The sequence below is a fragment of the Pseudoalteromonas sp. M8 genome (genome assembly GCF_018141365.1).
Lineage (GTDB): Bacteria > Pseudomonadota > Gammaproteobacteria > Enterobacterales > Alteromonadaceae > Pseudoalteromonas.
This window is the reverse complement of sequence record NZ_CP047240.1, coordinates 2,982,356-3,097,698: the sequence shown is the minus strand read 5'-3', so window position 1 is coordinate 3,097,698 and position 115,343 is coordinate 2,982,356. Positions and strand designations below refer to the sequence as shown.

The following is a 115,343-nucleotide window of genomic DNA, read 5'->3' as shown; positions in this document are numbered from 1 at the left end:
CTGCAGTGGCAATGTAAATACCAAGATCAAACGCTGAGCGCCTCAGATAAGCAAGTATTGCTAAAATACATGCCTATCTATCGTAAGATGACAGATGTTGACCGCGCACAGCTGGAAAAACATATTGTATGGTTTCTTGGCGAGAAACGGGTGTTGGGTAGAGATGGGTTAACGGTGTCACGGCCGATGACTTTAATTATTGCCGCAGATGCCTGTTTACTGGTTCTTAAGCAAGCTTGGCCGTTATATCCCAACGTCAAAGAAATATTACTCTATCCCAGTAGCTATTACGCGCCACAAACCTCTAGAGATGGTGCAGGTTTGGTTAGTTTTCACCAAACAGTTCGTCAAGGAGAGTCTTGGCCTGGAGGTACTTTAGTGCTGAGTTGGCACGATGTACTTGAGGGAAATCGATTGCCTGAGGATGGCCACAACTTGGTGTTTCATGAGTTTGCCCATCAACTTGACCAACAAACTGGTGCGACGAATGGAACGCCTGCGTTACCTGTAGGAATGAGTTACCAAGACTGGGGGAGGGTGCTATCAAAGGCTTACCAGCACTTAAAAATGCAGCTGTCTTACAATATGCCCCATGCTATTCATTCATACGGCGCAACAAACGAAGCGGAGTTTTTCGCCGTGGTAACAGAAACCTTTATTGAAAAGCCCCATGAACTCAAACAGGAAAACCCAGAACTATATAATTTGTTAAAAGACTACTATCAGTTTGAACCAAGAGATTGGCAACAACATTAAAGCATAACTGACGCTAGCTAAAATAAAAAAACCGCTCGGTTGAGCGGCTTTTTCTTAGAGCTTCGATTAAGAAAAGCTAATTTCTTTTCTTTCGCGTTTTTCTCTTCTTTGACCTTCAGGACGGCGTTTATCACCACCGCCACTACGTGGGTCTTTAAAGCTACGCTTACGATCTCTTTGCTCTTCGCCTCTGCCTTGACCTTGGTCGGCAGGGTGAGTGCTCTTAGTCATGTTCATAGGGCGTTGACAGATGTGGACGCTCTTGAAGTGGCTAAGTACATCACTTGGCATATTTTGCGGCAATTGAACCGTGCTGTGTTCATTGAACAGACGGATCTCACCGATGAATTTGCTTGAGATATCTGCTTCGTTTGCGATAGCACCAACGATGTTCTTAACCTGAACACCATGATCACGACCTACTTCGATACGGTAAGTATCCATTGGACCTGATGCACGGTCACGGCTACGAGATTTGCGTTCACCACGTTCACCACGGCTACCATCTCTGTCGCGACGCTCGCCACGACGGTCGTCACGTTCTCTACGCTCACGCTGTTGAATTTGAATATCTTCAACTTTCAGCGGCGTTTGCTGCTGTGCAAGACACAATAGCGCTGCTGCTAAGTCTTCTTGGCTCAGTTCTAGCTTTTGTGCAAGGCCTGATGCGACTTTTGAGAAGAACTCAATGTCTTTGTGCTCAAGCGCTGTAGAGATCTTAGTCTCTAATGCACCAATACGCTTTTCTTCAACGACTTTCGCACTTGGTAATTCAACCTGTGCAATATCAGAGCGCGTATGGCGCATGATGTTCTTAAGTAAATAACGCTCGTTGTTCTTAACGAACAAGATTGCTTTACCTTGACGACCAGCACGGCCGGTACGACCGATACGGTGAACATAAGCTTCACAGTCTTGTGGGATATCGTAGTTAACAACAAGGCTTAGACGTTCTACGTCAAGACCACGTGCTGCAACGTCGGTTGCGATAACGATATCTAGCAAGCCGTTCTTAAGACGGTCTACTGTGCGCTCACGCGCCTGTTGGTTCATGTCGCCGTTGAGCGGTGCAGCTGAGAAGCCTTCACGTTCTAGTAGTTCTGCAAGCTGAACAGTGTCATTACGTGTACGTACGAACACGATAGCACCGTCGTAATCTTCCGCTTCTAAGAAACGTACGATAGCTTTGTTTTTGTGTGCAGTTGCACGCCAGTAAACTTGCTCGATCGTAGATACTGTAGAGTTACGCGGAGTGATCTTAACTTGTTCAGCATTGTCTAAATATTTATTACAGATTGATTGGATCTGCTTAGGCATAGTCGCAGAGAACAAACAAGTTTGCTTCTCTTCCGGTGTTTTCTCCATGATGCTTTCAACATCATCGATAAAGCCCATGCGTAGCATTTCATCAGCTTCATCAAGTACAAGTGCGTTTAGACCAGAAAGGTCAATCGTCTTGCGGTTGATGTGATCAATCAAACGACCTGGTGTCGCCACAATAATTTGGGCACCACGGCGTAGAGCACTTAGCTGAATGCCATAGCTTTGACCACCATAAAGCGCTAGTACTTCAACGCCTTTAGTATATTTAGCATATTGCTGAAATGCTTCAGCAACTTGAATAGCTAGCTCACGCGTTGGCGTAAGCACAAGAATTTGCGGTTGTTTAACGGATGCGTCTACTTGGTTTAACAATGGCAGTGCAAATGCTGCCGTTTTACCTGTACCCGTCTGCGCTAGTCCCAGTACGTCTTTTCTTTCTAGCAATAACGGTATACATTGAGCTTGGATCTCAGAAGGTGTTTTATATCCCAGCTCTTCGACTGCTTTTAAGATTGCAGGAGAAAGGTCTAAAGATTCAAACGTAACTGGTTCTGACATTAATGCGCCTCAACTATTTTAAAGAGGCGCGCATTGTACAGGAAAGATAAAATAAAAGCTTGCATAAAATCACACTATTTTATATGTGCCTGATATTGGTTAAAATTTAATCTATGTGATTTTGCTAATTTACTGGTAAAGGCCTAAATTTGCTTTTGCATAGGCTTCAAATTCAGTAAAGCCGCCAATGTGATCTTGGTCGATAAAAATCTGTGGTACGGTAGGGCAAGGTTTACCCGCTGACTTTTCAAGATCGGCTTTGCTTACGCCTTCCTTGATAATGTCAACATAGCGAAAATTGAAGTCATCGCGCTCTTGCGTTAAACGCTCAGCCACTTCTTTTGCACGAACACAAAACGGGCAACCTTCACGACCAAAAATAACAGTAAACATATTCTTTCTCCTAAATGAACCTGAACTTCGGATAATTAATGCCTTTCTAGCAGCCAGTTTTAGCGCTAACTGCGTTGAATTCACTTCCAATAGCCAGCTATTGGTGCGTAAATTCGCCTGATTATCTCCAAAACTCTCTGGCTAGATAAGGAAATAATTTAATGTGAGCTTAAAAACAATGAGTTGGCTTATTCCTTATCCAAACCTCAGGTTAAATGATTAACTTCAGTATAGAGGATTAATCATGAAGGTAAATTGAATTAAAATGATGAGATTAATCCAAAAAAGCGATTAACTCCGATAGACGGTTTTGATCAAGTGGAAGCCGAACTTGGTTTTCACAGGGCCGTGCACTTCAAATAACGGCTTTTTGAATACCACATCGTCAAAGGCCTTCACCATATCCCCTTTATTGAACTCACCAAGGTCGCCACCGCGCTTTTTTGAAGGACAAAGGGAATATTGTTTAGCCAATTTGCCAAAGTCAGCACCTTTGGCTAGTTTGGCTTTGATGTCTAAACACTCTTTTTCGGTTTTTACTAAAATATGATAGGCGCACGCTTTAGGCATGAAGGGACTCTCATTATAAAAATAAATGCGATCATGCAGAGCTTGCGCGCCTATGGCAAGTTAAAATGTTACGCTGAAGCCAATAGAAGGACGCATTTCAAAGTCATCGCTTTCCTCTTCTATATATAAATCATTGATTGATTTGACTCTATCGTAGTCAAGGTCAACATAGGCTGTATTGTCTTGGCCATATGCATTCATTAGCTCCAAAATCAGCTTGCCATCGAGACCAAATAATTCTGTTTTGCGTTCAAAACGAATATCTAGGCGGTGATAAGTGTCAAAACGCTCTGAGAATGGGTCGCCATACACAGGCAAGTAGCGGTTTGCAAATTCGGGGTTCTCTTTTACACCCACAATTGGGGTATAGGCTTGACCGCTGCGAGCGGTAAAGTTAAAGCCTCCAGACCACTTTTCGCCAAAGTCATAGTGAAACACAGCATTCAGAATAAAAGGGGTATCGGCATAATAGTCACGCTTAATGCCAGTTAGCTCATCCTCACGCTCACTTTTTGCAAGGCTTACCGCAATCCAACCATACCAGTCATCGGTTTTGTTTTTGTTAACAATAAAATCAACACCGTAGGCTGTACCGGAAGTCCCATTGATATAGTTTACTTGAGATAAGGGGGCGCTTTTTGGCAGATCATCCATGGTTTTATAATAGGTCTCGACGGAATATGACCACTCATTTTTCAACTCCTGCTTAAAACCTAAGGTATAGTGAGTTGAACGCTGTGCTTCAAGTTCCGGGTTACCAACAACAGGTAAAATGTATTCAAGGTCTTGAATGCGGCTGTAAGTGCCAGCCTTAGCTGAGATCACTGTGTCATCGTTATAGAAGTAATTGAGCGCAAGGCGTGGATGGACAATCGTCTCATCACTGTAGTCATAATATTCACCCACTATTCCTAGTTCACTTTGCCAGTTTGGTGAAAATTGCCAAACGTGATTAACCCCAATAAAGGCAGAATCTGTTCCAGCACTCGATGTGCCCTTAATCCTTTCACCTTTATTTAGATCACAGTCGGGGTCAAACTCAGTGCAAACATAATTAAAAGCGTCGTAGCGGTAGGTGGATTTTTTGTCGTAGTAGCCGGCATCTGCAATGACACGTTGCTCTTTATTTAGCTTATAACTGGCTCGTACTTTATAACTGAGTTGTTCTTCTTCAAAATTCTCAAAGTAGCCATCAGATAAAGTCGCGCGTTGACCGTAGCGCATGGTGGCTTGGTGATTGAGATAACCGACGCCTGCGCGAATATGTAAGTCTTTGGCGTAGTGGTCCCACAAAATGTTCTGACTATTAAATTTACGAATATAGCGAGCATCGCCCTGATATTCTGGAGTTTTAAGAGCAAGATCTGACGCACCTGAAAACCCAGCCGCAACCGAATCCTCCGCGCCATTGATATTTACCGTTAAGGTATTATTTGCATTGATATCCCACAGCCACTTGGCTTGATAGTCGTGATCATCCGGTGGATCGTTAATGGTGATCCCTGTTGGCTTGCCATCATCATCCTCAAGCTCCTCGCCATCACTGAAAAACAGCGGTAAGGTACTTTTTCTTGCTGACACATAGAATGCAGAATTTTCAGTTGCTTTACCTTCAACAAAAATACCTGCGTTAAACATGGTTAAATCAAGTGTGGTGGCAATATCTTGGTATTTTGGATTACGCAGCGTGACGTCAAATACGGCACCAGTGGCATTGCTGTAACTGGTACCAAATCCAGCAGAATTTAGCTGAAAATCTTGAATTGTATTGCGGTTGAAAATAGAGCTGCCGAAATCGTGAAAGATATATCCTGCGGGCATAAAGTCCACTTCAAAGATATTGTCGTCAGGAGAAGAGCCTCGCACGGCAGGTGCGCCCATAGATCCACCCGCAGCAACAACGCCAGGTAGAGCAAAAGCAGCCCTGAGCGGGTCGCCCATGGCTCCTGGCATGTCTACGAGTTTTTGCGCATCTTCGGTAATTTCTGAAATAACTGAGCTGCGTTTATAGATAACTTCGATGTGTTCAATTTTCTTCTCATCGGCTAATGCATGATTAGTAAGGGTAGTGCAGAGCACGAGGAGTGAAATTTTGCTGAGCGTAAAGTGTGGGGCGTGGCGCATGGTCGGCTTCCTATTCATCCTTTATTAAGATGTGCGTCAGCCTAAACGAAATAATTGTTGATTAATTTCAGAGAGTTGTAATTAACTGTAAGCGGTATACTGAGGTTTCTTACAATCTCGCTCGGATCCCTATCTCAGATGAGTAACCAACAGAGCGCTCGGTTATTTTGAAGTTTTCATCAAGTACATAATATGTAGGGTAAGCCTGCACTTTATACGCTTGTGCTGTGGTCTGATTACCGAGCAATACGGGCATGTCTAATTGTAGATCGCTGACAAACTTTGTTACTTCTTCAGTGGAACGATAATCCAACGCAATCGCCACCGCTTTGACTTTGCCTTGCTGATGTAGTTTATCAATATTTGGCATGCTCACTCGACATACGCCGCACCAAGGCGCAAAAAAATACACGACACTTTGTTGACCTTTAAGCTGAATAGACGAATAAGTTTGCTTGGATTGTAAAATGGGTAGGTGAAATGGCGGCGCCGTTTGCTCTCCTGAGTCGGCAAGCATGTTTCTTTCTTGATAGGCTGAAACGGCGAAAAACACCAGCACAATGATGACTGCTTGGCCAAGTAGCTTGAACATACTAATGATCCCGTGATAACAATAGGCAACAATAAAGACCGCAGTGTAGCGATCTTTATTGCAGCGGATCAATGTATTTGAGCTTAACCGTAGGGGTTGTCGCCTAGGTAGCGTTTCGCTTTTTGCTCTTTTAATTTCGCTAAGTCAACGAGTACCAGACCATCGATACAGTTATTAAAGTCGGGATCTATACTAAAGCTCAGAAAGTTCACGCCTTGCTCTTCGCAAAGCTCAGTATACTGTTTAAATAAGGTTGGTACTTGAGCACCCATATTAGCAAGAATATGTTTGAGCTCTGCGAAATCTTCTTTGATGTCATCGCCACTGAACATGTGTTGATAACGGTTAAGCTGATCATTACTTAGCTTCATTTCGTTGTTCGGCGTGGCGATACCTGCAAGGTTTGAAAAGTAATGTTGGTAGTGATAAACCAACATGGCTTTTGCTTCATCCGGTAACGCGTTTGAGAGGCTGACTGCACCAAACATATAACGGTGTTCTGGGTAGCGCTTTACGAATGCACCGATCCCATACCACAGGTAATCTAGGCTCTTGCGACCCCAGTACTTGGGCTGCACAAAGCTGCGACCAAGTTCGAGGCCTTTTTCGAAGTATGGGGCCATGGCTTCACTGTACGAAAACAAACTGTCGGTATAAAGCCCGGCTTGCCCTTGTTCTTCTATCACTTGCTTGGCACTTGCAAGGCGGTAGGCGCCCACCAACTCAAGCTGTTTCGTGTCCCATAACAACAAATGGTGGTAGTGCATATCGTATTTATCGATATCACGACGATTACCACTCCCTTCTCCCACGGCCCTAAAGGCAATTTCTCTAAGGCGTCCAAGCTCTCTAAATATCACCGAGCTGCCGGTGTATTGGTAAACGTATATTTGCATGCCATCGGGTGTTTCACCGATACATTCGCACGCTTCCACTGCCTTTTTAAGTTCTTTGCGATTTTCTGGAACTGCAATGGGGGTTTGTGTTTTGAGTGGCAGTGGCTTTTTACTGGCAAGGCGATAAAGTTGCTTGCGAATAAGCGCGACTATCTCTTTGTCTTTAAGGTTATCAATAAGATAAGATTCTGGAGGAATGCTGGCGCCTATTTCAAATTCTAGCGACTTTTGCCTTTGTTTAAACATCTCTTTGACCAATAATAAACTGGCTAAAGGCTTATAAATCATACTGGTGCCGTAAAAGAGCGGACTGTTTTTCGCTTTGATAAAAATGGGTAGAATGGGGCAGTTGGCTTTTTTAGCCATTCTTAAAAAGCCAGAGTTCCATTTGCAGTCTTTAATTCCGGTTGGGCTTAAGCGAGAAACTTCACCTGCTGGGAAGATAAGTAGCGCCCCCTCAGATTTTAAATGCTTGTGAATGTTTGCCAGCTCTTGCTTTTTACTGGTCCCTGAGAGGTTATCAACAGGCAGTAATAGTGGATGCATTGGTGTAACCGACATCAACATCCGGTTAGCAACAACCTTTAAGTCAGGCCGTACTTGCGCCAGCACTTTGATTAGTGCCAGTGCATCTAAAGAGCCAATAGGGTGGTTTGCGACGATCACCACCGGACCTTCGCTTGGGATATGCTCTATTTGCTTTGGTTTAAAGCGAGCGTCAAAATCTAACTCATCGAGCACCTGTTCAACAAACTCGAGCCCCTGCAAATGGGGGTAGGTGTCAGCAAACGCGACAAACTCTTGCTCATGCAAGAGATAACCAAGTCCTTTTTTTACTAAACCTTTTACCTTTGGGGAGTTTTCAAGTTGTGGAAGATTTGCTTCAATGACTTTATCTACACTGATCATTTTTCATCACCTGTTGGCGCTTTTTTGCAAGAGTAAAAACTATTAATGACAAGCATGTTGCATTGGTATGTCATTTATTTTGCAGTGATAGCGTATAGCGAAAATAAAGGAACGATATGGCTTTACTTATTTGTGTTACTGGTCGTAATAATGACAAGTTAGTTGCTAAGCTAGCAGCGCTGCTGCCGCAGCAAACCTTGCTTGAATGGCCCGTTGATGATGTTAGCTTATTAAAGGAGGTCGAGTTTGTGCTGGCATGGAATGCGCCAGAGACGTTATGGTCACAGCTTCCTAATTTAAAAGTTGTGCATTCTTACGGTGCCGGTGTTGATAGTATTCCGATGCAGCTATTACCACCACATGTGGAAGTTGCGCGTATCGTTGACCCAAATTTAGCGAATGATATGGCTGAATATGTATTAGGCCAACTATTAAGTCATAAGCTTAGAGTTAGAGAGTACGGGCACAATCAATCTCAGCAAATATGGAAGCCAAGGCGCGCAAGAGCAGGCCGCACGGTTGGTATTATGGGAATGGGGCAACTTGGCCTTGCGGTCGCGCACAAGCTACACGTAAATGGATTTAACATCAAAGGTTGGTCCGGCTCTGCAAAACAATTCGACAATATTGAGCACTTCAGTGGGCAAGATGAGCTAGCTGTTTTTCTTTCGGACATCGATTATCTTGTGTGCCTTCTGCCATTGACTGAACGAACAAAAGGGATATTGAACGCCCAGCTATTTGCACTCGCGCCAGATCATTGCGTACTCATCAATGTCGCAAGAGGAGGTCATCTTAACGAGGCGGATTTACTCAATGCATTAGCGGCTGAGACGTTTGGCGGGGCTATTTTAGACGTGTTTGACACTGAGCCACTCCCTGCATCACATGCTTTTTGGCAGCAGCCAAACATTAGTATTACTCCACATGTTGCCGCATTAACCAGTTTGAATACGGCTGCTCAGCAAATTGCTAACAACTATTTAGCGATGCAGGAGGGCAAAGCACTCGTTCACTCAGTCCAGAAAAAACAGGGTTACTAATTGATTAAATGATTGTAATTAGCCACAGAGCAGAGTGTAAAGAGAATAGAATAAACTACTGTATAAAAAAACATCTTGAGTGTTTATGAATGATGCATTAATTTAACAAAAAAACAATAATAAAAAGGTCTAACCCATGAAGCAAAGTCAAGGTGGCGCGAAATTATCACTTGTTGTGGTTTCGGTTATTTTGTTAGGTGTATCAGCTTGGTTTAATCAAGCTAGTGCAAATGAACTTCAGGGGACGACACCCACCGCAAATAGCAAATAAGCCGAGTTTTACTCGGCTTTTTGTTTTTTAGCGTTTAGCGTGACGCTCTCTATTCTCTTGTTTTTTCTCTTCACTCTTTCTTAGTAGTACGTAAGTAGAGCCGCTACCACCGTGGCATTTTAATGCAGAGTGAAATGCCAACACTTGCGGCATTTCTTGCAGCCATTTATTTGTATAGCTTTTCAATACAGCGGGAAAGGGTTTACTGTTTAAACCGATACCATGTCTTAATAACAACACTCGGATGCTTTTCGCATGGCAATCGGTAACAAAGTCAAACAAGGCTTTACGGGCATCATGAAAGGGTTTGCCATGTAAGTCTAAGGTAGCATCAACTTGGTATTTACCTAATCTGAGATTTTTGTATACACCATCTTGGACGCCACTTTTTTTATAGGCGAGTAGATCGTGTGGATCTAATAGATCGACGTACTCTGTAGATAAGTAATTAGGATCAAACTCAAGTTCTTGCTCGGCGGCCTCGCGTTTTGCGAGTTGCGAAATAGTAGGTTCGTTTTTGTGACGGCGTAATTCTGCTTTTTTGTCTTGGGCGAGCGGAGTGACGTCGCCCATTGAAGCTAAAAATAGCTCTTCATCAGTCATGGCCATACTGCTTCTCCATTAACAAGCAATGATGGCCATGATTTTAGCGCACCGAAGTGAAATAGGGAACTAGTCGCTGGGAACTAGTCGCTATGAACGAGTTACTGCAAAGAACTAGTGAACTTCCAGCTGACCAAAGGTATAGACTTTGAATAGATAAAAAGTATTTATCAAAATCAAGCTAAGGTTAGAAATTACACTGGTGTTCATCAGATCAAGGCTAAACGAGATAAAAAGTACGCCACATGCGCACACAGCAGCTATTCTTAGTAGCGTTTTATGGTTAATAAAAAAGGCACCAAAACCTAAAGTAAGTAATATTAAGTTAAGTAGCCAGTCGAGCTCGTTTGCCATTGTCTGTTTGGTTCTCCAAATGCGTTTAAAGGATCGCCATTATGGTGATCATTTATGCTTCATTCAACTGATAAATTTTATGATTTTCACATTAGAAATTTTAATGGATTAATGGTGGCTGAATACTTATGTAGCAGCGCTTGCATAAGTCCTTACAAATACCCAGACGCACTTTTTATTTCTTTGTGAATAGTCTCAGCTATAGTTAAGTATCTTCATGATTATCATAAACAAGTTGATGAATCAGCGCAGATTAAGAAATGCATACCTATACTTAGTTACATATGTACAAACCTAAGAGAGTTCCGCATAAGGCGATAATAAAAAGCCGTAGGCGACAAAAATAATTAAGGAAAGGCAATGAAAATGCTCAAGTACTACCTGTTTGCAAGTCTCTGTTTAGCCGCACTCACGATCCACAGTATTGGATCTTGGCTAATGTTGCCGCTTGCGTGGTTTACTGTCTCTATTTCTTTAGTTACTTTTGCTTATGCAACCAACTATCCGCACATATTTAGAAAGCACGGTACAGGCAAAATTCCTTGGTATATAACTTGGCTATTTTGGCCTTATTTAGGCTGTGTACATTTATACAATGCAATTGAAAGAGGTAGAGATGTTGTTGATGCATTTCAGCCGCTTACCGATGATTTATTTGTTGCTTGTCGGTTATTTCCAAGCGATGTGGATATGCTTAAGGCGGAAGGGATTGAAGCCATTTTAGACGTAACTGCGGAGTTTGATGGGTTAAACTGGTCAGCAGAACAGCAAGGCTTACACTACCTCAATATTCCAGTGTTAGATCATCAAGCGCCTACCTCAGAGCAGTTAGCGCATGGCATGGCATGGATAGCGGCGCAGCACGAATTAAAGCGAAAGGTTGTGGTGCATTGTGCGTTAGGTCGAGGACGCTCAGTGTTCTTTTGTACTGCTTATTTACTTGCAACCAACCCCGATTATACCGTCCGTGAAGCACTTGAAAAAATTCAAAACCGCCGTGAAACAGCAAGGTTAAACAAGCATCAGCTAAAAGGGCTGACAAAGCTACATCACAGTCAAAATTTTACCCATAGTGAGCAGGCGGCATTAGTCATTAACCCTGTATCAGGATCGGGTAAATGGTTTACCTATGAAAACGACATTGTGGGTATGCTGACGGAAAAATATAACTTATCCATTCACTTTACAGAGAAAGAGACAGATGTCGCGGCTTTGGCTAAACAAATCATGTCTGATAAACAGCCAAATATCATCATCGCAGGAGGCGGTGATGGCACATTAGCAAGTGTTGCTCATGGTGTTCATCAAAGTGATGTACAGTTTGGTATATTGCCTTTAGGTACTGCCAATTCCTTAGCGACCGTGTTACTTGGTTCACTGTCCAAAATAGATCCCATTAACCGTGCCTGTGAAGCAATTTTAGCGGGTAAAACTAAGCCTATTGATATAATGAACTGTAATGGCCGCACCGCGCTTTTAGCAGCAGCCGTTGGCTTTGGTCAGGAAATGATCGAAAAGGCTGGGCGTGAAGAAAAGAATAACTCGGGGCAATTAGCCTATATTCGAGGCCTTTGGCAGGCGGTAAGTGAGAATAAGCCTCTTAATTTTAAAGTGAGCTTTGATGGCGCTGAGCAATCTCAAATAGAATGTGTTAGTCTGGTTGTAGCGAATGCAGCACCAAAAACCACAATTCTTGCTCAAGGTCATGGAGAGCCAATCTATGACGATGGCAAACTAGATATTACGATTTTACCGGTTGAGCCGGATGGTGCGCAGAATCTTACGGTAGCCGAACTTATTTTACCTAAATTGGACGGCAAACCTTCTAATATTCGCACCGAGCAGTGCGAAAAGATAAACATAGAATTTGAACAAGAACAACACTTTGCACTAGATGGTGAAGTGCTTAGTGCAAAAAGTATTGAGATAGTGATCCAGAAACACGCGCTGAACGTAATGGTTCCGAATTAGGTATTTTGCGGCCATTCATTAGTGTGCGAGATAAAAATCAAAAGTGGAAACACTATTGGAGTATTGAGAGAGGGACTCAATTGAAAACCGTTTTATTAGTAGATGATGATCATGATTTTGCAGAGCTGGCCTGTCGCATTGTCGAATACTTAGGCCATGACGCGTGTTTAGCGAATGACTTAGCGTCGGCCAGACAATGGCTAGAAACACAAAGTTTTGATCATATCTTTCTTGATTTTATGCTGCCAGATGGCAGTGGTTTACATTTGGTTGATGAAATCAGAGCTGCAGGGATCCGTACACCAATAACTATGGTTACGGGACATCCATCAGTAAAATCAGCATTGTCGCAGCTTTGTCATGATGGGTTAAATTATCTCACTAAACCAGTTGATGCAGACGATTTTAGAAACGCATTAAGCCCTTCTAAGAACAAAGCCAAGCGAACCGAGAGTCAAGCACATTTTGGTGTGTTGCTGGGCGAGTCTGCCAAAATGAAACATCTATATAAGATGATAGAGCGCGTTGCGGGTACTGATGCTAATGTGATGTTGATGGGGGAAAGCGGTGTAGGTAAAGAAATGTTTGCCCGCGCAATTCACAATGCCAGCACAGTGACAGGGGACTTGGTTAACGTAAACTGTGGTGCAATTCCGAAAGACTTGATCGGTAGCGAACTATTCGGTCACGAAAAAGGCGCGTTTACGGGAGCAAATGCTCAAAAAGTTGGAGTATTTGAACAAGCAGAAAATGGCACTTTGTTTTTAGATGAATTAACCGAAATGCCAATAGAGCAACAGCCAAACTTGTTACGTGTACTTGAAACGCATACGGTGACACGGGTCGGTGGCACAAAGCCGATAAAAGTAAACTGTCGGGTAATATCAGCGACTAACCGTAGCGTTGAAGATATTGCTACCAATGATGTACTGCGAGAAGACATTTATTTCCGATTGGCGGTATTTCCAATCCATATTCCACCGCTGAGAGAGAGAAAAGAAGACATTCCATTGCTTGCCGAGCATTTTCTCCAAGGCTTGAATAAAAAAGGTAATAGCCAATATGTGATCAAGGCGGCGGATATGAGCCGTTTGGTTGAATATGACTGGCCTGGTAACGTGCGTGAACTCAAGCACACAATTCATCGTGCCTATATTATGGCAGATCACGATGACCATAGCTTAGTATTTGATGCGAACTTCGCTTCACCATTCGCACAGGCTAAACGTATGATGGAGCATGCGCAGCTTAATCGTACTCCAATTCCACCACAGGTGGGGACTTCAAGCAGAGCAAATGCGATTCAAGTACCAACGCCTGAAATGAAGCCTGGTAAAACGATTGAAGAAGTAGAAAGAGAATTGATCTATCAAACGTTAGAATCAGTAGAAGGTAATAAGACGCTGGCCGCGCGAATGCTTGGGATCAGTACAAAAACGCTCTACAACCGTTTAAACGCCTATGAGGGAGAAACACAGTCATAATTTCGGGAGGAACAATGACACAACATGATCAAGGTGAGCTCGCGAAGCTAGTACACGATGCACGCAAACCTTTGAATCAAATTTCAATGAACTCAGAGTTGATTAAGCTTATTGCTGAACAGCCTGGTTCTCAGCAACAGGTGATCGAGATAGCGAATACGATTATTAAGGCAACCAAAGAGTGCAGCGAGTTGTTACAAACGCTGGTGGAGCAAGGAAATGATGAGTGAACAATGAAACAAAGTCGAATTACTTTATGAATTTGAGTAGTAAGCTTAATTTTATTTGGTTTGCGGTGGTTGTGAGCGTTGGCCTTGTCGCGTCCAATGCCCTAATCGGTTTTAACAATGTTAAAGAATTAAACCAAGTTCAAGAGAGTATCCGTAACACCAGCGAAGTGATGATGTCATTGGACAGGCTGCATATTGCGATGCTAAATGCAGAGGCTGGACAACGAGCATTTTTAATCTCAAATAAAGAAAGCGATTTGGCACCTTTTAGAAAGGCGTTGCAAAACCTTGATGAAAGTCTATCTAGGGTTGATAGCAATCACTCTGAAAGTGAAGTACAGCAGCAAAAAATCAATCGTTATGTTGAAGGTGTAAAAGCGCGATTTAAAACTTTACAAAGTACGGTAATCGTTGCGCGTAACACCGATACAGGTAATGAAAACTTATTACTTGACCGAGCTGCGGACTCTGGTGGCGACCTACGGGAAGAGTTTACTCAAATCATGGCCGCAGAAGTGGATATTCGAACCATTCAGCTTAATCAGTTAAAACGCGTCCGCAAAGAAGCACAAATGAATATCGTTGTATTTACTTTGCTGAGCGCCGTGATGATTTTTGCCATTTTGGTACTTTTAGTTGTCAATCTACGCAGCGCAAAGAAAGCAAAGAATGAGTTAGAAAAAGCGAACGATCACCTGGAAGAAAAGGTACAAGCGCGTACCGAAGCGTTAGAACATTATGCTGAAGAGTTAAACCGTAGTAACCGTGAGCTAGAAGACTTTGCATTTGTTGCCTCTCACGACCTGCAAGAGCCGCTGAGAAAGATCCGTGCTTTTGGCGATCGCATCGAAAAGAATTATGGCGAACACCTTGATGATAAGGGCAGAGATTATCTGGCTCGAATGACGAGCGCCGCGCAACGGATGTCAACGCTTATCACTGACTTGCTTGAGTTATCCCGAGTTACCACCAGAGCAAAGCCTTTTGAAGATCAGGATCTTAATCAAGTTTTACAGTTTGTGTTGGATGATTTAGAAATAGCAGTTCATGACAGTAGAGCGAGCGTAAACTCGGACGTGTTACCGACAATAAAATGTGATGCCAGTCAAATACATCAGTTGTTTTTAAATCTACTTTCCAATGCAATTAAATTCAGAATAGAAGGGCGCGATCCGATTATTACAATCGCGGTTGAAAACAGTCAATTGATGAGTCAAGATGCCTATACCTTTGTAGTGGAAGATAATGGCGTTGGCTTTGACGTTGAATACGCTGAGAAAATATTCTCGCCTTTTCAACGACTGCATGACAGAAAAAAATATGCTGGTACTGGCATTGGTTTAACCGTGTGTAGACGCATTGTTGAGCGACACGGCGGAACGATTTCAGCGACCAGTGAAGATGGTAAAGGTGCTAAATTCACGATAACACTACTCGCTGAACCAACACCAATTATTCAGGAATTGAAGAATGAACTATAAGAAAACTCAGCCGATCCATATTTTGATGGCGGATGATGACGAAGATGATCGTTTATTGGCTCAAGATGCTCTAGAAGAGAGCCGAGTACTCAATGCGTTTCAGTTTGTTAAAGACGGGGTTGAGCTTTTGGAATACTTGAGAAATGAGGGCCAGTTTACTGATAAGCAACAGTACCCAAGACCTAACCTTATTTTACTTGACCTGAATATGCCAAGAATGGATGGTAGAGAAGCACTACAAGAAATCAAAAAAGACCCGATACTACGTTCTATTCCTGTGGTGATTTTAACGACCTCAAAGGAAGAAGAGGACAAATTGAGAGGGTATGACTCAGGCGCTGCATCTTATATTACTAAACCTGTTGATTTTGATGGCTTAGTCGATTTGATGAAACATTTAGGCAAGTACTGGATTGAAATAGTAGAGCTGCCAAACTAATCCTATCGCGCTTGTGCAAGCAAGCGCTACCTCACCCCAAGTCGTCCTATATCTGTATCAACATAACGTGGCGACCTAAACGAATTAGTATCACTTCATTTGTGGAGGACAGTATGACAAAGGAGTCGGTCAGTGAAGTCAATGTGCTACTCATTGAAGATGACGAAGACGATTATATTTTAACCTTAGATTATTTACAGTCTATTCCTAACTTTAAATTTAATCTCGTTTGGCAAAGCCAATACCATCAAGCGCTAGAAGCACTTGAGAGCAATGGCTTCGATCTCTGCTTATTGGATTATCAATTAGGCCCACAAACCGGTTTGAGCGTGTTAAAAGAAGCGCGAGCAAGACGGGTCCATACACCGATAATCATGCTGACGGGGCAATCAGACGAAGTGTTAGATAACGAAGCCCTAAAAGCTGGTGCTGAAGACTTTGTACTTAAGTCAGAGATCAGTAGCGCACGATTTATTCGTTCCATTCGCTACGCTTTGGCACGCAAAGAGCTTGAACGTGAGCGCCTAGAGCGATTGCGTGTAGAGTCTGATAGTCGAGCAAAAGACCGCTTTTTGGCCCATTTAAGCCATGAGTTGAGAACACCCTTAACTTCTATCTTAGGTTACACTAATCTCCTCCTATCTCGGGAAGAATTGCAGAATGTTAAGCCTGAGCTTTCTATTATCAATAATAATAGTGAGCACTTACTTAATCTGCTAAACGATGTGCTTGACCTATCCAAGCTAAATGAAAATCGGTTACAGCTCAATAAACAAAGCACGTGTTTGAGTAGCTTTTTAAGTGATTTGTATAGTTTGTTTAAAATGGCCGCAGCTAAGAAAGGCTTGAGTTTTAGTATCGAGGCTAAAACGCCATTGCCGCAGGATGTAAAAGTAGATAAGACGCGGTTGAAGCAGGTACTTATCAACATTATTTATAATGCGATTAAGTTCACAAGCTCCGGTTTTGTGAAGGTTGAGATAACACTACAAGCGGATGCAAAACTTGAATTCAAGGTGATTGACACGGGTATTGGTATTCCTTGCGAGAAGTTAAAACGTATATTTAAACCTTTTGAACAAGTACAAAATGTTACGACTCGTACAGACGAAGGTGCAGGTCTTGGTTTGGCTATTAGCTCGGCACTCATTAAATTGATGGGGGGGAGCTGGCGGTTGAGTCGACTTTGGGAGAGGGGAGTGAATTTGGCTTTAGTATTGACCTTGATACTATCGATGAAATGACTCTGGCGCCATTAATGCTTGATAAGACCCACAACGCGGCTAATAACTCGCTTCCATCTGATTTGAAAGGGCATATCCTTATCGTTGAAGATATCAGTGAGATCCAAATGTTAATGCGTACCTTGATTGGTCAAACTGGCGCAACCGCTGAAATTGCGGGTGATGGTATTGAAGCGCTTGCGATGCTAAAGGATAACCCTGATAAGTATGACTTAGTCTTTATGGACTTGCATATGCCTAGAATGGATGGCCGAGACACGATTGTTGCACTCAGAGAGCGTGGTATTGACTTACCTGTTGTCGCACTGACAGCAGCAGCTCAAAAAGGCACAAAAGAGGAGTTAATGGCATTAGGCTTTAGCGATATGATGAGCAAACCTGTTAATGTCTCTGAGTTAGGAGAATGTTTAACACACTACTTGAGCGGGGTGTTGGTAGCTTCTAGCAATGACGTAGAGCAAGCTAGCGGCACATTGCAGTTTTTAGTGGTAGAAGACGACGCAGATACACGCAATCTGCTTAAGCTGTTACTTAATTCACTGCAAGTGAATGTGGTTACGGCAGAGTGCGCGCAAACTTGTTGGCAGCATTTTGTTGGTTCTGAGCGCTTTGACACGATTTTACTGGATATAGGTCTGCCCGATAAGTCCGGGCTTACGCTTGCTCGAGAAATTAAAGCACAAGATCCTAATCAGCATATTGTGATTGCTAGTGGTTTTGATCCAGAGCCGGAAAAGTTGGCTGAGTCGCAAGTGGATGAAGTGTTATTAAAGCCAATTACACTTGTGGATTTGAAAGAAATTAAAGAAAAGCTAGTTTAGATAGAGAGCCAAAGAATAGCTCAAGGAGTTAAATGATACCTTGAGCTATTCTTTGTAAAAGTACGATTTTTCTTAGTGCGCCAAACTTGCCATATTTAGCGCTGAGTGCGCCAAACATAAACATGAAGCCCAACCCTTGAGGAGAGCTAATCGCGCCGGTGAATACCTTCTTGGCTTTCACTTGGGTAAGTTGATTAAAATGTTTAGCGGTAATGAGCTTTTTCTTCTCAATCACCACTTCTTGGTGCAACTTATCAGTGATGAATTCAGCGAGCTTCGTCATTGCTAGCCTCCTGCTTCGCAACTGGGGTATAAAACCCAGACGTCAGGTCGTTAATACTATTATTAAAGAGCTTCAGCCCTGTTATGATTAGGTAATAAATCATCGCGATATTGATAGTCAGTACGATACCCGCCGAAACAAACCAACTTAGTCCCGCGTAGGTTAACGCGTAAGCAAATAACACATGCAAGCTTCCCCACACCATTGCTGTCAAGATTAGAGAAAATAGAATTAACCCGAGCGCAATACATAAGGTTTTTAGATTAGCTCTAAACTTAGCACCTAATAGGTTTAGTTGTGCTTCTGCGATTTGCTGATAGCTGTTGAATAATAGAGACACAGAATCTTTAAGCTCAGCGAGCGCTGGAGTGCGCTCGTGAGCTGCTGCTTGACGGTCTCTTATTTGAGCTTGGTCTTGCATGATTACTTATTCCTTAACAGCATAGTTGCTAACATACCAAGTGAGAATGCGATACCAGCCGTTTTTACTGGGTTTTCCGTTGCATACTTTTTCACACCTGATGTATTCCACGCACGTTCCCACTCCTTGCGCTTGGCACCAATCGCTTCACTCGAATTATGGCTTTTTTCACGTAGTGAGGTTTCAGTACGAGATGCCGAAGCGTGCAGTGAATCTACTGATGCATGCAATGTATCTGCAATTTGATCCGTAACAGGATGGCTAGAGTCTTGGCCATTTGGCTGTGGTTTAGCTGTATTGCTTGTCTGTGTTTGGTTTGCTTGATTACTCATAAACTACTCCTTATTCGTTTAGTTCACTATATAGGTTGCAAACCCTTTGCCAACTTGAAAGTTGTTTAAATTCATAAGGTTAATGTTTTCCGGTATCGTTTGTCGGTAGATGCGAAATGAAGGGTGTAAATGTTACATAGCAGAACCTACAGGGTGTAGAGTTTGAAAAATTGACAGATTTCATTTCTTGCACTGAATGGCAACTATTACATCTAGAGGTTGTTTACCTTTAAATTCTGTTTCCTGAAAATAAGAAATAGCGAGAAAGTACTTACATTATTCAATATGGAGGCCGTACACTGAAAACAAAAAAAGCGCTACCAAGTGGTAGCGCCAAAACCAGACTCTTGTGGAAGAGCCAGGACTGAGTCAAAGGGGAAATAATTGGGAGGCTATAGAGCCAAAATTACTGCTTAAAACTGATATTCGATAGAGACGGCAGCTACGTCCATATCAGGGTCGATATTGTCTTCAAGTTCATAGCGAGTGTATTCTAACCGCATGTTAACGTTTTCATTGAGGTGAAACTCAACACCGGCACCATAGAGCCAGTCGCCACCCTCAAGGCTAGATGAAACTCGACCTACAGCTGGAATATCCGCGTAGATATCAGCATCCCACTCAAGCCAACCACCTTTAGCATACACTGAGAAATGTTCGTTTAGTGGAGCTGAAATACGTGTAGATAAAGAAATACCGTCTATTTCAGCAGAGTTGTCAATGTCACTTGCTTCGTCGAAGTTCTCATAGGCAAGTTCAAAACTCCAATATGGATTAATTTTTGTACCCACATACGCTTTTAGCATAGAAGAGTCGTCGTCGAATGAAGTGTCATTCTCACGATCTTCCCATTGGAAAGAGTATTGGCCATAACCGATACCTGTGTAAATTTTATAATCATCTAGTCCAAAATCAGACTCCGCGTGAGCGGCTGTGGATGCAAGACCTAGAGAGGCAAGTAGCGCAGCAGCAATTGTTAATTGTTTCATCTTTACTCCTTAAATCAATATAAGTATGGGAGGGGGAAAGCCCCCTCAAATCAAAATTGGCTTATGATTTTGTGGTAACGCGAAGGTTATCTTTTACATCTCTAACGTCATTGGCGTTTTTCGCGATTTGCACAGCAAGTTTGCGCTCTGCTTCGCTACCTACATGACCGTTTAATGTTACGACTAAACCTTCCACATCAACATCGATGTCAGTACCATCTACATCTGTGTCGAACAGATAGCGAGACTTAATTACTGTTGCGATTTTTGCGTCAGTAAAACCGCTATCGCTTTCGTAATTGCGCTCTTTTTTGCGCTCATCTGACATATCTACGATAGTCAGGTCGTTTTTCACTTCTTTTACGCCATCGATACCTAGTACCAGTTCTTCAGCTAGCTTTTTATCTACTGAGTGTTCAACTTTACCGGTTAGCACTACAACGCCGTTCTTTACATCAGTGTTAATGTCAAAGTTGTTCAGTTCACCGTTGAAAAGCAGTGTTGCTTCTGCTTTACCGTCTATCCAAGCGTCACTCGCTTCTTTTTCCCAAGAGTTATCAGCAGCAAATGCTGAAGCAGTAGTAAGTGAAGATACTAGTACAGTTGCAATTAATGTCTTTTTCATAATTAAACTCCTTTAATTTCGTAGTCGAATTATCTGTTGCAGCTGTTGTGCCAACCTTTAACTTATTGATAATTATGTGATTTATTTTTATAGAGTAAGTTTTAAGGAAGAATTTACCGAGAAGATGTGTAAATTAGTTTGTAATAATTACCTTTTCCATGAACGGCTAATTAATATCAATAGGAATGATTACTGCATTCTAGATTTGTCGAGTACTTAAATAGGAATATTTGATTATGAATTTAGAAAAATTCTGGACGTTAATTAATGATAAGTTAATCTCTTGGCTTGAATCCGGTGTGCAGTTACTACCGAATATGATCCTAGCCTTAATGATACTCATATTCTTCACTGTTTTGGCTAAAGTATCTTCAATTTGGTTTTCAAAGGCAATTAAAAAAGCAATAAAGACAGAACAAGTGGCTTCACTTATTAGTTCCATATTTAAAGTCTCTATTATTGCCATTGGGATTTTCTTCGCTTTAGATATAGTAAAACTATCAGGTGCTGTAATGTCATTGTTGGCTGGGGCGGGGATCATTGGCCTTGCTATTGGCTTTGCATTCCAAGACATGACCGAGAACCTCATCGCTGGATTTGTGATGGGGGTCAGAAAACCTTTTATGGTCGGTGACATTATAAGAACCAAGGATTGCTTTGGCACGGTAAGCAAAATCAATTTGAGAAACACCTTAGTAGAAAACTTTTATGGCCAGCTGTCTTATATCCCCAACAAAATTCTCTTTAAGAATGAGTTACAAAACTACACTAAGCTTGGCAAGCGAAGAATAGAAGTACCAGTTGGTATCTCGTATGCGGACGACCCAGAGCAAGCCCGAGAGGTGATTGTTGAGGCAATTAACAAGCTTGATTTCGTAGTAAGCCAAAAAGAAACAGATGTCTATGCAGAGTCTTTTGGTGACAGCTCTATTAATCTATTAGTGTGGTTTTGGATAGATTACCCAGCAGATCCGGGCTTTATGGTGGTCAGGCACAAAGCAATTTGCACCATTAACCGTGTATTAGCTGATAACGATATCTTAATTCCTTTCCCAATTAGGACTATGGATTTCAATGCTAAAGGGAGCACAACCTTAAGTACGCAATTATCACAGGAATAATTTACATCTAGTTTGTAATATTTTCACCGGTCTGAAGGTGCTTAGATTAAAAAGCCTTATATAATAAAGGTTTATGATTTGGCATTTAATCTGCATTAGTGAAAGGGACAGAAAATAATATTTGCAAAATGCACTTATTAAATATCGCAACGAAAGGAGTTATTTATGGCAGATTCAAATTACGACATGGGGCCGGTAAAAGAGCTCATCAAAGTATTAAATGGTGGTGTTGATTTTTACACTGAAGCTAAAAAGAAGCTAGATAATATCGAATTAAACCGCGTATTTGACCAAATGATTGTAGATAAAGCGCAAGCAATCTCGGATCTACAACCATTTGTTCTTATTGACGAAGGTGAAATTGAGACAGATTCAGCGCTTAGCATCGACATTCGTGAATCGTACACCAAGTTGGTTGGTATGGTGAGCACCGACAAAGAGCACACCTATATTTCTCAGCTAGAAGAAGTGGAAGACAAAGTGTTAAGCAAGCTTGATAAAGCATTAAGCAAAGATCTTCCACCTAAATGCAAGAGTGTATTACTGCAAATTCAAACCAGAATGCAAGCTTGTCACGACCAAATGAAGCAGTTGCAAGAGCTAACTGCCTAAGGAGAATGTTATGTTGAGTTGGGCTGTAATGTTTTTATTCCTAGCACTTGTCGCAGCCGTGCTAGGTTTCACTGGAATCGCTGGCGCTGCGGCAGGTATGGCGAAAATTCTATTCTTTGTGTTTATCGCCTTTATGATTATTTCGTTTATTTTTGGCAAAGCACGAGCTCCCAGGTAAAAGGGAATTAACGTACAAAAACGGTTTTAGGAGATAGATTATGAAATCAGCAATTACATTAGCAAAAGCATTTGGTTTTGTTTCAATTTTAGCACTTTTTGGTTGTAGCGAAGGTCCGGCGGAAGATGCTGGTGAGCGTTTCGATGAAACAGTTCAGGAAGTAGAAAATAGCGTGGAAGACGCGTGTGAAGATGTAAAAGAGAACATGAACGCTGAAAACGAAGAGTGTTAAGCGAAAGTGATTTCGACGTGGAATAAAAGAGGAGAAGCCGATAAAAGCTTCTCCTCTTTTTTTGTAATAGGTTTAAAAATCAAACCTATACAGTTAAGAGACACAGTTACGAAGTATGATGCATATCAATAATGCGCTGCTTAATTTGCAATTATTATTGTAATCTATGAACTTTGAGTAATACTTTATTTCTATGTTTACTCAATAAAAATCAGACTATGCTAAATAGGGTTTCAGTTAAAAGCAGATTGTTGTCGCTTTCGGGCATACCTGCTGTGTTTTTTATTCTCGCTACTATCTTTACAATTGGAACATTATCAAATCTTATCAATTACATTGACCGTATTTATGACGACAGAGTTGTACCGCTGAGGCAAATAAAAGTAGTGTCAGACAACTATGCGGTGGTTATTGTAGATACTTTTCACAAGTTACGAGGCCATCAATTATCCAACAGTGCCGCGTTAAAGCAAATCGAAGAAGCAAAAAATATCGCTGAAAAAGAATGGAATAGCTATTTGTCCACGGACCTTACGAGCGAAGAGCGAAGCTTAGTAAAGCAAGTTGAAAAAGCAGAGATAAGTGTCAAGCAACTGCTGTCTAATTATATTAACCGAGTTAACGCAAATACTTTTGAAGAAATTCCTTATGATAAATTTGTACACGATCTCTATGCCGCCTTTGACCCCCTAAGTGAAAGCTACAATGCACTAATTGAGTTACAACTTGCAGAGGCAAGTGCACTAAGAGATGTTGGCCGCTCAGAAGCCAGTGCGACAAAAACGGCGATGATTATCTCTTCCGTTACTATTGTGATCGTTATGGTGCTGATTGGTATGTTGATATTTAGGTCAATTAACGAACCACTCAGTCGTTTGCGTATGCGTATTGGCAACATTGCAAGAGATGCTGATTTAACCCAACGTGTAGTGGTTGAGGGGCAGGACGAGCTGAGTGAGATAGGAAACGACTTCAATACTATGGTGTCGAGCTTACATGAGTTAGTTACCAACCTAGTTACGATGGTGAATAGTCTGTCCTCAACATCCAACGAGCTAAATGGAATTAGTCAGTCAATTGCGGGCACTTCACAAGAACAAGAGCAGCAAACGGTAATGATCGCAACCGCAGCGACAGAAATGAGTAGTGCAATTCAGGAGGTTGCACATAATGCAATGAATACCGCAAACAAAGCAGAGATGTCGGGTCAGCTTGCAAAGCAGGGGATGGATGTTATTTCGCAAAATATTCAGGCCATCGAGCGTCTTGCCAGTGAGGTGGGAGATAACGCGCAGTTAATTAAAGCGTTGAACGACCAGTCGAATGAAATCAACCAAGTCGTGCTAATGATCCAAGGTGTGGCTGAACAAACAAATCTTTTGGCATTAAACGCTGCAATAGAAGCGGCGAGAGCTGGGGAATCAGGTCGAGGCTTCGCGGTTGTTGCTGATGAAGTTAGGCAATTGGCACACAACACGCAAAAAGCTACGGAATCGATCCGAGATATGATCAGTAAGTTACAGGGCATGGCACAAAATGCCGTGTCGTCAATGGAGAATGCACAGTCGAGTGCAGCTGCAGGAGTTGATAGGGCCAATGAGTCAGCTCAAATCATGACTGATATAGACAAGGCGGTGGATGAAATCGTCGGTATGAATATTCAGGTTTCAACGGCAACGGAAGAACAAACAACGGTGGTTGCGGAAATCAGCGAAAATATTAATGATTTCAGTAACAGTATTTCTGAAATTACTCGAAGTGCGCAGAGTAATGCAGATGTGAGTAATGACTTAGAGGCGTTAGCTGAGCAGTTAAACGGTCAAGTGTCGGTATTTAAGGTTTAATGGCAACTCGACTTAGTACTTAATTTGGGAGGTTCGGCTCTTGGGATTGAAAGCACAGTTACGTAAATTGGTGTGAGATAGAAAAGCGCGGGTTTCTAGTCAGAAGCCCGCGCTTTATTTATACCAGTTGTATTAAGTAAATGCTCTATCTTGAAGCGGGGAAATAGCTTTAGTAGCAAGGCAAAAATTTTGCTATTTAGTTGTTCTAAATGAGAAATTTTTAACGAAGCTAATATGCTATTTCACCCTTCAAATTGATTAGAGAATTAATTCAATTGGTATTATAGGCATTTTGCTGCAGCTAAGTTTTAAAGGCGTTGTAACCTTATCACGCCACAGCATTTGCATAGTGCTTTACGTTAAAACAGATATTCCATACTTAAATTGTATGCTCTAGGCTCGCTGTACTTTTTCGGCACGAAACCGTAAGTATCGTAATAGCTTTCATCTGTGAGATTACTGATATTCAGTTTAACGCTCAGCTGGCTAGAGAATTGATATTTGACGTGTGCATTTAGTAAAAGCTGGCTATCTTGATCTGCGCGCACTGCGCCTCGACGACCACCTGTTGGAAGTCCAAGGTCAACTCCTGGGACGTTTAAAATATCGACTTTTCTGTCTGTATCCCAAGTTGCATTGAGCCCTAATCGCCAAGCCCCATAAGTATACTTGGTGCTCGCATTGAGCGTTTGTCTTGGTGCATACAAGTTAATATCTTCGCCATGCTCATCGACAACATCAAAATCACTGTAACCAAAGTTTACTTGCCAATCATCTGTCAGTTTTGCTTCTAATTCAACTTCAAATCCATCAGCTTCTGCACCATCAACAGGTCGATACCTAGCAGGTCTTTCGTCTGCATATTCGGGGATAACAACACCGAAGTCTTCCTTTAAACTATCAAAGTAAGCGACGTTTAGACGTAGTTTATCATCCCAAAGTGTGGTTTTAATGCCGACTTCTAAGTTCCGAGCGGTGATTGGTGCTAATTGCTTTAAGTTCACATCTATTTTATCCAGTTGTGGCTCATAGGCGTCGGTGTAACTTGCATACGTACTGATCTGGTCATTGAGATTGTAAACCAGCCCTAAGTATAAGCTCTCACCCGTTTCTTCACCTTTGTCGCTTGAGAACCCGCTCCAAGCAAAGTCACGTTCATTGGTACGTTCATAATCAAAAAATTTGACACCAACAATGGCATGAAGGTCATCCGTTAACGTTAACTTACTGCTGAGTGCAATACTCTGTTCTTTCGTCGTTTTGTCCCAATAGCCAATAAATTGCTTATCTGTCGCAGTTAAATGAGCGGCTGGGTGAAGGTTATTAATCGATTGGAGTGGATAAAATACTGTTCTCGCGTTTTCATCCAGTTCTTCGAAGCGATCGTCTGTGGACTCAAAATCGGCATTTAAATAGGTGATATTCACCTGATGTGCGCGGTCAAATAACTCAAACCGACCAACCAGTCCCAAAATAAAATTAGTCCCATCAACCGTTTCAACCCAGCGTCTGTCACCGCCTTGAAGGCCAAGGCCTGTTTCTTTGTCTGGGTTACCACTAAAGTAGGTCAAGGTAATGTCAGCTTCTGTTTTACTGTATTGTGCGCCAAAGTTAAGTTCCCAATCTAAATTGATTTGGTGAGATAATTTTAAATGATAACTTTGGTGGGTATTGCCGTTGTGACTATCTGGCGATGATAAATTTGTTTTCTTGTCTATTTCAACGGAACTACCATCAGAGTAAAAAATTGGTAATCCCCACGGTGATAGTTTCAGTTCATTGTCTTGATAATGAACACTAAAAGAGGCTTCGGTATCTTCAGAAAAATAATGATGCAACTGGGTGTATGCAACGATCTTATTACTATTTTCTTTGTCGACAAAGCTATCTTTTTCCTCATAGGCTAGAATAACTCGTCCGGCCAATGCTTCATCTTTCGTTAGGGAGCCTGTTGCATCTATGTGTGTACGCACTTTATTCCAAGAGCCAATCTCGGCACCAACTTTAACAAATCCACCTCGGTCTGGTTGTTTTGTGATGACATTTAAGGTTGCCGATGGTTGTCCTGCACCCGCCATTAACCCCGCAGCGCCCCGAAGAACCTCTACTCGGTCATAGACAATAGTGTCTAAGCGACTCTCTTGTGGTCCAGCAATTGAGGTCGGTAAGCCATCTTTAACCAATGCATTGACGAGATACCCACGAGAAGTAAACTCAGTATTATCACCCGCGCCAAATTTGTATCTTGAGATACCTGTTGCCTGTACCATGATGTCCTCAAGGTCATTCAGTTCGAAGTCTTTTATGTAGTCGTGGCTTAACACGGTAACAGACTGGGGGTTTCTTTAATGGTAAGGTCAAGTCCTGTTGGACCCGAGTTACGCTTGATTGGCTGGCCTACAACACTGATCCGTTCAATATTGTCGCGCTCGGCTTTTGCTGCCGCATTTGGAGAAAAATAAAGGAGTGATAACATCAGAGCTAGTGCTGTAGATTGATGCGCTTTGGTTTGCATGGGTGTTTCCTTTCCTAAATTGTTTTTTCGTCACAAGAGATAAAGATGAAAGTTCCTATGATATGTAGGAGCTATTTTTCTGAGATTGAACCAAGCTTTTGAATAGTTCTAACTGAAAACAGAAATTATTTTCAATTCTAAATGATAATTCTTTTTGTTACTATAAGGGGTAATGCAAAAAATGAATTATTGCAAAAATAATGGCTTACCCAAATCTCATAGTTGTTAGGATCTGATTGTTAGGTGGGATGTCAATTAGGTTGGATAGCGCTGTCACAGGGGCTTATCTATGTTTGAATATTAATACAAGGCAAGGAAGTGAAGTCGTTTTATGTCTTCGCTATTGGGTGGTCCATGACGGCAAAACAATGGTTCAACTGGCATAGTTTGAGTGGCGTGTGGTTTGGGGTGTTGCTGTTCATAATATGCTGGACTGGCGCGTTTGCGAGTATTGCCCACGAACTAGATTGGCTATTCAACGATCAGGTGAGGGCAGTAGACGGGCAATCAAACATAAGCTTAGCAGCAGCTTACGAGATGGTACAAAAGGCGTATCCTGACGCCCGAATAGGGATTGCCTTTACAGGTCCTGATACCTATTTTTCGTATGATATCGTGATGCGGATGCCTGATAGTCCTTGGCAACACGTTTATGTCGATCCACTTTCAGGAGCTATCCAAGGTGAAAGTAGTTTTTTTAATATTCAGCGCTTTTTTCGCGATTTCCACATGCATTTTTTCGGCGTGTTTGACAGCATCATTTCATACTATCTTGTGCTTATCTTTGCAGTTCCTTTGTGTATTTCGACCGTGAGTGCGCATTATGTATATCGCCTCTGGTGGAAAAAGTTATTTGTATTTACGTTTAGCGGGGATGCACGTGCCAAAATGGCAAGTATGCATAAAATAAGTGGGGCGTGGGGCTTATGGCTTGCGGTTGTTATTTCGCTTACGAGTATCTGGTATCTATTTGAGTTTGTACGAATGGATATGGTCGATGGTAAAACAGCTTATACTGATGTTGGGGATTTTGCCGTTAATCCCTTGGCAGAACTGCCGAGACAGGATAAACCACAATTGTCTGTTGTGGAATTATTCGCAATAGTAAAAGCGACGAGACCCGATCTTGAGGTGAAAGCTATTCGCTATTCTGGGGGTTATTTTTATGCTGAAGGACAATCGCAGGATTGGATAGTTCGGGATAGGGCAAACAAGATCTATGTCAACCCTTACACGGGGGAAGTTGTTTATAGCCAAACAGCATCGAGCCAAGGACTATATTGGCGATTATCCGACACCGCAGACCCTCTACATTTTGGCAATTTTGCGGGGATATGGGGAAGATACTGTGGTTTATATTTGGGGTTGTGCTCTCATTTTTGGTTCTCAGTGGTACTTACATGTTTATCAAGCGGCAGTTTAAATTGCGCCGCAAAGATAAGTACCGAGGTGTAATGGTATCACTAGCGTTGAGTTTCGGATTGGTCTTATGCATTTGTTTTTACGCCCATCGCACAATTGCGGGTTATGGTATGGCAGGAAAGTGGCCGGAATTGCCGCTTGCTTCGTTGACTTTTTTATTAGGCTGGGTGTCACTAACTTGCTTGATTATCCTGGTTTGGAGCACCGCCCTGCTCAATTTACGTCATAAAAATAGCTCTTCTTCGCTCAGGTTGAATCGGTATTAATTGCAGCTGACCAAAAAAAACCTCGCAGCAGCGAGGTTTCTTCACTCATGAAACTGTGCTTACACAACACCACGAGGTAAGCGACAGTCGTGATCTTTTGCTGCTAGTTCAGCAATCCACTGTTCTTCCGCTTTGAAGCCATCTTCGTTTTCTGTAACGATAGTAAAGCTTGCTGATTTTACAGCTGCTGCCTTCGGCGCTTTCTTAGTCGTTTTCGCTTTTTTGGCAGGCGCCTGCGTTGTCTCACTTGCTACAGCTGACCCTGAAGTTAGCTCTTCTGTTAATTCAGCTACCTCAGCAAGACGCATGTTTTTGCCACCATCGATGCTATACCAACCTGGCTTTGCAGTGATTTCAGGCTTTTTGCCATGTGCAGCTTCGTACGCAGCTTCGAAAGCGCTTAGTACTTCAGTTTTATCTAGTTTACTCATCGTAGATCCTAGTCGTGTTGTACGCGGATACGCGGGTTAAGATTAAACTCTATTTATACCCATATTTGCGCAAATTTTCAATTTTTTACGTTTTTCAGCGCCAATTTATCAAACTTTAGCCTAGTTTTGATGCCTTTTTCGACGCTTAAAGTGCTTCAGGGTCGATAATGCGACGTATCGTGATCCACATACTACCAACTTGTTCATGCCAAATTCGAGTGACTATATCTAGCGCCTTATCATTTGCGATAAACTGCCGACTTAATGGGAGTGACTTAAAATTATAAAACTCTGTCGGGGCAGGGAATACTTCAACGCCTTGCGCTTCAAATAGGTTTTTTGCGCGTTTCATGTGCGAAGCTGACGTGACAAGTGCAACATCATAATCTACCAAAACGGGCGCGAGCATTTTCGCTTCGTCTGCGGTGTCTTTGGCATTGGGGTTTTGCTTGATACGGGTAGCGGAAATACCTAAGCTCTGTGCAGTTTTAGCCATGAGTCCTGCGCTTGTTGCGTTGCCATAGCCATAGCCAGAAACATACAGCTGGGCTTTTGGGTAGATATTAGCAAGTCTAATGCCTTCAACTAGTCGAGCTAAACCGCAACTACCTAGTTGAGCATTACTGGGGAGGGAATCATCGGGGTATAAATTACAACCAAGCACAACAATTCTGTCTATGTTTTTGTGCCTGCTTGGATTGAATGTGGTGAGCGTGCCCTTATCCCACTCGATAATGTGTTGCGCGACATAAGGAGTGGATATGCTCCAAGTAGTTAGTAGGACTAACCAGACTGCGATATACGGCCCTTTGCGTGTTTTGGCGATAAAAAACATGAGCCCCATAAGTGCAACCAAAGATAACGGTAACGGCATCAGAAGTTGACCGATAACCTTTTTGACTTCAAACATTTAAACATGCCTTAGATTTAGATAAGCCTGACGCAATGCTAGCATGAGATGGGAGCTGTAGAAATGTATAACAGTTAGGGCTCAAAAAGAGCCCAGTCAACTATCTTGCCGTGGTTTTACGGCAAGTATTGAGGAAATGGCGATAAACAGGGTTATCTTTCATGCTTTTCTTCATTGCTAAATACATTGGACGATTTAGCCCAAGAGCGCCTAGAGGAATCGATTTAATCAGCCCTTGGCTTTCATAAGGTGTGACCAACCAGTCTGGTAAGGCCGCAACCCCCATACCTGCACTCACAAGTTGGAAGATTAATAAACCTTGATCGACGGTTTTTAGCGTACCATCAAAGCGTGCATTTTGAATAAAGTGCTTAAATATGTCCTGACGCTCGCGAGGAATAGGGTAAGAAATGATGGTTTCATCTTTTAGGTCGAGTGCTGTGACATAGGCCTTCTTGGCCAATTCGTGATCTGGTGCAACGATTAACTTTAATTTAAAGTCAAAAAGATGCGCGTATTCGAGCTGTTCTGGTTCTCGAATGTCCGAAGTAAGCACTAAGTCCAGCTCATCTTCAATAAGGTCAGGAATCGCATCATAGCTAAAGCCTCGTTCGTAATCGACTTTAATGTCAGGCCAAAAGGTATTGAATTCTTTAATCGTTGGCAGCAACCAGTGAAAACAAGCATGACATTCCACGCTTAATCTGAGTTGTGAGATGGGCTGGTTAAGGCTTTCCTTCAAACGACACTTTGTTGCTTCAACTTTAGGCAATACATCATTGGCGAGCTCTAATAGCAACATGCCTTGAGGGGTAAAGCGTACCGGTTGGGTCTTGCGCTCGAATAGTTGGCAGTCGAGTTTGTTCTCTAGATCTTTGATCTGATGAGATAAAGCGGATTGAGTCAGGAATAGCTCTCGTGCTGTATTCACAAGAGAACCAGTTTCTTTCAAGGTGGAGATAGTCTTTAGGTGCTTTATATCAATCATTATCAACAATTCTCATATTTGAAGTGAGCAAATCTCAGCATTACTCAATATTACGATTCTATTTAGTTATTATCAATGTCTAGACGTCTAAATACCTACGGTGAATTGTTCAAAAATTCACAAATCCACTATAACACTAAAAATGACAGCGTTGTCACTACTTCTGTAAAAATTTTGCAAAAAATTACAAATTAATTTTATTCATATGAAATCTGAAAAAGCATCAATTGTTGTTTTTGATTATGATAATTAAATTTAGACATCCATACATCTAGACGGAATTAAAATCATGGCATTAACACATAATTTGGGTTTTCCACGCGTAGGCAAAAAACGTGAACTTAAATTTGCAGTAGAGCGCTATTGGTCGGGCGACTTAACGCAAGACGACTTAATCGCGGAAGGAAAGCGCATTCGTGCAGAAAATTGGGCATTGCAAGCTGATGCTGGTGTTGACCTTATCCCAGTTGGCGATTTCGCTTGGTATGACCACGTGTTGAATATTTCATTACTTGTCGGCGCGATCCCTAGTCGTCACAAAAATGATGAGTCTGTAAATCTCGATACTTTGTTTCGGATTGGCAGGGGTCGAGCACCTAGCGGCTGTGCGTGTGCAGCAAGTGAAATGACAAAATGGTTCAACACCAATTATCATTACATCGTCCCTGAGCTAACTCAAACACAGGAGTTTGCTCTGACTTGGACTGAGTTATTCATTCAAGTAGAGGAAGCACAATTACTTGGCTACCGAGCAAAACCCGTCTTGGTCGGCCCGGTAACCTATCTCTACTTAGCTAAATGTGTTGGCCAAGAGTTTGATAAATTAGTTTTATTAGATAAGTTATTGGCTGTATATCAGCAGGTACTTGCCAAGCTTGCAGCTCAAGGTGTTGAGTGGGTACAAATTGATGAACCTATTTTAGCACTGGAAATCGACGATGCTTATCGTAACGCGCTGCGCCGGAGTTTTGATGCGTTGAGTGGCCAAGGAGTAAAAGTGTTGTTGGCCAGTTATTTTGACTCCGTACAAGCGCATGTTGAAGATATTCAATCTTACCCCGTAGAAGGCGTGCATTTTGACTGCGTAACGGCAAACTACGACTTGGCTGCGTTAGAGGAAGTAGTTGGGCAAGATAGCGTACTGTCTCTCGGGATTGTGAATGGTCGTAACATTTGGCGCTCGGATCTCGAAGGTGTATATCAGCAACTTGCTCTGGTTCATGAACGTCGCGGTGATAATCTCTGGCTCGCTCCTTCGTGCTCATTATTACATACGCCAGTGGACTTAGAGCAAGAGCAAAAGCTTGATAGTGAGTTAAAGTCTTGGCTCGCATTTGCCAAACAAAAAGGGCAAGAGCTGGCATTATTGAAAAATGCATTGGAGCAGCGTGATATTACCCAGTTGGTCGAATATTCTAAGCCTGTAAAAGCGCGTTTGACTTCTACTCGAGTGAATAATAATGAGGTGCAGCAGCGTGTTTCAGCGCTTACAACAAAAGACGGTCAACGCACGAGTGAATTCGCAACCAGAATTAAAAAGCAAGCACAATCGCTAAATTTACCCTTATTGCCAACCACAACGATAGGCTCTTTCCCACAAACCCAAGCTATTCGTAAGGCGCGACGTGATTATAAAGCGGGTACGTTGAGTACTGATGCTTATCAAAGCCAGATGGAAGCGGAGATCCGTTATGCCGTTGAAGAACAAGAAGCGCTTAACTTAGATGTGCTTGTACATGGCGAAGCAGAGCGCAATGATATGGTTGAGTATTTTGGTGAATTACTCGAAGGTTTTGCCTTTACTCAGTTTGGTTGGGTGCAAAGTTATGGGTCGCGCTGTGTTAAACCCCCTGTGATCTGGGGAGATGTCTCGCGTGCAGCACCAATGACAGTGAAGTGGACGAGTTATGCACAGAGCTTAACCAAAAAACCGATGAAGGGCATGCTAACAGGGCCGGTGACTATTTTATTTTGGTCGTTTGTCAGAGATGACTTAGACAAGCCGAGCATCGCGAATCAAATCGCATTAGCACTGAGAGATGAAGTGGTAGATTTGCAAAATGCAGGGATTAAGGTGATCCAAATCGATGAACCTGCTTTTAGAGAGGGGATGCCACTCAAAGCCAGTCAGTGGAAAACTTACTTAGCGTGGGCGGCATATGCGTTTAGGGTATCTGCAAGTGGTGTGAATGACGAAACACAGATCCATACGCATATGTGTTATTCGGAGTTTAACGATATTATCGCCGCCATAGCGGATATGGATGCGGACGTGATCACAATTGAAACGTCACGTTCAAATATGACCTTACTCGACGCCTTTGAAGATTTTGACTACCCCAATGACATCGGGCCTGGTGTTTATGATATTCACACGCCAAACGTCCCTGAGGTGGCTTGGATAAAAGACTTAATTCACAAAGCAGCGAAGAAAATCCCAGTAGAAAGATTATGGGTGAATCCAGATTGCGGGCTAAAAACCCGAGCATGGCCAGAAACCCGGGCTGCACTTGAGAATATGGTGGCAGCAACCAAGGAGCTTAGAAGCGAATTAGGTAGAAGTTAAACTAAACCAGTCTAAATACCCATTGTTTATAAACAATGGGTATTTGCTAGTTTCTACTCAGTAAAAATGCCATCGCTTGATCTGCGGCGAGTGGTTTAGAAACAATATAACCTTGACCAAATTGACAGCCTTTTTGCTTTAATAGCTGCCACTGGGTTTCGAGCTCGATACCTTCGGCGACAACGGTCAGGTTAAGTGATTGTGCAAGCTTCAAAATCGCATCAACTAGGGGGTTTTCTCTTTCAGTTAGTTGGTCAATAAAGCTCTTATCAATTTTAAGCACATGAATGGGGAGCTGGTGCAAATAACCTAAAGCAGAGTAACCGGTGCCAAAGTCGTCAAGATAAAGCTTCACTCCAAGGGATTCTAATCCTTGAATAATTTTGGTTGCAAGAGCTAAGTTTGCTATTAATCCAGATTCTGTGATTTCCAAACATAAAGAGCCAGGTGTAAGCTCATAATGATGATAAAGTTGCTGAATTGTATCTACGAACTCTAAGCTTGCGAAATGTCGCGATGAAACATTTACCGTAACGCGAGTTTTCGGCAGCTTTTGCGCTTTCCAACGTTTGAGTTGTTTGGCTGCTAATTCCAACAAATGTAAGTCAAGTTCAATGATCTGTCCGGTTTGCTCTGCAATTGGAATAAAAGCATCTGGAGAGACGAGACCATTTTTGGGGTGAAACCAACGGACAAGGGCTTCAAAGCTCACAATAGCGCCAGTCGTGAGAGAAAATATCGGCTGATAGTACAGCGCAAATTCATTGTTTTTTATGCCATGTTGCAGATCATTTTCAATATCGGCTTGCTGTTTTAGGCGCTTGCGCATGGCATTATTAAAATAGCAGACCTGACCCCGACCCGAAGATTTTGCTTCGTACATGGCGGCATCTGCTTGCTGCAGTAAATTAATTGCGCTATCGGACTCGTTATCAGTGAAGGCAACGCCAATACTGCCAGACGCTTGCAGAACATGACCATCTATATGAAGGGGCTTGGTTATTGCTGTGGTGATCCTATCAAGTAGCAGAGTGACTTGTTGCCTGTCTTGGACATTTTCCATAAAAATTGCAAACTCATCACCCCCGAGCCGCGCGAATGTATCGGTTTTGCGAATACAGCCATTTATCATCTCGACAATAGCAATCAAGAAATGGTCACCAACATCGTGGCCAAGTGAGTCATTAATGCTCTTAAATCTGTCTAAATCCAGATAAATTAGGCAGTGCAAATTAGAGGACTCGATTCGTGCAAGCCTCAAAATGGCATGCTTGATCCGCTCTAACAATAAATAGCGATTGGCAAGACCTGTTAAGTCGTCATGTAAGGCTCTATGCTCTAACGCTTGTCGTGAAAGCTGCCGGTCTATGGCCATGCTGACTTGGCGACTTATATAAGTCAAAATAGATAAATCATGATTCACGAAAGCTTGGTCGTTATTGTAGCTTTGCAGTACAATCACGCCCTGATATTGATCATTAACCAAAAATGGTACGCCTAACCAAGAGCGCGGCGAGCGGCCCACCATTTTAAAATCACCCCGCGTAATGTGCATTCTAAATTGATTGTTATCACACAGCAGTGATCGTTGGTTCTTCAGTATATAGTAGGATGCAGTATGCTTAATCTGATCTTTTGATACTTTTTGATGTGCATTACATTTTTCGCCTCCCTCAATCAAATAATCGATTTCTAAAATATCCTGTTGAGTATCATAAAGGCCGATAAAGAAGTTCTCGGCGCAAAGCTGAGAGGCAATGATTTTATATAAGTCATCATAAAAAGCTTCAAGGTTCTCAAAGCGGTAAGTGATGTTTGCAATTTTAAGCAGGGACTTTTCTAAATTCTGTGCTTGGTGTAACTGGGCAATCGTGGTTTGGAGGTTTTCTAAGGTACGTAACTGATGGATTTTGGCACTGAGCAGATGTGCGACCGTCGATAATATCTGTAAATGCGCGGAGGTAAAATAATCGGCCTCTGGATGCTCACAGTCAATCACACCGATTAAATGACCGTCATACTCAAGTGGTACACAAAGCTCTGACATGGCGGGTCGTAAGTCAGCAATGTACATAGGGTGAGCGGCGACGTTTCCAGAAATAAAGGGCGCTCTAGTCGTTGCTACTTGACCAGTAATACCTAAACCAATCTTTATCTTGGTTTGTTCAACACGATAATCACCATTAGCATGGGAAACGCCCATACTTGCAGCGACTTCTAGATATTCTTGGTAAGGATCAGCGAGATAGATAACACAATCGACAAACCCCAGTCGGTTGACAACCTGTGTCGTAACGTATTCAAATAATTCGTCAAGTTTGGTTAGATGCAGCAGCGACGAAGAAAACTGGTTAATGATGCTAAGCTGCTCAGTTTTTGATTCTAATTTTTGGTTCTCAGATAGCATACATATTTCTCATGAAAAGATGCTACTAAGTTAACTTAAATTGTACATATTTACCAATATTGTGAAAAATGAAAACGCGCTAAAGTAAACTCACAAAGTGAAATAATCTGCGGTTGGCCTGAAAAACTTTACTAACACCCATGTGCAGCCTATGATCGGGCAAATTCAGCAGTGGAAGAGAGCAATGACGAGCAAACAAACGCTAACGATTACACGACCAGATGATTGGCATGTGCACCTACGTGATGGTGATGTATTGGTCGATACGGTAAGAGATATTAGTCGCTATATGGGCCGCGCGATTATCATGCCAAATCTGGTCCCACCAGCAACTTGCACAGAGACTGCTTTGGCTTATCGTGACCGCATAATGGCCGCTAATCCTCAAGGTAACTTTCAGCCTCTAATGGTGTTGTACCTTACGGATAACACTACTCCTGAAGAAATAAAAAAAGCGAAAGCAACCGGTCATATCGTTGCTGCTAAGTTGTATCCAGCCGGTGCGACGACAAACTCAGCGTCGGGGGTAACGGATATTGAAAACGTGTATCCAGCACTTGAAGCGATGCAAGAAGTTGGCATGTTGCTGCTTGTGCACGGTGAAGTGACGGACTCATCTATTGATATTTTTGATAGAGAAAAAGTATTCCTTGAGACGAAGCTATCTAAAGTCGTTGATAACTTTCCAGCGCTAAAAATCGTACTCGAACATATCACAACAAAAGATGCCGTTGATTTTGTCAATCAAGCACCTGACAACGTTGCAGCAACTATCACTGCTCATCACTTGCTTTATAACCGCAATCATATGTTGGCTGGTGGTATTCGCCCTCACTATTATTGCTTACCTATCTTAAAGCGTAATACACATCAACAAGCGCTAATTGAAGCGGCGACAAGCGGAAGTAAGAAATTCTTTTTGGGCACTGATTCAGCCCCTCATGCGAAAGATAAAAAAGAAGCCGCATGTGGCTGTGCCGGTGCATACACTGCACATGCCGCAATAGAGCTATACGCCGAAGCATTTGAAGACGCGGGAGAGCTTGATAAATTAGAAGGCTTTGCGAGTCACTTTGGTCCGGACTTTTATGACTTACCACGCAATACAGATACCATTACGCTGACCAAGTCTCCTTGGCAAGTGCCTGATGCATACAAATTAGGTGAAGGATCTGTTGTTCCTATTAAAGCGGGTACAACTATTGACTGGAAAGTTGAATGAGATTTAAACAAAATGTAATTAAATCTTCTTAATCCTAACTAGAAAGCGCTATTATGGCGCTTTTTTCGTAACAAAATTAAAATTCACAGAATACAATTTGTTTTTTATTAATTTTAATATAGTATTCAATATAAATATTAAAACTAAGCTTAATTGAGAGAGTATCAATGCGTGAGATCAAGTCTTTTATTAAAAATGCAAGCTACGGTGATTTAGAAAAAGCGTTAGAGCTTATCCAAAAAGCACTGGACGAGCAAAAGGAACAACAGCAAGCTAAAGAAGAGGTATTGGCTATGCTGAAAGAAAAAGGACTTACGCTTGATGATTTAGTGGGCACTACGTCAGCTGACCGTCGTTCTAAAGTAAAAGCAAAATACCGTATTGAAAAAGACGGTGAGGTAATCGAGTGGACTGGCCGTGGTAAAACACCTAAAGTATTCCAAGGTGTTAACCTAGATGATTATCTAATCTAATAATGCTTTATTATGAAGGTGGTTCGGTATTGAACAACCTTTGTTTAAATTGCTTAAATAAAAGGCGTACCTTAGTAGGTACGCCTTTTTTGACTTAATTATATATCCCCTGAGGCGCTTATTTACGTTTTAAGACCTTATCAGCAGGAAGCGGTACAAAATACACTGCTCCACTTTCGTAAATCTAGCGAGTCTGCAGTAATTGTTTTGCCTACTGGCGCCGGAAAGAGTTTAGTTATTGCGGAGCTTGCACGGCTTGCTAGGCACAAAATATTAGTGTTGACTCATGTTAAAGAGCTTGTAGAACAAAATGCACAAAAATATAAAAGCTATGGATTACAAGCGAGCATTTTTTCTGCTGGATTAAAAGAAAAGTCGTTACAGCATCAGGTGACTTTTGCCAGTGTGCAGTCGTTGTCTCGAAATTTGTCACAACTTAATCAATTCTATTCATTAGTTATCATTGATGAATGTCACCGAGTAAGTGGTGATGATAATAGTCAGTATCAGCAAATTTTAAACCAGCTGACTGAATTTAATCCTGAATTAAAGTTACTGGGCTTAACAGCAACACCTTATCGCTTGGGTATGGGATGGATATATCATAAGCATTATCACGGTTTTGTGAGGGGGAAAGCAGAATCACCATTTAAGCGGTGTATTTATGAGCTGCCGCTCAGATATATGATAAAAAACTCGTACCTAACGCCACCTAAAAAAATTGATCCAGCGGTTGAAAATTATGACTTTTCTAGTTTAAGTACAGATTCATTTGGGCGTTATTCAGAATCTGATATGAATACATTATTACAGGCTCAGACCCGTGCAACAAAAAGCATTATCTCGCACTTACTAGCGCTAAGTGAGAATAGGGTCGGCGTAATGATTTTTGCCGCGACGGTTATGCATGCAAAAGAAATTCTCGGCTATTTACCTGAGCAATATAGTGCGCTAATAACGGGTGAAACCAAATCTGCCGTGAGAGATGCACTTATCGTCCAGTTCAAAAATAGAGAAATTAAGTATTTAGTGAATGTTTCTGTGCTGACTACCGGGTTTGACGCGCCCCATGTTGATGTTATCGCTATCTTGAGACCCACGGAGTCCGTGAGCCTCTATCAGCAGATTGTAGGCAGAGGACTTAGGTTAGACGAAAATAAAGAAGATTGCTTTGTCATTGATTATGCTGGCAATGACTTTGACTTATTTGCACCTGAAGTGGGAAGTAAAAAGCCAAATTCAGACAATGAGCCCGTACAGGTGCTGTGTCCTGGTTGTGGCTTTGCCAATATTTTCTGGGGCAAGGTAGACGAGCAAGGCAAGCTTATTGAGCATTTTGGTAGGCGCTGTCAGGGGTTGCTTGAAGACGATGAAGGTCACTCACAGCAATGTGATTATCGTTTTAAGTTTAAAGAATGTGAGCAGTGCGGTGCAGAAAATGATATTGCTGCAAGGCAATGTCATCAGTGCGGCGGAATAATGGCAGACCCAGATGATAAGCTGCGCGCGGCACTGAATTTAAAACATGCAATGGTATTACGCTGTAGCGGGCTATGTAGCGAAGTACTCGGTGGCAATAAATTAAAAATTACTTACTTTGATGAGGATGGGGCAAGTTGCAGTGAAGTCTATGACTTTTCTAATCAAAAGAGCCTATTTATATTCCACCAGCAATTTGCAAAGCGGAGAAAGTCAACATCGGCACCTGCGCAATGGCAGTCAGCTGAAGAAGTGATAGATACTGACTTAATTGCACCGGATTTTGTGATTGCTAAATTACACAAGAAGTTTGGTTGGCAGGTTTCTGAAAAGCTGTTTGATTATCAAGGAAACTACAGAAAGGCCGACAAAAGTTAGCTTTTCTGTAGCAAGTTTATTCTTCCGAGGCCATTAAGCCCCAGCCATCACCATATCCTTCATAGCCATTGGCTATGCTTTCTAGGTATTGCTCTGTCTGACTCAGCAGCTCGTGCATAGGGACCATAGTCACTGTGGTGATCACTTCCCAAACGCCAGTATCAGGACATTGTTGTAACTGGGTTTTAGGTGCTAATTCATCTTTCTCAATCGCGCTACTGAAGCGCTTAGCATCATCAGCTTGCTCGAAAAGAATATAAAAATCGATATTCTGCATTTGCGTCAGATCAACGCCAGCAGCGGCAATCTCAGCTAAAAGTTCACCGTTATCATCATTTGGGAATTGCATAATTTCACTCTGCAGGTTCAATTGCTGCTATTGTCCGTCATCTGCAAGAAAATAAAAAGGATGAATGTAAATAAATGTGCGATAAAGCCACTGCGTTACATCAAAATACACCCTATGTTCAGCTTAAGCTCAGTAAAATTGCACTTTCTCTGAAAAGTCGTTTTACAGTATCCATTTTCACAAGCACAATGGCGTTATCGATGCCCATAAGTCGCGATATTTAGGTCGTTTTATTTAAATGAAGCCGTATTTCTCTTGTTTAACACTAGCGCTTTTTTTGTGCTGCTTTTCCTCGTTTAACGCAGGTGCGGAGTCTCGCCCTGCATCAGTAAAAATCTCCAACATTGAAGTCAAAGTCGAAAACGGCGATGTAGAAGACAACATCACTGGTTTTTTAAAATCTTACAAAGGTAAGCCAAAAATCCCTCGGGTGATGAAAGAGGTACGTGCGGACATACGTCGCGCTTTGCATGCTTTAGGTTATTACCATTTTGATATTCAACTCAGTGGAGAAGGGCAAAACGTCATAGCCGAAGTCAAACTTGAAGCACCACTTAAATGGAAAGATATTAATATTGAGCTTGTGGGCACAGGGAAGGACAATGCGGATTTAGTTTCGCTTATCAAAGATGTACCAATCCAAGTTGGCAAGCAAGTTAATCATAGTGATTATCAGGCAACGAAAAGCCGCTTTGAAAGCGAGCTACTAGAACTTGGATATTTTGATTATCAATGGCAGGAGTCCAAGTTGCTTGTTCACAAAGCGAATCGCTATGCTGGCGTGCGACTACTTCTCAACACAGGTAAACGTTATCAATTTGGCGACCTTGCTATTGAGGGAAACACCAAAGCGGCTAACTATATACGTTCGCTAAGCCCATTTTCGAAAGGGCAGCCGTTTGAAGCTAGCCTCTTGTCTGATTTTAATCTTTCTTTAAATGCCACACCTTATTTTAGTGCGATAAAGGTTTATCCGCTGTTAAAGGACCGGACGAGCGATCAGATCCCCGTTCGAGTGAGTGTTGAAGACAAACCCGCAAATAGCTTTGAAGTGGGTGCTGGCTACAGTGATGATGTGGGTGCAAAAACCCGTTTTAAGTGGACTAAACCTTGGATCACCGAGGATGGCCATTCCTTTGAATCCAATCTGAGGCTGTCGCAAAAGCAACAAGATATCACTGCCAGTTATACCATTCCAGTAGACAATCCTAACGACGATTTATGGCGTGTGTTAGGCGGTTATAAGGTGCAGGATGAAGTAACTGAAGGGATCAACAGCCGGATTTGGAACGTACAAGTACAGCGACAATGGCTAACGGATGACGAGTGGGTGAGGACGGCGTTTTTGAAACGTGAACACGAAACTACGGAACAGCTAGGCGAAAAACAACGGACGGAAATGTTGATCCCAGGTATTAGCTACTTAAAGAAAGAAAGTAAAGGTGGAGCGTTACCTTATTGGGGGAACGAGCGCCTGATCTCCATTGAAGCTGCAGCAGATTCTGTACTATCGTCTGCAAATATGTTGAAAGTGAGATGGAACAATGAATGGTTAAGAAGCTTTGAAACCAAGCACTTGTTTTTTGGTCGTTTAGACTTAGGGGCGATTGTGACAAAGGATATTGACCAAATTCCGTTTACCCATCGTTTTCTTGCAGGGGGGATCAGAGTATCCGTGGTTTTGCCTATGAATCTATCGGCCCTCGCGATGACGAAGGGCGCATACTTGGCGGCAGATATTTAGCCACTGGTACAGTGGAATATAACTATCAATTCCATCCAAGTTGGCGAGCTGCTTTGTTTGTTGATGCGGGTACTGCAACGAACGATTTCTCGGACGCTTGGGAGGTTGGAGCTGGGTTTGGTTTTCGTTATTTAACCCCGTTGGTCCAATCCGGCTCGATCATGCTTGGGGGCTGACCAAAGAAAGTAAAAGCACCCGTCTCAGTATTGTTATAGGACCTGAAATCTAATGCAGTTCAGAAGCTTAAGAATCAAAATCATTACTGCCATTATTAGCTTATTTTTACTTTTGGTTTGTTTATGCTTTACCTTGCCTGGGCAAAAGTTACTGGTTTGGGTAGCGAATAAAACGGTTTCAGGGTTAGAAATCGATGGCTTAGATAAGCGCTTGTTATCTGGCGCCAATCTTACGTTGCGTTATCACAATGACAATATAGATATTCGTCTTAGAGACACCAAAGTCACTGTTGAGTGGTTGACCTGTGCCAGCGTTTGCATTGCGCTAGACGCAAAAACGATAGCGATCGTACAAAAGCAGAAAAGTGTCAGCGAAGCGGAAACTACTGAAAGTGGCCAAGTTGAGTTACCACTGCCAATTGCAATAAAACGTGCTCAAGTTCAGCAATTCTCGTTGGACACGCCGGAAATTACTGTGCGATTGCAAGGCTTAGACACGCAGTTTTCAGGTTCTGGCTCACATTTTAATGTCCCTTTTTTGCTGTTAGACAGTGTGAAGTTGACCACAAAGGCAACTGAACAGCCTGTGCCTGCAAAATCGCCAGCACCACTTAATGCAATAGCGCCACTCCAGCTGCCTAAGATAGACCTACCGCTAACCGCTGAGCTCGGCGAGTTAAAGATTAACAACCTCGCGGTAGATGAGCAGACACTTGAGAATATCAAGCTTTCTCAAGTTGTAGTGGATGAAAATGTGGACGTGGAGCAGGTTCAGCTTAACTATCAAGAATGGTTTATATCAGCAGCGGCAGAAATCTTGCTTAATGACTGGACTATTGATCTGAGGTCAACCTTGAGCGCGCCACAGGGATTAGCCAGTTTAACACTGGCGGGTCGCCCTCACGATCTCACGCTTACTTTGAATAGCGAGGGAATGGCTTTTGCACAACTGCAAGCCCATGCGGATTTGACAGCGACAAACTGGCCTTTTGATTTACAGGGTCAAATAGATAAATTAGTTATTCCTTCAGAGCCCACGACTTTAAAAGGTGCGACACTCGGCTTGAGCGGGGATGCCTCAAAATACAATTTGTCAGGCTCAATCGCTGTTAATACTGTGCAGTTTGGTGATGTTACCGCGACACTTGAAGGGCAAGGTGGACTACAAGCGTTTACATTAGCTAAAGCAAAGCTTCAGCTTGAAAAAGCGCAAGCGCAAATCGCGGGACAAGTGAACTGGTCGCAAGGGGTGAAGGGTAAAGTGAACGGGGACTTTTCTCAGCTACCAGTCGATAGATTACTAGGGCTAGTGCAATACGATGCAGGCCTGACGAAAAACGATATGCTGGCAGGGCAATTCGCGTTTGATTTTATGAGTCAAGGTGAGCAGTGGCAGGTTAATGTTGAGCGCTTTAAGCTCGATGGTAAAGTGGCGGGTACACCACTTAATGCGGACGTTAAGGTCGTTGTGGATGAGAGCCTGCTAGGTGAGTTTAGCCATGCACGCCTGAATTATGGCAAAAATAGCCTGACGGTAAGCGGTGAGCTTGGTCAGCAGTTAGATCTCGATATTGACTTTCAGTTTGAGCAGGCGGCAAATACGCTTATTCCAGCTGACTTAAAGGGCAGTGGTGAAATCTTTGTTCAGGGCGACCACCTCAAGCCAAGGATTCAGACCGATATTGAGTTTGACTCTGTGCGTTACCAGAATATAGCACTACATGGCTTAACGACGAAAGGCACGGTTGATATTGCCAATGAAGTGACTGGGCAAATTAAAATGGCATTAGACCGTTTGATTGTTGACTCTGAAATGGTTGAAGACATTCGTTTAGCTGTGAAAGGCAATCAGCAGCAACATAACGCGACATTGGATATTCGTGATAAACGAGTGGTTGCAAGCTTTGAAATCAATGGCAAGATGCAGCAGTCAACTTGGCAGGGAGAATTGTCGTCTGGTGAGGTAACTTCTCAAGGGCAAACAATTGCATTGCAAAGTCCCGCCGCAATCGTGATCAGTGATGTCAGCCAGCGCATTGCAAAGCAGTGTTGGCAGATGGATGATACTGGTTTGTGTTTTGCAGCCGAGCAACAAGGCACACAAGGGCAGGCCGATGTTAAATTGGAGAAGTTGGCACTGGCTAAACTACAAACTTGGTTGCCAGCAGAGCTCAAAATAACAGGTGAAACTCAGGCCGTGGCTAAACTTGCGTGGCAAAACGGCCAAGTAACGCGAGCCGATGGCGAGCTGAACATTGTTGATGCCGGCATTACGACTCATGGGCAAACATTTTCAATTTCTGAATTTAAAGCGTTACTAAAAACCAATAACAAGCAAATCCACGCTGATTGGCGCATGACCTCCGAAACCTTAGGTAAGTTCAGTGGTGATACGCGTGTGCCGCTAGATAAACAATCCCCCCAATTAGCTGGTAACGTAAAAATAGAGTCAATTGAGCTGGCTAAGTTGTCAGCGCTACTAAACCGAGTAACGGAACAAAGTTTTGACCTGCAAGGGGAAGTGTTAGGGGATATAAATATTTCAGGTAGCCTCGCGGCCCTGAAGTGAACGGTAAACTAACTGCTCAGCGCTTATTTATGTCTTCTGACTCTTTGCCTGTTGAAATTGATAAAGGTCACATCAATCTTGATTTTAATGCCACTTCAGCTCAACTTGAGGCTGAGTTAACAGCAGCAAAAGGCGGCAAGGTAGCACTAACTGGCGAAGCCTATTGGTCGCCCGAGCTCTCTGCTGAAGTCAAAATAAAGGGCGAAAATATTTATGTGCAACCAGACTCACAGATTGAACTAACCGCAAGCCCAGATCTAACACTTGCCTATAAAGATAAGATTGCGCGAGTACTTGGAGAAATTGTGGTGCCGTTTGGCCGAGTAAACATTGAATCTCTGCCTGAGGGAGTCACCTCGCCAAGCGACGATGAAGTCATTGTTGATGCTAAGGTGCAAAAGCAGATGTCGGTGCCAGTTCAACATGAAATAGATTTAAAACTGACCGTTAAAGATAATTTTAGGGTGAAGGCGCTTGGGCTAGATAGCTTTGTTACCGGTGCAATCGAAATTGACAAGCAAGTTGAGTCGCCAATGTTAGCAACGGGAGAGTTGCAATTGCGAGAGGGGAAATATCGTGCATTTGGCCAAGACTTGTTGATCCGTACTGGGCAAATTGGCTTCAATGGTGCATTAGATAAACCTTATTTGAACATTCGAGCTATTCGAAATCCAGCGACAACCGCCAATGATGTAATAGCGGGTGTTGAGCTCACGGGCAATATTGCTAAGCCGCGTTTGACTGTGTTTTCAGAGCCTGCAATGGACCAAGCCAAGGCACTGTCATACCTACTTAACGGTCAGCCTTTAGGGGAGTCAGAAACCTCTAACAATGCGCTACTCACGCAGTTTTTACTCTCACAGGGAATTGACCGCAGTGAAGGATTCTTTAGTAAGGCGGGGGAATCGCTTGGACTTTCGGATGTTAACCTATCAGCAAAAGGCAGTGGTGACGATACACAGGTCGAGGTGTCAGGTTACATCACCCCCAATGTTCAGGTCAGTTATCGTGTTGGGGTATTTGAGTCTATTAATGAAATTGCGCTGCGTTATCGTGTTTTTTCGAAGTTTTATGTTGAAGCCACGAGCGGTTTGTACAACAGTATAGACTTCTTATACAAATTTGATTGGGATGATAAATGAAACTGCTTTGGCTCGTTCTAGGTTTTGTGATATTTCCTCTCAAAGCACAAAAAACAACGGAAATTAGAATCAGCGCTGGTGCCGATCCGTACATTATAGAGCTGCTTACTTTGAGTTTATCCTACCAGGTAGAGTCAGCGAGGCTCGTATCAGTGAGAAGTATTCCTTCTCAAGACAGAGCGGTGCGCCTACTTGGAGAAAAAGGGGGGCTGGATGTCAGTTGGTTAGTGACTAACTCACAGCGCGAAAAGGCCGCGAGTGCAATTCGCATTCCCCTAGTGAAAGGGATTTTGGGTTATCGCATTCCTTTAGTGCACAAACATAATCAAGCCTTACTGAGCGGAGTACGCTACATTGGCGACTTGCGCCGAGTTACTTTTGGTTTACGCAGAGATTGGCCAGACCATCAGATTTTTGAGCGTAATGGCCTCAGTGTGACTTCTTTCTCACAAGAAGACAGTGGTTACGACATGCTGTTGAAAAAACGTTTTGATGTGCTACCAAGCGATTTAGTGAGTATTGAAGCTGCCCTGAGTGACACGGATTTGGTAGCAGATCAGCATGTGGTGTTTTACTATCCTTCGGCGGTATATTTTTTTGTTTCTCACGACAACCCGTTGCTCCATAGCCAAATTGAGAAAGGCCTTAAAAGCGCACTGCAAGATGGCCGATTCGAGGCGTTATTTTTAAAACACTTTTCCGCTCGTCTTGAAAAGCTAGATCTTAAAAACAAAACAGTCATAGAATTAGACAACCCAAACCTGCCACCCAGTGCGCCGTTGGAGGTGCCATTTTATTGGTATAAACAAGGAAAATAATAATGAAAAAAACCTTACTACTTATTGCGCTTGGCATAAGTTCATCTCTTGTCTTAGCAAAACCTTATACAAAGTCACCAACGGAAGTTGTCGCTGAGGCCAAAAGCAGCGACTGGCAGCAGCTGGACCCTGAAAATATTCTTAAAATAGAATTACAAACAGGATCGGTCTATATCGCGCTTAACCCTGAACTTGCGCCCAATCATGTGGCAAATATTAAAGCGTTAGCGCGAGAGGGGTTTTACACAAACTTGAGTATGTATCGGTTCGTGGAAAACTTTGTGGCCCAAGGCGGTGATATGTCGGACAATAAAATGCCGCAAAAAGGAAAAAAAGCGATTGCCGCTGAGTTTTTTCATAGCACAGAATCAACCTTGAAGATCACACCTCTTGCTGCTGTAGACGGCTACGCGCCGCGTACCGGGTTTTTAAATGGTTTTGCCGTAGGACAAAATGAAGCTGGAACTAAAACCTGGATGACACACTGCGTTGGTTCGTTTGCCATGGCCAGAACCAATGATGTTAATAGTGGTGGTACCGAGTTTTACATCACGTTGACGCCGCAGCGGTACCTAGACAAAAACACCACCGTGTTTGGGCAGTTGTTATCGGGAATGGAGCATGTTCAGCATCTAGATCGTAAACCAGTTGCTGGACAAGCGTATAATATTATCAAAGGCGTTACGGTACTTGCTGATGTAAAAGGTGCACCTTCTTTTAAAAGGCTAAAGACAAATACGCCGATTTTTGAGTCGCTAATTGCTGCACGTAAAAATAGAGCGGGAGATTGGTTTGTTGATACGCCAAATCACACCGATATATGTTCGGTCCCCGTCCCTGTTGAAATGGAAGACACGACAGGGGAATAAATAACCTGAGCTGCGGATAATTAATGCCTTTCTAGCAGCTAGTTTTAGCGCTAACTGCGTTGAATTCACTTCCAATAGCCAGCTATTGGTGCGTAAATTCGCCTTGCCTACAGGATGTAGGTACCTTAGCGAGAGCAGGACGCGGAAGCGGTGTTTTCCCTAAAACTCTCTGGCTAGACAAGGAAAAAACTAAGTTGTGCTTTAGCAACAATGAGTTGGAACATTCCTTATCCAAACCTCAGGTTAAATAGCAATACTTAGATGTGATAAAAAGCCAAGCCATGTGAGAACATGGCTTTTTTACGTTTTACTGTCGGTTAGTTCTTACCGTATACGGAGTCTGATCTTGTTCACTCGAACGATATGGATTGATATCTAACCCGCCACGGCGAGTATAGCGTGCATAAACCGATAATTTTTCAGGGTTAAAGGTGCGCCAAAGCTCGCAGTAAATGCGCTCCACACATTGCTCATGGAACTCGTTGTGGTCACGGAATGAGATTAGGTACTTAAGCAGCGCTTCTCGGTCGATTTGCTTACCACGGTAACTTATCACCACGCTTGCCCAGTCTGGCTGTGAGGTGATCAAGCAATTTGACTTGAGTAAGTGGCTGTGAAGCGTCTCGTCGACCACATCCTCAGAGGCAAGTTGTAGTAAGTTACTATTTGGTGTGTAGCTATCAACTTCAATATCCAGCTCGTCGATACACTCACCAGGGAGACGCGAGAAAGGAATACAATCGAATTCGTCTGCGCCAAATAAAGTCACGCTAACTTGGCTATTTGATGCCGTGGAAAGATCCGCAGCTAGCATTTGGCGCACGGTTTCCATCGTATCAAAGCGACTTTGGTTAAAGCTATTCAAGTAAAGTTTGAACGATTTTGACTCAATGATATGCGAGCTTTGGCAAGGAAACACAAAAGTGGCAACCGCAACTTGAGGCTTACCTTTGTTATTGAGCCAAGACAATTCGTAGCCTGTCCAGCTGTCTTCACCTTTGAATGGTAAAGCGGACTCATCAACATTGATTTGGTCACGATTGAGTTTACGTGCAATGGGGTGTAGCAGGCTTGGAGTATAAACACTGGCATATTCTGTGGTTTTACCAAGCACAGAAGATTGCAGCTCTGGCGAATTACTGTAGTCTGTCATGTTAATTCAAATCTCGTTACAATGCGGTCATTATAACGAATGTTCACCTCGGGATTAATAGCAATTTGCTTAATTACACGAAACAAGTATTCAGCCCGAGGTGAGAAAAATAAAGAGAGCTTTATATATGACTCAGCCCGTAAATATGACGCGCTTGCATCAAGCCTATGCAGACTATCATCAACAGACCTTCAAAGATTTACCGAGTACCGAGCATGATGAAAGTTGGCCGAGCCCATGTGAGCAGGGTGAACCGAACAAGCTTAACGAGATAAAATGGCTAGCGGTAGCGCGCTCGCCAGCGGGACATCTAAATGATTTAGCCAGAGCGTTGGAAACGCAATTTCCTGAGGGATTGAACGGACTGTATGGTGATTTCTTTGCTGGCAATATCGTGGCATTTATTGAGGGTAAGCAAATTGAGCTACTGCAAGCATGGAACGAAGATGACTTCGAGCGCTTGCAGCAAAATATCACCGGCCATATTTTAATGAAGCGCAGGCTCAAACAACCTGAAACCGTATTTATTGGCTTAACAGAAGCAGACGACTTATTGGTGTCGGTCGATGTCGCTACGGGTCAAGTTGGGTTAGAGTTTGTCGGTAAGAAACAGCATCATGTTTTGGCTGATTCTATCGCGGAGTTTGTAGAAAAACTGACAGTCAACTATCCAATATAGCTAGTTGGTATCAAGGAGCTTGCGCTCCTTATTGAAAGTCCCACGAAATATTCGAGACCAATTGGCAAGTTTCGCAGCGAAAGTCGAAAAGGCCGAACCAAGGCTCCTCGAGTAACCAGTCTCCCTGACAGCTTGGGCATTTTCTTGCTTTTTCTGCGGCGAGGTTTTCGCCGCCAACACGATACAGATAATAGTAAACCGGTTTTTTCGTGAGATAGCGAATACGTTTGCTCAAATCCATGCCACGTCTAAACAAATCACTACCCGTACTGGAAATTTCCTCTAGTGCAGCAAATTCGCAGCGAGTCGCACCATTGATCTGTATTTGATCGCAGGCTTGCCAATCTTCTTTCCATTTGATCAGTGTTTTGTAATCGCCATTGGCAATAGCAGGGATTTTATATAAAGGCACTGGTAAAAAGTCGTCGCCACAATACAGTGGACTACAAGTGTGTACGTATGTGGTGTAGAGAATGTAGCTTGACGGCTCATGACAGGCATCAGCGCTGTTGGCATGTATATCTTGCCCAAAAACTTTAACCTTAGGTGCAAGCAAGCCTGATTGCTGTAGCTGGTCAATCGCAAACTTCACAAAAGGACTATGGTTTAATGGATGCAAAGCGTCTTCTTCTGGACACATCACACGAGTGACGAAATAGCCATCTTTAAGTACAGTTGGAAATTCGTCACCAATGATTTGACCATTAAAGCGAAGCGCATTGACCACCCGGTTAATGGCCTGCTCGGCAGCATCTAAGGTGGTTTCCTCATAGCAATCAAAAGTTAAGTCGACAACAAACACTACGACTTCTCCAATAAGGCAATGAGCTTATCAAGCTTAGCTTCAATTCTATCTAATTGGCTTTGTGAACTTGTTTTGACGACCTCTTCAACCTCTTGATAGTGCTCAATACAGGTAGGGTCTTGTTTGTACGCAGCAATGCCTGAGATAACGTCAGGCATTGCGACGCTTTGAGTTAATTTGCTTTTTGTTAGCGCGACAGTTGGAGTCTTCCCACTATCGACTAATTTTTTGATAGCTCTGGCAACGGCAGGATGCATAGAGGTTCCTAAACGTCTTAATCATAGGAGTGGATCATAGCACCAAGTTACGTAAGGAGCGATTGCTTTAGCTATCTTAACATCGCATCTAGTTCGTCAATGATTTCACTCCAATCGGCGTCTTCTTTTAGCGATTCTTCAATAAAGTGACGTTGCCCTTCATTCCAAAATGGTGCTTGGCTTAACAGCATATCGTCAGGAAGGCGATGTTGTTTGACAAACCCTTCGATTGCCTTGGGATTGTTGTCGAGCCCAAGTTGGGCAAATAAAGTACTCATAGTGTGGCGACTAGTATCCATTTCGTTCTCCCTCGTTTGCTTGAATTTTACTCACTAACTATAGTAAAGGTGGTTGTAAAACCTTTAGCAAGTCATCATCGATAAAAATCATAATGACTAATGCGAGGATAAATATACCTGTCCACGACTGAATAAATTGTGACTTGTATCAATATCTACCACTAGCGAGTAGCCGTACATTATTAAAGTACACAGAAAAAATTCTGAGGTTTTGATATTAAGTAGTATTTCGGCATGATTATCAGAAGCTTGGGACAATAACAATAAGGAACCATGATGTCAGTAGAAACTTCTCAACATGAATTAATCGTTAGATATTTAAATCCAGAAGATATCAACGTAGCCGCGAGTGTGTTGTATCAGGCTTACCATGATGATCCGTTACTCAAGCAGGTATTGGAGGCAAAACAAGAAGCAATTTTTGAAAAAAAACTCAGAGCCTTAATACGAGAGGAGCTGTCGGCATTTGGTCAAACGGGGCAGCCGATGGTGGGGTTATATCATCAAGATAGATTGGTCGCGGTAGCATGCGTTATTGCAAATGGCGATGAATTGGACGCAAATCGGCAGTGGCATTGGCGATTACGACTCATGATGAGTGCGGGATATTTGCAAACGCAGCAGCTTATCGATAAAGAAAAGTCGATTAGACAAGCGTTGCAAACGCAAGAGCCGTGTCACTTTTTATCTCTAATTGCCGTTGACCCACATGTTCAAGGGCTTGGCTATGGCCACTATTTACTCACTGCGTTGGATGATTTAATTGCACAAAGTGAAGAAACGAAAGGGATGGCAGTATTTATTACTAAGCCAGAACAAGCGCAGTTTTTTGCGGGTCACGGTTATCAAGTTCTGCAAAAGATGGCGTTTAGCTCAGTAGAGGGCACATTACTATTTAAGAGCAAATAGCAACAATGGAAATTACCATGTAAGAGATCTCGTACGAGAATGTGGGTTAAGGCGCTTTGTAGTACCGAATTTGTAGTGTGATTTTTAGTTACCCTTCTGTTTTTAAAGAAGTTACTTTGTTTTTCTTTTAAATGACAGCAAAAAGATTGTTCGGAGCTATCTAACAAAAGTGCTCAATCCCCGTAAACTTAACAATGTAAGGAAACACAAGAGCAGGAGCTCAGCGTCAAAGGATAAGGAATTTGACAACAAGAGAAGGATGTATTGCATAGGGCAAGGAAGATCAGGAACTCGAGGAAGCGAGTGTGAAGCGGAGCTTCACTAGGGATAAGGAGACACATGGAGTGTCAAGGAGCGCGGGAAGCGTAGTGGAGCAAGGAAGAGCTGATAAGGACGAGCAAGGCTCTAGGATGAGGGAGCGCAATTTGGATGATTGCGAAGTGGATGGGTTACACTGGACGTAACAATGTATAGGGAGCACATAGGGATTATGTGAAGCGGAGCCAAGGTGGCATTGGAGCGCGGGAAGCGAAGTGGAGGCCAAGGTGGCTAAAATGGAGATGCATTGGAAGTGCTAATGGATGACACAAGGATGGGATTCGGGTAGGTCGGAGTACATACCCGTTCAGGGGAAGAAGAATTGGCGGATGGCTTTTGGGTTGTAAAGCAGAGGAATTGGATACCTCTTGGGATAATCGTCAGGATTGAGGCGCAGCAGATAGGCTAGCGCCTTAGTTTTTTGTGACGGTTGTAAATTGGATGTATATTTTCCTAGTAACTTAGTTGAAGTTCTCAAAACTCTCCGCTTGCAGTTTCATTCTTATCTTTCGATCTCATTGCTAGATTATTCCACTCTCATTTTAGTCTTATACTGATTAGTCTTAATACTTGCTCAATTTTAAGGAGCAAATCTGACGCTAACCGCGTTAAAAATTTCTCATTTAGAACAACTAAATAGCAAAATTTTTGCCTTGCCTTGCCTTGCCTTGCCTTGCCTTGCCTGCATGGATGTTGGTACCTTGGCGATAGCAGGACGCGGTAGTGGTGTTATCGCTAAGATTCTCCCGCCTCAAAATAGATCACTTAATTAAGCGAATTGGTATTGTTTTTTAGTGCGCGATGTTGGCGCAATAGTTAAGGAAAAAGAAATGGAATGGTATCTAACAGTATTAAAAAGATATTCCGATTTTAGTGGACGTTCAAGACGCAAAGAATACTGGATGTTTATCTTAATAAATGCGTTGATAGGCTTTGCAATTGGTATTGTCGACGGGCTTTTTGGAACTCTGTTTTTGACAGGTATCTATTATTTGGTGGTTCTAGTACCGACAGTTGCAGTATCTATTCGTCGTCTTCACGACACTGGACGCTCGGGCTGGTGGCTTCTAGTGAGCTTTGTACCTATCGTTGGCTTATTAGTGATTATATATTTCACCACTATGGATAGCGAGGTTGGTGAAAACGACTACGGGCCAAGCGTCAAAGGGTATGTTTAAAATAGTTGTACTATTATAAATTCAGTGCAGGCACTTGTATTTATATGAATTTAAGTGCCTACTTTCGCACCCATCGGATTAACTTGCGATTTTATAAGCGGGCAATTCTTTTTTGACTAATCGTTCATTTTCTAAGTAAAGCTTACCTTGATAGGCTGACTCGCCATCTGAACTAAACTCAAACATAAATTGGCTTTTTATTCCAAGTTTGCCGTCTTTTAATACGCCAAAACGGCGCTTAATACAGGCAACACTTAACAGTTGCACTTGCAAACTTTCAGCTTGATACTGTGCATGTCTATTTGCCGCTTCTGCGATCTGGCGACTATACCAAAATAGCGCGATACCAGATGATACGATGATAAAAAGCCAAAGTGTTGTCATTTAAGAAAATAACCTTCCAATTGCACGAGACAGAGTTTCACTGCGATTTTCTGCTCTAATAATCCCTAAAACATGTGGGCGTAACATAGGTATTGCAACTAAGTCTGCGAAAATACTGCCGAAAAGTCCATCGATTTGATTATTCTCAGCGGCTTTTTCCATATAGATAAAAAGCCTTTGCTGGTCGGTTAGTGTTTCCCAAGCACGCCCTGCAATAGTGAGTAAGCAATCTGCATCTGATCCCAATTCGGATGCTAAAATAGCGTCTACTGCATGGGCGATGAGACCAAGCGCGTGACTTCCCGACATCGCACGCAAATTAGTGACTACGGCGTCCTTATCTTGCTGTTGGCATGCATGGGTTAAAGCGGCTAAAAAGTCTTCGGTTTGTGATGTTGAGACCGTAACGTGTTCAAGCATTGCGGCTAATGGGGTCTTAACTTCTGCTGGCAAAAAAGACCACGCCTGTTGCAGGTTGCTCGCGTTATGACCATGGTCTAGACGTAGGGCAAAGTCTGCAATACCTTGTAGCGCTATTTCTTGCCAGCGTTCAAACCCAAGCTTGCCCGAAAAGTAGAGTTCGGCGTGCTCGTAATATTGAGAAGCCGGGCGATTAAGCTCACGCTTTAATAGCGCATTGAATGCAGCGAGTTTGTTCGCGTTTGGCGTGAAGACATAAGGGTTGTTATCAAGTTTCCCTTGAGCGGCTTCGCCCGTGAGTTGAGTACCTAATGCTTCGAGTACCATGGAGGCGAAGTGGTCACGGCTGGCGATAATGAGCTTGCTTTGCTCATCTAGTGGAAACTTTAAAAACCACACATAAGGATCAACGGTTGCTTCATTATCCCAAAATTGAATCGCCATGATGGCATGGCCGCCAAGCGGGTAAGGATAAGGGACTTGAGTACTCTCGATTTGCGCAAACTGCTTCTTATCTATTTTTGTGATACGTCGACCCAGATCATAGACTCGCCACTGTGTACCGGCGTTTGTTAGTAATTCACCTAAAGTTGAAATTTGCGCTGTCATGAATGCTCTATATGTTACTTATATTTTCAATAGCGGCAATTATAGCTACTTTTAGGTGCGCTGATAAGCCTATGAAAAAGGTGCACTTGAGAGAATTGGCTAGCTCCTAAATCATGCAAATTGCTATAATGTAAAAAATTGAGAAAGAGACAGGACCGATGAACTCGGAATTATTGATTCAGTTAGACGAACTTGAGACTTGTTTAAAGGCGACGGGTCTTTGGCAAGACGAGCCAATTTCGGCTAAGGCACTTACCTCTACGGAGCCATTTTGCTGCGATACGATGACCTTCGCGCAGTGGTTGCAATTTGTATTCTTGGGCAAAATGCGAACAATGGTAGAAAGTGGTGAAGCATTACCGGAAAATATGGCGATTGCGCCAATGGCTGAAATGGTGCTGAGTGAACATCTTTATTTTAATGCGGTGCATCAGTGCTTAAAAAACCTCGATAATACAATTGCAAAGAGCGCGTAATGCTTGAGATTTTATATCAAGATGCACATTATGTTGCGATAAATAAGCCGTCAGGGTTATTGGTTCATCGCTCATTTTTGGATAAGCGAGAAACACAATTTGCGATGCAAATGCTACGTGATCAACTTGGTCAACATGTTTTCCCCGTTCACCGTTTAGATAGGCCAACGTCAGGCGTGCTACTGTTTGCACTAAGCTCTGAAGCCGCGCGAGACATGAATGAAATCTTTATTAGCGGTAATATTCAAAAACGCTATTTAGCGCTTGTTCGCGGATTTGCTCCGGAATCTAGATTCATCGACAGACCACTCAAAGAAGAACTTGATAAAATTGCTGATAAGTTTGCCTGTCAGGATAAAGCTCCGCAGGAGGCGCAAACACAGATAAATTGTTTATTGCAGGGTAGCTTGCCAATTCCTTTTGGTAAGTATCCAAGTATTCGCTACTCATTGGTGGAGTGTTTTCCTAAAACGGGTAGAAAACACCAAATCAGGCGCCACCTTAACTATTTAGCACATCCGATTATTGGTGATGTCAATCACGGTGATAATAAACACAACCACTTTTTTGTCGATCATTTTGGCTTACGTCGGTTGATGTTATTTGCAACTAAATTGGAATTTGTACATCCTTATACCAACACGACGATTTCAATTACCGCGGATTTGGGAGAAGAAGCATTGGCTGTCTTCGCTCAGCTCGGCTGGTCAGACAACGAGAAGGATTATAAATAATGGCAAAAGTTTCCATTTTTGTGGGAAGTATGTACGGCAATGCTGAAAACTTGGCAAACGACAGTGCTGAGTTTTTGAATAAATCGGGTCATGAGGCAAGTGTTATTGAGCCTGCTTCCATCGTTGATGTAACGCAAGCTGAAAACATTTTATTTATTTCTTCTACTACCGGATCTGGTGATATTCCCGATAACTTGCTGCCTTTATTTTTGCAAATGCAAAGCGAATTTCCGATGCTAACGGGCAAGAAAGTAGCGGTCATCGCATTGGGGGATTCTAGTTATGGCGATACTTATTGTGGTGCTGGAAAGCAAATTGATGCCCTGATTGAAGAGTTGAACGCCACTCGAGCACAACCGCGTCTAGACATCGATGCCTGTGAATATTTTGAGCCTTGGGAGCCGGCAGAGGCTTGGCTTCAATCATTGGCAAAAAACCTTTAGGTTTTATCTTCTGTTCAAGCATTACCTTTCAATTTACGCGGCTTAATAGGTCGCGTTGCCTGCTTAAATAGCAAACTCATCAGCATAATCATAGTAACGGAAAAATATAAATATTTACATTTCGGTTACGTTGTGTGACATTGGTCTTGGTTGTATGAAAAGTGACCGATATTATAAAATTCAAACTAATGAAAAGGAAAAGACAATGATTAAACCGATTCTATTTGCTGTATCTGCTATTTTCGCCACCGCAATGTCGTCTAATACTACCGCATTCGAAGAAATTTACCTTGAATGTTACAAAAATGGTGAGTTGTTATGGGCTGACTCTTTTTCTGATTATCGAGATGCGGATAACGCATCGAGAATTTGCAGGAGGATTGGTGGTACGCCAATAATGTACTAACGATATCAGTTCTTTATGAAACTTCCTTTAGATAATATTAATCAGCATTGAAGCCTAACCAAATTTTTGGGTTTAAATCAGCTGTAAGCGACGTTGAAAAACTGTGTATTTAAACGATAGAACTGTCGTAATCTTTAAGGAAAAGTGAGTCAAAAGTGCTGCTTTAATATGTAAAAATCCAATATCATCACTGATATTGGATTTTTATTTTTAAACCCTGGTTCTTAGCGCTAAACACGTTTCGTCTGAACTTTCAGTTTTAACTTTTGACCAGGCTGAAGATACTTCTGTCCAGTCAGGTTGTTCCATTTGACGATTTCATTCACGCTGACGTTAAACTTAGTGGCGATACGTGCCAATGAGTCGCCTTTACGCACTTTGTAAGTGATTGTGCGCTCGGTGTTGACGAGGACGGTTTGATTTGCTGCTTTTTCATCTTTAAAGACAGTAAGCTTTTGTCCAAGGCGCAAAACGGCATTGGTTTTTAACTTATTCCAGCTAGCTAATTGCTTAACGGTAACATCATATTCGCGGCTGATATCCCACAATGTATCACCTGATTTTACTGTGTGGCTGAGTTTTTTCTTAGTTACTTTGTTGGCGGCAAGGCGCACTTCTGGTGGTAAATGCTCACTTTGCAATTCGCCATCACTGAGTGGCACCAATAACTTCTGGCCAACACGGATCATATTGCCATCGATGCTATTGAGTGAGCGAATGGCGCCGATACTAGTATTAAACTTAGTCGCAACGACCGACAGGCTATCTCCTTTTTGCACTGTATAATATTGCCAACGAAGTCGATCTTTTACTTCTGTTTTAGCTAATTTCTCTTGAAAAGCGTCAACTTTTTCCATGGGTAATAATAACTGGTGTGGGCCATCAGGATCGGTGGCCCAACGATTAAAACCTGGATTTAAGCGATAGAGTTCAGTTAAAGAAATATCGGCCATTTCAGCGGCAAGCGCTAAATCAATTTGTGACCCAACCTCAACGGTATCAACAACTTGGGCATTGATTATAGGTTGCCACGAGACCTTAAACTCATCAGAGCGTTTTAATAGATCGGACAAGGCGAGTAATTTAGGCACATACGCGGTGGTTTCGCGAGGTAAATCGAGAGACCAAAAATCGGTAGGCAAATGCTTTTTACGATTTTTTCGGATTGCTCTGAGCAATCGACCTTCACCTGAATTGTAAGCGGCAATTGCGTTTAACCAATCGCCTTCCAGTGTTTTATGGAGATAGGTGAGGTAGTCTAATGCAGCCTGCGTTGATGCAATAATATCGCGACGGCCGTCATACCACCAATTTTGTTTGAGGTTAAAGCGTTCACCGGTTTGAGGCATAAATTGCCAAATACCGGAAGCGGTGCGGTGTGAATAGCCAAATGGATCGAATGCGCTTTCCACAATAGGTAACAACGCGATTTCTACCGGCATATTGCGCTTTTCTACTTCTTCAACAATGTAGTAGAGGTAAGGTTCTGCACGTTTTGCGATACGGTCTAAATAGGCTTGGTGACGTTGATAGTAATTACGTTCGGCGACCACAGGTCTATTTTGTGGCACTTCGATAGATAACTGATAACGGATCCGCTCCCATACGTCGTCAAATACAGGCACAGCCTCTTCATCTTCGTCTTGCCATGAGGTACTGAGTGTTTGGGAGATATCATAAGGGCTCGCGTGATCTAAGTTGGCCTGCTTCACTTGTTCAGTTGCAGTTTCCAACGGGGTTTCTTGCGTGATTTCACAACCACTTAACATTGCTAATGAAGCAACAATAAAGGCGAGCTTTTTCATAAATGCGTTCTTTTGCTTGGGGGTTCGGACAAAAACTCGGCAATATTACCGAGTTTGTATCAGCATTTAAAGCTTCTTTATTATTTTATTTCGACTTCCTAAAAATCGTTAGAAATGCTTATCTTTGGCGGTATTGCAAAGAAAATGGATAATTTATTCAATACTTCCTATGTAAGTACGCCAAAAAAGCGTCATTTTGGCGTTACATTAGGTCACTATTGAATATTTTAGAAGTTATCCTTCCATTTTCTCAGTGCACTAAAGCGAGCTTCAGGTGTATTTTCTGACGCGATAAATTGCGTTGGAACATGGGTGAGAATGGCATCATTTGCGGCACGTACAAAAGGATTGATTGCTTTTTGTTGTTCAATTGTCGTAGGTACCGTGCGCTCGTTACTGGCACGTAATGACTTTGCTTGTTGGTGATACTGGATCAGTGCTTGGTTAGTGGGCTCAACGGCCTCAGCAAAAGCAAGGTTCGCGAGTGTGTACTCGTGCGTGCAATACACTTTACATGTGTCAGGTAGTGTGAGTAGCTTTTCAAAGGAGTGCCACATTTGGCTAGGTGTTCCCTCAAAAAGTCTGCCGCAGCCAGCATTGAATAATGTATCACCCGTAAAAGCCAGTTCATCATTTACATAACAGATATGGTCTAACGTGTGACCTGGGGTGGCAATAATGTTCAGCGTGGTATCAAAAAGTGTGATCTTATCATGTTCACTAAGGCCATGAGTAATGCCTTTATATTTACCATTTTTAGGCCCGTAGACTGTTAAGCTGGGAAAATGTGATAAAAGCGGGGCAATGCCATCAGTATGATCCCAATGATGATGGGTGACTAATATGCCTTGGAGTGTTAAATCAAACTTGGCGAGGTAATCTAAAACAGGTTGTTCGTCACCTGGGTCAACCACCCAACAGTTTGAACGTCGAGGGTCTTTTATCACCCAGATATAATTGTCATCAAATGCTTTGATTGCATCGACTTGCACCATAACGCAATGCTCTATAAAGTGATTAATAACACCAGTATAACGAGCTTAGTAAATGAAACCAGCGTTAAGTTTTTTACAAGGACCCAAACCCGATGAGTGGCAAGACTTTCCTCACGGTGAATATTTAAAGGTGGGGATCCAAAAACGACTGGATGAATGGCTACCAAGAATGTTTGGTTACCACATGCTAAAACTCGGCTGTTTGAGCGGTCAAATGAATACCTCTGCCAGCCCGATTAAGCATCAAGTTTGTGTTGCCCCACAAGGCAAACATGTCGGAGTATTTGCTGAAATTGACGAGCTACCTTTTTACGAAAACTCAGTCGATGCTTGTATTTTAAGTCAGTGCTTAGAATATCATTCTGATCCGCATCATATTCTACGCGAAGCCCACCGAACGCTTATTCCTGGAGGTTATATTGTGATCTCAGGTTTTAATCCGTTTAGTTTATGTGGTGTGGCGCAAATGCTTCCCTTTAGTAAAGAAAAACTACCTTGGTCAGGGCGCTTCTTTACTCCATCGCGGGTGAAGGATTGGCTAGATTTACTCGGGTTTGAGATTGTTGGTGACGAGCGCTTTATTTATGCGTCTTTAGCGCGAGGCTCGAGGCTTTCTCGTTTTGCGCCATGGCGTCGTTTTTGCCGTCATTACTTAAAGCCGATGGGAAGCGTGTATATGTTGGTGGCAAGAAAGCGGGTGATGCCGCTCACTCCAATCAAACCTAAGTGGCATGTAAAGCCTAAGTGGACACCCGCTGTGAAAGGGGCTGGACTCAGACAAACCTGCCAAGATAAAGAATAACGAGTATTATTACTTAATATAAATCTTAAGGGAGCTGTTATTTGTTATTGAATGATCCCTTAGTTAGACGCTGGCTTCGTAGCCTTCATCTACAAGTAGGTTTGGACCTGAAGCCGCTTCACGCGCTAAGTCATCAACAAGCTCATTATATTTATTTCCAGCGTGGCCTTTTACCCAGCGCCATTGGATCGTGTGTCGGCTGGTGGCAGCGTCCAGTCTTTGCCATAAATCGACATTTTTTACTGGTTGTTTGGCTGCGGTTTTCCAATTGCGCTTTTTCCAGTTTTCAAGCCAAGACTCAATGCCTTGCTTAACATATTGGCTGTCGGTATACAGAATGATATCGCAGGGGCGCTTTAATGTTTCGAGTGCAACAATAGCCGCAAGCATTTCCATTCTATTATTGGTTGTGAGTTTATACCCTGCACTCATTTCTTTTTCATGTCCTTGATAGGAAAGGTAAACACCATAACCACCTGGACCTGGATTGCCTAAACACGAGCCATCGGTATAAATCTCTACGGTTTTTTGCACTGAATTGCCTATTTTTATGTAAAATGTGCGAATAGGGCAAAATAATAGCAAAGTTAAGCGAGCAACGATATGCACACACGGCAAATAGTACTGGATACAGAAACCACAGGTATTGATCCTAAAGCAGGGCACAGGATCATTGAAATTGGTTGTGTTGAGCTAGTCAATCGCAGACTAACGGGGAATAACTTCCACGTATATATCAACCCTCAGCGCGACATTGAAGAAGAAGCCATTGATGTTCACGGTATCACCAACGAATTTTTACGTGATAAACCTTTTTTCCATCAAATTGCGCAAGAGTTTTTTGACTATATTAAAGGAGCTGAGCTTGTCATTCATAACGCGCCGTTCGACGTCGGCTTTATGGATCACGAGTTTGCTAAGTTAAATCAAGGCTTTCCGGCAACCCATGACTATTGTCAAGTGCTAGATACTTTGGTGATGGCAAGGGATCTTCATCCGGGCCAGAAGAACAGCCTAGATGCGCTTTGCCGTCGCTACGATATCGATAACTCAAAGCGTACGCTGCACGGCGCTTTGCTGGATTCCGAGATCCTTGCTGATGTTTACCTGTCGATGACGGGAGGCCAAAAAAAGCTGAATTTGGCAAATCAAAATAAAGGTGATCAGGCTAACTCAGCCGGTGGCATTATTCGTTTAGACAGCAATCGTCCTGCACTTAAAGTTTTACGTGCTTCTGCCGATGAAGAACAAGCACATACAGAACGTTTAGAGCTTGTAAACAAAGCTTGTGGACAAAGTCTGTGGCAACAATAATGAATATAATCGGTATCGTTGGGGTGGAGTAGACGCTTAACTAGGGGCTTTATCCCAAAAAAGATCACTCAAGCCATCAACGCAATGTAGGGTTAATGCATGAATCTAAAACAGCTGTTCTTGGGGTTTGTACTGCTAGTAAGTACGGTTGTTGGCGCTCAAACACCACAGATTACGATGTTGCAGCGGGACGGTAAGGTAAATGAAATCCCTCTTTTAGATAACCGTTTTCGCATTGATTATAATATTGAAGAGATCACTTTACTGTTTTTTCGTGCTCCAGGCGCTCCCGCCGTGGTACTTGTGAAGCCTGATGGTAGTAAATATTATGCGACCAGTTCGCTGGATAATGATGCACTGCAATGGTACGACGAAGTCAGTTATGACTTGATCATTCTAAAGAACCCAACGCCAGGCCCTTGGCAAGTCATCGGACAGATCCAAAAAAATAGCCGCATAATGGTGCTTGGTGACATTGAGCTCGAAGTTGAAGCTTTGCCCCCACTATTATTCCGTGGTGAAGTGCTGAAGGTAACAGGGCGCGTGACTAATGATGGCAAACAGATAGATGTGGGTTACTTCCGGGATGTTGTGACTTTGTATGTGGAGTTCTCTAGTACCAATAACGATGAATATGCCAACTTTGGTGCAGGTACGCAAAGCGTGACCGACTTTAAAGATGATGGCCGAGAGTTTGATGAAAGACCCTTGGATGGAATTTTTACTGGTGAGTTTAAATTAAACTTTCCAGCGGGAGAGTGGCAGCCTGAATTCTTCATTGAAACGCCCATTCTAAAAAGAAGAGTGATCAAATCACCTATTGTTATCGCTGAGCCGCCATTCAACTTTGAATTGATGCTAGCGGGTGAAAACGAGCTTGAACATGGCCTTACTATTACGATAGACGACACGGTTGTGAAACCTGAGACCATATTGCTACAGGGCAAAATTTTCTACCCTAATGGTGAAGAGCAGATGTTTACCTTAGATGCAGAAGAGCGGCTTTATCGTCAGCTGCCAATCAAGAATTATGATTGGGGGCGTTATAGTGTAGAAATCTCCGCATTTGGTGAAAATATCAATGGCCGTGAGTTTATGGCAACACTGCCAAATTACAATTTTGAAATTGAAAGACCCATTGAAAAAGTGCCTGAATTGGAAGCCGCTGCGTTACCAGCTGTGAAACAACCTGAGCCAGAACCAGAGCCGACTATAAGTACAGCGCTATTAGTCAGTATTATTGTTGCCGGTAACTTAGTTGTATTATTGTTCGGTTGGTTAGCCATTCGTATTCTGGTGCAAAAAAAGCCAATTAGACTAAAAGTACCAATGCCAAAGAATCCATTTAAGAAAACCGAAGAAGTCATTGATCTTGATGATTTAGGACCATCTGAAAATAACGCAGCAGGGAATGGTTCAAAAAATGATAAATCAGGTGATATTTTGAACCTTTCAATGAAAGATAACTAAAAAACACGGTTTTTTTTCAAAAAACGGTTGACTCATGAGGGGGTCATTCGTATTATTCACGCCGCTGTCAGGGAGCACTCCTTACAGCAAGCACTGCAAGAATATGACGCGGAGTGGTAGTTCAGTTGGTTAGAATACCGGCCTGTCACGCCGGGGGTCGCGGGTTCGAGTCCCGTCCACTCCGCCAAATTTCTTCGTAGTATCAATAAGTCGCGCTGGAGTGGTAGTTCAGTTGGTTAGAATACCGGCCTGTCACGCCGGGGGTCGCGGGTTCGAGTCCCGTCCACTCCGCCAATACTTATTACAAACGTGCATTTGCTTCTTATGGAGTGGTAGTTCAGTTGGTTAGAATACCGGCCTGTCACGCCGGGGGTCGCGGGTTCGAGTCCCGTCCACTCCGCCAACACTTCGAAGCAAAATATGCGAATACTCAGTGGAGTGGTAGTTCAGTTGGTTAGAATACCGGCCTGTCACGCCGGGGGTCGCGGGTTCGAGTCCCGTCCACTCCGCCAATGTATCGCATAACTATATTCAAGCTTTATGACAGCTTGTTTACTCGCTGGAGTGGTAGTTCAGTTGGTTAGAATACCGGCCTGTCACGCCGGGGGTCGCGGGTTCGAGTCCCGTCCACTCCGCCAACACTAAAACGAGTAAAATAATGTCATTAAGATATCTCTGCGGAGTGGTAGTTCAGTTGGTTAGAATACCGGCCTGTCACGCCGGGGGTCGCGGGTTCGAGTCCCGTCCACTCCGCCATTTAAGATATCTTGCAAATCTATCACTGCGGAGTGGTAGTTCAGTTGGTTAGAATACCGGCCTGTCACGCCGGGGGTCGCGGGTTCGAGTCCCGTCCACTCCGCCAGTTTGCAATTTCTCTTCTCATATTTCAATTACTTATCTCCTAATTTTCTTTTTCTATTGTATTGTTATTTGATCCTGTGATCAGATGATCACCATTTGGTGACCGTGGGCGTTTAAAAATGGTATTCATTGGTCACGAGAATGCGGTTTGGTTTTCATGATCAACTTTGTTTTTTCTTAGCATATCTATCTTTTATCTTTGTTTTATTTCTCTTCATTGCTACCCGCGAATTCAAGTCCGAAGTGCACCACTCGCTAAATAAGGCTGCTTTGCGTAATTCATTAAATATCACCACAGGTTGCCTAAACCCTATACATTTTCTCGGCCTCGCATTGATCGCCCGCTCTATATGCGCAATTTGCTTATCTGTCACCGTTCGTAAATCTGTTCCTTTGCAAATATATTGACGCAGCAGACCATTAAAGTTTTCATTCAACCCTCTCTCCCATGAGGAGTAGGGGTTAGCAAAATAGATATCGGTTTTTAGCTTATCTGAGACATATTCATGCTCGCAAAACTCACTCCCATTATCTGCGGTTATCGTATGAACATGACGTCGATAGCGCCACAGCATGCCTCTCATCGCTCTGCTCACTTGCGCTGCACTTTTTGCTGGAACTTTGCGTATCAGGTAAAACTTACTTGTACGTTCGACCAAACTAACGATTGCCCCCGTGCCATGCTTGCCAAGTACAGTATCCACTTCCCAATCACCAAACCGTGTTTTAATGTCAACAATCGCAGGTTTATGCTCAATGCCAACCCGATTTAGGATGATGACACGTTTGCTTCGGCAACCTTTACGATAACGTCTGTGTCCTTATTCGGGGAGGACTCAGGGGACGATTAACAGAGCTTGACCATAGGCAGCAATACATTGATTTAATTCAAGAAGCAAAACAATCGGGTTGCGCTGTAGAGAAAGCTTGCAGAGAAATAGATATCAGCTTGAGAACGTATAGACGATGGTATCAGCAAGGCATAGTACAAACAGACAAACGCCCAGAGGCAGAGCGTCCAGTGCCAAGTAATAAACTAACCGTGCATGAGCAACAAGCCATTGTTGATGTTTGTAATGAGCCTGAATTTGCTAGCTTACCGCCTTCACAGATAGTGCCTAGGTTGTTAGATAACAATATCTATCTTGGCTCAGTTTCAAGCTTCTATCGTGTGCTTAAGGCTGAAAACCAATTACATCATCGTGGTCGCAGCAAAGCACTGAGAAAAGTGGCTAAACCCACGAGTTTTACAGCTGCTACACCGAATGAAGTTTGGTCATGGGATATAACTTACCGTGTGCCCGGAGTTCAGGGCTAACAAGGATGTTTTAAATTGAACCACGAACCTGTCTGAAATCGATAAATATATTGGCCGGAGCGCTCGTAGTAGTGCGAGGTGGGGAAAGCCCACTACATGGCAAAGGGGCGCAGTAAGCTCAATTTTGTTTTACCTTGAACTCTTGACTGTTTATTTAGTTTGGTTGGTTGTTGTTTTTATGTTAAGTATGAGGGGTGAACTGAAAGTAAAATGTGATTTTTTAGTAGTAAAACTTAGAAAGTTGGGTATAATTCCGCGTCTCGAAAATTAAAAGGATATGCAAGCATGATGGATGATATGGACGTAGTTAAGCAACCAAATGATGTTTTGGAAGGGAAATCTTGGTTATCTTTTAGAAAAAGAATTGATGATGAAATCTTAAAAGAAATGGACAAGGTTCGTTTTTTAAATATCTATCAACCGATTTGTGATGCTCTTCAAGGTGGTAAACGTATTCGAGCGATTTTGGTTCTCATGGCTAACCAAGTATATGACGAACCTCAAGAATCTGCTTCTGATGCAATGAAAGTTGCTGTTGCTATTGAAATGTTACACGCGGCAGCGTTAGTACATGATGATATTATGGATAATTCTGATTATCGTCGTAATGAGCCAACAATTTACAAAAAATATGGTACCGATACTGCCATTTTGGCTGGTAACTTTCTTATTAGTCTGGCATTTAAATTGGCTAATTCCGTTAAGGCAAAATATGCTGCAGGTTGCAGTTTGTATTTGTGTGATATTTGCATGGAATTAGTTGATGGTCAGCTATTGGATATTAATGCTTTTGATACCGAAGATCTCGATAGTTATTATAAACTCATTGATGGTAAAACTTCCTCAATTATCTCTCTTCCGATGAAAATTCTTGGTGTGATTAATGAAAATGAACAGCTTAGTCAGTATTTGTTTGATTACGCCCGAGAAGTTGCTCGTATTTTGCAGATTCTAGATGACTTTTATGATGCCTTTATTGGTGATGAGAAAACAAGTAAAACGCCGGGGCTTGATCGGTTAAATGGTAAAAAGACTATTGTGGATTTGGTCAGTAACAAAGATGACTTAAAATCAATGACCAGAACACAAGTGAAAAAGGCGATTCAAGTGACTCTTGCTGAACATCGAGAGGCGGCACATGCTCTTCTTGCTCGAATCGATACTCCAAATACTCAAGCGCTGAGTGACTTAGATGCTTACGTTTGGCATATGTTGACTAAGTATACGATTTAGTTTGTGAGTATTATATCTGGTTTTGTCTATGCTTTTTAAACGTTTAAAACTTAGTTTTTCTTACTCCAAACATATTCGGGTATTGTTTGTTTTCGCTTTGCTAATTAGTTTAATTGGCTCGTTTACGGCGTTTTTTACCCAGTATCTTATCGATAGCGTTATTCCGTCGGGGGATATGCGATTTTTGCTAATCTTCTTAATGTTTTATGCTTGCTACGAAACTCTAAATTTGACTATCGGGTATTTGTCTAGAAGTTATCGAGTGGTGTTAGAAAAATTTCTCGATTACCATCATTTAGATAAGTATTTGGTGGCCTTACTTACGGCCAAAATCCCTGAATTAAACAGTTATAAGAAGGGCAGTTTGATTCAGAGGATTTATGATGCTCAGAATATCAAAAAGTATTATTTAACTTTGCAAGTTGATATCGCCGTTAGCTTTTTGACCATCTTTGTTCTTAGTTCGATTATTTTGTATATGAGCCCTCTGATAGGTTTGGTGATGGCTATCAGTTTGGGGTTGTTGGTGGTGATCTACCTTAAAGCCGTTCCTAAGACTGTTGAGTATGAAACCCAGCGTTTTCAAATTAAATCAGATTTTTTGTCTGTAGTCGATGATATTGTTGATGGGCGGGAAACTATCCGCGCTAATAATTATAAAAGTCAAGTCTTTAAACGATGTACTGCTCGTATGGAGGATTTTCTCAATCGTGAGCGGGATGTGTCATTTTTACAGCAAAAAATTCAAACTAGTACTTCTGTCGTCCGTACTGTTAGCAGTATTGCTATCCGAGCAATTGTGGTGATAAGTATTTTGTCTTTAAATAAGTTCACTTTAGGTGAAATGTTGACTTTAATGGCATTTTCTGAAATTTCGATGAAAACCACAATGCAAATATTGATGTCTTTTATGCAATTGAAGCGCACTAGTATAACTCTAAAGCGTTATCGGGAGTTTTTGGATAGTGTCAGTATCAATGAAAAGGAGTTGAATGATAAACCTGTTGAATGTCAGCCAATTGAGCAAGTAAGTGTTTGTGGTCTTAAGGTTGGGGTTAATGGTAAGGCTGTTTGTGATGTACCTGATACTACCTTTAAACTTAATCGAATTTATAAATTGGTTGGTGCTAATGGTGCAGGTAAAACGACTTTTTGTAAGTCGTTGGTCGGTTTGTTTGACCCCATTGATGGCGAATTTTCTTTTAAAATTGGCGAGCGTTTGGTTAACTCAAACCGTCGTATTAACCATTGTGCGGCGTACTTTCCCCATGACATTCTGTTTACTACTACGCTGTGGGAAAACATTACTTTAGGCCAAGCAATCGAACAAGAAACGGTCGTTGATTTACTTAAGAAAATAGGTCTATGGTCTGTAATTGCAGCTTTGCCGGAGCAATTGCATACGCAAATTAGTGATAGGGTGAATCCTTTTTCTGAGGGACAAAGACAGATTATCTTGTTTTTGAGGGTGTATTTGTCGAATAAGCCTATATTGGTGTTTGATGAGGTGTTTCGTGGTTTAGATAAGCACACTAGTAAGATTGTTGGTGAGCTTATTAATCAGAAAACAAACTGTATCATTCTTTATGTTGCCCATGATTTTACTATTGATAGTGAACGCAGTGAACTTCTGACGTTAACTAAACGTCTGTCGGATAGTAAACAGACTGATAAACGCAAGGATGTGGCATATGCATGAGGTCAATGACAATATTCACGGTGAATTGAGAAAAGCTCGCTCTAAGTTGTTAAAAGTGACTTTTTGGTTATTTTCTATTGCATTAGTGGCGTCATTGGCGGTAACGATTCAATTGCGAGTGGTGCTGGAAGAAGCGTTTATTTATATCGTTCCCGAACCTGTCCTTCATTATGCTGAGCGAGATATTATTATTGATCAATATCAGGTGCCTGATGGGAGTAAAGTGGTGTCCGATATGTCTATGTACCAAGCGGAAAATATTCAGCTTAAGGATCAGTTGGTTTTGCTTCGGCAAGAAGAGATCCGCGATCAAGTGCAAGCGCAGGCTTTAAAGCAGAAAATAGAGCAAACTCGAAGTTCGGTGGCTATGCTCAGTCAGTTTGAAGAGGTTGAAGTCAAAAGTATAAAGGCTGAGATTATCATGATCGAAGACCTGCTGGTTAGGTTGAAGCAAGAATTGACTTTACTTAATAAGGATTATCTTAAGCAATCGACCTTTGTCGAAGGAGTGACTAATTTAAGTCATATCTCTAAAGACCGCAAAATCCGCTATCAACAGGATTTATTCCATAAGCGAGCGGAAATCATTGAGATGGAGCAAGATATTCATCAACAACAGCTGAAATTGGCGCAATTAAAAAATCAACAAAGCCAACAACAGATAGGTTTAACCCGTCAGCGCGATATGGCGGTGACTTTATCTGTATTGGAAAACGAAGCTAAAGTGTTTGCCGATAGCCTAAAACTTAAAGAATTAGAGTTAGCGCAATTGGAAAAAAATCATAACCGCTTGCAGGGCAAGGCTGAAGTTGATGGCCGAGTTGAGTTTGAAAGTCTCAATGGCATTCGCAAAACCCAATATAGAAAAGGCGAATTGGTTTACACCATCTACCCTGAAGGACAGCACTTTGTTACCAAAGGTTATGTCGATGAAAAGCACATTCTCGATATCGCCTTGGGTAAAGAGGTTGAAGTTAAACTCAGCGCATATAATTATCTTAAGTATGGTTCTATTAAAGGAAAGGTTAAAACCATTATGGGAGTAAAGGATGGTCGTGCTGAAGTGATTATTGATATTGTGGATATGAAAGACTTTAAGTTAGTTCATGGTAATTCAACTCAAGCCTTTATTACCCTTGAAGGGGTAAAACTCTATGAGTATGTGTTTGGAATTTTCTTCCCGTATATCGTTTAATTTGTCATTGATAATAAGGAATAGTCCATGGATAAATATGTTTCTGATGCGCTTGAGCGCATCTTGGATGCGACACCTGTCCGCAATCAAGTATCTCAACAGGTTTGTGAGCATTTGCAAGAATACGGCCCTCTTATTAGTTCTGTATTGGGTCAGTCGGCTCAATACTTTTCGTCAAAGTGCATGGGATACCCATCAATTTGGTTTTTATTTCGTGTTTGCGATATTCCTCAAGAGCAATGGCCTGAGCGCATTGAAAGTGTGATGCAAAGTTTACTGTTTAGCTTGTCTACTAGTATCGCCGACGACTTTATTGATGGCGACGAAAGGGTCGGCGATAAAGATATGTATGTCTTTTACATCATGATGTTAGCAATTGCTGAAAGAAGCTGCGGTGAGAAAAGTCGTTTAGATAATATTAAGCAGACTTGTAAAGGACTCTACGACTCCATTATTCAAAGTAAAATAGCCCAAGCAAAGGGGGAAAATGGTGACGAATATGTTTCTACTGACCGCATCGGTAGTTTCTTCGCGATGATTGCCAGAGATTTTGTTGATGCTTTACCACAACAAAATGACCATAACCTCATTGAAGCGACCCGTTATTTCGGTCGTATTTGTTGTTTGATTGATGATGCCATTGATTTTACTAAAGATGTCGAAATCCAAGGTGAGAATATTATTTTTGAAGTTATGGATAAGGCGACTTTTGAGCAATCTAAATCTGACGTTCAAATCCGCATTAATGCTGCTTTGCAAGTTCTTGATAGGGAATACAGTACTTTGAGCAAACTGCTTGAAAGCATATGGAGTCAAGATTGTCAGCAGCAATTTGCTCAAATTCGTTTGGATATAGTTGATTACATTACTACTACTATGAATGCACAATAAGAGGACTTGAGGATGATTTTAATTGTATGTATGAAGTCCTGGGGAGAATTTGGGAATTTTCTGGCTGCTAAACAGTTGCAGGCGTTTTTGACTAAGACCTCGGGTCAGCTTGTGGATTTGATTGCTGGTGATGATTATATTGACAATTTTGTTCAAGTGGGTCAAGACATTAAGATGGCGGTAAAGAGTGCCGCTAATAGTGATGAAGTATTTGATAATTATTTGAATATTGTTACCCGTTTAGATCATAGGGTGGCTAAGCAAACCGAAGAGCAAGATTTTTCTGAATATTTGCCTTTGCTTGAGGCGATTGAACAGCGTAAACCTACGACCGTTATCTGCACTAAAGGTGTGGTGGCTCGTATGTTAGCAGCCCAGAAAATTAAGAAAATGCCGGAACAATTATATAACTATGTGACTAATCACGGTCACTTTAGTATGGATGTTCACCGTAGTGCAATTGATAGCGGTATGAAATATCTGACTCGTTTACCTGCTGCAACTGAATATCTGCGCGATATAGTGAAAGTGCCTGCAAAACAAATTCATGATTTTGGTTATATCTCTTCGGTGCAAATGGAAAATTTAGCTGATACGCAGCAAGTTAGTGAATTGACAGATGTGATTTTGGTAAGTAATCGCGGTGGGCGTAAATATACATTGTTGTATCAGGAGTTGTTGAAAAACACCAATTTAAACCTTCATTATATTGTGATCAATGATGCTGAAGAGCTGGCGGTAGCTGAACAAAGCGCCCGTGATTATCCGGGCCGTGCAAAAGTCCTTGATGGTCTGCAACAAAAGGATTTTTTAGCTTTAGTGGCCGAACTTGGTAAAAAAGGCACTGTGTATGTTGGTAAAGGTAGTATTAATACATTGATCGAAGCTGTACTTGGTAAGCAACCTGTGTTGGGTTTACGTTCTGGATTGCCAATGGAAGAGTGGGGAGCACAGTACCTTGAGCAGCATCAACTTGGTTGTATCGGAGATGATTGGAAAGATATTTACAACAAGATTGCTGAGTTGGTTGACTCGCCACAGGCTTATTGTGAACTAAGAACCAATGTATTGAAGTATTTGGCTGGTGATTCGATTAATTTAAGGCCTAACTTAGCGTGGTTACAACTACCTACCGAAGAGCAAAAAGTTCTTGGGCAAATAGGTCAGTGCAAGGTTCAACTGATTGCTGGTCTTGAAGCTAAAATGTCTGAGCATCAAGTTGAGATGACAGATAGCGCTAAGGCAATGATGAATATGTTTGTTGATGCTCAGTTGACTGACAAAGTTGTTACTTCACCAGAGGATTTGGTGTTGCTGTTGCAAAAGCTCAATATCGAACAGATTAGTCAAATGTATATTGAGGAGTTTGGAGCTTTGCGCCTGACCACTAATCGGACTGTGCGTTTATTAGCAATGATGCATGAACAATGGGTTGCGGCCAAACAAGCGCAGGAAGCAGCATCATGTTGATTATGGGGGTTCACTCAATAGGTCATGACTCGGCTGTTAGCTTTGTTGAAAATGGAAAATTGATTTGGTCGATTGAAACCGAGCGATTATCTCGGGTCAAACACGATGGAAAAATTCAAACTACCCTGGATTATCTAAAAGAGCATAAGGCCGATTTGTTGCAAAGGGTCGATGTGGTGTCTTTTAGTACTCACGTTAGCAATAAAGTCGCAAAAATCGATGATTTTGAAACGTTGAATCAAGGTATTGACCAGCATAACTTCTATTTTGAGTCTAAAACTCTGATTACAGGTAAGTCAGTTAAATGTTTTGTTGTTGCCCATGAAATGTGCCATGCAATGGTTGGCTTTCAATATGCTAAACCTGCGGAAAAACAGCTGTGTTTTGTTAATGAAGGGCGGGGGCATTTTTCACGTAATTGTGTGGTTCGTCGTGATGGCAAACAATTAACTATTACTCATTGCAATGAATTGCCTTGGTTTGGCTCTGGTATGGGTTGGACTTCTCTTGCGGTTATGATGGGCATAGAAAAATCTCCTTCAGCTGCAGGCAAAGTGATGGGTATGGCGGCATATGGTGAATATGAACCGAGATATGCTGAGATGATTTTGGCTGCACCACATAATCTTTATGATTATTCAGTAGTTGAAAGACCTAAGTTTTTAGCTAAGTTGTTTAAACAATATATAGGGCAACCGACGTTTAAAGTTAAGGCTAATTTGGCGGCGACTTTACAACAATTGTTCGCTCAGACAGTGGTTGAGCATGTTAGTCACATTGTTACTGATGAGGACCTTTCAGTTTCCATGTCTGGTGGTTGCGCATTGAATCTTATGGTGAATACTCTGCTGTGGCAGCGCTATGGTGAACGTTATTCTGTACCTCCTGTTTGCAATGACTCAGGTCAAAGTTTGGGAGCGGCGATATTTGCCCAGTTACAATTGAAAGGTCATTTACTTGAGCCTGTGTCTGTATATAGCTGTGGTGAAAGCTATACAGTTGAGCGTGACTGGCTTGAAAAGCAAGGTTTTATTGTCGAGGACTATACAGCGCAAAAATTAGCAAAATATCTACACAATCATGAGGTTGTTGCTTGGTATCAGGGTAAATCTGAGATGGGACCAAGAGCTTTGGGTAATCGTTCATTATTTGCAAGTTGTCAGGCTCATGGAATGAAAGATAGACTCAATCATATGGTTAAGTCTCGTGAATGGTATCGCCCTTTAGCGGCGATAGTTGCTGAAGAGTCTTTGGCTAAAATCACCAATGATATATTTCCGTCAAAATATATGTTGTTTAATTATGATATTGACTCGGACTTAATCCCAGAGGCTACTCATGTTGACGGCACGTCGCGTTTGCAAATCGTTAGCTCAACAGATAATGCTAAAGTTCATGAGTTATTACTAGCATATGAAAAGTTTAGTGGTGTTGGGGCGTTGATTAATACTTCTCTTAATGGTCGTGGCAAGCCAATTTGTTTGACACCAGAAGATGTAATCAATGATTTTGCCGACAGAGATGTTGATGTTTATGTATTTGGTGATTTGATTGCAAGGAGGGGGCATTTTGTTTGAGTGCGAATATGATTTTAATCAAAAGCGGCAACATTATCTAGATAATGGTGTTGTTGGTTTCGAAAAATTAATAGGTGAAGATTTGCTTGAAAGACTTGAAGCTTGTTTTGACCGTATTATTGAAGGTAATTATCTAACAGGTGTACCACCGACTAATCGCACTCATATGCCAAATGACTCATACGATAATTTGACCAGAATTTCTTGTCCGGCAATTGCAGATCCGCAAATGGTCAGCTTATTAATGGAAGCTGGAATTGGGGTTGTGGCCAATGCATTAAGCGAGAGTGATTTTGTTCAGGCTTGGGGTATTCAATTGATTAATAAGGTGCCCGGCGAGGGGCCTGAGTTTAATATCGGCTGGCATCAAGATGGACAATATTCTCCTTGGTTATTTGAAGGAGATTGGATCACCGCTCACATTACTTTATCTGATGTTAATGAAGATGATGCGCCAGTATTGTATATTGAAGATTCACATCATTTGCCGACTTTCAAACAAGGTTTACATAAAGGACAAATTACTGGGCAGGCCTTTAAGGCTGATTTGTATGAGCATGGCTTGGTATTAGCTGAGCGTTTAAATGTACCTTGGAAGGTTAAGTATCATACTTCTAAGCGCGGTGATGTTAATTTTCATCACAGTCGTTTAATTCACGCTTCGGACAATCTACGCAGTGGTAAAACCCGTAAGACCTTTAGTATTCATATGCGTACTAGCCATAACCCGTTGGTGATCAACGAACCGTTTTTAATTCGGAATAATCCGCCACAAACTAGTTATTACTTGGACTTTGCCGATCAATTGATGTGTCCGGTAATTCATGGTGTTGCTACTGATTTGGTCGGTTTTGCTGCGCCTAAACAAACATTTGAGGAACTAAACCGTGTTTGATAAATACTATGATATGTCTGCTCATCAAAAGCAATTGAATGATACTGGCTTGGTAAAATTTGAAGGGCTACTTAACGAGCAAATGCTAGATAAGCTAGAGGCTTGTTATGACCGTATTATGGCTGGTGAATATGTTAGTGGTAATCCGCCACCTCGTCGTACTCACCCTCCGAAAGATTCAGAAAAATACCTTACTCGTGTTTCTTATCCTACTGTGGCAGATCCTGCTTTGGTTGGTTTATTGATGGAAGCTGGGATTGGGGTATTGTCTAGTCGCTTGATGAATAGTGATTTTGCTCAGGCATTTTTTATTCACTTGGTTAACAAAGTGCCCGGTGAAGGTTTAGAGTACAACATAAGTTGGCATCAAGACGGTCAATACGGTAAACATTTGTTTAGTGGTCACTGGATTACAGCTCATATCGCTCTTGAAGATGTTAACAGTGATGATGCGCCAATTCTTTATGTTGAAAATTCTCACCGACTTGAGCCGCTGAATAAGCGCGAAGTGTCTGGATTCAGTTTCCGTAAACCGTTGGATGAATTGGGACAGCAGTTTGCCCAAAAGACAGGTATTAAGTGGAATGTGGTGGAATATCTATCTAAGCGTGGTGATGTGACTTTTCATGATAGTCGTTTGATCCATGCCACTGATAATTTACTCTCAGGTCGTACCCGTAAAACTTTTGTATTGCATTTGCGTTTTGAGCATAACAAGTTGCTGTTTAGCGATCCTATTCATGTTACAAACGAGCCGCCACAACCGAATTTTTATGTTGATATAGCCGATTCGATCATGTGTCCAGTTTTACACGGTGTTGCGACAGATTTACCAGAGCGTCGGTTAAAGGCTGGATAAATTTGGTTTAAACGGATGAAAATAGTCTATTTTCTCGAAAGATTTCCGGAGCTGAGTGAAACCTTTATTCGCCAAGAAATATTGGGTTTGTTGCAGCAGGGGATTAGCGTTCGAGTGGTCACAGTAGCTTGTTCAGAACAGAGTAATCATGTGGATTTGGCTAACGAGCATCCGCTGTTGGCTCGGTGTGAAGTCGATGTTATTGGTGAGCAAGATTTAGTTTATTCAAAAGGGCGTATGCTTCGTTGGTTATTACACCCTTATTCTCAAGGTAAGTTTAAACAGCGCTGGGATAATTTAAATGCTAAACATTACCGCACTAAGTTACTGTATAAAATTGTTTCAGGTCCTAAGCGTATTGCAGCTGATGAGATTGTCATCACTCATTTTGGGGGAGCAGGCGTTATGGCGGCACAGTTAAAGCAGTTTGGCTATATACAAGGGCCGTTAGTTAGTGTTTTACATGCCTATGAACTTACTAAGCTTCCAGCGTTTAAAGATTTAACACCACATTATCATAAGTTATTTACTCAAGCGGATAAGGTGTTATCGGTCTGCCGTTTTATGCAAGATAAGATCACGTCTTTGGGCTGTGCGCGAGAGAAAGTTGATGTTATGCATATGGGAGTGAATATTGAACAACTAGCTCAATTGGCTGAGTACCATAAAATGGATGCGGGGTTATTGCGTGTCCTGTTTGTTGGTCGCCTGACTCAAAAGAAGGGGATACTGGATGCTCTTGAAGCTTTGGCCAGAGTTTCTAATCGAGTCAATTTTCATTTTGATATTGTCGGTGATGGCGAGTTAAACCTAATTTGTGAAAATTCGGTTAGAGAACTAGAACTTGAGGATCGAGTGACATTACACGGTGCTTTGGCCCATCACAAAACTTTGCAGCTTATGGCGCAAACTGATGTTTTGTTGTTGCCTTCTAAGACTGCGGATAACGGTGATATGGAAGGGGTGCCAGTAGTGTTGATGGAAGCTATGGCCATGAAAAAAGTTGTGTTGTCGAGTTTTCATTCGGGGATTGGTGAGTTGGTCGATGATGGTGAGAATGGTTTTTTGGTTGCAGAAGGTGATATTGAAGGGCTTTCGTTGAAGATTGAACTAATAGCTAATTTTACATCTGATATGCGTCTTCATATTGGGCAACAGGCTGTAGCTAAAGTTAGTCAATTATTTAACCAAGGCAAGCAATCTCATGCCTTGGCTAGTTTATTGCGAGAATTATGATGCAGTACGATATTGTTTTTATTTCATATGATGAGCTGTGTGCTGAGGATAACTGGCTAAATTTACGCAGACGTTTTCCAAAAGTTAAGCGGGTTCATGGTGTTGATGGTATTCTCAATGCGCATAAATTAGCAGCTCAAGCGGTTAGTGGTGAGTGGTTTTTTGTTGTTGATGGTGATAATAAAATTCATTCTGAGTTTGATTTTGCCTTACCTGAATCACAGTTGTGTGACGACACCACTTATGTTTGGCGTTGTATCAATTCGGTCAATGGGTTGTGTTATGGCAATGGTGGGGTAAAACTGTTTAATAAACGAGTTTTTGCTACGGTCGATGAGTTTTGGGGCGATATGACAATGTCGCTAAGTAAGCGATACAAGCCAGTGGATGTGGTTGCTTCTACCACTATTATTAATGCTAGCGCTTTTCATGCGTGGCGTGCAGCGTTTCGCGAGTCGGTTAAATTGAGTGTGCCGCGAAAGCGAGTGCGGGAAGAATTTATACGTCAACAACGCTTAGGACAGTGGTCCAATGTTAAAGAGGATGTTGAATATGCGCAATGGGTTGCACGGGGTTGTGTTGAAGGTATAGAGTTTTATCGTCAATGTAGTGCAACAGGAGAAGATCACGCTAGCTTCATTAACAACTTTAATTGGTTGCAACAGCGCTTTAATGAAAAATATTCCGAGGATCAAAGATGAAGAAGCTTGCTAACATACTGCTGATATTGGCATTGGTTGGTACAGTCATTGTTGGTTTTTTTAAAAGCCCTGAGTTTCAATTGCGCCACCAAGGTGATGTTGTTGCTTATCGTGGCGGTGGTTTGGTGGTGGACTATCTTAAACTCAAGCAAACTGGTTGTATGGCTCAAAGTATTACGGCAAGTGAAAGTGGTTTAATCGAAAACACGCTGGCGGCGGTTGAGCAACAAATCAAAAACGGTGTACGTAATATTCATTTGAATGTGCAGTTAACTCGTGATAATCGTTTGGTGGCGTTTCATGATAATGACTTGAGCTGTGCTACTGATGGTGAAGGTAAAGTTCACCAATTGACTTGGGAGCAAATAAAAGATTTAGATGCTGGCTACGGTTATACCCTAGATGGCGGCAAAACTTTTCCTTATCGCAATCAAGGATTAAGAATAGCTTTGTTAGAGACTTTAGTTACAGATCCAGATGTTACTTACTGGTTGAATCTAAAAACCACCGCTAAACGTGCATCGCGTATTTTGTTGGAGTTTATCGATACTTTAGAGCCTCAAATGCAGCAACAAATTGTACATATCGGCAATGCTCAGGTTGTGGATTATATTCATAGCCTCAATCCGCAAGTGAACAGTATTACCCAACGGGATTTAAAGACTTGTCTGATTGATTACGCGCTGGTTGGTTGGAGTGAGTCTTATCCTAATTCGTGTAAAAACCGCATCATTATTGTGTCACCTGAATTTGCTGAATACTTGTGGGGGTGGCCTGAACAGTTTGCTGCCAGAGCGCAACAGCATGGTAGCCGAGTTTATTTATGGACTAAACATCAAAGCTATCAACACAGTGATAATTTGTTGCTGCATGGTATTGGTTTAATTAGTGGCAACGCGCCTGCTGCTTTGTCCCAAGGTAGTTTATAGCTAGTTGTATTGTGATGCATAAGGTAGCCATAGGAATTCCAACTTATCAACGGCCAAAGTCGTTGTTACGTTTGCTTGATTCAATTAATCAACTGAAATTTTCTGCACAATTTTGTGTTTTTGTCGTGGACAATGATAATCACAGTCAATCAGCAGTTAATTTGTTGGCTGGCAGGTTAGCCGATTATCGTTTTACTTTGCATACTCGTGCCGTTGCGCCTGCCAATATTTCTGTAGCTCGCAATATGTTGTTGCAGATGGTATTTGAAGAACATGACTTTAGTGTCATTGCTATGGTAGATGATGATGAAATAGTAGATTGTGATTGGCTTAACCAGTTGGTTAATTGTCAATTGCAAAGCGAAGCGGATATTGTCCAGGGTAATACACTTCCTAACTTTTTAGTTAAGGTTGAACCTTGGATGAGTCAAGTGCCTTTTTTCTATCGCCATCAATTGATGAGCAGTCATGATTCAATGGCGTTGAGTTCTTGCAATATTTTGATAACTAAGGCTATTTATCAAAAGATGCACGGGCAATTGTTCGATCTGCAATTTGGCATTTCAGGTGGTGAGGATACCGACTTTTTCCATCGGGCTAAAGCTTTAGGTGCTAAGTTTGCCTATGAGGGTAAGGCTTTGGCTTATGAAGATTATGATCAACTAAGAGCAACTAAAAGTTGGGTGCGTAAGCGTAGTTTTAGAGTCGGCCAAACTAATGTCAAAATTTTTCATCAAAATCGCAGTGGCTTCATTTTTAGCTTAAAAATTTTCGCCAGATTTTTGGTTAATTTAGTTAGATTGGCGCTGCTGTGTTGGCATCCTGCACACTCTATCCGTTATCAAATGAAAATTTGCCGCCAGTGGGGGATGTTGCTGGCCGCCTGTGGAAGTAGCTAATCAATGTCTTTTTTATTTAATCAAATGCGTAAGCTCATTGGGAAAACTTGGCAAGCTGATTTTGGCCGTTTTGATGCTCAAGTTGAATTCATCCGCGAAGGTGATACTGCCCAATTGAGTTTTTTACTACCTTTGGTATTGCCAAATGATAATATTGCCGCGTTTTATCGTTGTGTTTGTCAAGTGTGTGAACAATTGAATTCACAGCTTGAAAGTGGGTTGATCTCTAGTGCTCAGTTGATTTTAGGCATTCAGGGAAATTGGCAACAAAGTGTATACCAGCAAATCATTGCTGATTTATGCGCTAAATTGGCTAAATCTAATGTACATGTGACACTGATAAAGCAAAATAAAGCCAATAAAATCGCTATGATCAAAAGAGCAATTAAATGTGCTAAAGAAAAACAAAGTGAATTATTTGGTTGGTGTGATGGTGATTTGCTGTTGTCTGACAATATTATGGAAACATTAATTGGTAGTATTTATGTGCGACACAATTGCATCGTAGGTCCAGTGCATGTTCAAGTTAAAAATCCGCAAGATTTTATTGAGCAGCGTTACTTAAAACTTCCAAGGACTAAACCAAATAAATACCCCAAGGCTGTGTGCTGTTTAAGCTCAATGCTGTTGAGCATGACTTTGATGAAAGAGATATCAGTGATGATGGCTATCTAACATTTGCCAATCTGTGTTTGGATGGTCAACCTATGAATGGAATACAGGTTATTGAAGCGGCCAAAATTTATTATTTGACCGATTTGAATTTTAAACAAAAGTTAATTCGTTTTCGCCGTATCAGTCTTAGTCATATGATCTTATTGCATAAGTTCGATAAGACTAAAGCTAAATATATTTATCACAATATTATGTTTGCACCATTGTTTGCACGGCCTTTGAAGTTTAATCGTCAACTGGTTGTAAAGTCTTTACTCTATTTTGGTTATTTGTTAGTGACCTTTGAATTGCTTTTAAGAGTGCTGATAGACAAACCGTTAAAACGAATTGTGTGGTCTGCTTCATCTGGTGGTGACGAATGAGCCGTATCAGTATTGCTATTCCTCATTATAATCAACCTCATTTGATTAGTAGGGCTATTGAGTCATTGTCTTTGACGTGTCTTAAAGATATTCAATTATTGGTAATGGACGATGCCTCATCAGATGATGTCTTTGCTCAGTTGCAACAGCAGTTAGATAAAACTAAACAACTAAGCAAACATCCTATTCGTTTGTTTCGTGCCAGTAAAAATGTTGGTACTTATCGGATGAAAAATGCCATTATCCAGCAGTTGGATACTGAATATTTGGCCTTTCACGATGCTGATGACTTCAGTGTGGCTATGCGTTTAGACCGTTTATATGATGGGATGAGAGACAGCAATATCGATATACTTGGCTCTGCTTATATGGAAGTCATGTCGGATTTAGATAAAGGCGATAGTTATTACATTAAACGGTTTTATAAGATGCCTTATCTTGCCCATAAAGTGGGGATTAAATACATCAGTTATCAACCCTCTCAATTAGTGCGCTTTAGCTGTTTTGACACTTTAGGTGGATTTGATGGTTCTACTCGAATTGGTGCGGACGATGAGTTTACCTTACGTGCTGTACATTGCAAAAAGGTGCGTAATTTAAGTGAGCCTCTCTATGTAAAAATAGAACAAGCTAAGTCGTTGACTACCGATGAGACGACTGGCTATCAATCGCCTATACGTGCAGCTTATAAACAGAAAATGGCCGATTTGCGTAAGAAAATTAAAACGGGCTTAAGCCAAGAGTGTTATCGCAATACGCCTAATGATGAAGATTTTAGTTTGAAGGAATTTTAAAAGGGATACATATGACAACAGGAATTTCTACAACACAACTCAAAGATGCCTGCGAACAAGGGTTGGCTTATTTGCGTCAGCAACAAAAAGCCAATGGAGCAATTACAGCTGCTAATTACGGCACTTTTGATGTTTGGGAAACTATTGAAGCGGCTATGGCTATCACTTTGTGGACTGAGCAGGAAAGTTTGCAAAATGATGCAGTGCTAAGTGCCGCTATGGCGTTTTTGGCCAGTAGCGAAACTGATGATGGTATGGTGCCAGACTCAGCAAAACGTACGGATTTATATTGCATTGAGACTTCCAGTGAATATCTGCAATTATTAAAGACCTTGCTAGAACGCCAATTTCCTCAGCGCACCGATGTGATAAATCAAGCGCAATATATCTGTGAGAAACAACTTAATGATGGTCGTTGGAGAATCGAAAATCCGGCGGTAAGCGAAGATGTACAGCACTTGCCTAGTGTCACCGCTTTTGCCATGTTGGCTTTGCTTAGGGTTGATACTGAGCCTAAATATTTTTTACAAGCACTGACATTTTTAACTGAAGGACAGTTGGCTAATGGTACTTGGGGTCAACATTGGCAATATTATGAAACGCCGTTTTATCTGATGGCTCCAATTTGCGAGTTGTTGCAGCGCTTAAATGATAATGGCCGTTTTGATAGTTATCTTGCTAAAGCGCAACGTTTTGTTTTATCTGAGCAACAAAGTGATGGACGTCTGGTTAGTGGCCAAACTGATGGTGAAAATCAGATCAGTGAGTCTTTGCATACGGTATTGGGGCTAAAAACTTTATTGGCGACGGGCATTCAATTAGATGATCCTAACGTTCAAAAAGCCCTTAAATGGTTGCTTAGCCAACAAAGTGAAAACGGTTGCTGGCATGGTGGGGTATTTCCTCATCCGAATGTCAAAATCAAGAAAAATGAAGACGTTTTTTGTAGTGCTCAGGTGCTGATCATGTTGAATCAATATTGGCAGTTGAGCCAAGGCTATAAGGTATAGCGGATGTCTGCTGTTGTATTGTGTTCTGATTGTTTTAACAATCCGGGTTTGAAAAGATATGTTGAGGAATTGTTTGTCGCTGATTTAGCTGGGTGCCCTCATTGCGATTCGACTGAAGGCCATTGTTTAAGTGGCGCTATGGTTATTGAATTGGCTGATAAGTGCTTTTTGCACGGGGAAATAGCTAAGGCTGCTTATTACAATGATAAGAATATAGAGCGCAATAAACAGCAAAAGTTGTCAAGCAGTCTGGGGAAAACCCTGAAACAGGATATATTGTGCATTGAAAATGCCATTAATGATGCCTATTTGGAGAATACTGATTCCCAGATACTACTGCGAGCGTTAGAGAGTTATCCGGTTCGGGTTTTAACCCCATCAGATCAATTTTACCGTATAAGAGTATCGCCAGAGCAGCCACAAAATTCAGCAGAATATGATAGCCCTCCAGATGAATTGTTGGGTTCGGGACGACTTGATTCGGATAACATGCCTGTCATGTATGCATCGCAAAATCTTCAGATATGTATTCATGAGTGCCGGGCGGCGGCAAATGATAGCCTTTTTGTTGCGACATTGCGCCCGACGTCACATTTAAAATTGCTGGATTTGACTTGTATTGCAGCCGAACCGCTGCAAAAAGCTTTGCATATGGTATTTATGTTTAGCCGTTTTTCTTATCCTCTGACTCGCAGAATTGCGGTGTTGGCTAAACAGGCTGGTTTTGATGGCATTATCTATCCGGCTACATCTACTATTCTGGCAAAAATCGATCCTAAGGCTAAACAACAAAATAATTCGAAGGTGGTAGAGAATATTGCCATGTTCGGCAGACCCATACTCGACTCATTGGTCGAAGTGGTAACTATAGAAGCAATAACATCGAGTAACCAACTTTAGGGAAAATGAAGATGGGTTTAGAATTAGTGAATCAAAAATTCGATGCAGAAATCGAAAAACTTAAACAAGACGATGAAGTGCTTGCTGTGATGGGCTACGGCTCATATTTTAAAGGCAGATTTAAATCTGGCAGCGATATTGATTTGATTTTGATACGCGATGGCGAAGATATTTCATATAAAAAGAAAGTGTTTAATGAAGGGTTGGAATTTGAATTTCGTTATGTGACTGAAGATTTCTTACTTGAACTGCTTAGCCGAAGGCATGGTCCTACCATCAAACATATGTTGGAAGCCACTATTGTGTCAGATCCAAACGGCATAGCTGAAAAACTAAAGCAATACGCTATAGATATTACTGCCAAGTCTATTGATGAGACCTTTCCTCATGATGCCAGACGGGAAAAAGCGCTGGTGATTGAAAGCCTGCATCGCAAAATCCATCAGGTTAAAGATCATCCCGGCTTTTTTGAATTTGCTTGTTCAAAACTATTGCTTAATTTGGCTGATGCTTTTATTCGTCTGCATTGTCATTGGGGGCTACAGGGCTTTCGCGAATCAGCAAGACAACTCAAAGCGATAGATCCTAAAGTGCACCAGCAATTTGAATCTGCTATGGCACCTAATCCTCAAGAGCTGAGAATGGAAAACATTGATGCCTTGTATCATTTGGTGATTGATGCTCTTGGCGGTGTGGTGGCAGTGAAAGAGTCGGTGCTGTCTATGGGCGTTGAACAGGTGATCAATACCATTGAAAATTAAGGGATGATGTGATGGCTTTTTTTAAAAGTATAAAGCAACGGCAATTGTTGGTGACCAATAAAAAGGTGATGTATACCAGCTTAACGTGCGCGCAAACTCTTGAAGAGATTGACTTGGCCCAATTTAAGGCGCTGTTCGATGAAGGTTGGCCTATATTGCAACTGGTTAGAAATCCGGTGGATAGGGTCGTTTCTTTTTATAAAGATAAAATTATCGATGCTGGTAGACGTAATGATAATGGCAAAATTCAAATTCAAAATTGCCAATATATGTTGTTGGCCATGATGCAAATGGAACTTAGTTTAGAAACCACAGTAGCCGATATTTTGGCTGGATTGCGGGCGGTGCGTTTTGATGTTTTTGCTTTAAAAATGTTACCTCATTTGTATCCTCATACTAAACACTTAACTCCACAATATGCGATTTTGCCTGAAGAAATTCGAGAGGCTTTGAATGATAACAATTATCGTGTGGTAAAGATGGAAGATAGTGAACAATTGTCCAAGGAGTTGACGCCGCTTGGTGTTGATGTCGGAGTGATACACAATCAATCGAAAGTAAATACTCAAGTTGAGCTTGAGGAGCGTGTGAGTGTGTTTATCAAGAACCTCTATACTCAGGATTATGGAGAATATCAATATGAGTGATATTAATCCTCAGTTACTTTTAGTAGATGAAAATGATCAAGTTATTGGTCATCAGAGTAAATTGGCGGCCCATTTGGGTGAAGGTCAATTACATCGGGCTTACTCGGTATTTATTTTTAATCGTCAAGGGCAGTTGTTATTGCAACAAAGGGCTGCGCCAAAACCACTTTGGCCGGGAAGTTGGTCTAATTCTTGTTGTTCTCATCCGTCAGTGGGTGTTGCTATTAAAGATTCTGCTCAGTGCCGTGTTCAAATGGAGTTAGGCTTAGAGGCATCAGTGGAATACTTGTATAAGTTCTTGTATCGCGCTAAATATTTGGATGTTGGTCATGAGCATGAGTTGTGTCACGTGTTTTGGGCTATTTGCGATGATTTGCCAAAACCAAATACCGATGAAGTGGCTGCATATCAGTATATTGATATTGATGGTGTCGCCGATTTTATTGCTGCTAATGAACAGCAAGTGACTCCTTGGTTTAAGATGGAATGGGCTTATTTGCAAGTTCATCATCTTGAGGCTATTAAACAACAATTATTCGGTGAGTTATCGCCATGTTAAACACAATTAGACGTGTCATTGGTGAAGTTTATCAATATGATGCGCCGAAAAATGGTTATCAAATAGAGTGGGGAGGAGTTGCTGAGTCTGCACAGTTAACTGTTTTAGTGCCTTGTTTACTTACTAGCGATAGTCTTATTGATTTGTATAAAACGCTTGAAAGTTTGTTTGCAGAAGTCGAGTTGGTGCTAGAAAAGAAAATTTGCTCAGATGTGCAGCTGGTCGTGGCTGCACAATATCATCCTGCTCATCAGCATGAAAGTGATATTTACATTGAATTGTTGCAAGGGTTATTGGCATCGAAGTCGATTGTAGGCCTAACTACATTACTCATTAGTATGGATTATCCAAATAAAATTGATGCGATAAATACTGCTGTGGAATTGGCACGTCAAGCTGGCTCATTGTTTTTCTGTTGGTGTGACGATGATATTAAAGTGTCTTCTGGAAGCTTGGGTATGTTGGTGGACAAAATTAAGTCGGATGATTGCCATCTTGCAGGCTGCCGTAAGGTGTTGATTGAGCAAAAAGGCCAAACCCTATGGAGTAGCATCCGAAATTCACATAATAAGGTTAATAAATATCCGCAAGCATATTTAGCGTTTAAATTAGATAAAATTGATCACCAATTCGATTCAGGGGTTATTAGTGATGATACCTATCTTACATTCGCTAATATTTTTATTGATGCCGAACCTATGAATAAAATTGCTATTGTTGAGCAGGCTGTGGGGGAGTTTCAATCGGGGGCGACACCCTTGTCTAATCTAAAACGCTTGCGTCGTTTGGTTCTGAGCAATTTTATTGTGTTATCTAGAGTGGATGAAAGCTCTGCAAAATACGCATTTAATCAGATTATTTTTAAAGAATTGATGGATAAATCCCATCATAGCACTGCTAAAACTCGTTTGATAAAACGTTGCTTATATGGTTTATATGGGCTGTTTCTAGCCGAGATCACTGTAAGATATTGGTTGAAAAAACCAATTCGGCAAGTTGGGTGGTATGGTCATTCTGGTAAAAGGCGGCCCACTTAAGTTTTATTTGCTATGGATATTATTGTAATGAACGAGAGTCAATCCATTGTGTTATTGGTTATTGTGCTGGTATCGCTATTTATTTTTAGCTGGTGGTATAGGCTGCGAGGCCCTGTTGTCCAAGTCAAACAGAGTCGATTACTTAAACAGCTTACACAGCGTTTAGGTACTCAATTGAATTGGTCGCGACTTGAGTTGCATTTAATTGAGCAGGCTCATCCGCAATTGACAGAACAAATTGGTAATATTAATAAGACTGATTTTGAGCTGTTTTTCCGTCGTACATTCGGCTCTGGCTATTTGTATGAGTTCCATTCAATAGAGCCTGATCGCAATGCAGTGACCGTTACCAGTCGTTATAGCCCTGAACAATTGCAGAAGATGAAACTCTACGCTGAACAAACGGGCAGAGCTAAGACTGAATGGGAGTTTGTTCGAACGTTACTGGATTTGATTAAGTTTCATTTTGGTCGGCCTTATTTGCTAAAACCTAATGACAAAATAAAAGCGTATGGTGTAGAAGTTTTTAGGCCTAATCATCCATTAGATCACGGTATTCGCCAAGGTCGTTTGTCTGGAGATATTATTCGCTTGGTGGGTAAGTACCCTGATGAGTTCCGACAAGATATTGTTCAATTGGTTGCGGCTCAAACAGACCTGTGTAAGTTTATCCGCCAAATGCAATTTACGGGGGCATTTCAGCGCTCGGGACGCGAAAGTGAGGGGAATGTTGCTGAAAACTATCAAGCTTATGCCCGTGCTGATGTTGGCTTTTTTCGTCAGGCTGCACGATATTCAAGTTTATTTGATGATCAACTACAAATAGATGATTTTGCCAACGCTTTGACTGCTGCTTGTGATTATCTTGCTGAGCCTCATGTGATGGGTGATATAATGGCAGCGGCCCATATGTTGGATTTACAAAGAATTGGTTTGTATGGTGAAAAAGATAGCATTATTGCTGCTCAATTACTTAATGCTAATACACAATTAATGCATAATAGTGCGAATAAGGGAGGTACTGGTGGCTCACAAGTAATCAGGGAACTTAGACAGTTAACTGACTGCTACTTGGTTAATAATGGTATTTTGGGTTTTTATCGTTTTGAGAAGAAATGGTATATGCAAAACAATGATTTAGATTTAATGGCGCAAGCTGTGGTATTGGACTATTCAAAACCGTTGCCAGTATATTCACCGAGAACGAAAAAAGTTGGGAAATTGGTAAAAGCTAGTCGTAAAATATTTAAAAGATTGAAAAAATATTAGTCAAAAAACTTACCAAATATTATAAGTGAAAATTTAATTTCGCAGTAAGTATACCCGAATTCAGATAATAATTGATAACTGTAATATTATGCCTTTCAAACTCTGATAAATAAAACTTTACAAAACTCGTGGTCAAATAAAAGTTTTATTCGGTGTTACGCATTAAATTAAACCAATGAGTTATGGGTTGTACCTATTAAGCCCGATTAACAATATGAAGTGGGCATGGCCTGTCACGCCGGGGTTGCGGCGGTTCGACGCTTCGATTCGAATCCCGACCACTGGGCTTGCTTGCATTTTCTCTTCTAAGCGAGCTTCCTTTACAAAAATCCAAAAAGCTCATTTACTTTAGCCCTTCCTTTGTCATCGCAATCAAACAGCTCACTTTTCAACATAAGCTTATAATAATGTCGACATAACTTTGCCTGTTGTGGCAAAGTGGCAGGCTCAGTTGGTTAGCTCTTGTCTTAGATAACTAGGCCTAAGACGATTATCTACGCGCCGTACTCATTGCAACTTTCATATCCTCTAAGCAAAACACGATTAACTTAAAGCGTAAACCATGGTTACTTTTTAACTCGTCTCTTTTCTAGCGATCTACTTGCGATCTGTCTTTATTTAAATATACTGTATGTATAAACAGTGTTTGGTGATGTATGGCGAATTATATAGATCTTCTTGAGCGTAAAAACTTGCTTTGGCGTGGGCGTGGAAAGGCCGTGCAGCATGATGTCGTCAGTACTCGCTTTGCTGCACTTGATGATGTGCTGTGTGGTGGTTGGCCGCAACAAGGTGTGATTGGTGTAAAAACTGCGATGGGGATAGGGGAGTTAAGGTTGATATTGCCCCACTTTGCGGATGATAACCGTTTGAAGGTATTAATTAATCCACCAGGACAAATACATGCCGCGGCATTGCATTATTTATCGTTAGACCTGAGTGAATTTATGATATTGCAGCCACCAAGTGAAAAAGAAGCACTGTGGGCTGCGGAGCAGTGTGTAAAAAGTGGTGCGTGTAGTGCGCTTGTACTTTGGCACGAAGCGCTTTCTATTGCCGCTGTAAAGCGTTTGCAGCTAGGTGCACAGACGGGAGGTTGTAGGTTATTTGTTTTACATCAAGCACAGTACGCTCAAACTCTACCATTTACGCTTTCAGTGGCTTTACAAGCACAGCACAGCGGCTTGGATGTGATAGTGAAGAAGCACAAGGGGCACTTGGCACATCGTAGTCTTAAACTAGAAAACCCCCACTATTGGCCAGAGCTTGAAAAGCCAAATCTACCTCATGTTAGCGATAATATAGTTGCATTTACAGGCTATGAGCGGCGTTTAACGAGCTAGTTATGTGGTTATATCTCTATTTTCCTATGCTGCAACTAGAGGGAATGACAAAGCGAACGGTTTCTGGTGATTTTGTTACACCCGTTGTTATTATTGATGGCCGCAAAAACCAGATAGTGCAGCTCAATGATGCAGCGCAGCAGCGAGGTATAAAAATAGGAATGGGCCTTGGGACTGCTTGTGCATTGTGTACACAGCTTCATGTTTTGCCCTACGACGACCTTCTAGAAAGACAGCAGCTATTAGAAATTGCCAATACGCTTTATCAAGTAAGTGCAGATATTGTAATCGATGAACCTAATGGCCTTGTGCTTAAAGTCGATTCTATGCTGTCGCTCTATCATGATTTGCCAAGTTACTGGCAAGTAATATCTGGACAATTAGCGCAACTTGGCAAGAGTTATTATTACGGCATGGGTGAGTCCACAATAATGGCTAAGCTCTTAGCGCGAGAGCATTGCAATGCGCTTATGTTAACGCAGTGCCAAAAGCGTCATTACTTGGGGAAGATAGGATTAACACGTACAAGTCTAGACAGTCAAGTGATTGAGTTGCTTGCTCGCACCGGAGTTAAAAACGTGGCGCAGTTAGAGCAGTTTTCACTCAGTGAACTGGCCAAACGTTTTGATACTGAACTCGTACATTATGTAGGCTGCTTGTTTGGAAAACTAAAGGAAACCCTTAACTATTACCAACCTGTGGAAACCTTTGAGCTTACTGCACCTTTACTTTACGAAGTTGAAATAATGGCTTGGTTAGAAAAGCCAATCGAGCATTTGCTATCGCGTTTAGCGTTATTCCTACAGCAACGTAACTTAGTAACTCGAACGCTTTATTTTACCTTAGCACTTCGAGATAAAGAGGCTTTAGAGATCACATTAAACAGCGCGGAGCCTGAATATAAGGCGGCAAATTGGCAGCGCTTGTTAAACCTCAAGCTAGAATCCATAACCTTAGATGCACCCGTACAAAGTGTTTCACTCAAAGCTGATGCACTAGAAGCGCAGCATGCCACAATAAAAGATCTCTTCTCAACGCAGCAAAGTGCGATGTCTGCGCAAGGACTGCGGGCTATTCTATGTGCTAAGCTCGGTGAGCAGGCAGTGCAAGGTTTACAACTTACAGGCGATCCTCGTCCTGAAAAGGCCAGCACTTATAGCCACGAGCCACGTTTCACGACACTCAAGAGTAAATTAAGACCTACTATCCTATTTCCGAAGCCACAGCCGTTATGTGAAAGAGTCAATATTATTTCTGGTCCAGAGCGTATCGCTTCGGGGTGGTGGGACGGTGAGCCGGTCCAGCGAGATTATTTTATTGTACAAAATGAACAAGCGCAGCGGTTATGGGTATTTCGAGAGCAAAATAATCATTGGTATATTCATGGAGTATTTAGCTAATGTCTTATGCCGAGCTTTTTTGCCAGAGCAACTTTTCATTTTTGACTGGCGCATCGCGACCAGAAGAGTTGGTCAAACAAGCAGATTTTTTAGGTTACAGCGCAATAGCTATTACTGACGAATGCTCTTTGGCTGGTATTGTCCGTGCTCATGCTTATATTCGTGATCATAAACTCAAGATAAAACTGATAGTTGGGAGTTTACTGAAGTACAACAATATTGAGTTGGTTGCTCTTTGTCCTTGCCAGCTCGCTTATACAGAGTTATGTCGAGTGATCAGTAATGCTCGCCAGCGAACGGAGAAGGGACAATATCAGCTTAGTGAGTGGGATATTATGTCGCTTAAGCATGTCTTATTGTTATGGTTGCCAAAGGGAAACAGTCAAGATGTTCAATCATTGCAATGGCTGTGTAAATATCACCATAATAGAATATGGATTGGCTACCGACGTAACTTGAGTGCAAAAGATGTACATTATTTTACCCATTGTGTAAAACTGTCAAAAGCTTACCAAATACCTATTTGCGCTGTTGGTGGGGTGCTTATGCACTGCTCGTCTAGACTTGCGCTACAGCATACACTGACAGCCATTCGACAGAATCGTGTGATAAGCGAGATCCCTGAGAAAATGATTAGCAATAGCGAGTCGGCACTTAGATCTATCACTAAGCTTAATAAGTTGTTTTCACCTACCTTTCTTGAAGAAAGTGCCAATATCGCGAAGCGATGTGTATTTAATTTAGACTCATTGCATTATCAATATCCTCAGGAGTTAGTGCCTAAAGGTTTTACTCCAATGACTTATTTACGCGCGTTGGTCGAAAAGGGTAAACAAGTTCGCTTTCCTGATGGCGTGCCGCCAGATATAGAAGCCATTATTGATAAAGAGCTAGCGCTTATCGAAGCGCTTGATTATCCGTTTTTCTTTATCACTATTCATGACATTGTGATGTATGCCAAACAGCATCAAATCTTATACCAAGGGCGAGGCTCAGCCGCTAACTCTGTGGTCTGTTATTGCTTAGAGATAACCGCGGTTGACCCTCGGCAAGTGGGTGTATTGTTCGAGCGTTTTATTAGTAAAGAGCGTAATGAGCCACCCGATATAGATGTGGATTTTGAACACCAACGTCGTGAAGAGGTGATCCAATATATCTACAAAAAATATGGTCGTAAACGCGCAGCATTAGCAGCAACGGTGATCACGTATCGTTTAAAAAGTGCCATGCGTGATGTTGGCAAAGCCTTGGGCATTGAAATGGCGCAAATAGAGTACTTTATTAAGCATCTCAACCGCCGTGATAAAGGACTTAACTGGCAGGCCCAATTAGTGGAGTTAGGGTTAGAGCCAAACTCATTAAAAGGTCAGCATTTTATTCAGTTGGTTAATGAGATTATGGGGTTTCCAAGGCATTTATCGCAGCATGTTGGTGGTTTTGTTATCTCAGAAAGCCCATTACATGAATTAGTGCCCGTAGAAAATGCAGCTATGCCAGAGCGCACCATTATTCAATGGGATAAAGATGACCTTGAAACCCTTAAGTTACTCAAAGTCGATATCTTGGCCTTGGGTATGCTAAGCGCTATCCGTAAGTGTTTTGGCTATATTGCAGCGCATACGAAGCGAAACCTGGATCTTGCCCAATTGACTCGTATGCAAGACGACCCTTTGGTCTATAAGATGTTGCAAAAAGGGGATAGTGTTGGCGTGTTTCAAGTAGAGTCTCGTGCACAAATGAGTATGTTGCCAAGGCTGAAACCCGCGAATTACTACGACTTAGTGATCCAAATAGCGATTGTACGTCCCGGCCCTATTCAAGGGGATATGGTGCATCCATTTTTAAAGCGACGGGATGGTGAAGAGCAAGTGACCTATCCATCAGAAGCGGTTAAATCGGTATTAGAGAGGACTATGGGGGTTCCCATTTTCCAAGAACAAGTGATAAAACTGGCTATGGTTGCTGCTGGGTTCACTGGAGGAGAAGCGGATAGCCTACGCCGAGCCATGGCGTCATGGAAAAAAACCGGGGAGCTAATGCCGTTTAGAGAAAAGCTTATTCGAGGCATGCTGGCTCGGGGCTATGAAGCACAATTTGCTGAGCGGATTTTTGAGCAGATCTGTGGCTTTGGTGAATATGGTTTTCCTGAAAGCCACTCTGCTTCTTTTGCAGTGCTGGCTTATGCCTCTGCGTGGTTGAAATACTACTACCCCGCAATGTTTTATACCGCTCTACTCAATAGCTTTCCAATGGGGTTTTATTCGGCTTCACAGCTGTTGCAAGATGCATCAAGGCATGAGGTTAGCATTTTACCTATCTGTGTTAACCAGTCCGATTACGAACATCAAGTCGTACAAGAGCCAAGACAAGCAACGTTTGCGATCCGGTTAGGATTTCAGCTTATAAAAGGGTTAAGTGAAGAAGAAGCACTGCAATTATTACAATGCAGACCTCAAGAGGGGTTTGGGAATATCGTGCAGTTACAGCAAGCTGGTATTACTAACAGCACTATTGAAAAGCTGATTTCCGCGGATGCTTTACATCACTTTGTAGATAGCCGTTATGCGGCTAGGTGGTCACTTGCAGATCAAAGTAAAACCTTGCCACTATTCAGCGATATTGAAGAGAAAGAGTCGCAATATAGTCACTTTAGCGCCACAGAGTTTGAAAACTTACAGGAAGATTACAATAGCACTAAGGTTTCTTTACGCACTCACCCAATCAAGCAACTTGAGCAAGCAAAGCTTATACACCGAACGGTTAAGGCCAATGAACTGCTTTATCGACCGCATAAATCGTTAGTAACAGTGATAGGGCTGGTGACAGGAAAGCAAGCCCCGGGTACCGCAAAAGGCGTGACCTTTTTTACTTTAGAAGATGAAACAGGCAACATCAATGTAATTGTGTGGTCTGGTACTGCTCGAGCACAAAAGCAAGCCTATATGGGCGCACAGCTATTAGAAATAAAGGGTATAGTAGAGAAAGAGGGTGAAGTGGTACATGTTATTGCTGGTAGGTTAATCGATAGAAGTGAATTACTAGCAGCGATGACAATTAAGGCTCGCGCTTTTCATTAATTGCTTGTGAGGTGTTCGGCCTTTCGTAAATGCGTATAAGGTTTAAATGCCCCAATAGAGAGGCATTTTCGTTGCTTTTTCGCTTTAGCCTTGGAGCAGCTTCATCATGGCTGCAATAAACCCTTCTTGCTTAACGATTTGGTACTTCTGACAGGAGTCAGGGTTTTTCAAATCGTGGCATAAATATAGTGTATTGCGCTCAAGCGCAGGCTTTGGATGTAAGTTTGAATCAAATAGCACAGGATCTATACCAGGAAGACCAGACCAATATACACTACTAGCCACAAGGCCTAATTTTTCATAAGTAATCAGTTGTGGTTTTGGCAGGATAATAAATAAAACACCAATCACAGCAAACACTATCCACTTACCTTTACCCTTGGGTTTATCGTTATCTGTAGCGGCTTGTGTTTGAGGTGTATTTGTTTGCCGTGCTTGCGCGGTCTGTTGAGCCTTTATCGCTGCAATTTGTTGTGGCGATGGTCGACGGTTTTTTGTTGTACTAGTGCGTTTCTTTTGATTGGACTGTACTTGACCTAAAAGCGATTGTTTTTTTGATGGTTTTGCCATGCTTTAAGTAGCCTTTTAGTTGCAGGTCTCTATAATGCTTCTATGCTAAGTATAATAGCTTATTTTTACACTACAGCCTACGGGAAAGGACTATGGATCAAAACATCTCTATTTTAATCGTCGATGATGTAGGGACAGTTCGCAGCTTTTTACATCAAACCTTAATGCACTTAGGCATTGATCATGTAAGAGAAGCCTCCACTGCAACGCAATGCGTAAAGTCATGTGAAGAGCAACATTTTGATATTGTCTTTTTAGATATTGAGCTGCCCGATGGTGATGGTAAAGAGTTAATTGCAACCCTAAATGAAATAAACCCGAATATTAATGTCGTTATGGTGTCGGCACACTCAACGGTAGACAATGTTAAAGATGCGATTGAGCGCGGTGCTAAAGGTTTTGTTGTTAAGCCATTTTCGCCAAAGAAAATCGCGGCTATGCTGAAGAAGTTTTACCCAGATCTAGAATTGGTATAAAACTGCACTGATTTTATCTTTTGATACCAAAGTATATAAATTACAGACATAAAAAAACCGACATAGTGTCGGTTTTTTCAATCCAGCAACAAATTAAAGTGCTTTGATCTTAGCAACTAAACGGCTCTTATGACGAGCAGCTTTGTTTTTGTGGATTAGACCTTTAGTTGCGTAACGGTCTAGGATAGGTGCAGCAACAGCGAATGCTTGAGTTGCAGCTTCTTTATCACCAGCTTCAATTGCAGCGATTACTTTTTTGAAGTATGTACGCATCATTGAACGACGGCTTGCGTTGTGCTTACGACGCTTTTCGCTAGTGATAGCGCGTTTTTTTGCAGACTTGATGTTAGCCAAGGTTTGCTCCTAACAATCTTAAAATAAGCTTAATTTAAAGGCCGAGGAATATGCCTGTTTTAATCGCAAAAGTCAATATAAATTAACAAGCGCGGCCTAATGTTCAACACCCAAGACTCGACTTGGGCTATTCTCAATTCTTAACCTGTACAAATCAAAACGTTGCTATGCGACATTTTTACTTCTATAGCAGGCAAGTAAACCCGTAATATCCCAAGTTGCACTAATAATTTGCAAAGCGTAGCTTCACAAAGTGCCTTGAAAATCTCAGGTCTGAACCAAAGTAAACAGTCAAATTTCACAAGGTGAAACAGGCCTACCAAGGTTAATGGCGCGTATTGTATCAAAGCTGACAGGGCACGCCTAGTGCTAAATGCACAACGACTGTGGCATAATCTGCCGCGATTCACTGAATTTAGGAGTTAAGGTGGCAAAAGGGTTATTTAAATCGGGTATGATTGTCAGTGCCATGACTATGATTTCGCGGGTTCTGGGCCTCGTTCGAGATGCCGTCGTGGCAAACTTATTAGGCGCTGGATTGGCCGCAGATGTCTTTTTATTCGCCAACCGGATCCCTAATTTTTTACGTAGACTATTCGCTGAAGGCGCGTTTGCTCAGGCATTTGTACCTGTGCTTTCTGAAATTAGAGAAAAGCATGGCGATGATAAAGTGAGGTTATTTGTTGCACAAGCCGCAGGTACACTTGGCACGGTGCTACTTATTGTCACTATTTTGGGCGTAGTTGGTTCGCCTGTCATTGCGGCATTATTCGGTACGAGTTGGTTCATAGATTGGTGGCAAGGTGGTGCAGATGGTGAAAAGTTTGTGCTTGCAAGTGCACTATTAAAACTGACCTTTCCTTATTTGTTCTTTGTTTCTCTCGTGGCTCTGAGTGGCGCGGTACTGAATGTTTATAATCGTTTTGCCGCAGCTGCTTTTACCCCTGTATTATTGAACGTTGCGATTATTATTTGCGCTATTTTCCTTCATGATAAATTTGAGCAGGGTGCATATGCATTGGCACTAGGGGTATTTATTGGGGGAATGGTTCAACTGCTATTCCAAATACCGTTTTTACTGCGTTTAAAGGTGCTAAGTCGCCCCCGCTTTGCTTGGCGAAGCCCCGAGGTAACCAAAGTAAGAACTTTAATGATCCCAGCATTATTTGGAGTTTCTGTTAGCCAAATTAACTTATTAATAGACACCGTTATCGCCTCGTTTTTAGTCACAGGCTCAATTGCTTGGTTGTATTATTCAGATCGATTAATTGAGTTTCCACTGGGTCTGTTTGGTGTTGGAATTGCTACGGTCATCTTACCTGCATTGTCGAGGTTGCATGCCGGAGACAATAGTTCAGACTTCCAAAAGACGCTGGATTGGGGGTGCGCTTCGTTGTTTTTTTAGGTTTACCCGCAATGTTTGGGTTGATGGTAATAAGCCCACTTATCATTTCAGTATTGTTTGGACACGGTGAGTTTGTTTCTCAAAATGCAGACAATATAGAAAAAGTCAGCTTAGGTGTTGCTGCATATTCCGTCGGTTTGCTAAGTTTTATGCTAATAAAAGTGCTCGCTCCGGGGTTTTATGCGAGACAAGACATAAAAACGCCAGTTCGTATAGGTATCATTTCGATGGTACTGAATATGGTGTTTAATCTGCTTTTAGCTCCTTTTATTGGCTATATCGGCCTTGCATTGGCAACTTCATTATCAGCGTCTTGTAATGCGTTTTTACTTTATCGTCAGCTGTCACATCAAGGTGTGTATCAGCTAAGCGCATTTTCTCTTGGTTTTACTGCCAAATGCTTTGTTGCAGCGGTCGTGATGGCTGTATGTGTATACTTTCTCGGCGCACGTTTTGAATGGCTAGAGTGGGGACTGATGGAGCAGGTGCTATTACTTTGCGGATTATTAGTAACTGCGATGGTGAGCTATTTTAGTTTACTATTTATACTAGGGGTAAGATTGAGCACAATCCGAGATGCTTGATTCGCATTTTTAAGCAACTTGGGTATAATCGGGCTCTTTGATATTTGCTGCACAAAGGCACGGCACTATGCAACTAATCCGAGGGATCCATAATATTCGACCACATCATTTTGGTTGTGTGTTGACGATTGGAAACTTTGACGGGGTTCATCTTGGACATGTAGAGGTTTTGAAGGGGCTGATTAGCGACGCAAAACACTATCAACTTCCAAGCACAGTGATGTTATTTGAGCCGCAGCCCTTGGAGTTTTTTGCCAAAGATAAAGCACCGGCTAGGCTGACGCGATTACGTGATAAGCTAGTCCTGTTGCAAGAGCTTGGCATAGAGCGGGTCATTTGCGTCAACTTTAATCGCAAATTTGCCTCGCAAGATGCAGAGCAGTTTATCAAAGAAGTCCTAGTGACAAAGCTTGGAACCAAGGCGCTCACGGTCGGCGATGACTTTCGTTTTGGCCGTGAACGTGCTGGTGATTTTGCAATGTTAAAGCAAGTAGGCGAACCGCTAGGTATGCAAGTAAAAGACACGGCAAGTTTTCGCAAGCAAGATTGTCGTGTAAGTAGCACGTTGATCCGCACGGCACTTGCGGCTGGTGATTTACGTCAAGCACATGATATGTTGGGCCATACCTATGCCATTTCGGGCCGTGTTATTCACGGTTGGAAGAAAGGCAGAGAGCTTGGTTTCCATACTGCAAATATTGCCTTAAAACGCCAAGTGAGCCCTGTGCGCGGTGTGTATGCGGTCAAAGCGACTGTGAATCACAAAACACATTATGGCGTAGCGAATGTTGGCACTAAGCCAACCCTAAACGGAACGAAAGCCCTTTTAGAGGTGCATCTGTTTAATTTTAATGAGACCATCTACGGTCAGTTTATGAAAGTGGAGCTAATTGAAAAGCTTCGCGATGAGCAAAAATTCGAAACATTGTCGCAGTTAACAGAACAAATCAGTCGTGATGTTAGCAATGCAAAACAGTGTTTTTCTTTAACGTAGCCGATACGGAAAGTAGGATAAATGAGCGACTACAAACATACTTTAAATCTACCGGAAACTGAGTTTCCGATGCGTGGTAATTTGGCGCAACGCGAACCAAAGATGCTGAAAAAATGGTATGAAGAAGACCTATACGGTCAAATTCGCATTGCGAAAAAAGGTAAAAAGCCATTTATTTTGCATGACGGTCCTCCGTATGCAAATGGTGATATTCACCTAGGTCACTCAGTAAACAAAATCCTAAAAGATATTATTATTAAGTCAAAAACGCTTTCTGATTTTGATGCACCTTATGTACCTGGTTGGGACTGTCATGGTCTTCCAATTGAGCTACAGGTGGAAAAGAAAGTAGGCAAACCAGGTAAGAAGGTATCGGCTGCTGAATTCCGTGAAAAGTGCCGCGACTATGCTAAAAAGCAAGTTGATGGCCAAAAAACAGATTTCAAACGCCTTGGTGTTTTAGGTGACTGGGATAAGCCATACCTAACCATGAACTTTGATTTTGAAGCCAATGCTATTCGTGTGCTTGGTCGTATTATCAAAAATGGTCACCTGCACAAAGGTGCAAAGCCAGTTCACTGGTGTACGGATTGTGGTTCAGCACTTGCAGAAGCGGAAGTTGAATACCAAGACAAACAATCGCCAGCAATCGACGTAAAATTTGTGTTTGCTGATCAAGCGGCAATCATTGGTGCGTTTGGCTTGGCCGAAGGTCACGAAGGCAAAGGCGAAGTAAGTACCGCAATTTGGACTACAACGCCTTGGACATTGCCTGCAAACCGCGCTGTGGCAGTACACGGCGCGCTAGAGTATGCGCTGGTACAAATCGAAGATGAAGGTCAAGAGCAGCGTATTGTACTTGGTTCTGAATTAGTCAAAGACGCTGTTGATCGTTTTGGATTCAAGCACTTCCACGTACTAGGTTACGCGAAAGGCGCTGCGCTTGAGAATCTGCGCGTTGCACACCCATTCTTAGATTTCGATGTGCCTGTTATTTTAGGTGAGCACGTAACAACAGACTCAGGTACTGGTATCGTTCACACTGCACCTGGTCACGGTCAAGAAGACTTTGCTGCGGGCCAGGCTTACGGTCTAGAAGTTGCAAACCCTGTTGGTGCAAATGGTGTTTATCTACCAGATACACCGATTTTTGCAGGTCAGCACGTATTTAAAGCAAATGACAGCATCATTGAGTTATTAACTGAGAAAGGCGTATTGTTCCGTCATAAGGCGCTAACGCATAGTTATCCACATTGCTGGCGTCACAAAACTCCTATTATTTTCCGTGCGACGCCACAATGGTTCGTCAGCATGGATCAGGCTAACCTACGTGCTGATTCACTGAATGAAATCAAAAAGACAGAGTGGTTACCAGAGTGGGGTGAAAGCCGCATCGCAAACATGGTTGAAGGTCGCCCTGACTGGTGTATTTCACGTCAGCGTACTTGGGGTGTACCAATCGCATTATTTGTCGATAAAGACACCGGTAGCCTACATCCTGAAACGGAAGCCCTTATTGAAGCCGTTGCTAAATTAGTGGAAGAAAAGGGTATTCAGGCGTGGTACGACCTAGAGCTTAGCGCGCTATTAAGTGAAGCAGATGCTCAACAGTACGTAAAAGTACAAGATACACTAGACGTATGGTTTGACTCAGGTGTAACACATGCGTGTGTTGTTGATGCGCGTGAAGATTTAACAGGTCCTGCAGATCTTTACCTTGAAGGCTCGGATCAGCACCGTGGTTGGTTTATGTCATCAATGATGACTTCAGTTGCTATCAATGGCCATGCACCTTATAAGCAAGTGTTAACGCATGGCTTCACGGTCGATGAAAAAGGCCATAAGATGTCTAAGTCATTAGGCAACGTGATCTCGCCGCAAGACATCATGAACAAACTAGGTGCAGATATTTTACGTTTATGGGTAGCTTCTACCGATTATACGGCCGAAATGACTGTGTCTGATGAAATCTTTAAGCGCTCAGCTGACCGTTATCGTCGTATTCGTAACACAAGTCGTTATCTACTTGCGAACCTAAGCGGCTTTGATCCAAAAACGAATTTAGTAGCAATTGAAGATATGGTTGAGCTAGATCGCTGGATTGTTGCGCGTGCTGCACAGCTACAAACTGAGATCAAAACAGCGTACGACAAGTATCAAATGCTTCAAGTAACACAGAAGCTTATGAATTTCTGTACTGGTGAATTGGGTTCGTTCTATCTAGACGTGATTAAAGACCGTCAGTACACGGCGAAAAGTGATAGCCATGCCCGTCGTTCTTGTCAATCAGCGCTTTATCATATCGCCGAAGCGATGACACGTTGGATGGCGCCAATCATGAGCTTTACTGCGCAAGAAATCTGGGAAGTATTACCAGGTGAGCGTGGCCAGTTTGTATTCACGGATACTTGGTATGATGCAATTGAAGGGGCGACAGAAGGCTCGTTGAATAACGAGTACTGGCAAAACCTACTGGCGGTACGTGATGAAGTAAACCGTGTGCTTGAGAATGCACGTAAAGAAGAAGTGATCGGTGCGACGCTACAGGCTGAAGTAACGCTATATACTGGCGGTGACTTAGCTGAGCAGCTCAACGCCATTGGCGACGAATTGCGCTTTGTTTTACTGACTTCGAAAGCAACGGTAGAAGTAGTCAACCGCAAGCCAGAAAATGCAATTTCATCAGAAATTGATGGTTTATACATTAGTGTAGCGGCAACATCGGCTAAAAAATGTGATCGTTGTTGGCACTATACGGACGACGTAGGTAAGAATGAGCAACATGCAGATATCTGTGGCCGTTGTATTAGTAACGTTGAAGGTGACGGCGAGCAGCGTCAATTCGCCTAGGAGTAAAACGTGACACAAACTACACAGAAAAGTGGTCTGGTGTGGTTGTGGCTTAGTCTACTGCTTTTTGCAGTAGACTATTTCACCAAAGCACTGGTTATGACTGAAATGGAACTCTATGAGTCCATTGATATTTTGCCTATATTCAATCTCACCTATATGCATAACTATGGTGCGGCTTTTAGCTTCCTAAGTGAAGCAGGTGGCTGGCAACGTTACTTTTTAAGTGGCATTGCCGTGGCGATTAGCACTTTATTGATTTTTTGGCTACGTAAGTTGCCGGCATCAAATTGGAAGTTGGGATTGGCCTACGCGCTGGTATTAGGTGGTGCGGTAGGAAATTTATACGACCGCATTATTCATGGTTATGTGATTGACTTCCTTCATTTCTATTATCAAGACTGGCATTATCCAGCGTTTAATGTCGCAGACATGGCGATTGTCGGCGGTGCTGCACTATTAATTTTCGATGCCTTTACCAGTGGCGATAAACCACAGGAGAAAAATGCGTGAGTGAGCAACTAATTGGAGCAAAGTCTGAAGTCTTGTTCCATTTTTCAATCAAGTTATCAGACGGTTCAGCAGCAGATTCTACCAAAGTTCATAATAAACCCGCTAAGTTGTTTATGGGTGATGGCAGCCTGACGGAAAATTTTGAAAAGTGCTTGCTTGGATTAAAAGCGGGCGATGAGAAATCTTTTGAGCTAGAGCCAGAAGACGCGTTTGGACAACCAAATCCTGATAACATCTATTATGTTGATAGAAGCAAATTTGGCGCAGAAACCCCTGCTCAAGTAGGTAGCATCATTGCATTTACGCAACCTGATGGTACTGACTTACCTGGATTGATCCGAGAAGTAGCCGGCGACTCGGTAACTGTCGATTTCAATCACCCGCTTGCAGGCCAAAAAGTAACGTTTGAAGTTGAAATTCTTGAGGTAAATAACTGATGGATATCTTGCTGGCAAACCCGAGAGGATTCTGTGCAGGTGTAGATAGAGCGATCAGCATTGTTGAGCGTGCACTCGATATTTTCGAAGCGCCTATTTATGTTCGCCATGAAGTTGTTCATAACAAATATGTTGTTGATGGTCTGAAGTCTCGTGGTGCGGTATTCGTTGAAGAGCTAAATGAAGTGCCAGACGACAGTATTGTTATTTTCAGCGCGCATGGTGTTTCTCAGCAAGTACGTAATGAAGCGAAGCGCCGAGAGCTAAAAGTCTTTGATGCGACTTGTCCGTTAGTGACAAAGGTGCATATGGAAGTGACGCGTGCTAGCCGCAGAGGTACTGAGTGTATTTTGATTGGGCACCATGGGCATCCTGAAGTTGAGGGTACTATGGGGCAGTATGACAATCCGAATGGTGGTATTTATCTCGTTGAAAAACCAGAGGATGTAGCAGCACTCGAAGTGAAAGATGCTGACAATGTGTTCTATTGCAGTCAAACAACATTATCGGTAGATGACACTGCGGATGTAATTGACGCACTGCGTAGCAAGTTTCCGAACATCAGTGGTCCTCGAAAAGATGATATCTGTTATGCCACGCAAAACCGCCAAGATGCGGTTCGCGACTTAGCGGACAAAGTTGATTTATTGCTTGTGGTGGGTGCGAAAAATAGTTCTAACTCTAACCGTTTAAGAGAGCTTGCGGATAAAATGGGAACTAAAGCATTTCTTATCGATGATGCCTCTTCCATCGAAGAAGCTTGGTTCGATGGGGTTGCAAAGGTAGGTGTAACTGCCGGCGCATCTGCACCTGAAGTGTTGGTTCAACAGGTTATCTCTCGACTTAAAGAACTTGGTGGGAAAACGGTAGTTGAGAACCCAGGACAAGAAGAAAATGTCGTGTTTGCCGTACCTGTAGAACTCAGATAAGAGAGTTAGCACGATGACACCGCGTATCAGGTTGTTGTCTGCACTATTGAGTGAGCGAGGTGTGCTAGCATTGCTAGTTGCCTCGCAAATCCTAGCCTTTTTATATACGTTGATTTCCGCGACTGCGTTTTGGCAATCCCTTGGGTTAACTAGCTTATTTATTCATTTCACTGCCTTTTTATCACTTGCCGTGATAGCGATTGTGCGCCACGCTGTTGAGAAGCGCTCAGATCTAGTTGAAGCAGGTATTCTCATTTCTGTCTTCGTGCTTTGTACTGTTGTCACTAGTACGGCTTTTCCCTATGGTTTTACATTGCTCGGTTGGATTGATGAGGCAAAAATTGAATTGAGCTTATGGCGTAACATCGCAATATGTCTTTGCATTATCACGCTTTTCGCGCATTTCTTAGCTATCTTTACCGATAATATTCGTAAGGTGAAAGCGCTATCTCAAGCGGAACTTGAAGCGTTACATGCGAGAATTCGGCCGCACTTTTTATATAACTCACTCAATACAGTGGCCGAATTGACTCATATCGATCCAAGTGCAGCAGAAAAGTCAGCATTAGCCCTTGCCGATTTATCTCGCGCTGCGATGTCCACACAAAATATTGTTCCGCTGGAAAGTGAAATATCTTTATGCAAAGCGTATTTAGCACTTGAGCAGTGGCGCTTTGCAGAGCGTCTGAGGGTAGAGTGGGAATTAGACAATGTCTTGGGAGATGTTTTGATCCCTGCGTTGATATTGCAGCCATTGGTGGAGAACGCGGTTAGCCATGGGGTAGAGCCAAACCCAAATGGAGCGGATATTCGTATTCATATTCACTGTAGTAAACGCACCTTAACGGTGGTAATTTTTAACAGCTATGACGCAAAATTAAAGCCGACGCACCAAGGGCATGGCATTGGGATAAGTAACATCAGACGCCGCTTGACTTTACACTACAATCAGCCCATTGATTTTAAAACCGAAGCCAGTCAAGATAGCTATACCGTCAGTTTTTCGCTACCACTATGAAAACAGTAATATCTTATCTTATTGTGGATGATGAGCCGTTGGCAAGAGCTCGCGTTAAACGACTAATGCAAAAGCACGTGGGCTTTCGTTGTATCGGTGAAGTTGACTGTGCTGACGGTGTGGAAGCGCTACTAAATCAGGAGCCTGTACAGCTAATTTTTCTTGATATTTCGATGCCAGGTCAGTCAGGTGTTGAGCTTGCGAGTCAATTACGCCTGCAATTTCCGAGGATGAAAATCGTGTTTCTAACGGCGCATCCGGAATATGCGTTAGAAGCATTTGAACTGCACGCCAATGGTTATCTAGTGAAGCCACTAGATAGTGATAAGCTTGATGCTTTATTGACTACTATCTTTCCGAGTATGGAGACGCTCAGCTATTACGTTGGCAGTGAGTTGCGTTACGTTCAGGCTTCGGATGTTATTGTTGCCGAGGCGGATGAAAAATATACGCGAGTAACCTTGAATTCCGGCCTACAAGCATTAATTGACATGTCACTCAAGTCACTGTTAGATAAGTTTCCAACACATTTTATTCAAATCCATCGCAGTACATTAGTTAAGCGAACAGAAATTTCTGCTTTAGAACTACATGAACAAAAGCACTATGTTTGCCTCAAGTCGCTGCCCAATCGCTATGAAGTTAGCCGTAGAGCTTATACCCAAATAAAAACATTGTTTTGAGTGTTAAGTGGTGAATAAACCGTTTATCGCCTCAATAGACCTTTCATACTATCTCGTATTGAGTTTCAAAGACGACCGCTTACACTGAAACTAGGATAATTGAATTCTGGTTGAGATATGCATCTTTCGCTAAAGCAACATGGCTTCACACTGTTAGAAGTGCTTATTGCTTTTATGATTTTGAGCTTTGGGCTGCTTGGTGCTGTGGCATTACAAGCAAAAGCTAAACAAGCAAGTTTTGATTCTATGCAGCGAGCCGCAGCGGTTGAGCTTGCCAGCGACATCATGCATCGTATTCGTAGTAATGATGCGACCGACATCACGACACTTTATAAGGTAAAGTTTAATAGTGAGAGCGGAACTACAAAAGCGGACACTTGTTATACCGGATATTGTAGTGCAGCTAGCATCGCGCAAACGGATATTGCTAATTGGCGTCGAGCCATAAGAGCACGAGAAAATACCGGTTCGTTGGATAATGCGGTTGTATGTATTACTCCCACCTCGAGTGCCACCGATCCTTCCGGGGTAAATGTGAGGGTTGTTGTCACGTGGCGAGGACGTCAGGCCATGACTGCCCTTGAGGATAATCCCGCGGGGGATTGTGGTACGGTTGATGATAGACGCAGAGCGGTAGTCATGGAAACATTTGTTTTAATTAGGAGTGAGCCATGAAAAGGATGCTAGGGTTTACCTTATTGGAAATAATGATCGCCATGTTCATTGGTGTGATGTTATTAGCAGGTGTTATAGCAACATACATAGGTATGAAGGCGACCACCAATGACACGATGCAAATTGGAGAATTACAAGAAAAGGGACGCTTGTCTCTATCAATACTGCGTCGCGATATCGAGCAAGTTGGCTTTTGGGGAACCTTTTACGACAAAGGCTTCAAAAGTACCAATCAAAGTGCACCAGCAAATCCGGGTAATGATTGCAGCGATGGACCTAATAATGGAAGTTTCCCTAACAACGACCCCACAAATTTTAGACCTATCTTAGCGACACTCTCCGACGGTGCTAATGCTATGGAGTGTATTACCAAAGCGATACCCGAGACCGAAGTGTTGCAAGTGAAGTTTTTGGAAGGTAACCCAGTGGAAATCACAGGACTAGTTCCAGATGGGACACAAATCCAAAATGGAAGATACTACTTTATTGCGCAGCAAGAGCAGGCGGAGTTTATTGCTGGTAATACCATTGGCAATATGCCAAGTGTAAACGCCACATTGTGGCCTTATAGTCACCATGTTTATTACATAAGTGAAGAGCAGCAGGTGATTAACAATCGCACTATCACCATCCCTGTATTGAGAAGAAAACGTCTACTGGTAAGTGGTGGAATGAGTGATGAGCTGGTCATTGAAGGGGTTGAACGGATGCGGTTTGTGTTTGGCTTAGATACCGATTATGACGGCCGCGTAGATAGATATAGGCACACTGCGAATATGTCTGAGGCTGATTGGAGCGGAACGCGAGGGATTTTATCTTTGCAGTTGTTTGTTTTAGTTAGAGTCCTACAGCCTGATGCAGATTTCGGGGTGCAAAAGCGGACTTACTATCTGGGAAATGATCCCAATAGAAGCGAGCTAACTTATACAGATGCCGTTCGCAGAACGGTTTTCTCAACTACGATTTCGATGTACAACATGGGAGGCTCAGCATGGGAAATGTAAAGCAACGAGGTGTGGTGCTGATCATGGCGATGGTGATGGTGGTTGCTGTTATGGCGGTTGCAGTGACTTTAATGAGCACAAGTACCTTGGATATTAAAATGACACATGCGGTGATGGAGCGAGAAGAAGCCGAGAGTTTACTGTTTGGTGAAATGCAAAGGTTGATAAGGCAAGAGCAACGAGCCCCCAATAATGTGTTTTTACGCTCACGACAGCAGCTAGCAGATGGTGGCGCGACAGTACAAACACCCAATGGCTTACAAGCGACCGTGAAAAACTTAAATAACGGAGAGCTTGAGCTATTTTGTCCCCGACAATTTGATTACACAGATGGGTTCGTCTGTAACATGACGGAAGTCCAGGCCACGGTGGAATACGGCGATAGAGGTCGTCACAATGTAACTATTGTGATGGGTGTTGGGCAAGAAATAGTCAGTGTTTCAAATTAACTATAGACTTCTTCGGATATAAATTATGAAAAAGTTATTTTGTATTTTAATTGCTTGGTCCGCGTTGACACAAATCGTTCAGGCCGAAGATATCGAGCTTTACGTTAAACATAATGTCTCTACCCGTGAGCAGCCCAGAGTATTAATGTTATTTGATACATCGGGCAGTATGGCGTGGGACTCACAAAATGGTAAGGCGTGTTATGAGCGTTACTCATATCGCGTGTGGACTGGCTGGCGTTATGAAACACGTTATGGATACCAAGAAACAGAGTGCTTTAACGGTAGTAACTGTTATCAAGCAAATGAGTACAATCAAGCTGTACAGGGCTGTGCTGATAGCCGCCTCAAAGTTGCGCAAAACGCGATGCGTAAACTGGTGAAAGACAACGCAGATATCCAATTTGGTTTATCTCGCCTATATTCTTCAAGTGGCGGTTATATATTAAATGGTATTGGTAGTAGTAGTGATGACATTGTAGAAAAAATAAATGCATTACCTGCTTCTGGCTCAACGCCGTTATCTGAAACCTTATGGGAGTTGTATAACTACCTTAAAGGTGGAGATGTCTACTGGGGCGAAAACGGTGGAAACGATAGAGATAAGAGTATAGAGCGTCGTGGTAATTATATCTCCGCGTTTACTCCAGCCCGTGGCGCGGATGAACGCTGCGATACCTCAATTAATTTAATTTTAATGACAGATGGAGATCCAACCAGTGACACTAGCTCTAACAATAGCATAGTGAATGAATATTTTTCAGTCTATGGCTCTTATCCCAATTACTTTGATATAAATGAAGGTTCTGGTGTCACTAAAAATTATTTACCCGCATTAGCTAAAACAATGCGCGGTACGTCTCAAGTTAAAGTTGACTTATATCCTTCTACACCTGATGAACACGATTTTGCACGGGTCTTCACGATTGGTTTTGGTAATGGTATGTCGGGTACAGGCATAGATCTGCTTAAAGAAACCGCGACGCAAGGTGGTGGGCAATATCTTCATGCGCATACCGCAAACGACTTATCGGACGTGCTCAAAACCACGATTACCAATATCAGAAATGTGAGTGCAAGCTTTAGTTCACCAACCGTGTCTGCCAACGCACAAGATCCGACGCAAACCGGAAATGCTTTATACTACACTCAGTTTAAGCCGGAAACTCATACTCGCTGGCGCGGTAACCTTAAAAAATTAAAATTTGAAAATAAAAAAGTGGTGGGCCAAGAAGGTACCCCCGCGATAGATGAAAAAGGCGCAATCTCAAACAGTATTACCACCTTTTGGTCAGCTGGAGGCTCGAAGGATGGCAATAATATTGAAAAGGGTGGTGTTAACTACGCTTTGGAAAATCAACTAACGAGAAAAGTGCTGTCGGATTTTGACGGCGGCTCGTTAGTTGAATTTACTTATGATAATGCAGAGAGTGCATACGGTGGCCGAACACAATTAGCGGATGCGATGGGCCTAAGTGGTGCCAGTAAAAGCCAGTTACAAGAAGTCTTCAACTGGGTAATTGGCAAAGATGTAGATGATGACGATGGAGATGGTTTTTCTTCGGATAGAAGAGCCGATATATTTGCAGATCCGCTTCATTCAAAGCCAGCATCAATTGACTATGGGAATGGTGACGTTCGCATCTTAGTAGGCACCAATGCTGGTGTGTTACACATGTTCAAAGACAATGGTAACAGTGTAAGCGAAAGTTGGGCATTTATTCCGAAGTCACTTTTATCTATCTTAAACCCAGTGAAAACGGAAAAAGCAGAAACCAAGTTATATGGCATGGATGGCCCAATTACTGTCTATTTTCATGATATCAATAAAAACCGAAAAGTAGAGTCTGGTGACAAGGTGTGGGCCTTTGTTGGTATGCGCCGTGGTGGAAACAAGTACTATGGTTTCGATATCACTAACCCTGATTCGCCATCATTACTTTGGGGTGGGCCTATTTCTGGTGATTCAAATAAGTTTAAAGATTTGGGACAAACGTGGTCTAAGCCTGTCGTCAGCTTTATTGAGAAGCAAAAGAATAGACCCGTATTGATTTTTGCTGCAGGTTACAACACCAACAAAGATAATGTATCGCGCTCAGTCGACGAGAATAACAAAGGTGTTGGCATTTACATGGTCGATATTATGTCAAACAATGCTGATATCGTTTGGTCGCTTACGGGGGATGCGTTTAAGGGGGAGCATAGCATCGTTGCGCAACCTGCATTGACGGATTCGGACTACGATGGCTTTAGCGACCGAATATATTTAGCGGATACCGCAGGCAGTATATGGCGAATAGATATGCCTGGACCAAACCCTAATGATCCTACGGAGCCGTGGACACACTTTGAGCTTGCACAACTGGGTAGTACAGCCGCTGATCAGGATAGACGTTTTTTCTATAAACCGACGATTGCGAGAACGTTTTATAGTGAGGTAACTAAAACTATCTTCGGTACAGGAGCGAATGATTATCGAATGGAGCGAAAAGATACACCGTTTGATGCCATTGTAATAGGTAGCGGCAACCGCGCAAAACCAACAGACTCAAGTGTAACGGATTATCTATTTATGGTTAGGGATGTGAATACCAAAACACAGTCATTTGTCGAGGATATCCCAGAGCCGATAGTCATCAGTGATTTAATGGAAATGAAAGATGATCCTTTTGGTAATGCGGTAAATGACTTGGACAAATTCGTTAAACAAGAGGCTAAGCTGGCTCAATTTAAAGGTTGGAAGTATCAATTATCTGGTGGAGAAAAGTCGCTAGCAGAATCAACAGTGATTGGTGGGGTCGCTTATTTTACGTCATTTACCCCAGCAGACCAGACTACTCAGCAATGTACGCTCACGGGCGGCAAAGGCCAGCTCTATATGTTTCACTTGCACTATGGTACGGGTAAAACCTATATTACATCACAAGACTTACCAGATAAGCCCTCGATCATAGTAAGAGACAATATTGTGTATATTCCAGGTCCAGGGATTGAAGCAGGACCTGATGCAAGTACTCCATTTGCACCACCGAGTATTCCTAGTGAACCGGTACCCGTTAAAAAACCGGTTGAAATATTCACAACCAAAAGTACAAAGATAAAGACTAAACAGCTTTATATCTATAAGAGAGAAGATAGCGATGAGAAAGGGAAAGATGAATAGAAATAACTCCGCAGGTTGTTTAGTCGAAAGAGGGTTTACCTTAATTGAAGTAATGATAGTGGTGGTGATTATCGGGATCCTATCAGCTATCGCTTACCCTAATTACAGTGAATACGTTAGGAGGGGGGCAAGAGCAGACGCTATGACTTTGTTACTTGACGCTGCGAATAAGCAAGAACAATTTTTTGTGGACAACAGAGCTTATTCGAATGATCTTGAAGCAATCGGTGTACCAACAGCAACAGAGAATGGCTACTTCAACGTGACACTTGAAAACGTCACCAATGATACTTTCAGAATTGTTGCAACAGCTGCATCGGGGCCCGTACAAGGTGATGAGCAGTGTCCTGCTTTAACTATCGATGAACTTGGGGTTCGTGGTGTTACTGGGACAACGAATCAAGACGCTATAGACAGGTGTTGGGAGCGCTAGTTTTCTGGGGAAGTAGTTAACTTCCCTTTTTATTAATACTAACTATCCCCGAGCTTAGGTTATTTACTTTTGACACTCATCAGTATCTTTTAGAGTGCTTTTCCCTGTGTAGCTAACTGACAACGACAATCCCACAGTAGAACTTGCGTTACAGTAGACAAAAGTACCGTTATAGAGTCCTGCGAGATGACCAAAATGACGAAATATAATGGCGTTTCTTGGGTAGGTGAGCTTGTCACCTGAGTCTACTGAGTCCACAACCGCTAACTTATAATCATCGTCTGAAAACTCACCTTGAGGGTGGTAGTCGATAAAAACCGTTAACTGAGTGTGCCATTCTTTGTCGTCGCAGCGATTGTTTTTCAATGGGCACAAAGTAACGGTTGCACCGCTTGCAACGGCTTGAATGCGAGCAAAATTAATGGCCCGTCGTAATGCTTCCAATTTTATTTTTGGTTTATCAAACTGAAACAAAGCAGTAAGAGTGGGAAGAGAAAATAAACTGACGATGGTGATAATCGCCAAACACACTAAAGATTCCAATAGGGAAAAACCCATATGACGATGCATATCCTTTGCCTCGTATTATATTTTCTTTAAGCCTAGTCGTTTATATGTTAAAGGCAAGATTGGAACTTCGAGATAATTTGCGTATCGGTGTTTTGCGTCTATTCACAGGATTCTGTCGTACTTCCTCGATATAATGCTGTGCCAGCGGTTGAAACACTCAGCTGCTGATTATTGTTGTCATCGCCTGGGCAATAGGTGAAATTGCCAGCGTTTGAACCACTTAAGAGTCCGCTTGAATCAAACCTTAGAAGATTGCCAGCAGGCTGGTCTTTGTTCTTAAACACCATAGTGTCGTTATCGTCTACGACCTCCATAGTGCGATGGATAGTATCTCCATTACTAAATGTGCCATTTTTATCTCTGTCAACAAACACGCTAATTCTGTTTGTTGCCCAATTATCTTGGCAAGTAAATGCAGTCCTAGCTTGAATATTGGCTGGTGGCGCGGGGCAGAGAATGACAATGTCGTCTGCAGCGGTTGCTTTTACACGAGCAAAAGCGATATTGCGTTGTAATTCTTGTAAGAAGGACTCTGCTCGGTTACGTTGCAGCAGGTTGCCATCAAAGCTAAATGAAATGGCCAACACGATAGCCAATATAGCGATGGTTATCATCAGTTCTAGTAGATTGAATCCTGCTGATTGTTTCATTACCGCCTCACAACCAAAAAGTAATAATTTATGATTAATATTATTGCGTGAAATCACTTCAACTTTCAATGTCTTTGTTTGCCTTGGGCAAGCGGATTGTCTAAAATCGACGCTATACCAAAGGAATCGAGATAGTCATGAAGAAAATAGAAGCAATAATTAAACCGTTTAAACTTGATGATGTCCGAGAAGCGCTTTCGGATGTGGGGATCACGGGTATGACGGTATGTGAGGTAAAAGGTTTTGGTCGTCAGAAAGGTCATACTGAGTTATATCGCGGTGCTGAATATATGGTAGATTTCTTGCCTAAAGTAAAACTTGATATTGTTACCGCAGATGAAGACGTTGACAGAGCCATTGAAGTTATCCTAAAAACCGCTCAAACGGGCAAAATTGGTGACGGTAAAATCTTTGTGACCGATGTTGAGCGTGTGGTTCGGATCCGTACAGGTGAAGAGGACGAAGAAGCAATTTAATACGCTGCTCAGTCAAATGCTTACCTTTTAAGGCTGCTTACCTTCTATTATGGGCAGCCTAAATCCTTCCTTATTACAACTACAATCAAAAAAACACGCTGACGGCTGATGTCTATGTACAGGAAACAAGTATTTTTTACTGCTGTAGAATGCTTGAAGGCGAGTACTGGTGAAAGAGGCGTCACGACATTGGTGATATCGTGACTTAGCACTCTTTTTATTTGTTACGTGCGTTAACCGATTTGGCTTTTTTCACGTTATCTGCAAGGTCAGGAAGACCAAGCTTTCGGTAGCTTTTTTCCATAATGTCAAAAGCTTGGGTCAGATAACTACTTTGAGAGTAGTGCTCTACTACATATTTGCCACGGTTTGCTGCGGCAAGATATGCTTCACGTTCGAAGTAATATTCAGCGACTCTCAGTTCGTAACGAGCCATTTTGTTTAGTAACCATACTAAGCGTTTTTTCGCCTCTGGTGCATACGGACTGTTTGGATAGTTTTTGACTAACGTGGTTAAATCCTGAAAAGCAACGCGGGTACGATTGGCATCGCGGTCGGCTCTGTCTACACCGAAATATTCTTGGAATGCGTTTTCGTCAGCTTTAATACTTACCAGACCTCGCATGTAGTACATGTAGTCTAGGTCTTTATGATTTGGATTTAAGCGAATAAAACGATCAATAGTGGCAAGTGCTTGGTCAGTGTTACCTGTTTGATAATATGCATAGACTAAGTCCATTTGAACTTGTCTTGCATAAGGGCCAAACGGGTAACGAGCATTAATCGCGCCCAATAATTCAATGGCGCGGGCATATAAACCTGAATCTAATGTTTGTTTAGCATCTTCATAAAGCGCTTGGGCGGATTTGTTTGGTACGCGTTCAATATCTTCTTGTTCTGGTGCGGATGAACAGGCTGCCAAACCCAAAACAGACGCGGCTAACGCCAGCCTAAAGGCGTGTGTCCTTAAGTTTTTAATCATTTTATTTTACTACCTTTGTTTTCTTCGGCTAGGCCAACTCGGCAAAACCGAGTAAACTATGCATTAATACGATTCTAACCCAGTCGAGCACGGCTTGCACTGGTAAATTAGGTAAAGTTTCAGATGTCAGAGCAAATTTCCCTCCAAGCGGAGGTTCCAGTCGAACTCGGTGGTAAACGTCTAGACCAAATATTGGCGCAATTGTTCCCGGATTTTTCTCGTTCAAGAATAAAAACTTGGATCCTTGAAGATAAAGTCACCGTAGATGGTGAAGTATTCAACACCCCTCGTGAAAAGTTACTTGGTGGTGAAAGTGTCGCTATCGAGACGGTTATCGAAGCACAACGTGAATACGAAGCGCAAGATATAGAGTTAGACATTGTTTACGAAGATGATGACATTCTTGTGATAAACAAGCCGATGGGGCTGGTGGTTCACCCCGGTGCCGGTAACCCAGATGGCACTGTGTTAAATGCTCTGCTGCACCATCACCCAGAAATCATTAACGTGCCACGTGCTGGCATCGTACACCGTCTAGACAAAGACACGACTGGTCTAATGGTCGTAGCGAAAACTATTCAAGCACAAACGCACTTGGTGAAGAATCTGCAAGCGCGTGAAAACTTCACACGTGAATACGAAGCTGTCTGTAATGGCACGATGACCGCAGGTGGCATGATTGAAAAGCCAATCGGTCGTCACGCAACCAAGCGTACACATATGGCAGTACATGAGATGGGTAAGCCAGCTATCACTCATTACCGTGTTGCTGAAAAGTTCAGAGCACACACGCGATTGCGCCTGCGCCTAGAAACCGGTAGAACGCACCAAATTCGTGTACACATGGCGTATTTGAATCACCCACTAATTGGCGATCAGCTCTATGGCGGCCGTCCTCGTCCACCAAGAAATGCAACTCAAGGATTAACCGAGCAATTAAGAGAGTTTAAACGTCAGGCATTGCATGCTATAAAATTGAGTATCGCTCACCCTATTACTGGCGAGAAGATGACATGGGAAGCGCCTGTGCCTGAAGATATGATTAAGTTGGTGGCAGCGCTCAGAGAAGACACCAAAGAAAACCCGGATTTAACGTTATAAGATGCAACTTGCTCAGTGGCCATTAACCCAATTAGTTGGGACATTATCAACAACGCGTAAGGGCGGTGTTTCAGCGCCGCCGTATGATAGCTTCAATCTAGCCTTTCATGTTGGTGATAATGCTGAACATGTAGCCGAAAACCGTCGAATTTTACATGGTTATGTGGCCAACCCGATTGTATGGCTTGAGCAAGTACATGGCGCAGAAGTGGTGGTGGTCGACGAGCAGTTTGAAATCGCACAGGTCCATCAAGCCGATGCCTTATACACTCGATTGCGTCAAACACCACTGGCTATCATGACAGCAGACTGCTTACCCATTCTGCTTGCATCAAAAGATGGTGAAGAGGTGGCCGCTATCCATGGTGGTTGGAAGCCTCTTGCGGCTGGAATTATCTCGCAAACACTGGCTAAGTTTAACTGTGCACCTGAAGAGATCTGTGTATGGTTTGGCCCTGCGATTGGGCCTAGAGCATTCGAGGTGGGCGAAGACGTAGTAGAGGCTTTTGAGGCGCAACGAAATACGGCATTTGTTGCCAAAAAAGACGGTAAATATATTGCGGATATTTTCGAGCTTGCACAATCGTTACTACGCGAGCAAGGTGTAAAAAATTTTTACGGCGATAAACACTGTACAGTAACTATGTCCGAGCAGTATTTTTCCTATCGTAGAGACAAAACAACGGGCCGTATGGCAACTTTGATTTGGCGCAAATAATCAGGGTAAATTATTACTTTTACGCTTGATCTTCGTTCAGTTAATACCCATAAATAAGGTAATTCGATATTTTATATGGGTAAATAAATCATGCGTTTAGATAGATTTACAAGCAAATTCCAAGCTGCGCTTTCCGATGCGCAGTCATTAGCGCTTGGGCGCGATCACCAATTTATTGAACCTGTTCATTTAATGTATGCTTTGCTCCAACAGAGCGGATCGAGTGTGCGCGCATTATTAGCACAAGCAGGTGTGAGCGCCGACGAGCTTAATACTAAGTTGTCACAAGCCATTGAAAAGCTATTTAAAGTAGAAGGTGTAGGTGGTGATGTACAGCTTTCAAATAACCTTATTTCGCTGATCAATCTGTGTGATAAATATGCACAAAAGCGTAAAGATAAATATATCTCCAGCGAGCTATTTGTTTTTGCTGCGTGCGAAGATAAAGGCCCATTAGGCGAGATTTTCAAAGCGCTTAACATCACCCAGCCAAAGATTGAGCAAGCCATTAAGGCTATTCGAGGGGGTCAAAAAGTGGATGACCCTAATGCCGAAGACACTCGCCAAGCTCTTGAGAAATTTACCATCGATCTCACTGAGCGTGCTGAGCAAGGTAAGCTTGATCCTGTTATTGGCCGTGACGACGAAATTCGCCGCACTATTCAAGTGCTACAGCGCCGTACTAAAAACAACCCTGTACTTATCGGTGAACCGGGCGTTGGTAAAACCGCCATCGTTGAGGGGCTCGCGCAGCGTATTATCAACGGTGAAGTTCCTGAAGGTTTGAAAAGTAAGCGCGTACTATCGCTAGATATTGGCGCATTGGTGGCAGGAGCCAAATACCGTGGTGAATTTGAAGAGCGCCTAAAGTCGGTATTGAACGAGTTGGCTAAAGAAGAAGGTCAAGTTATTCTCTTTATTGATGAAATCCATACTATGGTAGGGGCTGGCAAGACCGACGGTGCAATGGATGCAGGTAACATGCTAAAACCCGCACTTGCTCGTGGTGAGCTTCACTGTGTGGGGGCGACCACGCTCGATGAATATCGTCAGTATATTGAAAAGGACGCGGCACTTGAGCGTCGTTTCCAAAAAGTATTTGTTGCAGAGCCAACCGTAGAGGACACCATCGCGATTCTACGTGGCTTAAAAGAGCGTTACGAATTGCACCACTCGGTGGATATTACCGATCCCGCGATTGTCGCTGCGGCTAATTTATCACATCGTTATATCTCAGATCGGCAGCTTCCAGATAAAGCTATCGATTTGATAGACGAGGCAGGGTCTTCAATTCGGCTGCAAATTGACTCAAAGCCGGAGCAATTAGATAGACTAGAGCGCCGTATCATCCAACTAAAATTGGAAGATAACGCGCTGGCAAAAGAGAAAGATGAAGCGAGTCAAAAGCGTCGCACTGAGATGCAAACGCTCATCAATGAATTAGAAGCTGAGTATCGTGAGCTTGATGAGGTGTGGAATGCCGAAAAAGCCTCACTACAAGGCACACAAGTGATTAAGGCTGAGCTTGAGCAAGCGCGTTTAGATCTAGAAGTCGCGCGTCGAGCAAGTGACTTGCAACGCATGTCCGAACTGCAATACGGTCGGATCCCTGAGCTTGAGCGAAAACTAGACCTTGCTTCTCAGGCTGAAATGCAGGAAATGAGCCTTTTAAAAAATCAGGTGGGTGAAGATGAAATTGCAGAAATTTTATCTCGCTGGACTGGAATCCCGGTAGCAAAAATGCTTCAAGGTGAGCGTGAAAAGTTACTGCAAATGGAAGACGAGCTCCATAAAAAAGTGATTGGGCAAGACGAAGCCGTTAATGCGGTTGCC

At 42.4% G+C, this 115,343-nt stretch carries 112 protein-coding genes, 7 tRNA genes and 3 pseudogenes (2 of these 122 running past the window's edge); 87 read left to right on the top strand and 35 right to left on the bottom strand.

The features are described 5' to 3' along the window. A protein-coding gene (locus GSF13_RS18760; RefSeq protein WP_206473348.1) for a M90 family metallopeptidase crosses the window boundary here: on the top strand, positions 1-756 show its 3' portion. Its footprint begins 75 nt before the window's first position; the window shows 756 of its 831 coding nt (coding positions 76-831); the start codon falls outside the window, past its left edge; it ends in the stop codon at positions 754-756. Between the two features lie 66 nt (positions 757-822). Here GSF13_RS18760 and GSF13_RS18755 read toward each other — a convergent pair whose 3' ends face one another. The 6 genes from GSF13_RS18755 to GSF13_RS18730 all read right to left on the bottom strand — a co-directional run bounded on the left by GSF13_RS18755 (position 823) and on the right by GSF13_RS18730 (position 8,121). Then, the gene (locus GSF13_RS18755) at positions 823-2,637 is read right to left on the bottom strand and encodes a DEAD/DEAH box helicase (protein WP_206473350.1); all 1,815 of its coding nucleotides are present in this window, start codon (positions 2,635-2,637) and stop codon (positions 823-825) included. A gap of 129 nt (positions 2,638-2,766) precedes the next feature. Next, positions 2,767-3,030 (bottom strand): GrxA family glutaredoxin, encoded by a 264-nt coding sequence (locus tag GSF13_RS18750; RefSeq protein WP_010378880.1) that lies wholly within the window; start codon positions 3,028-3,030, stop codon positions 2,767-2,769. Positions 3,031-3,321: 291 nt separating this feature from the next. Then, a complete protein-coding gene (locus tag GSF13_RS18745) occupies positions 3,322-3,600 on the bottom strand; it encodes a peptidylprolyl isomerase (protein WP_039496854.1) in 279 nt (92 codons plus the stop codon). A 60-nt stretch (positions 3,601-3,660) separates the two neighbouring features. After that, complete coding sequence (locus GSF13_RS18740; RefSeq protein WP_206473352.1) at positions 3,661-5,724, bottom strand: TonB-dependent receptor; 2,064 nt, start codon at positions 5,722-5,724, stop codon at positions 3,661-3,663. Positions 5,725-5,833: 109 nt separating this feature from the next. Further along, complete coding sequence (locus tag GSF13_RS18735) at positions 5,834-6,316, bottom strand: TlpA disulfide reductase family protein (RefSeq protein WP_211866660.1); 483 nt, start codon at positions 6,314-6,316, stop codon at positions 5,834-5,836. Positions 6,317-6,399: 83 nt separating this feature from the next. Further along, complete coding sequence (locus tag GSF13_RS18730; protein WP_174169959.1) at positions 6,400-8,121, bottom strand: lysophospholipid acyltransferase family protein; 1,722 nt, start codon at positions 8,119-8,121, stop codon at positions 6,400-6,402. Between the two features lie 116 nt (positions 8,122-8,237). Between GSF13_RS18730 and GSF13_RS18725 the strand changes: the two genes are divergently transcribed. Beyond that, entirely contained in the window at positions 8,238-9,164 is a 927-nt protein-coding gene (locus GSF13_RS18725) for a glyoxylate/hydroxypyruvate reductase A (protein ID WP_211866658.1), read from the top strand. 136 nt (positions 9,165-9,300) lie between these two features. Continuing rightward, positions 9,301-9,435, top strand: a complete 135-nt coding sequence (locus tag GSF13_RS24940; RefSeq protein WP_282961445.1) for a hypothetical protein — start codon at positions 9,301-9,303, stop codon at positions 9,433-9,435. Between the two features lie 27 nt (positions 9,436-9,462). On the opposite strand, the gene smrA is transcribed toward GSF13_RS24940, so the two are convergent. Both smrA and GSF13_RS18715 read right to left on the bottom strand, forming a co-directional pair. Continuing rightward, entirely contained in the window at positions 9,463-10,044 is a 582-nt protein-coding gene (smrA, locus tag GSF13_RS18720; protein ID WP_010606588.1) for a DNA endonuclease SmrA, read from the bottom strand. A 108-nt stretch (positions 10,045-10,152) separates the two neighbouring features. After that, a complete protein-coding gene (locus GSF13_RS18715; protein ID WP_211866656.1) occupies positions 10,153-10,392 on the bottom strand; it encodes a hypothetical protein in 240 nt (79 codons plus the stop codon). A gap of 360 nt (positions 10,393-10,752) precedes the next feature. Here GSF13_RS18715 and GSF13_RS18710 point away from each other — a divergent pair, with 360 nt between their 5' ends. The 7 genes from GSF13_RS18710 (at position 10,753) to GSF13_RS24830 (ending at position 18,062) form a co-directional block, all read left to right on the top strand. Then, positions 10,753-12,363: a diacylglycerol kinase family protein gene (locus GSF13_RS18710; RefSeq protein ID WP_102057240.1), complete on the top strand. Its 1,611-nt coding sequence runs from the start codon at positions 10,753-10,755 to the stop codon at positions 12,361-12,363. Positions 12,364-12,443: 80 nt separating this feature from the next. Further along, complete coding sequence (locus GSF13_RS18705) at positions 12,444-13,847, top strand: sigma-54 dependent transcriptional regulator (protein ID WP_029215868.1); 1,404 nt, start codon at positions 12,444-12,446, stop codon at positions 13,845-13,847. Positions 13,848-13,861: 14 nt separating this feature from the next. Continuing rightward, entirely contained in the window at positions 13,862-14,077 is a 216-nt protein-coding gene (locus GSF13_RS18700) for a histidine kinase (protein WP_010606592.1), read from the top strand. After that, on the top strand, positions 14,074-15,558 hold the full coding sequence (locus tag GSF13_RS18695) for a sensor histidine kinase (RefSeq protein ID WP_206473358.1): 1,485 nt from the start codon (positions 14,074-14,076) through the stop codon (positions 15,556-15,558). Before GSF13_RS18700 ends, GSF13_RS18695 begins: the two co-directional genes overlap by 4 nt. Further along, positions 15,548-15,997 (top strand): response regulator, encoded by a 450-nt coding sequence (locus GSF13_RS18690; protein ID WP_010606594.1) that lies wholly within the window; start codon positions 15,548-15,550, stop codon positions 15,995-15,997. The genes GSF13_RS18695 and GSF13_RS18690 overlap by 11 nt, the downstream gene beginning before the upstream one ends. Before the next feature lie 113 nt (positions 15,998-16,110). Continuing rightward, a complete protein-coding gene (locus tag GSF13_RS24835) occupies positions 16,111-17,241 on the top strand; it encodes an ATP-binding protein (protein ID WP_249122710.1) in 1,131 nt (376 codons plus the stop codon). A gap of 14 nt (positions 17,242-17,255) precedes the next feature. Beyond that, positions 17,256-18,062: a response regulator gene (locus GSF13_RS24830; protein ID WP_249122709.1), complete on the top strand. Its 807-nt coding sequence runs from the start codon at positions 17,256-17,258 to the stop codon at positions 18,060-18,062. Between the two features lie 28 nt (positions 18,063-18,090). Here GSF13_RS24830 and GSF13_RS18680 read toward each other — a convergent pair whose 3' ends face one another. The 5 genes from GSF13_RS18680 to GSF13_RS18660 all read right to left on the bottom strand — a co-directional run bounded on the left by GSF13_RS18680 (position 18,091) and on the right by GSF13_RS18660 (position 20,712). After that, the gene (locus tag GSF13_RS18680) at positions 18,091-18,345 is read right to left on the bottom strand and encodes a hypothetical protein (RefSeq protein ID WP_045989359.1); all 255 of its coding nucleotides are present in this window, start codon (positions 18,343-18,345) and stop codon (positions 18,091-18,093) included. Then, complete coding sequence (locus GSF13_RS18675; protein ID WP_010606597.1) at positions 18,329-18,766, bottom strand: hypothetical protein; 438 nt, start codon at positions 18,764-18,766, stop codon at positions 18,329-18,331. The genes GSF13_RS18680 and GSF13_RS18675 overlap by 17 nt, the downstream gene beginning before the upstream one ends. A gap of 2 nt (positions 18,767-18,768) precedes the next feature. Continuing rightward, entirely contained in the window at positions 18,769-19,098 is a 330-nt protein-coding gene (locus tag GSF13_RS18670; RefSeq protein WP_010606598.1) for a hypothetical protein, read from the bottom strand. Positions 19,099-19,511: 413 nt separating this feature from the next. Next, complete coding sequence (locus GSF13_RS18665) at positions 19,512-20,087, bottom strand: outer membrane beta-barrel protein (protein ID WP_010606599.1); 576 nt, start codon at positions 20,085-20,087, stop codon at positions 19,512-19,514. A gap of 61 nt (positions 20,088-20,148) precedes the next feature. Next, positions 20,149-20,712 (bottom strand): BON domain-containing protein, encoded by a 564-nt coding sequence (locus tag GSF13_RS18660; RefSeq protein ID WP_010606600.1) that lies wholly within the window; start codon positions 20,710-20,712, stop codon positions 20,149-20,151. Positions 20,713-20,948: 236 nt separating this feature from the next. Between GSF13_RS18660 and GSF13_RS18655 the strand changes: the two genes are divergently transcribed. The 5 genes from GSF13_RS18655 to GSF13_RS18635 all read left to right on the top strand — a co-directional run bounded on the left by GSF13_RS18655 (position 20,949) and on the right by GSF13_RS18635 (position 24,699). Beyond that, on the top strand, positions 20,949-21,833 hold the full coding sequence (locus GSF13_RS18655; protein WP_211866654.1) for a mechanosensitive ion channel family protein: 885 nt from the start codon (positions 20,949-20,951) through the stop codon (positions 21,831-21,833). Positions 21,834-21,998: 165 nt separating this feature from the next. Then, on the top strand, positions 21,999-22,445 hold the full coding sequence (locus tag GSF13_RS18650) for a PA2169 family four-helix-bundle protein (RefSeq protein WP_102057237.1): 447 nt from the start codon (positions 21,999-22,001) through the stop codon (positions 22,443-22,445). A 10-nt stretch (positions 22,446-22,455) separates the two neighbouring features. Next, on the top strand, positions 22,456-22,623 hold the full coding sequence (locus GSF13_RS18645; RefSeq protein WP_010378934.1) for a DUF1328 domain-containing protein: 168 nt from the start codon (positions 22,456-22,458) through the stop codon (positions 22,621-22,623). A 40-nt stretch (positions 22,624-22,663) separates the two neighbouring features. Further along, the gene (locus GSF13_RS18640) at positions 22,664-22,855 is read left to right on the top strand and encodes a hypothetical protein (protein ID WP_010606603.1); all 192 of its coding nucleotides are present in this window, start codon (positions 22,664-22,666) and stop codon (positions 22,853-22,855) included. 251 nt (positions 22,856-23,106) lie between these two features. Then, on the top strand, positions 23,107-24,699 hold the full coding sequence (locus GSF13_RS18635) for a methyl-accepting chemotaxis protein (protein WP_249122708.1): 1,593 nt from the start codon (positions 23,107-23,109) through the stop codon (positions 24,697-24,699). Between the two features lie 359 nt (positions 24,700-25,058). Here GSF13_RS18635 and GSF13_RS18630 read toward each other — a convergent pair whose 3' ends face one another. Next, a complete protein-coding gene (locus tag GSF13_RS18630) occupies positions 25,059-27,023 on the bottom strand; it encodes a TonB-dependent siderophore receptor (protein WP_249122707.1) in 1,965 nt (654 codons plus the stop codon). Beyond that, a complete protein-coding gene (locus GSF13_RS24825; protein WP_249122706.1) occupies positions 27,017-27,214 on the bottom strand; it encodes a hypothetical protein in 198 nt (65 codons plus the stop codon). Before GSF13_RS24825 ends, GSF13_RS18630 begins: the two co-directional genes overlap by 7 nt. A 354-nt stretch (positions 27,215-27,568) precedes the next feature. On the opposite strand from GSF13_RS24825, the gene GSF13_RS18625 reads away from it, so the two are divergent. Next, positions 27,569-28,669 carry a PepSY-associated TM helix domain-containing protein gene (locus GSF13_RS18625; RefSeq protein ID WP_249122705.1) on the top strand — a complete coding sequence of 367 codons (1,101 nt, stop codon included), beginning with the start codon at positions 27,569-27,571 and terminating at the stop codon, positions 28,667-28,669. Between the two features lie 292 nt (positions 28,670-28,961). Here the strand turns inward: GSF13_RS18625 and GSF13_RS18620 are convergent, their stop codons facing one another. The 3 genes from GSF13_RS18620 to GSF13_RS18610 all read right to left on the bottom strand — a co-directional run bounded on the left by GSF13_RS18620 (position 28,962) and on the right by GSF13_RS18610 (position 31,231). Further along, positions 28,962-29,333, bottom strand: coding sequence for a hypothetical protein (locus GSF13_RS18620; protein WP_010606607.1), 372 nt, complete (start codon positions 29,331-29,333; stop codon positions 28,962-28,964). A 145-nt stretch (positions 29,334-29,478) separates the two neighbouring features. Continuing rightward, on the bottom strand, positions 29,479-30,243 hold the full coding sequence (locus tag GSF13_RS18615; protein ID WP_211866650.1) for an ElyC/SanA/YdcF family protein: 765 nt from the start codon (positions 30,241-30,243) through the stop codon (positions 29,479-29,481). A 100-nt stretch (positions 30,244-30,343) separates the two neighbouring features. Then, positions 30,344-31,231 carry a LysR substrate-binding domain-containing protein gene (locus GSF13_RS18610; protein ID WP_010606609.1) on the bottom strand — a complete coding sequence of 296 codons (888 nt, stop codon included), beginning with the start codon at positions 31,229-31,231 and terminating at the stop codon, positions 30,344-30,346. A 289-nt stretch (positions 31,232-31,520) separates the two neighbouring features. Here GSF13_RS18610 and metE point away from each other — a divergent pair, with 289 nt between their 5' ends. After that, positions 31,521-33,797, top strand: a complete 2,277-nt coding sequence (metE, locus tag GSF13_RS18605; protein ID WP_211200964.1) for a 5-methyltetrahydropteroyltriglutamate--homocysteine S-methyltransferase — start codon at positions 31,521-31,523, stop codon at positions 33,795-33,797. 46 nt (positions 33,798-33,843) lie between these two features. Here metE and GSF13_RS18600 read toward each other — a convergent pair whose 3' ends face one another. Further along, positions 33,844-36,204, bottom strand: coding sequence for an EAL domain-containing protein (locus GSF13_RS18600; RefSeq protein ID WP_211866648.1), 2,361 nt, complete (start codon positions 36,202-36,204; stop codon positions 33,844-33,846). A gap of 184 nt (positions 36,205-36,388) precedes the next feature. Between GSF13_RS18600 and pyrC the strand changes: the two genes are divergently transcribed. The 3 genes from pyrC (at position 36,389) to GSF13_RS18585 (ending at position 39,756) form a co-directional block, all read left to right on the top strand. Further along, positions 36,389-37,426 (top strand): dihydroorotase, encoded by a 1,038-nt coding sequence (pyrC, locus tag GSF13_RS18595; RefSeq protein WP_174169966.1) that lies wholly within the window; start codon positions 36,389-36,391, stop codon positions 37,424-37,426. A gap of 167 nt (positions 37,427-37,593) precedes the next feature. Further along, complete coding sequence (locus GSF13_RS18590) at positions 37,594-37,899, top strand: H-NS histone family protein (RefSeq protein WP_010606613.1); 306 nt, start codon at positions 37,594-37,596, stop codon at positions 37,897-37,899. 102 nt (positions 37,900-38,001) lie between these two features. Continuing rightward, complete coding sequence (locus GSF13_RS18585) at positions 38,002-39,756, top strand: DEAD/DEAH box helicase (protein WP_206473411.1); 1,755 nt, start codon at positions 38,002-38,004, stop codon at positions 39,754-39,756. Positions 39,757-39,772: 16 nt separating this feature from the next. Here the strand turns inward: GSF13_RS18585 and GSF13_RS18580 are convergent, their stop codons facing one another. Further along, complete coding sequence (locus GSF13_RS18580) at positions 39,773-40,105, bottom strand: ribonuclease E inhibitor RraB (protein ID WP_010606615.1); 333 nt, start codon at positions 40,103-40,105, stop codon at positions 39,773-39,775. 238 nt (positions 40,106-40,343) lie between these two features. Here GSF13_RS18580 and GSF13_RS18575 point away from each other — a divergent pair, with 238 nt between their 5' ends. Genes GSF13_RS18575 through GSF13_RS18560 form a run of 6 tightly spaced genes read left to right on the top strand, consistent with a single transcriptional unit; the run spans position 40,344 to position 47,423 of the window. After that, on the top strand, positions 40,344-41,849 hold the full coding sequence (locus GSF13_RS18575) for a POTRA domain-containing protein (protein WP_249122704.1): 1,506 nt from the start codon (positions 40,344-40,346) through the stop codon (positions 41,847-41,849). Then, positions 41,777-42,025 (top strand): BamA/TamA family outer membrane protein, encoded by a 249-nt coding sequence (locus GSF13_RS24820; RefSeq protein ID WP_349251768.1) that lies wholly within the window; start codon positions 41,777-41,779, stop codon positions 42,023-42,025. Before GSF13_RS18575 ends, GSF13_RS24820 begins: the two co-directional genes overlap by 73 nt. Positions 42,026-42,077: 52 nt before the next feature. Further along, positions 42,078-44,594 (top strand): hypothetical protein, encoded by a 2,517-nt coding sequence (locus GSF13_RS18570; protein ID WP_249122703.1) that lies wholly within the window; start codon positions 42,078-42,080, stop codon positions 44,592-44,594. Beyond that, positions 44,591-45,736 (top strand): translocation/assembly module TamB domain-containing protein, encoded by a 1,146-nt coding sequence (locus GSF13_RS24815; RefSeq protein WP_249122702.1) that lies wholly within the window; start codon positions 44,591-44,593, stop codon positions 45,734-45,736. Before GSF13_RS18570 ends, GSF13_RS24815 begins: the two co-directional genes overlap by 4 nt. Beyond that, a complete protein-coding gene (locus GSF13_RS18565; protein WP_211866640.1) occupies positions 45,733-46,554 on the top strand; it encodes a transporter substrate-binding domain-containing protein in 822 nt (273 codons plus the stop codon). Before GSF13_RS24815 ends, GSF13_RS18565 begins: the two co-directional genes overlap by 4 nt. A gap of 2 nt (positions 46,555-46,556) precedes the next feature. Continuing rightward, positions 46,557-47,423, top strand: coding sequence for a peptidylprolyl isomerase (locus GSF13_RS18560; RefSeq protein WP_211866638.1), 867 nt, complete (start codon positions 46,557-46,559; stop codon positions 47,421-47,423). A gap of 307 nt (positions 47,424-47,730) precedes the next feature. On the opposite strand, the gene queF is transcribed toward GSF13_RS18560, so the two are convergent. After that, positions 47,731-48,576: an NADPH-dependent 7-cyano-7-deazaguanine reductase QueF gene (queF, locus tag GSF13_RS18555; protein ID WP_206473367.1), complete on the bottom strand. Its 846-nt coding sequence runs from the start codon at positions 48,574-48,576 to the stop codon at positions 47,731-47,733. A 127-nt stretch (positions 48,577-48,703) separates the two neighbouring features. Between queF and syd the strand changes: the two genes are divergently transcribed. After that, positions 48,704-49,255 (top strand): SecY-interacting protein, encoded by a 552-nt coding sequence (gene syd, locus GSF13_RS18550; RefSeq protein WP_211866636.1) that lies wholly within the window; start codon positions 48,704-48,706, stop codon positions 49,253-49,255. Between the two features lie 28 nt (positions 49,256-49,283). On the opposite strand, the gene GSF13_RS18545 is transcribed toward syd, so the two are convergent. The 3 genes from GSF13_RS18545 to GSF13_RS18535 all read right to left on the bottom strand — a co-directional run bounded on the left by GSF13_RS18545 (position 49,284) and on the right by GSF13_RS18535 (position 50,616). Beyond that, positions 49,284-50,057, bottom strand: a complete 774-nt coding sequence (locus GSF13_RS18545) for a Zn-ribbon-containing protein (protein ID WP_102057222.1) — start codon at positions 50,055-50,057, stop codon at positions 49,284-49,286. Then, a complete protein-coding gene (locus tag GSF13_RS18540) occupies positions 50,057-50,317 on the bottom strand; it encodes a hypothetical protein (protein WP_010606623.1) in 261 nt (86 codons plus the stop codon). Before GSF13_RS18540 ends, GSF13_RS18545 begins: the two co-directional genes overlap by 1 nt. Before the next feature lie 71 nt (positions 50,318-50,388). Next, complete coding sequence (locus GSF13_RS18535; RefSeq protein WP_010370914.1) at positions 50,389-50,616, bottom strand: DUF2789 domain-containing protein; 228 nt, start codon at positions 50,614-50,616, stop codon at positions 50,389-50,391. A 276-nt stretch (positions 50,617-50,892) separates the two neighbouring features. On the opposite strand from GSF13_RS18535, the gene GSF13_RS18530 reads away from it, so the two are divergent. Beyond that, positions 50,893-51,525: a GNAT family N-acetyltransferase gene (locus tag GSF13_RS18530; RefSeq protein WP_010606625.1), complete on the top strand. Its 633-nt coding sequence runs from the start codon at positions 50,893-50,895 to the stop codon at positions 51,523-51,525. Between the two features lie 1,148 nt (positions 51,526-52,673). Beyond that, entirely contained in the window at positions 52,674-53,021 is a 348-nt protein-coding gene (locus GSF13_RS18525) for a DUF805 domain-containing protein (protein ID WP_095727928.1), read from the top strand. Between the two features lie 78 nt (positions 53,022-53,099). Here GSF13_RS18525 and GSF13_RS18520 read toward each other — a convergent pair whose 3' ends face one another. Then, positions 53,100-53,405 carry a DUF3301 domain-containing protein gene (locus GSF13_RS18520; protein WP_211866635.1) on the bottom strand — a complete coding sequence of 102 codons (306 nt, stop codon included), beginning with the start codon at positions 53,403-53,405 and terminating at the stop codon, positions 53,100-53,102. Beyond that, positions 53,406-54,434 (bottom strand): DUF3549 family protein, encoded by a 1,029-nt coding sequence (locus GSF13_RS18515; RefSeq protein ID WP_211866633.1) that lies wholly within the window; start codon positions 54,432-54,434, stop codon positions 53,406-53,408. 158 nt (positions 54,435-54,592) lie between these two features. On the opposite strand from GSF13_RS18515, the gene GSF13_RS18510 reads away from it, so the two are divergent. From GSF13_RS18510 to GSF13_RS18495, 4 genes are all read left to right on the top strand, one after another. Next, positions 54,593-54,910, top strand: coding sequence for a YqcC family protein (locus GSF13_RS18510; protein WP_010370929.1), 318 nt, complete (start codon positions 54,593-54,595; stop codon positions 54,908-54,910). Beyond that, positions 54,910-55,644 carry a tRNA pseudouridine(65) synthase TruC gene (truC, locus tag GSF13_RS18505; RefSeq protein WP_102057217.1) on the top strand — a complete coding sequence of 245 codons (735 nt, stop codon included), beginning with the start codon at positions 54,910-54,912 and terminating at the stop codon, positions 55,642-55,644. The genes GSF13_RS18510 and truC overlap by 1 nt, the downstream gene beginning before the upstream one ends. Then, entirely contained in the window at positions 55,644-56,087 is a 444-nt protein-coding gene (locus GSF13_RS18500) for a flavodoxin (protein ID WP_010606632.1), read from the top strand. Before truC ends, GSF13_RS18500 begins: the two co-directional genes overlap by 1 nt. Positions 56,088-56,292: 205 nt before the next feature. Beyond that, complete coding sequence (locus GSF13_RS18495) at positions 56,293-56,493, top strand: hypothetical protein (RefSeq protein ID WP_010606633.1); 201 nt, start codon at positions 56,293-56,295, stop codon at positions 56,491-56,493. Between the two features lie 230 nt (positions 56,494-56,723). Here GSF13_RS18495 and GSF13_RS18490 read toward each other — a convergent pair whose 3' ends face one another. Both GSF13_RS18490 and gloB read right to left on the bottom strand, forming a co-directional pair. Further along, on the bottom strand, positions 56,724-58,298 hold the full coding sequence (locus GSF13_RS18490) for a LysM peptidoglycan-binding domain-containing protein (RefSeq protein ID WP_211866631.1): 1,575 nt from the start codon (positions 58,296-58,298) through the stop codon (positions 56,724-56,726). Positions 58,299-58,525: 227 nt separating this feature from the next. Next, complete coding sequence (gloB, locus tag GSF13_RS18485; RefSeq protein WP_211866629.1) at positions 58,526-59,293, bottom strand: hydroxyacylglutathione hydrolase; 768 nt, start codon at positions 59,291-59,293, stop codon at positions 58,526-58,528. Between the two features lie 52 nt (positions 59,294-59,345). Between gloB and GSF13_RS18480 the strand changes: the two genes are divergently transcribed. Continuing rightward, positions 59,346-60,095, top strand: a complete 750-nt coding sequence (locus GSF13_RS18480; RefSeq protein WP_010370946.1) for a methyltransferase domain-containing protein — start codon at positions 59,346-59,348, stop codon at positions 60,093-60,095. Between the two features lie 63 nt (positions 60,096-60,158). On the opposite strand, the gene rnhA is transcribed toward GSF13_RS18480, so the two are convergent. After that, a complete protein-coding gene (gene rnhA / locus GSF13_RS18475; RefSeq protein ID WP_010606636.1) occupies positions 60,159-60,629 on the bottom strand; it encodes a ribonuclease HI in 471 nt (156 codons plus the stop codon). 69 nt (positions 60,630-60,698) lie between these two features. Between rnhA and dnaQ the strand changes: the two genes are divergently transcribed. The 9 genes from dnaQ (at position 60,699) to GSF13_RS18430 (ending at position 63,741) form a co-directional block, all read left to right on the top strand. Beyond that, complete coding sequence (gene dnaQ / locus GSF13_RS18470) at positions 60,699-61,409, top strand: DNA polymerase III subunit epsilon (protein WP_010370953.1); 711 nt, start codon at positions 60,699-60,701, stop codon at positions 61,407-61,409. Positions 61,410-61,508: 99 nt separating this feature from the next. Beyond that, on the top strand, positions 61,509-62,879 hold the full coding sequence (locus tag GSF13_RS18465; RefSeq protein WP_045989214.1) for a TIGR03503 family protein: 1,371 nt from the start codon (positions 61,509-61,511) through the stop codon (positions 62,877-62,879). A 110-nt stretch (positions 62,880-62,989) separates the two neighbouring features. Further along, positions 62,990-63,066 (top strand) — tRNA-Asp (locus GSF13_RS18460). 30 nt (positions 63,067-63,096) lie between these two features. Next, positions 63,097-63,173 (top strand) — tRNA-Asp (locus GSF13_RS18455). A 32-nt stretch (positions 63,174-63,205) separates the two neighbouring features. Next, positions 63,206-63,282 (top strand) — tRNA-Asp (locus tag GSF13_RS18450). Between the two features lie 32 nt (positions 63,283-63,314). Beyond that, positions 63,315-63,391 (top strand) — tRNA-Asp (locus GSF13_RS18445). A 49-nt stretch (positions 63,392-63,440) separates the two neighbouring features. Continuing rightward, positions 63,441-63,517, top strand: a tRNA-Asp gene (locus GSF13_RS18440). A gap of 41 nt (positions 63,518-63,558) precedes the next feature. Beyond that, a tRNA-Asp gene (locus tag GSF13_RS18435) sits at positions 63,559-63,635 on the top strand. A 29-nt stretch (positions 63,636-63,664) separates the two neighbouring features. After that, positions 63,665-63,741, top strand: a tRNA-Asp gene (locus GSF13_RS18430). A 262-nt stretch (positions 63,742-64,003) separates the two neighbouring features. Here GSF13_RS18430 and GSF13_RS18425 read toward each other — a convergent pair. Further along, positions 64,004-64,561: pseudogene (locus tag GSF13_RS18425) on the bottom strand (IS30 family transposase); the annotation flags it as partial. A gap of 56 nt (positions 64,562-64,617) precedes the next feature. On the opposite strand from GSF13_RS18425, the pseudogene GSF13_RS18420 reads away from it, so the two are divergent. From GSF13_RS18420 to GSF13_RS18295, 26 genes and pseudogenes are all read left to right on the top strand, one after another. Then, positions 64,618-65,034: pseudogene (locus tag GSF13_RS18420) on the top strand (IS3 family transposase); the annotation flags it as partial. A gap of 309 nt (positions 65,035-65,343) precedes the next feature. Beyond that, positions 65,344-66,291 (top strand): polyprenyl synthetase family protein, encoded by a 948-nt coding sequence (locus tag GSF13_RS18415; protein ID WP_211866627.1) that lies wholly within the window; start codon positions 65,344-65,346, stop codon positions 66,289-66,291. Between the two features lie 28 nt (positions 66,292-66,319). Beyond that, positions 66,320-67,990 (top strand): ABC transporter ATP-binding protein, encoded by a 1,671-nt coding sequence (locus GSF13_RS18410; protein ID WP_102057209.1) that lies wholly within the window; start codon positions 66,320-66,322, stop codon positions 67,988-67,990. After that, positions 67,983-69,185 (top strand): hypothetical protein, encoded by a 1,203-nt coding sequence (locus GSF13_RS18405; protein ID WP_010606642.1) that lies wholly within the window; start codon positions 67,983-67,985, stop codon positions 69,183-69,185. Before GSF13_RS18410 ends, GSF13_RS18405 begins: the two co-directional genes overlap by 8 nt. Positions 69,186-69,212: 27 nt before the next feature. Further along, entirely contained in the window at positions 69,213-70,076 is an 864-nt protein-coding gene (locus GSF13_RS18400; RefSeq protein ID WP_102057208.1) for a hypothetical protein, read from the top strand. A 12-nt stretch (positions 70,077-70,088) separates the two neighbouring features. Beyond that, the gene (locus GSF13_RS18395; protein ID WP_211866625.1) at positions 70,089-71,546 is read left to right on the top strand and encodes a hypothetical protein; all 1,458 of its coding nucleotides are present in this window, start codon (positions 70,089-70,091) and stop codon (positions 71,544-71,546) included. After that, positions 71,540-73,123 carry a carbamoyltransferase C-terminal domain-containing protein gene (locus tag GSF13_RS18390; protein WP_211866623.1) on the top strand — a complete coding sequence of 528 codons (1,584 nt, stop codon included), beginning with the start codon at positions 71,540-71,542 and terminating at the stop codon, positions 73,121-73,123. The genes GSF13_RS18395 and GSF13_RS18390 overlap by 7 nt, the downstream gene beginning before the upstream one ends. Continuing rightward, positions 73,116-74,018, top strand: coding sequence for a phytanoyl-CoA dioxygenase family protein (locus GSF13_RS18385; RefSeq protein ID WP_206473378.1), 903 nt, complete (start codon positions 73,116-73,118; stop codon positions 74,016-74,018). The genes GSF13_RS18390 and GSF13_RS18385 overlap by 8 nt, the downstream gene beginning before the upstream one ends. Then, complete coding sequence (locus GSF13_RS18380; RefSeq protein ID WP_102057204.1) at positions 74,011-74,877, top strand: phytanoyl-CoA dioxygenase family protein; 867 nt, start codon at positions 74,011-74,013, stop codon at positions 74,875-74,877. Before GSF13_RS18385 ends, GSF13_RS18380 begins: the two co-directional genes overlap by 8 nt. A gap of 15 nt (positions 74,878-74,892) precedes the next feature. Then, positions 74,893-76,113 (top strand): glycosyltransferase, encoded by a 1,221-nt coding sequence (locus tag GSF13_RS18375; protein ID WP_102057203.1) that lies wholly within the window; start codon positions 74,893-74,895, stop codon positions 76,111-76,113. Next, on the top strand, positions 76,110-76,814 hold the full coding sequence (locus tag GSF13_RS18370) for a hypothetical protein (protein WP_010606649.1): 705 nt from the start codon (positions 76,110-76,112) through the stop codon (positions 76,812-76,814). Before GSF13_RS18375 ends, GSF13_RS18370 begins: the two co-directional genes overlap by 4 nt. Then, on the top strand, positions 76,811-77,743 hold the full coding sequence (locus GSF13_RS18365; RefSeq protein ID WP_010606650.1) for a glycerophosphodiester phosphodiesterase family protein: 933 nt from the start codon (positions 76,811-76,813) through the stop codon (positions 77,741-77,743). Before GSF13_RS18370 ends, GSF13_RS18365 begins: the two co-directional genes overlap by 4 nt. Positions 77,744-77,814: 71 nt before the next feature. Further along, entirely contained in the window at positions 77,815-78,642 is an 828-nt protein-coding gene (locus GSF13_RS18360; RefSeq protein ID WP_249122701.1) for a glycosyltransferase family 2 protein, read from the top strand. Between the two features lie 3 nt (positions 78,643-78,645). Then, positions 78,646-79,317, top strand: a complete 672-nt coding sequence (locus GSF13_RS18355; RefSeq protein WP_211866619.1) for a hypothetical protein — start codon at positions 78,646-78,648, stop codon at positions 79,315-79,317. Beyond that, complete coding sequence (locus tag GSF13_RS18350; RefSeq protein WP_211866617.1) at positions 79,248-79,679, top strand: hypothetical protein; 432 nt, start codon at positions 79,248-79,250, stop codon at positions 79,677-79,679. The genes GSF13_RS18355 and GSF13_RS18350 overlap by 70 nt, the downstream gene beginning before the upstream one ends. Beyond that, on the top strand, positions 79,676-80,473 hold the full coding sequence (locus tag GSF13_RS18345; protein WP_010606653.1) for a glycosyltransferase family A protein: 798 nt from the start codon (positions 79,676-79,678) through the stop codon (positions 80,471-80,473). The genes GSF13_RS18350 and GSF13_RS18345 overlap by 4 nt, the downstream gene beginning before the upstream one ends. Positions 80,474-80,484: 11 nt before the next feature. Continuing rightward, positions 80,485-81,483, top strand: a complete 999-nt coding sequence (locus GSF13_RS18340; RefSeq protein WP_206473381.1) for a terpene cyclase/mutase family protein — start codon at positions 80,485-80,487, stop codon at positions 81,481-81,483. A 3-nt stretch (positions 81,484-81,486) separates the two neighbouring features. Beyond that, positions 81,487-82,383 (top strand): RES family NAD+ phosphorylase, encoded by an 897-nt coding sequence (locus GSF13_RS18335; protein WP_010606655.1) that lies wholly within the window; start codon positions 81,487-81,489, stop codon positions 82,381-82,383. An 11-nt stretch (positions 82,384-82,394) separates the two neighbouring features. Next, a complete protein-coding gene (locus GSF13_RS18330) occupies positions 82,395-83,144 on the top strand; it encodes a nucleotidyltransferase domain-containing protein (RefSeq protein WP_010606656.1) in 750 nt (249 codons plus the stop codon). A gap of 11 nt (positions 83,145-83,155) precedes the next feature. Beyond that, entirely contained in the window at positions 83,156-83,791 is a 636-nt protein-coding gene (locus tag GSF13_RS18325; protein ID WP_102057198.1) for a sulfotransferase family 2 domain-containing protein, read from the top strand. Next, complete coding sequence (gene idi / locus GSF13_RS18320) at positions 83,784-84,350, top strand: isopentenyl-diphosphate Delta-isomerase (RefSeq protein ID WP_010606658.1); 567 nt, start codon at positions 83,784-83,786, stop codon at positions 84,348-84,350. The genes GSF13_RS18325 and idi overlap by 8 nt, the downstream gene beginning before the upstream one ends. Further along, entirely contained in the window at positions 84,344-85,387 is a 1,044-nt protein-coding gene (locus tag GSF13_RS18315; RefSeq protein ID WP_206473388.1) for a hypothetical protein, read from the top strand. Before idi ends, GSF13_RS18315 begins: the two co-directional genes overlap by 7 nt. Before the next feature lie 225 nt (positions 85,388-85,612). After that, positions 85,613-86,656, top strand: a complete 1,044-nt coding sequence (locus GSF13_RS18310) for a SidE phosphodiesterase domain-containing protein (protein ID WP_211866615.1) — start codon at positions 85,613-85,615, stop codon at positions 86,654-86,656. A 656-nt stretch (positions 86,657-87,312) separates the two neighbouring features. Beyond that, positions 87,313-87,999 (top strand): translesion DNA synthesis-associated protein ImuA, encoded by a 687-nt coding sequence (gene imuA / locus GSF13_RS18305; protein WP_174169974.1) that lies wholly within the window; start codon positions 87,313-87,315, stop codon positions 87,997-87,999. A 2-nt stretch (positions 88,000-88,001) separates the two neighbouring features. Then, a complete protein-coding gene (locus GSF13_RS18300; RefSeq protein WP_211866613.1) occupies positions 88,002-89,399 on the top strand; it encodes a DNA polymerase Y family protein in 1,398 nt (465 codons plus the stop codon). Continuing rightward, entirely contained in the window at positions 89,399-92,476 is a 3,078-nt protein-coding gene (locus GSF13_RS18295) for an error-prone DNA polymerase (RefSeq protein ID WP_211866611.1), read from the top strand. The genes GSF13_RS18300 and GSF13_RS18295 overlap by 1 nt, the downstream gene beginning before the upstream one ends. Before the next feature lie 84 nt (positions 92,477-92,560). Here GSF13_RS18295 and GSF13_RS18290 read toward each other — a convergent pair whose 3' ends face one another. Next, positions 92,561-93,046, bottom strand: coding sequence for a hypothetical protein (locus GSF13_RS18290; RefSeq protein WP_102057192.1), 486 nt, complete (start codon positions 93,044-93,046; stop codon positions 92,561-92,563). A 92-nt stretch (positions 93,047-93,138) separates the two neighbouring features. Between GSF13_RS18290 and GSF13_RS18285 the strand changes: the two genes are divergently transcribed. After that, positions 93,139-93,522 carry a response regulator gene (locus GSF13_RS18285; RefSeq protein ID WP_010370975.1) on the top strand — a complete coding sequence of 128 codons (384 nt, stop codon included), beginning with the start codon at positions 93,139-93,141 and terminating at the stop codon, positions 93,520-93,522. A 93-nt stretch (positions 93,523-93,615) separates the two neighbouring features. On the opposite strand, the gene rpsT is transcribed toward GSF13_RS18285, so the two are convergent. After that, entirely contained in the window at positions 93,616-93,876 is a 261-nt protein-coding gene (gene rpsT / locus GSF13_RS18280) for a 30S ribosomal protein S20 (RefSeq protein WP_010370978.1), read from the bottom strand. Positions 93,877-94,303: 427 nt separating this feature from the next. Here rpsT and murJ point away from each other — a divergent pair. The 13 genes and pseudogenes from murJ (at position 94,304) to GSF13_RS18215 (ending at position 109,013) form a co-directional block, all read left to right on the top strand. Beyond that, positions 94,304-95,865: pseudogene (gene murJ, locus GSF13_RS18275) on the top strand (murein biosynthesis integral membrane protein MurJ). Between the two features lie 67 nt (positions 95,866-95,932). Then, positions 95,933-96,859, top strand: a complete 927-nt coding sequence (gene ribF, locus GSF13_RS18270) for a bifunctional riboflavin kinase/FAD synthetase (protein ID WP_174169977.1) — start codon at positions 95,933-95,935, stop codon at positions 96,857-96,859. Between the two features lie 21 nt (positions 96,860-96,880). Then, on the top strand, positions 96,881-99,709 hold the full coding sequence (ileS, locus tag GSF13_RS18265) for an isoleucine--tRNA ligase (RefSeq protein ID WP_206473398.1): 2,829 nt from the start codon (positions 96,881-96,883) through the stop codon (positions 99,707-99,709). Between the two features lie 9 nt (positions 99,710-99,718). Then, a complete protein-coding gene (gene lspA, locus GSF13_RS18260) occupies positions 99,719-100,222 on the top strand; it encodes a signal peptidase II (RefSeq protein ID WP_174169979.1) in 504 nt (167 codons plus the stop codon). Then, positions 100,219-100,659, top strand: coding sequence for an FKBP-type peptidyl-prolyl cis-trans isomerase (fkpB, locus tag GSF13_RS18255; protein WP_010370993.1), 441 nt, complete (start codon positions 100,219-100,221; stop codon positions 100,657-100,659). Before lspA ends, fkpB begins: the two co-directional genes overlap by 4 nt. Then, positions 100,659-101,588 carry a 4-hydroxy-3-methylbut-2-enyl diphosphate reductase gene (ispH, locus tag GSF13_RS18250; protein ID WP_211866609.1) on the top strand — a complete coding sequence of 310 codons (930 nt, stop codon included), beginning with the start codon at positions 100,659-100,661 and terminating at the stop codon, positions 101,586-101,588. Before fkpB ends, ispH begins: the two co-directional genes overlap by 1 nt. 13 nt (positions 101,589-101,601) lie before the next feature. Then, on the top strand, positions 101,602-102,606 hold the full coding sequence (locus GSF13_RS18245; RefSeq protein WP_010606670.1) for a histidine kinase: 1,005 nt from the start codon (positions 101,602-101,604) through the stop codon (positions 102,604-102,606). Further along, positions 102,603-103,289, top strand: coding sequence for a LytTR family DNA-binding domain-containing protein (locus tag GSF13_RS18240; RefSeq protein WP_174169982.1), 687 nt, complete (start codon positions 102,603-102,605; stop codon positions 103,287-103,289). The genes GSF13_RS18245 and GSF13_RS18240 overlap by 4 nt, the downstream gene beginning before the upstream one ends. Before the next feature lie 117 nt (positions 103,290-103,406). Further along, on the top strand, positions 103,407-103,964 hold the full coding sequence (pilV, locus tag GSF13_RS18235; RefSeq protein WP_174169983.1) for a type IV pilus modification protein PilV: 558 nt from the start codon (positions 103,407-103,409) through the stop codon (positions 103,962-103,964). Continuing rightward, entirely contained in the window at positions 103,961-104,968 is a 1,008-nt protein-coding gene (locus tag GSF13_RS18230) for a PilW family protein (protein WP_211866607.1), read from the top strand. Before pilV ends, GSF13_RS18230 begins: the two co-directional genes overlap by 4 nt. Then, complete coding sequence (locus GSF13_RS18225; RefSeq protein ID WP_095727498.1) at positions 104,956-105,417, top strand: pilus assembly protein PilX; 462 nt, start codon at positions 104,956-104,958, stop codon at positions 105,415-105,417. The genes GSF13_RS18230 and GSF13_RS18225 overlap by 13 nt, the downstream gene beginning before the upstream one ends. 25 nt (positions 105,418-105,442) lie before the next feature. Then, positions 105,443-108,580 carry a PilC/PilY family type IV pilus protein gene (locus tag GSF13_RS18220; protein WP_206473400.1) on the top strand — a complete coding sequence of 1,046 codons (3,138 nt, stop codon included), beginning with the start codon at positions 105,443-105,445 and terminating at the stop codon, positions 108,578-108,580. Continuing rightward, positions 108,573-109,013, top strand: a complete 441-nt coding sequence (locus tag GSF13_RS18215; RefSeq protein ID WP_206473402.1) for a type IV pilin protein — start codon at positions 108,573-108,575, stop codon at positions 109,011-109,013. Before GSF13_RS18220 ends, GSF13_RS18215 begins: the two co-directional genes overlap by 8 nt. A 63-nt stretch (positions 109,014-109,076) precedes the next feature. On the opposite strand, the gene GSF13_RS18210 is transcribed toward GSF13_RS18215, so the two are convergent. Both GSF13_RS18210 and GSF13_RS18205 read right to left on the bottom strand, forming a co-directional pair. Beyond that, a complete protein-coding gene (locus tag GSF13_RS18210; protein ID WP_238536744.1) occupies positions 109,077-109,583 on the bottom strand; it encodes a GspH/FimT family pseudopilin in 507 nt (168 codons plus the stop codon). Positions 109,584-109,681: 98 nt separating this feature from the next. Continuing rightward, complete coding sequence (locus GSF13_RS18205) at positions 109,682-110,233, bottom strand: GspH/FimT family pseudopilin (protein ID WP_238536745.1); 552 nt, start codon at positions 110,231-110,233, stop codon at positions 109,682-109,684. Positions 110,234-110,370: 137 nt separating this feature from the next. On the opposite strand from GSF13_RS18205, the gene glnB reads away from it, so the two are divergent. Then, on the top strand, positions 110,371-110,709 hold the full coding sequence (gene glnB, locus GSF13_RS18200) for a nitrogen regulatory protein P-II (protein WP_010371023.1): 339 nt from the start codon (positions 110,371-110,373) through the stop codon (positions 110,707-110,709). 217 nt (positions 110,710-110,926) lie between these two features. Here glnB and GSF13_RS18195 read toward each other — a convergent pair whose 3' ends face one another. After that, positions 110,927-111,691 (bottom strand): outer membrane protein assembly factor BamD, encoded by a 765-nt coding sequence (locus tag GSF13_RS18195; RefSeq protein WP_010371025.1) that lies wholly within the window; start codon positions 111,689-111,691, stop codon positions 110,927-110,929. A gap of 123 nt (positions 111,692-111,814) precedes the next feature. On the opposite strand from GSF13_RS18195, the gene rluD reads away from it, so the two are divergent. The 3 genes from rluD to clpB form a co-directional block, all read left to right on the top strand. Continuing rightward, positions 111,815-112,792: a 23S rRNA pseudouridine(1911/1915/1917) synthase RluD gene (gene rluD, locus GSF13_RS18190; RefSeq protein ID WP_010371027.1), complete on the top strand. Its 978-nt coding sequence runs from the start codon at positions 111,815-111,817 to the stop codon at positions 112,790-112,792. Between the two features lies 1 nt (position 112,793). Next, positions 112,794-113,510: a peptidoglycan editing factor PgeF gene (gene pgeF, locus GSF13_RS18185; protein WP_206473404.1), complete on the top strand. Its 717-nt coding sequence runs from the start codon at positions 112,794-112,796 to the stop codon at positions 113,508-113,510. Positions 113,511-113,600: 90 nt separating this feature from the next. Then, positions 113,601-115,343: the 5' portion of an ATP-dependent chaperone ClpB gene (clpB, locus tag GSF13_RS18180; RefSeq protein ID WP_211866605.1), read on the top strand. The gene runs 831 nt beyond the window's last position; 1,743 of the gene's 2,574 nt are visible here — the first part of the coding sequence; its start codon is at positions 113,601-113,603; its stop codon lies off the right edge, out of view.

Coding starts and splice junctions, on each gene's coding strand:
- GSF13_RS18365 (WP_010606650.1), top strand. CDS start 76,811: ATGAAGAAGCTTGCTAACATACTGCTGATATTGGCATTGGTTGGTACA.
- GSF13_RS18675 (WP_010606597.1), bottom strand. CDS start 18,766: ATGCAAGACCAAGCTCAAATAAGAGACCGTCAAGCAGCAGCTCACGAG.
- GSF13_RS18665 (WP_010606599.1), bottom strand. CDS start 20,087: ATGAAACAATTAACAATTGCTGCTGCGCTACTTGCCTCTCTAGGTCTT.
- GSF13_RS18615 (WP_211866650.1), bottom strand. CDS start 30,243: ATGTTTGAAGTCAAAAAGGTTATCGGTCAACTTCTGATGCCGTTACCG.
- GSF13_RS18400 (WP_102057208.1), top strand. CDS start 69,213: ATGGATAAATATGTTTCTGATGCGCTTGAGCGCATCTTGGATGCGACA.
- GSF13_RS18715 (WP_211866656.1), bottom strand. CDS start 10,392: ATGGCAAACGAGCTCGACTGGCTACTTAACTTAATATTACTTACTTTA.
- GSF13_RS18465 (WP_045989214.1), top strand. CDS start 61,509: ATGAATCTAAAACAGCTGTTCTTGGGGTTTGTACTGCTAGTAAGTACG.
- GSF13_RS18205 (WP_238536745.1), bottom strand. CDS start 110,233: ATGAAACAATCAGCAGGATTCAATCTACTAGAACTGATGATAACCATC.
- pyrC (WP_174169966.1), top strand. CDS start 36,389: ATGACGAGCAAACAAACGCTAACGATTACACGACCAGATGATTGGCAT.
- smrA (WP_010606588.1), bottom strand. CDS start 10,044: ATGGCCATGACTGATGAAGAGCTATTTTTAGCTTCAATGGGCGACGTC.
- rluD (WP_010371027.1), top strand. CDS start 111,815: ATGTCAGAGCAAATTTCCCTCCAAGCGGAGGTTCCAGTCGAACTCGGT.
- GSF13_RS18335 (WP_010606655.1), top strand. CDS start 81,487: ATGTCTGCTGTTGTATTGTGTTCTGATTGTTTTAACAATCCGGGTTTG.
- GSF13_RS18735 (WP_211866660.1), bottom strand. CDS start 6,316: ATGTTCAAGCTACTTGGCCAAGCAGTCATCATTGTGCTGGTGTTTTTC.
- GSF13_RS18530 (WP_010606625.1), top strand. CDS start 50,893: ATGTCAGTAGAAACTTCTCAACATGAATTAATCGTTAGATATTTAAAT.
- metE (WP_211200964.1), top strand. CDS start 31,521: ATGGCATTAACACATAATTTGGGTTTTCCACGCGTAGGCAAAAAACGT.
- GSF13_RS18575 (WP_249122704.1), top strand. CDS start 40,344: ATGAAGCCGTATTTCTCTTGTTTAACACTAGCGCTTTTTTTGTGCTGC.
- GSF13_RS18215 (WP_206473402.1), top strand. CDS start 108,573: ATGAATAGAAATAACTCCGCAGGTTGTTTAGTCGAAAGAGGGTTTACC.
- GSF13_RS24830 (WP_249122709.1), top strand. CDS start 17,256: ATGCTTGATAAGACCCACAACGCGGCTAATAACTCGCTTCCATCTGAT.
- GSF13_RS24835 (WP_249122710.1), top strand. CDS start 16,111: ATGACAAAGGAGTCGGTCAGTGAAGTCAATGTGCTACTCATTGAAGAT.
- glnB (WP_010371023.1), top strand. CDS start 110,371: ATGAAGAAAATAGAAGCAATAATTAAACCGTTTAAACTTGATGATGTC.
- GSF13_RS18195 (WP_010371025.1), bottom strand. CDS start 111,691: ATGATTAAAAACTTAAGGACACACGCCTTTAGGCTGGCGTTAGCCGCG.
- GSF13_RS18355 (WP_211866619.1), top strand. CDS start 78,646: ATGTCTTTTTTATTTAATCAAATGCGTAAGCTCATTGGGAAAACTTGG.
- GSF13_RS18405 (WP_010606642.1), top strand. CDS start 67,983: ATGCATGAGGTCAATGACAATATTCACGGTGAATTGAGAAAAGCTCGC.
- GSF13_RS18755 (WP_206473350.1), bottom strand. CDS start 2,637: ATGTCAGAACCAGTTACGTTTGAATCTTTAGACCTTTCTCCTGCAATC.
- GSF13_RS18295 (WP_211866611.1), top strand. CDS start 89,399: ATGTCTTATGCCGAGCTTTTTTGCCAGAGCAACTTTTCATTTTTGACT.
- GSF13_RS18710 (WP_102057240.1), top strand. CDS start 10,753: ATGAAAATGCTCAAGTACTACCTGTTTGCAAGTCTCTGTTTAGCCGCA.
- GSF13_RS18725 (WP_211866658.1), top strand. CDS start 8,238: ATGGCTTTACTTATTTGTGTTACTGGTCGTAATAATGACAAGTTAGTT.
- GSF13_RS18210 (WP_238536744.1), bottom strand. CDS start 109,583: ATGCATCGTCATATGGGTTTTTCCCTATTGGAATCTTTAGTGTGTTTG.
- GSF13_RS18395 (WP_211866625.1), top strand. CDS start 70,089: ATGATTTTAATTGTATGTATGAAGTCCTGGGGAGAATTTGGGAATTTT.
- GSF13_RS18240 (WP_174169982.1), top strand. CDS start 102,603: ATGAAAACAGTAATATCTTATCTTATTGTGGATGATGAGCCGTTGGCA.
- GSF13_RS18415 (WP_211866627.1), top strand. CDS start 65,344: ATGATGGATGATATGGACGTAGTTAAGCAACCAAATGATGTTTTGGAA.
- GSF13_RS18525 (WP_095727928.1), top strand. CDS start 52,674: ATGGAATGGTATCTAACAGTATTAAAAAGATATTCCGATTTTAGTGGA.
- GSF13_RS18570 (WP_249122703.1), top strand. CDS start 42,078: ATGCAGTTCAGAAGCTTAAGAATCAAAATCATTACTGCCATTATTAGC.
- GSF13_RS18660 (WP_010606600.1), bottom strand. CDS start 20,712: ATGAAAAAGACATTAATTGCAACTGTACTAGTATCTTCACTTACTACT.
- imuA (WP_174169974.1), top strand. CDS start 87,313: ATGGCGAATTATATAGATCTTCTTGAGCGTAAAAACTTGCTTTGGCGT.
- GSF13_RS18225 (WP_095727498.1), top strand. CDS start 104,956: ATGGGAAATGTAAAGCAACGAGGTGTGGTGCTGATCATGGCGATGGTG.
- GSF13_RS18220 (WP_206473400.1), top strand. CDS start 105,443: ATGAAAAAGTTATTTTGTATTTTAATTGCTTGGTCCGCGTTGACACAA.
- GSF13_RS18650 (WP_102057237.1), top strand. CDS start 21,999: ATGGCAGATTCAAATTACGACATGGGGCCGGTAAAAGAGCTCATCAAA.
- GSF13_RS18375 (WP_102057203.1), top strand. CDS start 74,893: ATGAAAATAGTCTATTTTCTCGAAAGATTTCCGGAGCTGAGTGAAACC.
- GSF13_RS18340 (WP_206473381.1), top strand. CDS start 80,485: ATGACAACAGGAATTTCTACAACACAACTCAAAGATGCCTGCGAACAA.
- GSF13_RS18740 (WP_206473352.1), bottom strand. CDS start 5,724: ATGCGCCACGCCCCACACTTTACGCTCAGCAAAATTTCACTCCTCGTG.
- GSF13_RS18730 (WP_174169959.1), bottom strand. CDS start 8,121: ATGATCAGTGTAGATAAAGTCATTGAAGCAAATCTTCCACAACTTGAA.
- ispH (WP_211866609.1), top strand. CDS start 100,659: ATGGATATCTTGCTGGCAAACCCGAGAGGATTCTGTGCAGGTGTAGAT.
- GSF13_RS18535 (WP_010370914.1), bottom strand. CDS start 50,616: ATGGATACTAGTCGCCACACTATGAGTACTTTATTTGCCCAACTTGGG.
- GSF13_RS18565 (WP_211866640.1), top strand. CDS start 45,733: ATGAAACTGCTTTGGCTCGTTCTAGGTTTTGTGATATTTCCTCTCAAA.
- GSF13_RS18645 (WP_010378934.1), top strand. CDS start 22,456: ATGTTGAGTTGGGCTGTAATGTTTTTATTCCTAGCACTTGTCGCAGCC.
- queF (WP_206473367.1), bottom strand. CDS start 48,576: ATGACAGACTACAGTAATTCGCCAGAGCTGCAATCTTCTGTGCTTGGT.
- GSF13_RS18560 (WP_211866638.1), top strand. CDS start 46,557: ATGAAAAAAACCTTACTACTTATTGCGCTTGGCATAAGTTCATCTCTT.
- GSF13_RS18410 (WP_102057209.1), top strand. CDS start 66,320: ATGCTTTTTAAACGTTTAAAACTTAGTTTTTCTTACTCCAAACATATT.
- GSF13_RS18600 (WP_211866648.1), bottom strand. CDS start 36,204: ATGCTATCTGAGAACCAAAAATTAGAATCAAAAACTGAGCAGCTTAGC.
- GSF13_RS18300 (WP_211866613.1), top strand. CDS start 88,002: ATGTGGTTATATCTCTATTTTCCTATGCTGCAACTAGAGGGAATGACA.
- dnaQ (WP_010370953.1), top strand. CDS start 60,699: ATGCACACACGGCAAATAGTACTGGATACAGAAACCACAGGTATTGAT.
- GSF13_RS18345 (WP_010606653.1), top strand. CDS start 79,676: ATGAGCCGTATCAGTATTGCTATTCCTCATTATAATCAACCTCATTTG.
- GSF13_RS18640 (WP_010606603.1), top strand. CDS start 22,664: ATGAAATCAGCAATTACATTAGCAAAAGCATTTGGTTTTGTTTCAATT.
- GSF13_RS18490 (WP_211866631.1), bottom strand. CDS start 58,298: ATGAAAAAGCTCGCCTTTATTGTTGCTTCATTAGCAATGTTAAGTGGT.
- syd (WP_211866636.1), top strand. CDS start 48,704: ATGACTCAGCCCGTAAATATGACGCGCTTGCATCAAGCCTATGCAGAC.
- GSF13_RS18745 (WP_039496854.1), bottom strand. CDS start 3,600: ATGCCTAAAGCGTGCGCCTATCATATTTTAGTAAAAACCGAAAAAGAG.
- GSF13_RS18315 (WP_206473388.1), top strand. CDS start 84,344: ATGTTAAACACAATTAGACGTGTCATTGGTGAAGTTTATCAATATGAT.
- GSF13_RS18540 (WP_010606623.1), bottom strand. CDS start 50,317: ATGCATCCTGCCGTTGCCAGAGCTATCAAAAAATTAGTCGATAGTGGG.
- GSF13_RS18245 (WP_010606670.1), top strand. CDS start 101,602: ATGACACCGCGTATCAGGTTGTTGTCTGCACTATTGAGTGAGCGAGGT.
- GSF13_RS18515 (WP_211866633.1), bottom strand. CDS start 54,434: ATGACAGCGCAAATTTCAACTTTAGGTGAATTACTAACAAACGCCGGT.
- GSF13_RS24825 (WP_249122706.1), bottom strand. CDS start 27,214: ATGCAAACCAAAGCGCATCAATCTACAGCACTAGCTCTGATGTTATCA.
- GSF13_RS24940 (WP_282961445.1), top strand. CDS start 9,301: ATGAAGCAAAGTCAAGGTGGCGCGAAATTATCACTTGTTGTGGTTTCG.
- GSF13_RS18580 (WP_010606615.1), bottom strand. CDS start 40,105: ATGCAATTCCCAAATGATGATAACGGTGAACTTTTAGCTGAGATTGCC.
- GSF13_RS18520 (WP_211866635.1), bottom strand. CDS start 53,405: ATGACAACACTTTGGCTTTTTATCATCGTATCATCTGGTATCGCGCTA.
- GSF13_RS18480 (WP_010370946.1), top strand. CDS start 59,346: ATGAAACCAGCGTTAAGTTTTTTACAAGGACCCAAACCCGATGAGTGG.
- GSF13_RS18655 (WP_211866654.1), top strand. CDS start 20,949: ATGAATTTAGAAAAATTCTGGACGTTAATTAATGATAAGTTAATCTCT.
- GSF13_RS18625 (WP_249122705.1), top strand. CDS start 27,569: ATGACGGCAAAACAATGGTTCAACTGGCATAGTTTGAGTGGCGTGTGG.
- gloB (WP_211866629.1), bottom strand. CDS start 59,293: ATGGTGCAAGTCGATGCAATCAAAGCATTTGATGACAATTATATCTGG.
- GSF13_RS18620 (WP_010606607.1), bottom strand. CDS start 29,333: ATGAGTAAACTAGATAAAACTGAAGTACTAAGCGCTTTCGAAGCTGCG.
- GSF13_RS18390 (WP_211866623.1), top strand. CDS start 71,540: ATGTTGATTATGGGGGTTCACTCAATAGGTCATGACTCGGCTGTTAGC.
- GSF13_RS18325 (WP_102057198.1), top strand. CDS start 83,156: ATGGCTTTTTTTAAAAGTATAAAGCAACGGCAATTGTTGGTGACCAAT.
- GSF13_RS18290 (WP_102057192.1), bottom strand. CDS start 93,046: ATGGCAAAACCATCAAAAAAACAATCGCTTTTAGGTCAAGTACAGTCC.
- truC (WP_102057217.1), top strand. CDS start 54,910: ATGCTTGAGATTTTATATCAAGATGCACATTATGTTGCGATAAATAAG.
- GSF13_RS18230 (WP_211866607.1), top strand. CDS start 103,961: ATGAAAAGGATGCTAGGGTTTACCTTATTGGAAATAATGATCGCCATG.
- GSF13_RS18495 (WP_010606633.1), top strand. CDS start 56,293: ATGATTAAACCGATTCTATTTGCTGTATCTGCTATTTTCGCCACCGCA.
- GSF13_RS18370 (WP_010606649.1), top strand. CDS start 76,110: ATGATGCAGTACGATATTGTTTTTATTTCATATGATGAGCTGTGTGCT.
- idi (WP_010606658.1), top strand. CDS start 83,784: ATGAGTGATATTAATCCTCAGTTACTTTTAGTAGATGAAAATGATCAA.
- GSF13_RS18285 (WP_010370975.1), top strand. CDS start 93,139: ATGGATCAAAACATCTCTATTTTAATCGTCGATGATGTAGGGACAGTT.
- GSF13_RS18670 (WP_010606598.1), bottom strand. CDS start 19,098: ATGAGTAATCAAGCAAACCAAACACAGACAAGCAATACAGCTAAACCA.
- GSF13_RS18510 (WP_010370929.1), top strand. CDS start 54,593: ATGAACTCGGAATTATTGATTCAGTTAGACGAACTTGAGACTTGTTTA.
- ribF (WP_174169977.1), top strand. CDS start 95,933: ATGCAACTAATCCGAGGGATCCATAATATTCGACCACATCATTTTGGT.
- ileS (WP_206473398.1), top strand. CDS start 96,881: ATGAGCGACTACAAACATACTTTAAATCTACCGGAAACTGAGTTTCCG.
- GSF13_RS18610 (WP_010606609.1), bottom strand. CDS start 31,231: ATGATTGATATAAAGCACCTAAAGACTATCTCCACCTTGAAAGAAACT.
- pilV (WP_174169983.1), top strand. CDS start 103,407: ATGCATCTTTCGCTAAAGCAACATGGCTTCACACTGTTAGAAGTGCTT.
- GSF13_RS18680 (WP_045989359.1), bottom strand. CDS start 18,345: ATGACGAAGCTCGCTGAATTCATCACTGATAAGTTGCACCAAGAAGTG.
- GSF13_RS18690 (WP_010606594.1), top strand. CDS start 15,548: ATGAACTATAAGAAAACTCAGCCGATCCATATTTTGATGGCGGATGAT.
- GSF13_RS18330 (WP_010606656.1), top strand. CDS start 82,395: ATGGGTTTAGAATTAGTGAATCAAAAATTCGATGCAGAAATCGAAAAA.
- GSF13_RS18590 (WP_010606613.1), top strand. CDS start 37,594: ATGCGTGAGATCAAGTCTTTTATTAAAAATGCAAGCTACGGTGATTTA.
- pgeF (WP_206473404.1), top strand. CDS start 112,794: ATGCAACTTGCTCAGTGGCCATTAACCCAATTAGTTGGGACATTATCA.
- GSF13_RS18700 (WP_010606592.1), top strand. CDS start 13,862: ATGACACAACATGATCAAGGTGAGCTCGCGAAGCTAGTACACGATGCA.
- GSF13_RS18750 (WP_010378880.1), bottom strand. CDS start 3,030: ATGTTTACTGTTATTTTTGGTCGTGAAGGTTGCCCGTTTTGTGTTCGT.
- GSF13_RS18500 (WP_010606632.1), top strand. CDS start 55,644: ATGGCAAAAGTTTCCATTTTTGTGGGAAGTATGTACGGCAATGCTGAA.